110 protein-coding genes, 1 pseudogene, 3 riboswitches and 1 other annotated feature (2 of these 115 only partly in view) are annotated in these 115343 nt (G+C 35.1%); of the genes and pseudogenes, 101 read left to right on the top strand and 10 right to left on the bottom strand.

Annotation, left to right across the window (positions count from 1 at the left end):
- Both CHB72_RS05090 and CHB72_RS05085 read left to right on the top strand, forming a co-directional pair.
- A protein-coding gene (locus tag CHB72_RS05090) for a 2-hydroxyacyl-CoA dehydratase (protein ID WP_089281772.1) crosses the window boundary here: on the top strand, window positions 1-855 show its 3' portion. The gene continues 237 nt to the left of window position 1, outside the view; 855 of the gene's 1092 nt are visible here — the last part of the coding sequence; the start codon falls outside the window, past its left edge; its stop codon occupies window positions 853-855.
- A gap of 13 nt (window positions 856-868) precedes the next feature.
- Complete coding sequence (locus CHB72_RS05085) at window positions 869-1831, top strand: acyl-CoA dehydratase activase (protein WP_089281771.1); 963 nt, start codon at window positions 869-871, stop codon at window positions 1829-1831.
- A 235-nt stretch (window positions 1832-2066) separates the two neighbouring features.
- On the opposite strand, the gene CHB72_RS05080 is transcribed toward CHB72_RS05085, so the two are convergent.
- Window positions 2067-2627: a hemerythrin domain-containing protein gene (locus CHB72_RS05080; RefSeq protein ID WP_089281770.1), complete on the bottom strand. Its 561-nt coding sequence runs from the start codon at window positions 2625-2627 to the stop codon at window positions 2067-2069.
- Window positions 2628-2943: 316 nt separating this feature from the next.
- On the opposite strand from CHB72_RS05080, the gene CHB72_RS05075 reads away from it, so the two are divergent.
- The 3 genes from CHB72_RS05075 (at window position 2944) to CHB72_RS27220 (ending at window position 5070) form a co-directional block, all read left to right on the top strand.
- Window positions 2944-3687, top strand: coding sequence for a DUF1385 domain-containing protein (locus CHB72_RS05075; protein WP_089281769.1), 744 nt, complete (start codon window positions 2944-2946; stop codon window positions 3685-3687).
- An 83-nt stretch (window positions 3688-3770) separates the two neighbouring features.
- A complete protein-coding gene (locus CHB72_RS05070) occupies window positions 3771-4472 on the top strand; it encodes a cytochrome c biogenesis CcdA family protein (RefSeq protein WP_242975036.1) in 702 nt (233 codons plus the stop codon).
- 13 nt (window positions 4473-4485) lie between these two features.
- The gene (locus CHB72_RS27220) at window positions 4486-5070 is read left to right on the top strand and encodes a TlpA family protein disulfide reductase (RefSeq protein ID WP_330396981.1); all 585 of its coding nucleotides are present in this window, start codon (window positions 4486-4488) and stop codon (window positions 5068-5070) included.
- A 50-nt stretch (window positions 5071-5120) separates the two neighbouring features.
- Here the strand turns inward: CHB72_RS27220 and CHB72_RS05055 are convergent, their stop codons facing one another.
- On the bottom strand, window positions 5121-5375 hold the full coding sequence (locus CHB72_RS05055) for a DUF1657 domain-containing protein (RefSeq protein ID WP_089281765.1): 255 nt from the start codon (window positions 5373-5375) through the stop codon (window positions 5121-5123).
- 229 nt (window positions 5376-5604) lie between these two features.
- Here CHB72_RS05055 and CHB72_RS05050 point away from each other — a divergent pair, with 229 nt between their 5' ends.
- The 14 genes from CHB72_RS05050 (at window position 5605) to CHB72_RS04985 (ending at window position 19111) form a co-directional block, all read left to right on the top strand.
- Window positions 5605-5838: a hypothetical protein gene (locus tag CHB72_RS05050; RefSeq protein WP_089281764.1), complete on the top strand. Its 234-nt coding sequence runs from the start codon at window positions 5605-5607 to the stop codon at window positions 5836-5838.
- A gap of 206 nt (window positions 5839-6044) precedes the next feature.
- Window positions 6045-6266 (top strand): alpha/beta-type small acid-soluble spore protein, encoded by a 222-nt coding sequence (locus CHB72_RS05045; protein ID WP_089281763.1) that lies wholly within the window; start codon window positions 6045-6047, stop codon window positions 6264-6266.
- Between the two features lie 253 nt (window positions 6267-6519).
- Window positions 6520-7626: a rod shape-determining protein RodA gene (rodA, locus tag CHB72_RS05040; RefSeq protein WP_176431206.1), complete on the top strand. Its 1107-nt coding sequence runs from the start codon at window positions 6520-6522 to the stop codon at window positions 7624-7626.
- A 165-nt stretch (window positions 7627-7791) separates the two neighbouring features.
- Complete coding sequence (mgtE, locus tag CHB72_RS05035) at window positions 7792-9126, top strand: magnesium transporter (RefSeq protein WP_089281762.1); 1335 nt, start codon at window positions 7792-7794, stop codon at window positions 9124-9126.
- A gap of 166 nt (window positions 9127-9292) precedes the next feature.
- Complete coding sequence (gene sleB / locus CHB72_RS05030; protein ID WP_089281761.1) at window positions 9293-9976, top strand: spore cortex-lytic enzyme; 684 nt, start codon at window positions 9293-9295, stop codon at window positions 9974-9976.
- Window positions 9977-9991: 15 nt separating this feature from the next.
- Window positions 9992-11338 (top strand): germination protein YpeB, encoded by a 1347-nt coding sequence (gene ypeB / locus CHB72_RS05025; RefSeq protein ID WP_089281760.1) that lies wholly within the window; start codon window positions 9992-9994, stop codon window positions 11336-11338.
- Window positions 11339-11496: 158 nt separating this feature from the next.
- A complete protein-coding gene (locus CHB72_RS05020) occupies window positions 11497-12393 on the top strand; it encodes a fumarylacetoacetate hydrolase family protein (RefSeq protein ID WP_089281759.1) in 897 nt (298 codons plus the stop codon).
- Window positions 12394-12563: 170 nt separating this feature from the next.
- A complete protein-coding gene (locus tag CHB72_RS05015) occupies window positions 12564-12935 on the top strand; it encodes a zinc ribbon domain-containing protein (protein ID WP_089281758.1) in 372 nt (123 codons plus the stop codon).
- Between the two features lie 115 nt (window positions 12936-13050).
- Window positions 13051-13884, top strand: coding sequence for an ATP-binding protein (locus CHB72_RS05010; protein WP_089281757.1), 834 nt, complete (start codon window positions 13051-13053; stop codon window positions 13882-13884).
- Window positions 13885-13992: 108 nt separating this feature from the next.
- On the top strand, window positions 13993-15342 hold the full coding sequence (locus CHB72_RS05005; RefSeq protein WP_176431205.1) for a glucose-6-phosphate isomerase: 1350 nt from the start codon (window positions 13993-13995) through the stop codon (window positions 15340-15342).
- Window positions 15343-15384: 42 nt separating this feature from the next.
- Window positions 15385-16206 (top strand): glutamate racemase, encoded by an 822-nt coding sequence (murI, locus tag CHB72_RS05000; protein ID WP_089281755.1) that lies wholly within the window; start codon window positions 15385-15387, stop codon window positions 16204-16206.
- Between the two features lie 65 nt (window positions 16207-16271).
- Entirely contained in the window at window positions 16272-18002 is a 1731-nt protein-coding gene (locus tag CHB72_RS04995; protein WP_242975035.1) for a sensor histidine kinase, read from the top strand.
- Window positions 17999-18772, top strand: coding sequence for a LytR/AlgR family response regulator transcription factor (locus CHB72_RS04990; protein WP_089281754.1), 774 nt, complete (start codon window positions 17999-18001; stop codon window positions 18770-18772). Before CHB72_RS04995 ends, CHB72_RS04990 begins: the two co-directional genes overlap by 4 nt.
- A 99-nt stretch (window positions 18773-18871) precedes the next feature.
- The gene (locus CHB72_RS04985; RefSeq protein WP_089281753.1) at window positions 18872-19111 is read left to right on the top strand and encodes a YkoF family thiamine/hydroxymethylpyrimidine-binding protein; all 240 of its coding nucleotides are present in this window, start codon (window positions 18872-18874) and stop codon (window positions 19109-19111) included.
- Window positions 19112-19213: 102 nt separating this feature from the next.
- On the opposite strand, the gene CHB72_RS04980 is transcribed toward CHB72_RS04985, so the two are convergent.
- A complete protein-coding gene (locus tag CHB72_RS04980) occupies window positions 19214-20551 on the bottom strand; it encodes a Sapep family Mn(2+)-dependent dipeptidase (RefSeq protein ID WP_176431204.1) in 1338 nt (445 codons plus the stop codon).
- Window positions 20552-20731: 180 nt separating this feature from the next.
- Here CHB72_RS04980 and CHB72_RS04975 point away from each other — a divergent pair, with 180 nt between their 5' ends.
- The 14 genes from CHB72_RS04975 (at window position 20732) to cobO (ending at window position 35206) form a co-directional block, all read left to right on the top strand.
- Window positions 20732-22282, top strand: coding sequence for a putative polysaccharide biosynthesis protein (locus CHB72_RS04975; RefSeq protein WP_089281751.1), 1551 nt, complete (start codon window positions 20732-20734; stop codon window positions 22280-22282).
- Window positions 22283-22433: 151 nt separating this feature from the next.
- Window positions 22434-22928 carry an FMN-binding protein gene (locus CHB72_RS04970; protein WP_089281750.1) on the top strand — a complete coding sequence of 165 codons (495 nt, stop codon included), beginning with the start codon at window positions 22434-22436 and terminating at the stop codon, window positions 22926-22928.
- 131 nt (window positions 22929-23059) lie between these two features.
- On the top strand, window positions 23060-23245 hold the full coding sequence (locus CHB72_RS04965; RefSeq protein ID WP_089281749.1) for a hypothetical protein: 186 nt from the start codon (window positions 23060-23062) through the stop codon (window positions 23243-23245).
- A gap of 231 nt (window positions 23246-23476) precedes the next feature.
- Window positions 23477-25615 carry a ribonucleoside triphosphate reductase gene (locus CHB72_RS04960; protein WP_089281748.1) on the top strand — a complete coding sequence of 713 codons (2139 nt, stop codon included), beginning with the start codon at window positions 23477-23479 and terminating at the stop codon, window positions 25613-25615.
- Window positions 25616-26029: 414 nt separating this feature from the next.
- On the top strand, window positions 26030-27679 hold the full coding sequence (locus tag CHB72_RS04955) for a PucR family transcriptional regulator (RefSeq protein ID WP_089281747.1): 1650 nt from the start codon (window positions 26030-26032) through the stop codon (window positions 27677-27679).
- 170 nt (window positions 27680-27849) lie between these two features.
- Window positions 27850-29427 carry an OPT/YSL family transporter gene (locus CHB72_RS04950; protein ID WP_089281746.1) on the top strand — a complete coding sequence of 526 codons (1578 nt, stop codon included), beginning with the start codon at window positions 27850-27852 and terminating at the stop codon, window positions 29425-29427.
- A 57-nt stretch (window positions 29428-29484) separates the two neighbouring features.
- A complete protein-coding gene (locus tag CHB72_RS26310) occupies window positions 29485-29634 on the top strand; it encodes a hypothetical protein (RefSeq protein WP_176431203.1) in 150 nt (49 codons plus the stop codon).
- 25 nt (window positions 29635-29659) lie between these two features.
- The gene (locus CHB72_RS04945) at window positions 29660-30733 is read left to right on the top strand and encodes a DUF917 domain-containing protein (protein WP_089281745.1); all 1074 of its coding nucleotides are present in this window, start codon (window positions 29660-29662) and stop codon (window positions 30731-30733) included.
- A gap of 14 nt (window positions 30734-30747) precedes the next feature.
- A complete protein-coding gene (locus CHB72_RS04940) occupies window positions 30748-31680 on the top strand; it encodes a DUF1177 domain-containing protein (protein ID WP_089281744.1) in 933 nt (310 codons plus the stop codon).
- Window positions 31681-31698: 18 nt separating this feature from the next.
- Window positions 31699-32376 carry an AroM family protein gene (locus CHB72_RS04935; protein ID WP_089281743.1) on the top strand — a complete coding sequence of 226 codons (678 nt, stop codon included), beginning with the start codon at window positions 31699-31701 and terminating at the stop codon, window positions 32374-32376.
- 13 nt (window positions 32377-32389) lie between these two features.
- Window positions 32390-33331, top strand: a complete 942-nt coding sequence (locus CHB72_RS04930) for an aminopeptidase (RefSeq protein ID WP_089281742.1) — start codon at window positions 32390-32392, stop codon at window positions 33329-33331.
- Window positions 33332-33353: 22 nt separating this feature from the next.
- Window positions 33354-34187 (top strand): hypothetical protein, encoded by an 834-nt coding sequence (locus CHB72_RS04925; RefSeq protein WP_089281741.1) that lies wholly within the window; start codon window positions 33354-33356, stop codon window positions 34185-34187.
- Window positions 34188-34381: 194 nt separating this feature from the next.
- Window positions 34382-34519 (top strand): PadR family transcriptional regulator, encoded by a 138-nt coding sequence (locus CHB72_RS04920; protein ID WP_089281802.1) that lies wholly within the window; start codon window positions 34382-34384, stop codon window positions 34517-34519.
- Between the two features lie 168 nt (window positions 34520-34687).
- Window positions 34688-35206 carry a cob(I)yrinic acid a,c-diamide adenosyltransferase gene (gene cobO / locus CHB72_RS04915; protein ID WP_330396980.1) on the top strand — a complete coding sequence of 173 codons (519 nt, stop codon included), beginning with the start codon at window positions 34688-34690 and terminating at the stop codon, window positions 35204-35206.
- 956 nt (window positions 35207-36162) lie between these two features.
- On the opposite strand, the pseudogene CHB72_RS28450 reads toward cobO, so the two are convergent.
- Window positions 36163-36417, bottom strand: a pseudogene (locus tag CHB72_RS28450) (hypothetical protein); the annotation flags it as partial.
- 59 nt (window positions 36418-36476) lie between these two features.
- A riboswitch (cobalamin riboswitch) is annotated at window positions 36477-36668 on the top strand.
- A 185-nt stretch (window positions 36669-36853) separates the two neighbouring features.
- Between CHB72_RS28450 and nikA (CHB72_RS04905) the strand changes: the two are divergent.
- From nikA (CHB72_RS04905) to CHB72_RS04835, 15 genes are all read left to right on the top strand, one after another.
- Window positions 36854-38455 (top strand): nickel ABC transporter substrate-binding protein, encoded by a 1602-nt coding sequence (gene nikA / locus CHB72_RS04905; RefSeq protein ID WP_089281739.1) that lies wholly within the window; start codon window positions 36854-36856, stop codon window positions 38453-38455.
- Window positions 38456-38537: 82 nt separating this feature from the next.
- Window positions 38538-39467 (top strand): nickel/cobalt ABC transporter permease, encoded by a 930-nt coding sequence (opp1B, locus tag CHB72_RS04900; RefSeq protein WP_089281738.1) that lies wholly within the window; start codon window positions 38538-38540, stop codon window positions 39465-39467.
- A gap of 1 nt (window position 39468) precedes the next feature.
- Entirely contained in the window at window positions 39469-40347 is an 879-nt protein-coding gene (opp1C, locus tag CHB72_RS04895) for a nickel/cobalt ABC transporter permease (RefSeq protein WP_089281737.1), read from the top strand.
- On the top strand, window positions 40310-41155 hold the full coding sequence (locus CHB72_RS04890) for an ABC transporter ATP-binding protein (protein WP_089281736.1): 846 nt from the start codon (window positions 40310-40312) through the stop codon (window positions 41153-41155). Before opp1C (CHB72_RS04895) ends, CHB72_RS04890 begins: the two co-directional genes overlap by 38 nt.
- The gene (locus CHB72_RS04885) at window positions 41130-41885 is read left to right on the top strand and encodes an ABC transporter ATP-binding protein (protein ID WP_089281735.1); all 756 of its coding nucleotides are present in this window, start codon (window positions 41130-41132) and stop codon (window positions 41883-41885) included. The genes CHB72_RS04890 and CHB72_RS04885 overlap by 26 nt, the downstream gene beginning before the upstream one ends.
- Window positions 41886-42146: 261 nt before the next feature.
- Complete coding sequence (nikA, locus tag CHB72_RS04880; protein WP_089281734.1) at window positions 42147-43784, top strand: nickel ABC transporter substrate-binding protein; 1638 nt, start codon at window positions 42147-42149, stop codon at window positions 43782-43784.
- Between the two features lie 81 nt (window positions 43785-43865).
- The gene (opp1B, locus tag CHB72_RS04875; RefSeq protein WP_089281733.1) at window positions 43866-44801 is read left to right on the top strand and encodes a nickel/cobalt ABC transporter permease; all 936 of its coding nucleotides are present in this window, start codon (window positions 43866-43868) and stop codon (window positions 44799-44801) included.
- Between the two features lie 2 nt (window positions 44802-44803).
- Entirely contained in the window at window positions 44804-45622 is an 819-nt protein-coding gene (opp1C, locus tag CHB72_RS04870; RefSeq protein ID WP_089281732.1) for a nickel/cobalt ABC transporter permease, read from the top strand.
- Window positions 45623-45626: 4 nt separating this feature from the next.
- A complete protein-coding gene (locus tag CHB72_RS04865) occupies window positions 45627-46436 on the top strand; it encodes an ABC transporter ATP-binding protein (protein ID WP_089281731.1) in 810 nt (269 codons plus the stop codon).
- A gap of 10 nt (window positions 46437-46446) precedes the next feature.
- Window positions 46447-47250, top strand: coding sequence for an ABC transporter ATP-binding protein (locus CHB72_RS04860; RefSeq protein ID WP_089281730.1), 804 nt, complete (start codon window positions 46447-46449; stop codon window positions 47248-47250).
- Window positions 47228-48556, top strand: coding sequence for an MATE family efflux transporter (locus CHB72_RS04855; RefSeq protein ID WP_089281729.1), 1329 nt, complete (start codon window positions 47228-47230; stop codon window positions 48554-48556). The genes CHB72_RS04860 and CHB72_RS04855 overlap by 23 nt, the downstream gene beginning before the upstream one ends.
- A gap of 42 nt (window positions 48557-48598) precedes the next feature.
- Window positions 48599-50206, top strand: a complete 1608-nt coding sequence (locus CHB72_RS04850) for a cache domain-containing sensor histidine kinase (RefSeq protein ID WP_089281728.1) — start codon at window positions 48599-48601, stop codon at window positions 50204-50206.
- Entirely contained in the window at window positions 50199-50945 is a 747-nt protein-coding gene (locus CHB72_RS04845; RefSeq protein ID WP_176431200.1) for a response regulator transcription factor, read from the top strand. Before CHB72_RS04850 ends, CHB72_RS04845 begins: the two co-directional genes overlap by 8 nt.
- A gap of 292 nt (window positions 50946-51237) precedes the next feature.
- The gene (locus CHB72_RS04840; RefSeq protein ID WP_242975034.1) at window positions 51238-51678 is read left to right on the top strand and encodes a MarR family winged helix-turn-helix transcriptional regulator; all 441 of its coding nucleotides are present in this window, start codon (window positions 51238-51240) and stop codon (window positions 51676-51678) included.
- Between the two features lie 23 nt (window positions 51679-51701).
- Complete coding sequence (locus tag CHB72_RS04835) at window positions 51702-53660, top strand: heavy metal translocating P-type ATPase (RefSeq protein ID WP_242975038.1); 1959 nt, start codon at window positions 51702-51704, stop codon at window positions 53658-53660.
- Between the two features lie 250 nt (window positions 53661-53910).
- Here CHB72_RS04835 and CHB72_RS04830 read toward each other — a convergent pair whose 3' ends face one another.
- Window positions 53911-54522: a class I SAM-dependent methyltransferase gene (locus CHB72_RS04830; RefSeq protein ID WP_089281725.1), complete on the bottom strand. Its 612-nt coding sequence runs from the start codon at window positions 54520-54522 to the stop codon at window positions 53911-53913.
- Window positions 54523-54681: 159 nt separating this feature from the next.
- On the opposite strand from CHB72_RS04830, the gene CHB72_RS04825 reads away from it, so the two are divergent.
- From CHB72_RS04825 to CHB72_RS04745, 19 genes are all read left to right on the top strand, one after another.
- The gene (locus tag CHB72_RS04825) at window positions 54682-54945 is read left to right on the top strand and encodes a hypothetical protein (RefSeq protein ID WP_089281724.1); all 264 of its coding nucleotides are present in this window, start codon (window positions 54682-54684) and stop codon (window positions 54943-54945) included.
- Between the two features lie 16 nt (window positions 54946-54961).
- A complete protein-coding gene (locus tag CHB72_RS04820; RefSeq protein WP_089281723.1) occupies window positions 54962-55162 on the top strand; it encodes a helix-turn-helix domain-containing protein in 201 nt (66 codons plus the stop codon).
- A gap of 64 nt (window positions 55163-55226) precedes the next feature.
- Entirely contained in the window at window positions 55227-55472 is a 246-nt protein-coding gene (locus CHB72_RS04815) for a hypothetical protein (protein WP_089281722.1), read from the top strand.
- 302 nt (window positions 55473-55774) lie between these two features.
- Complete coding sequence (gene helD / locus CHB72_RS04810) at window positions 55775-58081, top strand: RNA polymerase recycling motor HelD (RefSeq protein ID WP_089281721.1); 2307 nt, start codon at window positions 55775-55777, stop codon at window positions 58079-58081.
- 397 nt (window positions 58082-58478) lie between these two features.
- Entirely contained in the window at window positions 58479-59780 is a 1302-nt protein-coding gene (locus CHB72_RS04805) for an MFS transporter (protein ID WP_089281720.1), read from the top strand.
- Window positions 59781-60194: 414 nt separating this feature from the next.
- Complete coding sequence (locus CHB72_RS04800) at window positions 60195-61871, top strand: formate--tetrahydrofolate ligase (RefSeq protein ID WP_089281719.1); 1677 nt, start codon at window positions 60195-60197, stop codon at window positions 61869-61871.
- A 131-nt stretch (window positions 61872-62002) separates the two neighbouring features.
- Entirely contained in the window at window positions 62003-62674 is a 672-nt protein-coding gene (locus CHB72_RS04795; protein WP_089281718.1) for a methylenetetrahydrofolate reductase C-terminal domain-containing protein, read from the top strand.
- Between the two features lie 286 nt (window positions 62675-62960).
- Complete coding sequence (locus tag CHB72_RS04790; RefSeq protein ID WP_089281717.1) at window positions 62961-63653, top strand: response regulator transcription factor; 693 nt, start codon at window positions 62961-62963, stop codon at window positions 63651-63653.
- Window positions 63654-63655: 2 nt separating this feature from the next.
- Window positions 63656-65077 carry a sensor histidine kinase gene (locus CHB72_RS04785; protein ID WP_089281716.1) on the top strand — a complete coding sequence of 474 codons (1422 nt, stop codon included), beginning with the start codon at window positions 63656-63658 and terminating at the stop codon, window positions 65075-65077.
- A 169-nt stretch (window positions 65078-65246) separates the two neighbouring features.
- Window positions 65247-66083, top strand: a complete 837-nt coding sequence (locus CHB72_RS04780) for a methyltetrahydrofolate cobalamin methyltransferase (RefSeq protein ID WP_330396979.1) — start codon at window positions 65247-65249, stop codon at window positions 66081-66083.
- Window positions 66084-66488: 405 nt separating this feature from the next.
- On the top strand, window positions 66489-67139 hold the full coding sequence (locus tag CHB72_RS04775) for a cobalamin B12-binding domain-containing protein (RefSeq protein WP_089281715.1): 651 nt from the start codon (window positions 66489-66491) through the stop codon (window positions 67137-67139).
- Window position 67140: 1 nt separating this feature from the next.
- Entirely contained in the window at window positions 67141-68319 is a 1179-nt protein-coding gene (locus CHB72_RS04770; RefSeq protein WP_089281714.1) for a uroporphyrinogen decarboxylase family protein, read from the top strand.
- Between the two features lie 14 nt (window positions 68320-68333).
- Window positions 68334-68477 (top strand): hypothetical protein, encoded by a 144-nt coding sequence (locus CHB72_RS26300; protein ID WP_176431199.1) that lies wholly within the window; start codon window positions 68334-68336, stop codon window positions 68475-68477.
- Window positions 68478-68671: 194 nt separating this feature from the next.
- Window positions 68672-69838, top strand: a complete 1167-nt coding sequence (locus CHB72_RS04765) for an MFS transporter (RefSeq protein WP_089281713.1) — start codon at window positions 68672-68674, stop codon at window positions 69836-69838.
- A 398-nt stretch (window positions 69839-70236) separates the two neighbouring features.
- A complete protein-coding gene (locus CHB72_RS27950) occupies window positions 70237-70446 on the top strand; it encodes a hypothetical protein (RefSeq protein ID WP_089281712.1) in 210 nt (69 codons plus the stop codon).
- Window positions 70447-71625 carry a uroporphyrinogen decarboxylase family protein gene (locus tag CHB72_RS04755; protein ID WP_242975033.1) on the top strand — a complete coding sequence of 393 codons (1179 nt, stop codon included), beginning with the start codon at window positions 70447-70449 and terminating at the stop codon, window positions 71623-71625.
- 14 nt (window positions 71626-71639) lie between these two features.
- The gene (locus CHB72_RS26290) at window positions 71640-71783 is read left to right on the top strand and encodes a hypothetical protein (protein WP_176431198.1); all 144 of its coding nucleotides are present in this window, start codon (window positions 71640-71642) and stop codon (window positions 71781-71783) included.
- Between the two features lie 358 nt (window positions 71784-72141).
- Window positions 72142-72837, top strand: coding sequence for a cobalamin B12-binding domain-containing protein (locus CHB72_RS04750; RefSeq protein ID WP_089281711.1), 696 nt, complete (start codon window positions 72142-72144; stop codon window positions 72835-72837).
- Window positions 72815-73513, top strand: a complete 699-nt coding sequence (locus CHB72_RS04745; RefSeq protein WP_089281710.1) for a GntR family transcriptional regulator — start codon at window positions 72815-72817, stop codon at window positions 73511-73513. Before CHB72_RS04750 ends, CHB72_RS04745 begins: the two co-directional genes overlap by 23 nt.
- 218 nt (window positions 73514-73731) lie before the next feature.
- On the opposite strand, the gene CHB72_RS04740 is transcribed toward CHB72_RS04745, so the two are convergent.
- On the bottom strand, window positions 73732-74415 hold the full coding sequence (locus CHB72_RS04740; RefSeq protein WP_089281709.1) for a DUF1638 domain-containing protein: 684 nt from the start codon (window positions 74413-74415) through the stop codon (window positions 73732-73734).
- A 201-nt stretch (window positions 74416-74616) separates the two neighbouring features.
- Here CHB72_RS04740 and CHB72_RS04735 point away from each other — a divergent pair, with 201 nt between their 5' ends.
- Window positions 74617-76461 (top strand): ASKHA domain-containing protein, encoded by a 1845-nt coding sequence (locus CHB72_RS04735; protein ID WP_089281708.1) that lies wholly within the window; start codon window positions 74617-74619, stop codon window positions 76459-76461.
- An 11-nt stretch (window positions 76462-76472) separates the two neighbouring features.
- On the opposite strand, the gene CHB72_RS04730 is transcribed toward CHB72_RS04735, so the two are convergent.
- The gene (locus CHB72_RS04730; protein WP_089281707.1) at window positions 76473-77462 is read right to left on the bottom strand and encodes a LacI family DNA-binding transcriptional regulator; all 990 of its coding nucleotides are present in this window, start codon (window positions 77460-77462) and stop codon (window positions 76473-76475) included.
- A 476-nt stretch (window positions 77463-77938) separates the two neighbouring features.
- Between CHB72_RS04730 and CHB72_RS04725 the strand changes: the two genes are divergently transcribed.
- The 19 genes from CHB72_RS04725 to CHB72_RS04620 all read left to right on the top strand — a co-directional run bounded on the left by CHB72_RS04725 (window position 77939) and on the right by CHB72_RS04620 (window position 99820).
- On the top strand, window positions 77939-79234 hold the full coding sequence (locus CHB72_RS04725; protein ID WP_089281706.1) for an ABC transporter substrate-binding protein: 1296 nt from the start codon (window positions 77939-77941) through the stop codon (window positions 79232-79234).
- A 96-nt stretch (window positions 79235-79330) separates the two neighbouring features.
- Window positions 79331-80215, top strand: a complete 885-nt coding sequence (locus CHB72_RS04720) for a carbohydrate ABC transporter permease (RefSeq protein WP_089281705.1) — start codon at window positions 79331-79333, stop codon at window positions 80213-80215.
- Window positions 80215-81114 (top strand): carbohydrate ABC transporter permease, encoded by a 900-nt coding sequence (locus CHB72_RS04715; RefSeq protein ID WP_089281704.1) that lies wholly within the window; start codon window positions 80215-80217, stop codon window positions 81112-81114. The genes CHB72_RS04720 and CHB72_RS04715 overlap by 1 nt, the downstream gene beginning before the upstream one ends.
- Window positions 81115-81205: 91 nt before the next feature.
- On the top strand, window positions 81206-83668 hold the full coding sequence (locus CHB72_RS27215) for a PfkB family carbohydrate kinase (protein ID WP_242975032.1): 2463 nt from the start codon (window positions 81206-81208) through the stop codon (window positions 83666-83668).
- Window positions 83655-84692, top strand: a complete 1038-nt coding sequence (galT, locus tag CHB72_RS04700) for a galactose-1-phosphate uridylyltransferase (protein ID WP_089281703.1) — start codon at window positions 83655-83657, stop codon at window positions 84690-84692. The genes CHB72_RS27215 and galT overlap by 14 nt, the downstream gene beginning before the upstream one ends.
- A gap of 57 nt (window positions 84693-84749) precedes the next feature.
- A complete protein-coding gene (locus CHB72_RS04695) occupies window positions 84750-86168 on the top strand; it encodes a glycoside hydrolase family 32 protein (RefSeq protein WP_089281702.1) in 1419 nt (472 codons plus the stop codon).
- Between the two features lie 312 nt (window positions 86169-86480).
- A complete protein-coding gene (locus CHB72_RS04690) occupies window positions 86481-87170 on the top strand; it encodes an anaerobic ribonucleoside-triphosphate reductase activating protein (protein WP_089281701.1) in 690 nt (229 codons plus the stop codon).
- Window positions 87145-87330, top strand: coding sequence for a hypothetical protein (locus CHB72_RS04685; RefSeq protein WP_089281700.1), 186 nt, complete (start codon window positions 87145-87147; stop codon window positions 87328-87330). The genes CHB72_RS04690 and CHB72_RS04685 overlap by 26 nt, the downstream gene beginning before the upstream one ends.
- Window positions 87331-87367: 37 nt before the next feature.
- Window positions 87368-87655, top strand: a complete 288-nt coding sequence (locus CHB72_RS04680) for a hypothetical protein (RefSeq protein ID WP_089281699.1) — start codon at window positions 87368-87370, stop codon at window positions 87653-87655.
- Between the two features lie 102 nt (window positions 87656-87757).
- Entirely contained in the window at window positions 87758-87964 is a 207-nt protein-coding gene (locus CHB72_RS04675; RefSeq protein ID WP_089281698.1) for a hypothetical protein, read from the top strand.
- Between the two features lie 289 nt (window positions 87965-88253).
- Window positions 88254-88676, top strand: a complete 423-nt coding sequence (locus CHB72_RS04670) for a hypothetical protein (RefSeq protein ID WP_089281697.1) — start codon at window positions 88254-88256, stop codon at window positions 88674-88676.
- A gap of 299 nt (window positions 88677-88975) precedes the next feature.
- On the top strand, window positions 88976-90307 hold the full coding sequence (locus tag CHB72_RS04665) for an FMN-binding glutamate synthase family protein (protein WP_089281696.1): 1332 nt from the start codon (window positions 88976-88978) through the stop codon (window positions 90305-90307).
- A gap of 782 nt (window positions 90308-91089) precedes the next feature.
- On the top strand, window positions 91090-91302 hold the full coding sequence (locus tag CHB72_RS04650) for a hypothetical protein (protein ID WP_089281693.1): 213 nt from the start codon (window positions 91090-91092) through the stop codon (window positions 91300-91302).
- Between the two features lie 704 nt (window positions 91303-92006).
- Complete coding sequence (locus CHB72_RS04645; protein ID WP_089281692.1) at window positions 92007-92924, top strand: sugar phosphate isomerase/epimerase family protein; 918 nt, start codon at window positions 92007-92009, stop codon at window positions 92922-92924.
- A gap of 25 nt (window positions 92925-92949) precedes the next feature.
- On the top strand, window positions 92950-93909 hold the full coding sequence (locus tag CHB72_RS04640; RefSeq protein WP_089281691.1) for a D-2-hydroxyacid dehydrogenase: 960 nt from the start codon (window positions 92950-92952) through the stop codon (window positions 93907-93909).
- Window positions 93910-94066: 157 nt separating this feature from the next.
- Window positions 94067-94175, top strand: a riboswitch (SAM riboswitch).
- Between the two features lie 77 nt (window positions 94176-94252).
- On the top strand, window positions 94253-95395 hold the full coding sequence (locus CHB72_RS04635) for a trans-sulfuration enzyme family protein (RefSeq protein ID WP_089281690.1): 1143 nt from the start codon (window positions 94253-94255) through the stop codon (window positions 95393-95395).
- A gap of 4 nt (window positions 95396-95399) precedes the next feature.
- Window positions 95400-96542, top strand: a complete 1143-nt coding sequence (locus CHB72_RS04630) for a trans-sulfuration enzyme family protein (RefSeq protein ID WP_089281689.1) — start codon at window positions 95400-95402, stop codon at window positions 96540-96542.
- The gene (locus tag CHB72_RS04625; protein WP_089281688.1) at window positions 96539-98947 is read left to right on the top strand and encodes a homocysteine S-methyltransferase family protein; all 2409 of its coding nucleotides are present in this window, start codon (window positions 96539-96541) and stop codon (window positions 98945-98947) included. The genes CHB72_RS04630 and CHB72_RS04625 overlap by 4 nt, the downstream gene beginning before the upstream one ends.
- Window positions 98948-98953: 6 nt before the next feature.
- Window positions 98954-99820, top strand: coding sequence for a methylenetetrahydrofolate reductase (locus tag CHB72_RS04620; protein ID WP_089281687.1), 867 nt, complete (start codon window positions 98954-98956; stop codon window positions 99818-99820).
- 240 nt (window positions 99821-100060) lie between these two features.
- Here CHB72_RS04620 and CHB72_RS04615 read toward each other — a convergent pair whose 3' ends face one another.
- Window positions 100061-101071 (bottom strand): ABC transporter substrate-binding protein, encoded by a 1011-nt coding sequence (locus CHB72_RS04615; protein WP_242975031.1) that lies wholly within the window; start codon window positions 101069-101071, stop codon window positions 100061-100063.
- A 241-nt stretch (window positions 101072-101312) separates the two neighbouring features.
- Here CHB72_RS04615 and CHB72_RS04610 point away from each other — a divergent pair, with 241 nt between their 5' ends.
- From CHB72_RS04610 to CHB72_RS04590, 5 genes are all read left to right on the top strand, one after another.
- Window positions 101313-101633, top strand: coding sequence for a hypothetical protein (locus CHB72_RS04610; RefSeq protein ID WP_089281686.1), 321 nt, complete (start codon window positions 101313-101315; stop codon window positions 101631-101633).
- Between the two features lie 145 nt (window positions 101634-101778).
- Entirely contained in the window at window positions 101779-102327 is a 549-nt protein-coding gene (gene pgsA, locus CHB72_RS04605; RefSeq protein WP_089281685.1) for a CDP-diacylglycerol--glycerol-3-phosphate 3-phosphatidyltransferase, read from the top strand.
- A 43-nt stretch (window positions 102328-102370) separates the two neighbouring features.
- Window positions 102371-102590: a binding site (T-box leader), on the top strand.
- Window positions 102591-102635: 45 nt separating this feature from the next.
- Window positions 102636-102845, top strand: coding sequence for a hypothetical protein (locus CHB72_RS04600; RefSeq protein ID WP_141131322.1), 210 nt, complete (start codon window positions 102636-102638; stop codon window positions 102843-102845).
- Between the two features lie 15 nt (window positions 102846-102860).
- A complete protein-coding gene (locus CHB72_RS04595) occupies window positions 102861-105512 on the top strand; it encodes a valine--tRNA ligase (protein WP_089281683.1) in 2652 nt (883 codons plus the stop codon).
- Window positions 105513-105777: 265 nt separating this feature from the next.
- The gene (locus tag CHB72_RS04590) at window positions 105778-107100 is read left to right on the top strand and encodes a bifunctional folylpolyglutamate synthase/dihydrofolate synthase (protein ID WP_089281682.1); all 1323 of its coding nucleotides are present in this window, start codon (window positions 105778-105780) and stop codon (window positions 107098-107100) included.
- A 285-nt stretch (window positions 107101-107385) separates the two neighbouring features.
- On the opposite strand, the gene CHB72_RS04585 is transcribed toward CHB72_RS04590, so the two are convergent.
- Window positions 107386-107907, bottom strand: a complete 522-nt coding sequence (locus CHB72_RS04585) for a DUF4364 family protein (protein WP_089281681.1) — start codon at window positions 107905-107907, stop codon at window positions 107386-107388.
- Between the two features lie 212 nt (window positions 107908-108119).
- On the opposite strand from CHB72_RS04585, the gene CHB72_RS04580 reads away from it, so the two are divergent.
- The 6 genes from CHB72_RS04580 (at window position 108120) to CHB72_RS04555 (ending at window position 111366) form a co-directional block, all read left to right on the top strand.
- The gene (locus CHB72_RS04580; RefSeq protein ID WP_089281680.1) at window positions 108120-108326 is read left to right on the top strand and encodes a DUF1657 domain-containing protein; all 207 of its coding nucleotides are present in this window, start codon (window positions 108120-108122) and stop codon (window positions 108324-108326) included.
- A gap of 13 nt (window positions 108327-108339) precedes the next feature.
- Window positions 108340-109200 carry a DUF421 domain-containing protein gene (locus CHB72_RS04575; protein ID WP_089281679.1) on the top strand — a complete coding sequence of 287 codons (861 nt, stop codon included), beginning with the start codon at window positions 108340-108342 and terminating at the stop codon, window positions 109198-109200.
- 14 nt (window positions 109201-109214) lie between these two features.
- Complete coding sequence (gene spoVAC / locus CHB72_RS04570) at window positions 109215-109694, top strand: stage V sporulation protein AC (RefSeq protein WP_089281678.1); 480 nt, start codon at window positions 109215-109217, stop codon at window positions 109692-109694.
- On the top strand, window positions 109695-110696 hold the full coding sequence (spoVAD, locus tag CHB72_RS04565) for a stage V sporulation protein AD (RefSeq protein ID WP_089281677.1): 1002 nt from the start codon (window positions 109695-109697) through the stop codon (window positions 110694-110696).
- A gap of 16 nt (window positions 110697-110712) precedes the next feature.
- Window positions 110713-111066 carry a stage V sporulation protein AE gene (gene spoVAE, locus CHB72_RS04560; protein WP_089281676.1) on the top strand — a complete coding sequence of 118 codons (354 nt, stop codon included), beginning with the start codon at window positions 110713-110715 and terminating at the stop codon, window positions 111064-111066.
- A 93-nt stretch (window positions 111067-111159) separates the two neighbouring features.
- Window positions 111160-111366 carry a DUF1657 domain-containing protein gene (locus CHB72_RS04555; protein ID WP_089281675.1) on the top strand — a complete coding sequence of 69 codons (207 nt, stop codon included), beginning with the start codon at window positions 111160-111162 and terminating at the stop codon, window positions 111364-111366.
- 194 nt (window positions 111367-111560) lie between these two features.
- On the opposite strand, the gene CHB72_RS04550 is transcribed toward CHB72_RS04555, so the two are convergent.
- A complete protein-coding gene (locus CHB72_RS04550) occupies window positions 111561-111767 on the bottom strand; it encodes an alpha/beta-type small acid-soluble spore protein (RefSeq protein ID WP_089281674.1) in 207 nt (68 codons plus the stop codon).
- Between the two features lie 333 nt (window positions 111768-112100).
- Between CHB72_RS04550 and CHB72_RS04545 the strand changes: the two genes are divergently transcribed.
- From CHB72_RS04545 to CHB72_RS04535, 3 genes are all read left to right on the top strand, one after another.
- Window positions 112101-112625, top strand: a complete 525-nt coding sequence (locus CHB72_RS04545; RefSeq protein WP_089281673.1) for an FmdE family protein — start codon at window positions 112101-112103, stop codon at window positions 112623-112625.
- 190 nt (window positions 112626-112815) lie between these two features.
- Window positions 112816-112995: riboswitch (cobalamin riboswitch) on the top strand.
- A gap of 153 nt (window positions 112996-113148) precedes the next feature.
- On the top strand, window positions 113149-113979 hold the full coding sequence (locus tag CHB72_RS04540; protein WP_176431197.1) for a class I SAM-dependent methyltransferase: 831 nt from the start codon (window positions 113149-113151) through the stop codon (window positions 113977-113979).
- A 14-nt stretch (window positions 113980-113993) separates the two neighbouring features.
- On the top strand, window positions 113994-115343 hold the 5' portion of the coding sequence (locus CHB72_RS04535) for an ABC transporter substrate-binding protein (RefSeq protein WP_089281672.1). Its footprint extends 261 nt past the window's final position; the window shows 1350 of its 1611 coding nt (coding positions 1-1350); it begins with the start codon at window positions 113994-113996; its stop codon lies beyond the right edge, outside the window.

Here is a 115343-nt window from a genome sequence, read left to right as displayed (position 1 = left end):
GCAGGTTTTTATGAGCGAGTTCATAGTCGTATATTAGAGGAAGAAGACTATAATGTAGAATTTATTGTTTTTGATTCTATGTTTAGGGATTATAAAAAATTTCTACAAAATGTTTTAAGGATTAAGGGAGATAGTTCTTGGTATAAGGTTGGAAAATCTCTCATGCTTGTTTATGATATGATTAAGAAATTAGATGTTTTGGAAAAAGAAGTTCAGAAAACTAGAGCCTATGAATTTAAAAAAGGTGAGACTACAAGAGCTTGGGAAAAAATACAAAATCTTTTTGATAGGGCCTATACGAAAAAAGCAATGGAAGAGGCTTTTGAAGATGGTAAAGAATTATTAAGCCAGATTAAACAAGTACCTATAGCAGAAAATAAAAAAGTTAAGATTGGTATTGTTGGGGAAATTTACGTTGTAATGGAGGCCTCCATCAATATGAAGTTAGAAGAGGTATTAGGTTCATTGGGGGTAGAGGTAGAACGCTCTCAGTACTTAACTCAGTGGATTAACTATAATGCATTACCTAAGTTCATGAATCATAGTCATGAAACAGAAATTCTTAGTAAGGGGGAAAGGTATATCCCTATTGAAATTGGTGGTCATGCAAAGCAAACCGTTGGACATATTGTGGATTTTAGTGAAAGAGGTTTTGACGGTGTAGTACACTTAATGCCTTTTGGTTGTTTGCCAGAACTGGTTTCACAAAGTATTGTACCTAAAATAACAGCTGACCTAGGCATTCCAGTTTTGACATTGTCTATTGATGAGCAAACAGGCACTACCAATAACTTAACAAGGATTGAGGCGTTTTTAGATTTAATCAAAGGGAAGCGAGTTAGAAAAATATCATAAGGGGATGAAATCGTTGCAGGATATATATTTAGGCATAGATGTTGGTTCAGTGAGCACAAATATAGTTGCTTTAAATAATGAAGGCGAAGTAGTGCATAGCCAATATATTCGAACAAATGGCCAACCTTTAGAATCTGTCAAAAATGGATTAAGGGAGCTTAAAAAAAATATAGACCAGAACACCAACATCAAAGGAGTAGGTACTACCGGAAGTGGGCGACAGCTGGTGGGAGTGATGGTGGGTGCAGACGTGATTAAAAATGAAATAACCGCCCATGCAACTGCTACCGCACAGGTTGTTCCTGATGTAAAAACGATTTTTGAAATCGGAGGACAAGATTCAAAAATCATTATTATTGAAAATCAAATGGTTGTGGATTTTGCCATGAATACCGTTTGTGCAGCAGGCACAGGTTCCTTTTTAGATCATCAAGCAGAAAGATTAGGGGTTCCTATTGAAAAATTTGGAGATATGGCATTAGCCGCTGAGAGGGATGTGAGGATTGCTGGAAGATGTACTGTTTTTGCAGAGTCTGATATGATTGCAAAGCAGCAATTTGGATTTTCTAAAGGGGAAATTATCAGAGGATTGTGTGAAGCATTAGTAAGAAACTACATTAACAACTTAGGCAGAGGTAAAAAGCTAGAGCCACCCTTTGTCTTTCAAGGAGGTGTAGCAGCTAATAAAGGCATTAAATCAGCCTTTGAAAAGGAAATCGGTCATGAGGTGATTATCCCAAAATATTTTAATATTATGGGGGCTTTAGGTTCAGCTATACTAGCTAAAGAATTGATGGAGGAAACAGGAAGCGATACAAACTTCAGAGGTTTTGAAGCAGCTGATCTAGATTTTATGCCTTCTACCTTTGAATGTGGTGGTTGCTCCAATAACTGTGAAGTAATTAAGGTAGAGTTAGATAAACAAGTGATTGCCATGTGGGGAGACCGCTGTGGAAAATGGACAAATAGCTTATAATACAGAAGAAAGATAATATAAAAGAGAGATGTGATATATATTGATACGTATGTTGCAATATATTCATTCTCTCTTTCTTGCTTTTGGGGTTTTTGAAAAAATGCTTATATCTTAGTATTTAAGATGGGTTATGTATTGTAGGGGCGACCTGTGGTCGCCTAGATGGATTCGGGCGACCACAGGTCGCCCCTACATTAATACATTGCTGTTTCAACGTTGTTGCACAAGTTCTTTTTTAGATATTCTTAACGTATTTTTCTAGTTCTTCCAACATAGCAACGTATTTTTTCTCCGTAGCCTTGCTATCTAACCTTTCCTTAGCTCCTTCAAACAAATGATCTATTTCCTGGTGCATATCTTTATCAAAGCTGCTTTCTGCAAAGGTAAAGATCGCTGTATCTTCTTTATCAATATGACGATATAATAAATCTGTATAGGCAATAGCATTGGCAACGATATCAACCTTAGCTTCTTCAGAGCCCTTCTTAGCAGCATGCAAAGCTTCTTCTAAGGTTTTAACAAACAATCGACCTAAATCATGCTCTGCCAACATGCCATAAATGGGTCCTTGTTTGATGGCGGGACCTAGTTCGGAAGACATTTTATCAAATAAAATATCTTCCTCCTTACCATGATGAAATTTATCAGCATAATTTCTAATAAAATCTATGGCATCATAATAACCCTTATAATAAATCTCTTTGGTATTAAAGGTTTGCAAGCACAGGCTTCTAATAACCTTTAACATTCTTAAAATATTCTGATGCTCATCCATAAGTACTTTTACTGCTTTCATGTATTTTTCCTCCTTGATTTTAATTAATCTTACCTTTAGTATAACCACATCCTTAAAAATGAGCTGTGATTTAAATCAAAATCCAGAAAAATCTTTTGAAAATAATGATTATCGTCTATAATGAAACTATAGATTTAGGTTTATTTTTATTATGGTTCAAAATTGGGTATCTATATATGAGCATACGTCTTAAGGCTTAAATTTTAATATACTAAGGGCTACATTTGCAGTCCTTAGCTGCGTTTTTTTAGCCAAGGGCGAAACCTTAGAAAATTTACAGGCGTATATCTATATATAATACATTTGGAGTGAGAAAATGAAACTAGGTGGATATGCTCACAATAATGGCATCACTTTTTTTTGTGATGTACTAAAGGTAAAAACAACAAAAGTTAAGGAAGATATTCAATATGAAGTAGATTGGATATTGCCTAAAAGATGGTTAAGAAAGCTGGAAGGGAAATTCATTTTAGGGGGTATTTTAGTAGGCTATTATCAATGGAGAATTATGAACATAAAATATAAAATACTGATGACCCTATTGATCGCCCTTATTCTATTGGAAGAAATATTTCATTTGCCGTTATTTGAGGGGGTATCAACTCTGCCTATTAATCAGAAGTGGTTTTATGGAATGATGGTGCTCACTATTTTGGTAAATATAAGAAAGATTATTCGACTTTTTCAACACCATGGAGCAGAACATAAAGTAATAAATTGTTATACCAAGCATGGATATGTAAACCGATACTTAGTGAAAAAAGCATCTAGATTTAATAAAAGATGTGGTTCTAATCTAGGCCTCATTATTATTATTCTTTATTCTATCCTATGGTTTTTTAATATTGACTCCATTTTATGGTTCTTCTTAATATTTTTGGTTGCTGTTCAAATAGCTAAAAAATTTGCTTTAACAAATACAAAATGGGATAAATATATAAATATCCTACAGTGGATTACAGTGCTAGAACCAAAAGAAGAAGACATTGATTTAGCCATCAATGCTTTCAATTATTTACTGCATACCTATGAAATATATAGAAAAGAAAGTACCATGTAATAATTTTATAAATCTGTAAATATGTTTAAGAAAATGAAAAAACTTTCCTCATGGAGGAGATGACTTGAGGGGGATGAAGAATTATGCAAGTATCATTATTGGTGGCAGTATTAGCAGGGATGCTGTCATTTTTATCACCCTGTGTATTGCCATTAGTGCCAGCATATATAGGCTTTATAAGTGGGGGATTTATAGATAATAATGAACCTAAAAAAAGAGTGGTTTTAGCAAGAGCCTTTACCTTTGTTTTGGGATTTTCTCTGATCTTTATAGTTATGGGTGCTTCAGCCAGCTTTATTGGTGGAGTTTTTTTTCGGTATAGAAATGTATTTAATAAAGTAAGTGGTTTATTTATCATATTTTTTGGTTTATATATGCTTGGGGTCGTAAATCCATCTATATTAAACCGTGAATTTCGATTTAAATCTCCAGCAAAGATAACCAACGGGCTAGGCTCATTTTTGATGGGGATGGCTTTTGCAGCAGGATGGAGTCCATGTGTTGGATCAGTTTTAGGGGCTATTCTTTTGTACGCGGGTACCACTGCTACAGTGTATAGAGGTATGATCTTATTATCAATTTATTCTTTAGGCTTAGGAATACCTTTTTTACTAACAGCTCTATTAACAAATCAGTTTAATGGGTTTTTAAGAAGATATGATAAAATATCACCATATGTTTCAAAGGTAGGAGGCGTTTTGTTAATTCTGTTGGGATTGATTATATTTTTCGATAAAATGATGGAATTCAGTGGGTATTTCTATTTTATTGATCTAGGACTATAGCGGGGGGATAAAGATGAAAAAAATATTACTTATCATAGGATTTATATTGATCATAATTACTGGTTTAGGATTGTTGACAATTAAGATGCTTTATAATAACGGAGAAGAACTAACTGGGAACATAGCTGTGGTAAAGGAAGATGGAGAGAAAAAAGCAAGTGAAGAAGCTTCAAATGGAGAAGAAACAGTAGGTATTGCAATTGGTAATATTGCACCTGATTTCACACTAGAAAACATAAATGGACAACAGGAAAGCTTAGAGGATTATAGGGGAAAAAATATTGTTTTAAATTTTTTTAGAACCACATGACCTCCCTGTAGAGCGGAAATGCCGCACCTTGATGAGTTTCATCAAGCCAATGAAAGCAATGATTTTGTTGTAATTGCTGTGAGTGCTATGGAGGATATGAATACAGTAAAACAATATATAGAAAAAGAAGGATATAGCTTTCCTGGTTTAGTAGATAAAGATGCTGCTATAGCTTATCAATATCAGGTAAGGTATACTCCAACAACTTATCTTATTAATAAGGAAGGAACAATTGTTGATGTGCTGATTGGACCTTTAGACTTTAGTGCGCTAAAAGAAAAGTTTTAAAGGCAAAATAAAAGGAAGATTTACTTTGAAAGTTAATCTTCCTTTTATTTTTATTGCAGCTTATTTTGCTGTTGATTATTTTGTGGTTGCATTCCCATAGCTTCTTGTAAATACTGAGGCTCTTCACTATTTACAAAATCTACTCGAGATTGCAACATTTGAACTGTATTTTCTAAGTTTGTAGATAACTGATTAAACATTTGCTGCGCCTGTTGATTTTCAGTATCCATAGAAAAGGTTTTTAAATCTGCCTGTAAGCTTTTTGCACTGTTCAAGGCTTGCTCTAGCTTATTAACGGTTGTCATTTGGTTTATACCTCCATTTTTAGTTAATTAAATAACCAAAGCATATCCTGCTTCTCATATTATATTATTAACAATAGATCAATAATTAATTATTGAAAAATAAGGTAAAGATATATATCACAAATAAAAGAAAAGTAAAAAAACTTTTATTAACTATCACATCTTCTAGGAAAATACATAATATAGAATAAGAACTGGATTAACAAATCTTTATAAAGGAGTGAATATAATGAGCGAAACTAATAAAAACGATGTATTAGGAAATATTTTTGGAGGCACTGGGAGCGATAATGTATTAAGTAACTTTTTTGGTGGTTTTTTTCGCGGGAAAAATACTATCATAATTATTATACTACTCTTTCTATTGATTGGACAAAAAGGCTTGTTTTGTAAATTTGACGAAAACTTAATTTTGGTATTCGTAGTAGTTATTCTTCTATTTGGCGGTTCATTTAAATTCTAAATACTTATCTTAAATAGGAATAGGAGATACTTCTAAAATAGGTACTTGTTATTTAAGTACTTATTTTTTATGCAATGAAAAATATTCCATATCTTTTAAAAATAGGTTTTTATTCTATATATTACAATGAGTAAAAGCATTTATAATACAGATAATATTATTGTAGCTAAACACTACAAATAACATTTAAGGAAGGAGGACAGATCATGGCAACTAATAATAACAATACAGGTAGAAACCAATTAGTAGTTCCAGAAGCACGTCAGGCATTGAATCAAATGAAAACTGAGATCGCCAATGAACTAGGTCTAACTAACTATGAAGCAACAGATAAAGGTAACTTAACAGCTAGACAAAACGGTTATGTTGGTGGATATATGGTTAAAAGATTAATCGAAACAGCTGAAAGAAATATGAGTGGTAGATAATAAACTTTATGTTTACTGTAAAATAAAAACAACAAAAGCGGAGCCTTTGCTCCGCTTTTGTTGTTTTCAAAAAATATAGGTTGAAAAAGGATAATCATTAGAGTAAACTAGTTATGTAATCCTTATATATAAATGAGTATATATATTTTTGTTTTGTTCTTGCATAAAAGATAATATAAACCTTTTATATGGAAATAAAAAAGGTTTATTACCATATATTTTTGGCGAATCTACTATAGAGGATGAATGAATAATGAAAATGGAGAATAAATTAATAAAGAAAATTAATTATGGTTTAATAGCAGTAGTTTTGATGATATGTATTATAGGGGTCGTTATGATTGGCAGTGCTACTTATAGTTTAGGGTATGAAAGATTTATTAGAACTCAAGTAGCTTCTATTGTTATGGGGTTTATTGCAATTATTCTTATATTATTTATCGATTATAATACTTTAGCAAAATTATATATACCTATTTATTTTTTTTCTAACTTATTATTGGTGACAGTTCTATTATTTGGTACAGGAATGGAACGGTGGGGTGCAAACCGATGGATTCGAATAGGAGGACACCAATTCCAACCCTCTGATTTCGCAAAAATTGGTATCATTATTTGCCTAGCCAAGATTATTGATGATCACAAGGATTCATTGTATAAATTATCTACTCTAGGAAAAATATTGGCCTTTGCAGGCGTACCCATAGTTTTGATTTCATTGCAACCTGACTTAGGAACAACTATGGCTTTTACTTTCTTCACCTTTGGCATGATTTTTGTGGCAGGATTAAAGTATAAGCACATTATGATTACAGGCGTTTTGGGGACCATAAGTATCCCTTTGGCATGGATCGGTTTTTTGAAGGGTTATCAAAAGGATCGGATTTTGACATTTCTAAATCCAGATCTTGACCCTATGGGGAAGGGATATCATGCTATACAATCTAGATTGGCCGTTGGGAATGGTATGGTTTTTGGTAAAGGCTTGTTTAGAGGTACTCAAAGTCAATTTGGATTTTTACCAGAAAAACAAACAGACTTTATCTTTTCTGTGCTAGCTGAAGAGTTAGGATTTATAGGAGTTACTGTATTGATTATATTGTATGGAATTATGCTGGTTAAATGTATAAATATAGCAAGAGATGCTAAAGATGATTTTGGTGCGTATATTGTAATAGGTGTTGCTTTTATGTTGGCTTTTCATATCTTTGCCAACATAGGAATGACGATAGGTCTTATGCCTGTTACTGGGAAGCCCTTACCTTTTGTAAGCTACGGAGGAACCTTCATGCTTTCCAATATGATGGCTTTAGGCTTAGTATTGAATGTAAACATGAGGAGAGATAAAATTAATTTTTGATAGCATAGCTATTTTATAGGAATAATTTTAAGGAGGTGGTGGAAATGGATTCAATTCCCGAGGGGAGTCATAAGACTTTGATTAATACAATCATAATCATTATTGGGGGAGAATCTTCCACCACTTTTGGTGGATCTCCTTCTCTAAATTAGGAGAGGTGAGAGAATGTATGAAAGAATTTTAGAACTAATCGAAGAAAAAAAATTTGTACTGCTCAAAGAAGAACTAAAGGAGATGCGGGCAGCCGATGTGGCAGAAGCCTTTGATGAATTAGATAAGAAAAACAGTATTATTCTGTTTCGTTTTTTAGCAAAGGATGCAGCTGCAGATATTTTTTCCCATTTATCGACACAGCAGAGAAAAGATATTGTTAGTGCTATGCATGAAACTCAGTTAAATGAAATCATGGAAGAATTGTATTTTGACGATATGATTGACTTTTTAGAAGAGATGCCTGCTAATTTTATTAAAAGAATTCTAGCTTCTGCCTCAGAAGAAGAAAGGAAACTAATTAACCAATTTTTAAAGTATCCCGAAAACTCTGCCGGTAGCTTGATGACGATTGAATATGTGGACTTAAAAAAAGAAATGACAGTCAAACAGGCTTTGGAGCATATTAAGAAAACAGGTGTCGATAAGGAGACGATTTATACCTGTTATGTATTAAATGATAAAAGAAAACTGGAGGGACTGGTATCTCTAAGAAAGCTGGTATTATTTGATGATGATTTATTTATTTCTGAGGTGATGACGGAGGATTTTATTGCTACTAAGACATTAGATGATCAAGAGGAGATTGCCAGCATCTTCAAAAAGTATGATTTGTTAACGCTACCAGTTGTAGATAAGGAAGATAGATTGGTTGGAATTATTACTATTGATGATATTATAGATGTTATTGATCAGGAAACTACCGAAGACTTTCAAAGGATGGCGGCTATGGAACCAAGTGAAGAGGAGTATCTCCGTTCTGGAATATTTTCCTTAGCCAGAAGAAGAATTCCTTGGCTATTACTATTGATGGTTTCGGCTACTTTTACAGAAGGAATTATTGGCCGCTTTGAAGATGTTTTACAGGCAGTAGCTATTCTAGCTGCCTCTATTCCAATGCTGATGGACACGGCGGGTAATGCTGGTTCCCAATCCTCTACGCTAATCATTAGGGGAATTGCTTTAGGAGAAATAGAATTGGAGGATTATTTGAAGGTCTTCAAGAGAGAGTTAAGGGTAAGTATGGTGGTAGGAGTCGTCTTAGGATCAGTAAACTTTCTTAGAATGCTAATCTTTTCCTCAGCTCCATTAAACATTGCTATTACTGTATCAGTTACATTGGTAATGACAGTGATGATGGCAAAGATTATTGGCGGCACCCTGCCGATTGCTGCTAAAAAGATGAAGCTAGACCCTGCTATTATGGCAGGACCTATGATCACGACAATAGTAGATGCCTTGGCATTGATTGTATACTTTACAATAGCTACTTCAATGCTAGGCTTATAAAATTGTGCTACAATTCAGAGAAAGTTTTTACTCTCACTGAATTATAGCCCAATTTATTTCAAGGATAAAGACGATCTTTTGATCGGCTTTTTTCTTTTTTGGATAATTTATGGTGCTTCAGATAAAAATAATATTACTTCAATGAAAATAACAAAGGAGGTAAATAATGAAGAGAAAAATTTCGATTCTCTTAATCTTAATAGTATCCATTTTATTTATAGGTGCTTTAGTTTATGAAAATATTTATGCACAAAATCTTGCTTGGGGTTCAAGTGGAGCAGAGGTAACAGAACTACAAAACCGTTTAAGTCGTTGGGGATATTATGATGGGCCAATAAGTGGCACCTATGGGCCTCAAACCTATGAAGCAGTAAGACTTTTTCAACAAAGAAATGGATTGACAGTAGACGGAGTAGTAGGTCCCCAAACAAGGGCAGCCCTAGGTATGCCTACAACAGCTGCGGCTCCTACGGCTCCTGTCAGTAGAGGCGTCTCAAGAAGTGATGATGTACAAATGTTGGCAAGAGCTATTCACGCAGAATCTAAGGGTGAGCCCTATGAAGGGCAGGTTGCAGTAGGAGCAGTTATCCTAAACCGTGTGAGAAGTGCTAATTTTCCCAATACTATTGCAGGCGTAGTTTATCAACCCTGTGCCTTTGAGCCAGTGAAAAGAGGCGCTATTAATGAGACACCTGGAGATTCCGCCCATAGAGCTGCAAGAGATGCTCTAAATGGATGGGACCCAACTGGCGGGGCTCTCTACTTTTGGAATCCTGCAACTGCCACCAGTAGATGGATATGGACAAGAACCGTAACATTACGAATAGGAAGGCACGTATTTGGCAATTAAGAAAGGAGTGATAGGATGAAGAGATATATACTACCTATAGTATTAGCAGTAGCTCTTATAGCCACTGGAGTTTGGGGCTACTATCAGTACAATGAGAGAAATGATTATCATACATATTTAGATATACAATTTCAAAGACAGTTCTATGATTTGATAGGCCATGTAGAAAATGCTCAAGTGGATTTAGCAAAGGCTATGGTTTCTGGAGCTAGTAAAGATATGATTAAACATTTAAATGACACAGTTTTCCAAGCTTACATGGCACAGGAAAAGCTTACACAATTGCCCTTTGAGCATGGAACGATTCGCACTACAGAAAGATTTTTAAATCAACTTGGAGATTATAGTACCGCCATGGTAAATAAAAGCTTAGAGGGGATTGTACTAGACGAGGAGGAAATGGGTACACTTAGTGAACTTCATAGTTATGCAAATATGTTATCACAACAGTTAATTGAACTACAGCAGGACATTACAACAGGTGGTGTAAACTTTGGAGATTTAAGAAGAGAAGGAAATAGAGACTTAGGGCAATTAAATGATAGGATGGAAAAATTTAATTTGATTAACTTTCAAGAAAGAGTACAGGATTATCCAGAGCTAATCTATGATGGACCCTTTTCAGAGCATTTAACGGATATTAAACCTAGGTTAGAAGGGGAAGCAATTAATGAGAAGAAAGCCTTAGAAATTATAAGAAATAACTTTAGCGAAGAAAAAATAAGGGACATCGAGGTGGTTGGAGAGATAGAGAACACACCTATACCTGCCTATTATGTACGAGGAACTAGAAATGGAAACGATGGACAAGAGGTTTCCTTTGCCATCAGTAAAACAGGAGGCAGAATTCTTTGGCACCTCAATCCTAGAGAGATTGGTGAAAGTAGATTAGGTTTAGAAGAAGCTATAAAACAGGCGGAAGAGTTTTTAGAAAATAAAGGTTATGAGAATATGACTTCTACTTATACAACCACCTATGAAGGACAAAGTGTTATTAACTTTGCCTATGAGGAAAATGATATCATTGTGTATCCTGACTTAATTAAAGTAAAAGTAGCATTAGACAATGGAGATATTGTTGGTTTGGAAACTGAAGGATTTTTGATCAACCATCATGAAAGAAACATTGAGAAACCTGAAATATCAGAGGAAGAGGCAAGAGAGAGATTGTCTAGTGGAGTTGAAGTAGAGAAAGCAAGATTGGCTATTATACCAACAGCCGGCAAAAAGGAAATATTGTGTTACGAGTTTAAAGTGAAATATGGTAGTGACAATTACCTCGTTTATATTGATGCTAATGACGGTCAACAAAGGCAAGTACTGTTAATGGTAGAACAAGAGGATGGTACTTTAATAATGTAACAAAGTATTCCTTTTGGTTGCAAGAATTTTTAGTAAATTACACTTGAAGTTAAGATTAAGTTCATGTAAAATTAATTTAATTCATAATTAACAATGAAGATGTAGGATGCAAATTATAAGAAGATTTGCATCTTACATCTTTAGATAAGGGGGAAAAAATGTATTTTGCAACTTATTTAGAAGATGGCAAAGAAAAAGTGGGGATTTTGACTAACGATAGCAATAAAATCATAGCACTAACTAGTATTTTGGGAGATAATACTCCGAAAACTCTAGTGGATTTTATTGCTGATTGCAATGAAGAAACTTTAAATAAAGTTAAAGGTTTTATAGAGAACAATGAAGAGTCTATAGAAGAGGCGGTAGGGCTTGATACTGTAAAGATATGTGCACCGATTCCACAACCAAAACGAAATGTAATTTGTCTAGGCTTGAATTATAAAGATCATGTAGAGGAGTCAAAACGCACCTTAGGAAAACAAATACAAATGCCAGAGGCACCTGTTTATTTTGGAAAAATGGCATCTGATATTATTGGTCCTATGGATGATGTAAATAGTCATGCTGGTATAACTACGGAGATAGATTATGAAGTAGAGTTAGCTGTCATCATTGGTAAGGAAGGTATTAACATACCAATCAATGAAGTAGAAGATTATATATTTGGCTATTCAATTTTGAATGATTTGTCAGCTAGGGATTTACAAAAGAAGCATGCCCAGTGGATCAAAGGAAAGAGCCTAGATACCTTTACGGCTATGGGGCCTTACATAGTACACAAAAGTCAATTACCAATGCCTGTTCATTTAAATCTTTCCTGTAAGGTAAATGATGAAATTAGACAAAATTCTAATACAAACAACTTAATTTTTGATATTCCTTATATTATTAGTAACTTATCTAAGGGAATGACCTTAAAAGCAGGAGATATTATTGCCACTGGAACACCTGCTGGAGTAGGGATGGGCTTTAATCCTCCTAAGTATCTAAAATCGGGAGATGTAGTTACCTGCAGTATTGAAAAAATAGGAGAATTAGTCAATAAAATAAAGTAAAATAAAAGCGACGATCTTCGTCGCTTTTGTTTTGTTAATGTGAAGCTTTAACTTTAACAATAAAACATTGGAAAAAAGAGAAGAATTAGTTAAAGTAAATGTTGAACTTTAAGTTGCAAATATAGATATTTTGAATAAAAATATAATAAAGGGTGTAAGGAGGGGGGCCCATGAGTTTTACCAATAAATTATCAAAGGCTATTTCTCAGTCAATGAATGAAATCAGTAAAAAATCATCAGAAATCATTGAAGTAAATAAGATGAACTTGAGTATTAATAAAAGGGAAAAGGAAATTCAAGAACTATATGAAGAATTAGGACGACATGTATATGAGCATTTACAGGGGGGGAATTATATTAATAAATTAGATCTGGAAAGCTATATCAGTAGAATAGAGTTTTTAAAAAGAGACATTGAGACATTGGAAAAGCTTGTACTAAGCATCCAAAAAATTAAGCATTGTCCCAGATGTGAAGTAGAATTTAATGAAGATATTTCCTACTGTCCCTTATGTGGCAAATATATTAAGGATTTACAATGAACTCGTTTCATAAAATAGTGATGGAATTCACAGGATTTTGTGAGAATCGTCACATACTACATTGCTTGCCTGTAGTAAAATCAACTTAAGATAATCATTGAAGGAGAGGATCAAAATGGCATTAAGAAAAATAATCGAAATTAATGAAGAAAAATGCGATGGTTGTGGTTTATGTGTTCCGAACTGTGCTGAAGGTGCAATTCAGATTATTGATGGAAAAGCAAAGTTGGTTAGTGATATCTACTGTGACGGATTAGGGGCATGTTTAGGACATTGTCCGCAGGATGCTCTAAAAATTATTGAGAGAGAAGCGGATGAATTTGATGAGGAAGCAGTGGAGGAACTGCTAAACAGTCAAGGAAAAACCTTTAAGCCTGCTGATACAATTCAGCATAATCATCATGAAGATCATGATTGTGGATGCTCTAGCAAAGAGATAAAAACAGCAACACCTCTCGTGACTAGAGAGCACCATCAGCATGGACATGGAGGCGGTTGTCCTGGCAGTAGAATAATGAAGTTTAATGAAGAGGATACCACTACAGAAGCAGTTGTAAGTAGTGGAGATATCGAAGTGAAAATTAAACCTCAATTAAAGCAATGGCCGGTACAGCTAAAGCTAATACCTGTTCAAGCACCGTATTTTGAAAATGCTGATTTATTGGTAACGGCTGATTGTGTACCATTTGCTTATCCTAATTACCATCTAGATCTTTTAAAAGGAAAAGTAGTGGTGGTTGGTTGTCCTAAGCTTGATGATGTTGAGTTTTATACAAGTAAATTAACTGAAATCATTGAAGCAAATAATTTGAAATCTATTACAGTAGCCTATATGGAAGTACCTTGCTGTCAAGGGATTGTAAGGGCAGTAGACCAAGCTGCAGCTAGAGCTAATAAAGGCCTGAAAATAAACAAAGTAAAAATCGGTATTAGAGGAGAAAGACTATAAAACAGGAAAATCCTACATTAATCTTATATTGATGTAGGATTTTTTCTATTTTTTGTTATAATATAAATATTATAGTAAAGAAATTATAAATATCTAGGAGGGGTTATTGTGGGAAAAATTACTTTTGATTATTCAAAAGCATTGGATTTTGTTGGCAAGCATGAATTGATCTCGCTGAAAAGTATGGTTGAAACAGCCCATAAAATGCTACATGAACAAACTGGGGCAGGTAGTGATTTTTTAGGTTGGTTAGATTTACCTATCCATTATAATAAAGAAGAATTTAGCAGAATCAAAGCTGCAGCTAAAAAAATTCAACAGGATTCTGATGTTCTGATTGTTGTGGGGATTGGTGGTTCTTATTTAGGAACTAGAGCTGCTTTAGAGATGTTAAACCATAGCTTTCATAATATATTATCAAAGGATAAACGAAAAGGACCTGAGATTTATTTCGCTGGACATAATATGAGTGCTAGATATCTACAGGACTTGCTAGAGATTATAGAAGGAAAGGATATTTCACTAAATGTCATTTCAAAGTCTGGAACTACAACTGAACCAGCAGTTGCCTTTAGAGTAATGAAGGAATATATGGAGAAAAAATATGGACCAGAAGGTGCTAAGAATAGAATTTATGCTACAACCGATAAAGAAAAAGGTGCTCTGAAAACAATGGCAACCGATGAAGGCTATGAAACCTTTGTGATTCCTGATGATGTAGGAGGAAGATATTCTGTATTAACTGCTGTAGGCTTATTACCTATTGCAGCAGCAGGAATAGATATAGAGGCTATGATGAAGGGAGCTAAAGAAGCCTATGAAGATTTAAGCAATCCTCATTTAGAAGAAAATGATTGCTATCAATACGCGGCTGTTAGAAATATTCTCTATAACAAAGGGAAAACTATTGAAATACTCGTTAATTATGAACCATCTCTATTCTACGTTGGGGAATGGTGGAAACAGTTATTTGGGGAGAGTGAAGGAAAGGATTTCAAAGGGGTTTTTCCAGCTTCTGTAAGCTTTTCAACTGACCTGCATTCTATGGGACAGTATATTCAGGAGGGTAGAAGGAATATTTTTGAGACAGTTTTACATATAGAAAATATAGAAGAAAAAATTAGGATCCAAAAGCAAGAAAAAGATTTAGATGGATTAAACTATTTAACAGAGAAAACAGTAGATGATATAAACAAAAATGTTTTTGAAGCTACTTTATTAGCTCATAATGATGGTGGGGTACCTAACTTAATCGTTAGTATTCCAAAGATTAGTCCTTATTATTTTGGTTACTTAGTGTACTTTTTTGAAAAGGCTTGTGGTATCAGTGGCTATCTATTGGGTGTAAATCCATTTGATCAACCAGGGGTAGAGGCTTACAAAAAGAACATGTTTGCTTTATTAGGAAAGTCTGGTTATGAAAAAGAGAAAGAAGAAATGTTAAAACGACTGAAGTAAGTTAAAAGCATTTTCATTTTAAAATGGCAGGTGATGTTAAAAATGGAACCAGATCGTAATTTAGCTATAGGAGTTTTTGATTCTGGGATAGGAGGCATTAGTGTTTTGGCGGAGTTAATCGCCTATTTACCCACGGAAAAATATGTATACTATGGAGATTCTAAAAATGCTCCCTATGGAATAAGGTCTACAGAAGAAGTTAAGGAGTTATCCTTTAATGTGGTAAATATTTTATTAGAAGAAGGAATCAAGGGACTAGTAGTAGCATGCAATACTGCCACCAGTGGAGTCGGAGAGGATATAAGAAATACTTTAGATATTCCTATTGTTGGTATGGAACCAGCTTTAAAGCCAGCAGTTGGATTAAATAAAAAGGGTAAAATTATTGTTATGGCGACGCCTGTTACATTAAGGGAAAAGAAATTTAATAAGCTAGTTGAATGCTTTGACGGTCAGGCAGAGATTATTAAGCTGCCTTGTCCAGGATTGGTTGAAATTATCGAGAAAACTGGAGGAAAAAGCCAAGAAGTTCAGCGATATCTTATAGAATTATTTTCTCCTTTCGACATGAAGGAGGTAGCGGTTATCGTGTTGGGATGTACCCATTATATTTTTATCAAGGAGGATATTATAAAACTAGCAGGGAATACAGTGGATTTAATTGATGGAAATAGAGGGACAGCGAAGCAATTGAAAAGATTGTTGCAGCAACATCATTTGTTGAATAAAGAAGTTAATCAGCAGCCTACTGAAGTCCTCCTAATGAATTCGGATGATTCGAAGGAAACCTTAATTTTATGCAAGAATCTGCTGGAAGAGCAACTGGATTTTTTAGGCTGGAAGGGAAGTTTAAAGTACATTTAATAGAGCTCTATAAGGCTTACTGATAAAAAATATGCTATAATAAACCTATGAAAGTAGGTGGTAAAATGATTTTGATTATAGCTGAAATGATGCTGTCGTTATTAAATAAATTGGGGATTATCATCATATTAGCTGTTATTATCTCCAAGGTGGGTATTTTTAGAAAGCTTATTATTAAGAAAAACATCACCCTCCTAGATAAAATAATATTATCTGTAATTTTTGGTTTGATTGGTATTATGGGAACCTATTCCAGTGTACCTATTAATGGGGCTCTTGCCAATACTAGAGCCGTTGGAGTAATGGTGGGAGCTTTATTAGGTGGACCAATGGTAGGGCTTTTGGCAGGTCTGATTGCAGGAGGACACCGCTATCTAATTGATATTGGAGGGTTCACCGCCTTTGCCTGTGGGGTTTCTACTATTGTTGAAGGCTTGATTGGAGGCTATGCCCATTACTATATCAAAAATAGAAAAAATAAATGGGAAGCCGCCTTTATCATTGGTATCGTAGCAGAAATTGTACAAATGATAATCATTTTAATGATTGCTAGGCCATTTGGCAATGCTTTAGAGCTAGTAAAGATTATTTTATTTCCTATGGTAGTAGTGAATTCATTTGGTATAGCCATATTTATAGGTATTATAGAAAATATCTATGCAGAATATGATAGAATAGCAGCTAGTCAAGCGGAAAAGACCCTTAAAATTGCAAATTTGACATTGCCTTTTTTTAGACAAGGGCTAAATCACGAGGTAGCACAAAAGGTAGTTGATATAATTTACGACTTTGTAGATGTGGCAGCTGTAACGATTACTAACTGTAATGAAATCTTAGCCCATAAGGGTCTTGGAGAAGATCATCATATTCAAGGACGTGGTTTGCAAACGGAGGCTACAAGAGAAGTAATAGAAACAGAAAAGTATAAACTTATTCATAAAAAAGAAGATATAGGATGTAATCGCCTTGATTGCCAATTGAGATCTGCTGTCATAGTTCCTTTAAAGGAAAGGGATAGGATTGTAGGTACATTAAAGCTCTATAAAAAAGAAGAAAACAGTATTACTCCAATAGACATTCAATTGGCTTTAGGATTAGCGCAGCTTTTCTCTACCCAGATTGAGCTAAGTAGAGTGGATGAACAGAAAAAGCTAATTACAGAGGCAGAATTAAAATCATTACAGGCCCAGATTAACCCGCACTTTTTATTTAATGCTATTAATACAGTCGTTTCCTTTATTCAAGTGGATACAACGAAGGCAAAACAACTGCTAATATCTTTAGCAGACCTCTTTAGAAAGAGTTTAAGCAATAATCAAGATATGGTGGACATGGATGTAGAGCTGAAGCATATAGCCTCTTATTTAGAAATAGAAAAGGCAAGGTTTGGCGATAAGCTTCAAGTTAAATATGACTTAGAGGATCATCTTACCTGTAAGCTTCCTCCATTAATTTTGCAGCCAATTGTTGAAAATGCAGTAGTACATGGAATTTTACCTCGAAAAAATGGTGGTTTGGTTACAATACGCTGTAAAAAAGAAGAAAATAATATATTATTAGAAGTAATTGATGATGGAGTAGGTATTGAAGCTGGTCAATTGAACAGTCTCATGCACCAAACAACCAGTGGTAATTCTGTAGGTTTAAATAATGTAAATAAAAGATTAATCAATCTATATGGAGAGGAATATAGACTTCAAATCCATAGTATTTATAGCGAGGGGACCAGTGTATTAATAAAAATTCCATGTGTTGAGGGTCGCTATTCCTGTGAAGTGAAGGAGGGAGTGGCATGACTTATACTGTAATTATTGTTGATGATGAGATGCCGGCTAGACTAAATTTGATTGAATTACTAAGTCGCCATTCTAGCTTTGATGTCATAGGGCAGGCCTCAGATGGGGAAGATGCAATACAATTATGTACTGAAAAGTTAGCCGATGTAGTTTTTTTGGATATTAAACTACGTGACATGACGGGGTTTGATATAGCATCCAAATTAATAAATTTACCTAAGGTGCCTAAAATTGTCTTTGTGACCGCCTATAATAAATATGCTATCGATGCTTTTGAATATTCTGCTGTTGATTATTTGTTGAAACCAGTTGACGAGAGTCGTTTTAATAAAACAATGCAAAAACTAAAAAATGATTTAAAATCTTCTCCACAGGAAACATTAAATCAAGTACAGAATTTATTGGAAAGACATTTATCAATAGAACACAAAACCCAAAAAATCACTTTAGAAAAGGACGATAAGCTATATGTACTGTGCTTAAAAGATATTATTTTTATTGAAACAGAGGACAGAAATACAAAAGTAGTTAGTAAAAGAGGAAAATTTATGACGACTATTTCTATTGGAGAATGGGAGGAACGTTTAACGAGATTTGGCTTTTTTAGGCCCCATAGAAGCTTTCTTATTAATCTAGATGAAATCGATGAGGTGTTTCTTTGGTTCAATAATAGCCTTCAAATAAAAATGCGAGGGTGTGAGAGTAAAAGCATCCCCATTAGTAGGAATAAAGTAAAAGAATTTAAAGAGTTAGTGGGATTAGAGTCTTAATAGGATAAAATAGTATAAAAATTTTGCATAGAAGAATGGATAAAGCATGACCCAGATTTCCATACTAATAATGAATATGATAAAAGGGAGTGTGTGTCCATGATTCATGCAGAAGTTTCTTTATATCCATTAAAAAGTAGAAATGCTGGGGACGTAATTAACAGTTCTATTGACGCTCTTAAAAGAGAAGGGGTAGAATATAATGTAGGCCCTATGGCGACCCATCTTCATGGTAATGAGGAGCAGGTATGGAGTAGTTTAAAAAAACTATTTAACGAAGCACAGGGTTCTGGAGAAGTAAGTATGGTAGTTACCATCACCAACGCAGCAGACCATTAAATAAGAAGGAATGTAGAGGCGAAAAAACTCTACATTCCTTCTTATTACTTTGTATAAGGGACTGACACAAAATCATCTACTTTTGGTCATCTGCTTATCTACCTACTGCCCTAAGCTAGCAATTGCCTTAGCATAAATAAGAAAGCATTTCATCAAACTATCTATATTCATATACTCATTTTGCTTATGGGCCATTTTTTCTTCACCAGGGAAAAGAGGACCAAAAGCAACAAAATTTTTAAAGCCTCTTGCATAGGTGGCACCGCCAGTTGACAATGGTGTACTATTTTGCTGGACTACTTCTTCATAAACCATTCTCAAGGTTTGTACTAGTGGATGATCTTCAGGAACATATAAAGGAGGTAATGAGTCCAAAACCTCTAGCTCTAATTCATATTTAGATGTACTCCTTTTTAATAGAGATAGTACTTCTTCTTTTTCCTTTAAAACTGGAATTCTTATATCTAAGTAAACCTCATGTAAATCTTTATCGATGTTGACTTTGGCTACATTAAAGGTTAATTTACCGGAAACTGTATCATAATAGTTATCAAATATTTTTCTAGCATAAACATCCTCTCCCACTTCTTGTGCAATAAAATCTATAATAGGAGAGGATATATTATTATTAAATAGTAGAATAGCAGTTCTAACAATAGCATTAATCCCTTCCCATGTTTTGGCAGAATGAGCTGTTTTGCCTAAAAGAGTAAAGGTATTTCCTTCGGAATTATAGTTGTAGCTTGAAGCATGAGCGGCCGCTATAATACCTTCTGTTTTTTCTCCTGTATAACTGCAACTGTCAGGAACACTATTTAAAGCAGTGCCTCCTATCATGGCAAAATTCACCTTTTCCTTAGAGGTGAGTCTAATCTGTAAAAGGCTTTTTTCTGCATTGATTAGAGGAAAATCAGAGTCAGGGATAAATCCATAAGCTGGGATTTCTTCTTCCTTAAGATATTTATTTATACATTTCCAGCCAGTTTCTTCATTCGTACCTAGAATTAGACGAATCCTTTTTTTTAGGGGTAGCTTTGCTTCACGAACCGCTTTCATAGCATAAAGTGCAGCCAGCAAGGGTCCCTTGTCATCAATAGAACCCCGCCCATAAATTTTGTTGTTTGCTATTTTTCCACTAAAGGGTGGGAAAATCCAGGTTCCTGCTTTTTCAACTGGAACTACATCTAAATGAGCTGCTAAACCAATTAATTCTTCTCCTTCACCCATTTCAATGTATCCATAATACCCATCTTTATATACCGCTTTAAATCCAAACTCTTTTCCTAGATTAAGAACAAATTTTAGTGCATCATCTACTCCTTTTCCAAAGGGCATACCTTCTTTAGGTTCTCCCTCCACGCTATTAAATTGAATTAACTGTTGAAGAGATGAGATTAATTGATCCTTTTGTTCATTAATGATATTTTCTAATTGATCCATAGAAAACTCCTTTTCATTTATTAAACAAGCCATTATCTTTACTTAGTATGGCTTGTTACATTAGTTATATTTATTCTTGGCATGTTTTTTTATGATTCAAAGAAAATCAAGAAAAAACATAATGTTACTCCCCATAAGAATATATTAATATAGAATATTTCATTGTGAGGGAGTACATTTATGTCTAATAAAAAATTTATTAAAGGGGCATTCATATTAGGTATAGCAGGCCTAACTGCCAAGTTTCTAGGCGTTTTTTTCAAGATCCCGTTACAAAGACTAATTCATGATGAGGGTATGGGTCTTTTTGGTTTGCCTTACCCGATTTATACGATTATGCTTTCTATTTCTATTATTGGTTTGCCTGCTGCTGTTTCCAAGATGATTTCCGAAAAAATAGCTGTTGGAGATTATGGAGGTGTTAGAAGGGTTTTTCGTATTTCATTTTTTATTATTATTGGTCTTGGAATTTTTTCTTCATGCTTTCTATTTTTTGGTGCTAAAGCAATCATCACATTACTGGATTGGCCACAGGAGACCTACTATTCCATAATAGGTTTATCCTTTGCACCGTTTTTTGTATCTATTATGTCTGCTTTTAGGGGATATTTTCAAGGAATGCAAATCATGATACCCACTGCATTATCTCAAATCATGGAGCAGATAGGCAGGGTGATTATAGGCGTGGGCTTAGCTTATATGTATATAGAAAGAGGGATAGGTTATGCAGCAGGGGCGGCCTCTTTTGGAGCTACAGCAGGGGCTTTTTTTGGTGCTTTATTGTTGTTATTTTACTACTTAAAGAGAAGAAAAGCATTAGTGGATTACTCCCTCTATACATATAAAAAGGATAGAGATGGTACTTTAATTATAGTTAGAAGACTAATTTGGTTAGCGATTCCTATTACTATTGGAGCAATTTTAAGCTCGGTTATGGGACTGATAGACTCCATTATTGTGCCAGGAAGACTGCTGCAGGGGGGCTATACTTTGGAAGGAGCAACAATACTTTATGGAAGATTAACAGGGAAAGCAGTTACCCTTATGAATGTTCCTTTAACCTTCAGTATGGCAATGGCAGCAAGTCTAGTGCCTGCAATATCTGAAGCTAACAGCAGAAAAAACATGAGAGAGTTAATTGAAAAAGCACAAACTGGCATAAAAATCACCATGATGATCGCTTTGCCAGCCACTATTGGACTTTCTCTTCTAGCTTCTCCCATCGTTCATCTGTTATGGGGGCAAACAGAAGCAGGTGGAAATATTTTAAAAATCTTAGCCTTTAATGTGCTATTTATTGCATTAGCTCAAACCTTAACCAGCATTTTACAGGGAATGAATAAGGTATTTATTCCCGTAAGAAATTTATTTATTGGGGTTATTGTGAAGGTAATTATTAGTTATTTCTTGCTAGTAACTCATTTCAATATTATTGGAGCTGTGATCGGCTCCATCTGTGGATATTTTTCTGTGGCAGTCTTGAATTATATTGAAATCAGAAAAAGTATTTCTTTAAAAATTCCTATTAAGGAAGTAATCATAAAACCAGTATTTGCAACAACGATTATGGCAATTATAGTAGTTTTTATATTTAACTATAGCTATTTACATCTTCAACGTGAAGCTTTAGCAACGATACTTTCTATATTATGCGGGATGATTTCCTATGGTGGAGTTATACTATTGACAAATATGCTTCATCCTCATCAAAAAAAAATGTTTTTTAAGTAAAATAAACTATTGATACAAAAATTTTATGAATAGCCTTCTATTTATGATGCAAAATCACGAATAGAGGGCTTACTTTTGTGCAAACTATGATAAAGGGCATTTCATTATAAAAGTATTTCTGTTCAATAAAATTATTTGAGAGGTGACTTTTATGAAAAAATCATTTGTACTATTACTTATAGCTGTAATGGTTATCTTTGCAGCAGTAGGCTGTAGGCCAGTGGAGGTTCCACCGCCTGCTCCAGAAGAAACACCTGAGGAAACTCCAGAAGAAACACCTGAAGAAACTCCTGAGGCTAGAGAAATGGATTATGAGGATGGAACTTATCAGGCTGAACTCGAGCCTGATGAAAGAGGCTGGCAAGCTAGAATTGAATTGATTGTAGCAGATGGCGAGATTACTGAAGTAAATTATGATGAATATGATGAGGAGGATAATCCTAAATCAGAAGATGAAGAGTATAATGAAAGATGGGAATCTGCCTCAGGTATCAGTGCACCAGAAGCATACCCACAATTAGAACAAGACCTTATTGAAAAACAAGATGTTGAAGTGGTAGATACAATATCAGGGGCCACTCAAACTGTAGAAAAATTTAAAGATGTAGTTGCTCAAGCATTAGAAGAAGGACCACAAGAAGAATAATCGTTGAATTAGGTTTAAAAAAGTCCAATACCTGGAGTAAATAAAAGGTAATTGGACTTTTTTTATTCTGCGTCTATATCACAGGATTTGAGGAATACTATAATTGATTATATAATAAAGGAGGATCATAAATGAGGGATAAGTATATAATATTTAGTGAAAATGGTGTTTTAGAGAACGTTGTGTCAAGGGATGAAGCGATTGAGAAGGTAAAGCAATACCATGAACATGGTGTAGATGCATATATTGTATCAGAAACAGAAGGCCAACGTATCCAAGAAAATCAGGAAGAGTTTCAACGACCTAAGTGGAAATAAAAGGGTGTATTGCACACCCTTTCTTGTTTGGAATGAAAATTCTACAAATAACTAGTTAAAAAAACAAAAAAGTTCAATGAATAAATTTTGAAGGATGTCGATGTATTCTGTAGAAATTATGGGAAAAAAGTATTTTTTGTGCCTATAGTTCTATTGTTTAATTAGGTATAATAATGTAATATATACAATATATAGTAGTCGAGATGAAATTTAATACAATAGGAGGTCACTATGGGGGTTATAAAAGTTCAAAAAAGAAATGGTGAAATTGTTGATTTTGACAGTGCTAAAATAAGAAGTGCTATTTTTGCCGCTGCACAATCAGTTGGAGGCAAAGATGAAATGAAGGCTTCTAAGTTGACAAAAATGATAGTAGATATTTTAAATGAAACCTACAGAGCCAGTATTCCTTCAGTTGAAGATATTCAGGATATTGTAGAGAAAATATTAATTGAAGAGGGTCATGCTAAAACAGCGAAGGCCTACATAATATATAGGAAAAAACATGAAGAAATTAGAGAAGTTAGAAATCTTTTTATGGATGCAGAAGAAATGATAGAAGAATATGTTACCTTAGAGGATTGGCGTGTTAACGAAAATGCCAACATGGGTTTTTCTTTACAAGGATTAAATAATCATATTGTCGAAAGTATTACGACAAAATATTGGTTAAATAAAATTTACCGAAAAGAGCTGAGAGATGCCCATATAAGAGGAGATTTACATATACATGATTTGGGGTTATTGGCACCCTATTGCTGTGGATGGGATCTAGAAGCATTCTTGAGACGTGGATTCAAAGGAGCTAAAGGAAAAATAGAATCTAAACCTCCAAAGCACTTTGAATCAGCATTAGGGCAGCTAGTAAACTTGCTTTATACCCTTCAAGGGGAAGCAGCTGGTGCTCAGGCAGTTTCAAGTCTCGATACATATTTAGCACCCTTTATTCATTATGATCAATTAGATTATGAACAAGTAAAAAAGGCCTTACAAAGATTTGTCTTTAACCTCAATGTACCAACAAGAGTGGGCTTTCAAACACCATTTACTAATGTTACTTTAGATATCGCTCCCCATCAGTTATTAAGAAAACAGCCTGCCATTGTTGGCGGTGAAAATATGGATAAAACCTATGGAGAATTCCAAAGGGAAATGGATATGTTTAATAAAGCCTTCTGTGAAGTAATGATGGAAGGAGATGGGGCAGGACGAGCCTTTAGCTTTCCTATTCCAACAGTAAATATTACTGATGATTTTCCTTGGGATGCAGAAGTAGTAGATTCTCTTATGGAAATGACAAGAAAGTTTGGTACTCCATATTTTGCGAATTTCGTAAATTCTGATTTATCTCCCGAGGATATTCGTTCTATGTGTTGCCGTCTGCGATTAGATAATAGAGAATTAAGAAAACGTGGAGGCGGACTGTTCGGCGCCAATCCTTTGACTGGTTCTATTAACGTTGTAACTTTAAATATGGCTAGAATAGGTTATGCAGCTACAACAATGGAAGAGTTCAAGAAAAGAGTTAGAGAATTAATGGAACTATCTAAAGAAATATGTGAATCTAAGAGAAAAGTGCTGGAACAATATATGGATGCTGGGTTATATCCTTATTCTAGATACTATTTAGAGGGAGTAAAGGATGGTATGGGAGAGTATTTTAAAAACCATTTCTCTACAATAGGATTAAATGGTATGAATGAGGCTTGTGTAAATCTACTGGGGGTAGACATAACAACAGAAGAAGGAAATGAATTTGCAGTAGAAATTATGGAATTTATGAACCGTGTGATTCAAATATTCCAAGAGGAAACCGGTAGTTTATGGAATCTAGAAGCTTCGCCTGCTGAAGGTGCTTCCTATAGATTTGCAAGATTAGATAAAAAAATGTATCCTAAAATCTATACACAAGGAGAGGCAGAACCCTATTATACAAATTCAACGCAGCTTCCTGTAGGCTATACAAAGGATATTTTTGAGGCTCTTGAGCTGCAAGAACGGCTACAAACTCTATACACAGGGGGAACAGTACTACATGGATTTATAGGAGAAGCGATAGACAGTGTAGAAACCTGTAAAACTTTAATTAAGAAAGTAATGGAAAATAGTAGTATACCATACATAACGATTACACCTACCTTTTCTATATGCCCAGATCACGGTTATCTAACAGGTGAACAACCAGAATGTCCACAATGTAGCAGAGAGACAGAAATCTGGACACGGGTAGTTGGATTCCATAGACCAGTACAGGCCTGGAATAAAGGAAAGCAAGAGGAGTACAAGGATCGACAGGAATTTGATTGTGCAGTTTCGTTAAAGTTGGATACCGAAAAAGAAGTTGAATACTGTGAGACAGCGATTTCGTAAAGACTTAAATGGTGGGATGATGAATAAGAGAGCATCAATAGTTTATAGATATTAATAAAATTTAATAGCTGTAATATGGTGGAGCTAGCCAAACAACTTTTATTTAGCTAGCTTCATGGTATCTAGAAACCCGTACTGTATAAAAATTACTGTACGGGTTTTCAACATATTTTGTGTCTTGAAGGTATTACAGATGTGTGATTATGAGTTGAAATATACGGTTTCGCTCAAAACTGTGGACTGCAAAACAACTGAAGGAGGTTTTGTGTGAACAGGTTGGATTGTTGACAAGTTCAACCGCCTCTTGGTTTGCCTCTAGTAAGGACTTGTATATTTTGATAAAATAACAGTAAGGTCATTGGAACAATTAACAGGACATGGTCGGCAGTTTTTTCTTGGAAGAGGTGAACAAAGATGGAAAATCATATTCCGAACATTATAAATGAAATGATGAGCACCACAGCGGTTTATGACGAGCATAGTTTAACTGTAGAAGAAGTATTAAACCTTCCAGACTTTGCCGGATTTAAGCTTTTAGGCGGCAGCTCTGGACTGCAAAATCGCTGCAAGCATATAACAATACTTGAAACTCCTGAGGGAATTAGCTGGCTAACTGGTGGTGAGTTTTTGCTGACAGCTGGGTATGCTTTAAAGGATAGAGAGGATAAAAAGAGCAGTATGATTTTAGATGCTCATCAAAGAAAAGTATCTGCTGTCGCTGTTAAGGAGAATAGATATTTTGGTGAAATTAGTAAGCAGCTAATAGACGATGCTAATACGTATGGTGTTCCTCTTATAGAGATCTCCCGTAATGTTATTTATACTGAAGCAATATCTAGTTTTTATAATATGTTGTTTTATAGAAAAAATGAATATATTCTTAATTTGAACAACATCTATGCCAAATTATTGGATCTATCTTTTGAAAATAAGGATGTTAATGGAATAATCTATTCTCTATCAAATTTATCTAATTCTAATGTGTTTTTATGCGATAGATACCTTAATCCTATTACTTATAATATCATTGATTCTTCAAGCTATGACAAATTAGCCAACAAGATTCCCTTTAGTAAGAAGGGAGCACCTGCCGTAAAGGAAATTAAGGATTATTGTATAAATAAGGAAATTATGGGTGTCTATATAAGTATCTATCCCTTAGTACGAGATAATAAACCCTTAGGATACGTATACATTGTAAATAGCTCTAAGCTTGATAAGCTAGCGCAAAGCTCTATCGAGTATGGAATATCAATTATATCCATGAAACTTGATATAGATCAGGCTAGGAGTTTTAGTCAAGCTAGGCTTAATAAGACGCTTATAGAAATCATGTTAAATAATAAAGAGCTTCCTGACGAATTTTATGAAAATGTAGAGAAGGACCTTGGTTGGGATAGGGAAGGACATATTGTTGGTATATGTATTAAGATTCACATAAAAAAAGATACTCATATAGATGAGTGCAAAAACAGTGTTTATAGTGTGCTAAACAATATATTAGAAAAGGGAAACTATTTATCTAAGGACAAGAAAAATGAAGTTTTTGTATTTACAAATATAGAAGCAAGGGCTCATTTAGAGGAGGTAGTTTCTAAAATAGTAGCGTCTTTGCAAGATTATGACGATGCTTATTTGGTGGCAGTGGGGATATCAAATGTTTATAAGCGTATTAAAAACATAGAGAAAATGTATAATGAAGCATATCTAGCAGCATTATTTAGTAATCATGACAGTATTTATTTTAACTCACTAGATACAATAAAGCTGTTATATCCTTTAAAAGACGATAATGAAGTACATGAATATTATAATAGGACCATCAGAAAATTAGAAAAGTATGATGAAGATCAAGGTACTAATTTGCTAGAGACGGTAGAGTGTTATTTAAGATATAATTTCAATAGAAAAATAGCGGCCTCCAAGTTGTTTATTCATGTGGAGACGCTAAGGTATAGATTAAATCGTATAGAGGAAATAACAGGATACTCGTTAAATGATACTGAGGGAATATTTGCTTTGCAAATGGGATTGAAATTAAAAAAGCTAATAAAAATAAAATGAGCCTTTATTCAATAGGAGTCTTAACTATATATGAAGGATAAGATAGTATAAAGCTTATGTTTATGAGAAGTCATAAAAGCATGAGCTTTATTTTTATGAATTTATAGAATTGTTCTATAGATTTATAATTGCTATAATATTTAGAAAATAGATAAAAGGAGGAGTATAGTATGTCAAACAAAGAAAACTATGCAAACAGACCTAAGGAAAAAGTTAGCGCATTTGAGGTTCCTACATTTGCATTAGGAATAGTATTATCAATCTTATCAGCGATAATTTGCATGCAGATTATCGGAAAAGTAGGAGTAACCCCCAATACCTCACTCATTGGCGCCATAGTTGCAATGGTAATTGCAAGAATACCATTGCAGTCCTTTCTTAAGTTTAGATCATTAGAAAGGCAAAACTTGCTTCAAACAGCAGTGTCCGGTGCAGGTTTTGCTGCTGCCAACTGTGGGTTTCTTACTATGGCCATCTTTTTTGTTTTGGGAGAGACAGGATTTATTCTGCCCATGGCTGTAGGTTCACTCGTAGGGTTGGTAATTTCAATTACTGTGGTGGGAAAAATATTTGATAGTAGTATTTTCCCAGCTGAAGCTGCATGGCCTCCAGGAGTAGCTACAGCTCAAGCTATTAAAGCAGGAGATGAAGGAGGAGAAAAAGGCAAAAGATTGTTACAAGGTCTAATTATAGGAGGCATTGGGAGTTATTTTAACTTGCCAGCAGCTGGCATTGGTATAGTTTTTATTGCTAACATTTTTTCAATGGCTGCATTAGGCACAGGTTTACTCATTAGGGGATACTCAACAGCAATTTTTAATGGATTAAATTTAGGCGATACCTATATACCCCATGGCATTATGATTGGTGCTGGAATGATGGCGTTAATTCAGTCTATAAAGATTATTCTTAAAGGTGGTAAAAAAGAAAAATCAGAAGTAGTAACACACACTAGATCAGATGATGAAACTAAAAGGAATTTAGCTCAAGGAATCTTACTATTCTTAGGCGGTGCCGTTGTTTTAGCTCTTGTTTCAGGTGTTTTCTCTCAATTAGGTATTGGTAAATTAGTACTTTGGTTATTATGGGCAACATTTTCTGCTGCTGCAGCTATGTTGCTGGTAGGTATGGCGGCTATGCACTCAGGATGGTTTCCTGCCTTTGCAATTACAACAATATTTATGACTATAGGTATCTTTTTCGGATTTCCAATCGTTCCTCTTGCATTGTTGACTGGTTATGTTAGTTCTGCAGGACCATGCTTTGCTGATATGGGTTATGACCTCAAAGCTGGTTGGATACTAAGAGGCGAAGGGGAAGATAAAGAGTATGAGTTATATGGAAGAAAGCAGCAAATTATTTTAGAAGTAATAGGTGGATTTATTGGCATCGTCGTTGTTTTGTTAACCATGAATATGTACTTTGCAACAGATTTGCTTCCACCTATCAGTAGAGTATTTGCTTCTACTGTTGCTGCCTCTGCGGATCCTTCGTTATTAAGAACTCTTTTGATCTGGGCAGTGCCTGGAGTCATATTACAGATAGTAGGCGGAACGTCTAGAATGGTAGGGGTACTATTTGCAACTGGCTTGCTAATTAATAATCCAATCTATGGGGTAGGTGTTATTTTAGCAGTTATTGTTCGTTTGATATTTGGTACTAAGTTTATGGAAATTAGGGATGCTGGACTGATTGCCGGTGATGGACTTTATGGATTCTTTAGTGCATTAATAAAGGCACTAATATAAAAAAGAGACTTAATTCAGGGGAGCTTTTGCTCCCGCTGAATTGGAGTCTAAATTACTTTGTACAGTACTTCATCAGTCTGCACTGGAATGTCTACCATTGGAATAGCAAAAGAACTTGAAAAGGCTTGCAAAATTCCTGTTGTTGATCCTGTTATTGCTGAAGGCTTGATTACTTATTATGAATGCATGAGAAGAAATACTAAATAACGAAATCTTAAGTTGGGGTGGTATTATGAAGGGCAGGATAAAGCTAAATAAAGAGATGTTAAAGTATGCATTAATTGGAGGAGCCATACTTGGCGGAGGTGGAGGAGGTTCTATGGAATTAGGAGAAGCATCCGGGAATATAGCTTTAAACTATGGTGAATTACAACTAGTAGATATAGATGAAATTCCAAATGATGCATTAATTGTTACGGCATCAGCAGTTGGTGCTCCGGCTGCGGTTGATAAATATGTGAAACCCAGGGATTATGTAAGGACTGTTGAGATACTACAGGAAAATACTGGTTTAAAGCTTGGTGGAATAATTACCAATGAAAATGGCGGAGCGGCAACGATGAATGGGTGGATTCAAGCAGCTATTTTAGGCATTCCTTTGATAGATGCTCCATGCAATGGAAGAGCCCATCCCACTGGAACCATGGGCAGTATGGGATTGAATAATGTACCAAACTTTGTATCCTATCAAGCCTTTGCTGGTGGCAATGCTGAGCTGGGAAATAGAATAGAGGGTTTCTTTAAAGGAGATATTTCTAAGACAGCAGCTTTGATAAGACAATCTGCCGTTCAGGCCGGTGGGTTAGTGGCAGTTGCTAGAAATATTGTGGAAGCCAGATATGTCAAAGAAAATGGAGCAGTTCATGGAATAAGTCATGCCATAGAAACAGGCAGGAAATTTTATGAAGGGCTTAAAATATCTCCATATGATGCTATAAAAACAGTAGCTAGTTTTCTAAAGGGTGAAATCGTTGTTGAGGGAACCGTATCTGAATTTGAGTTGGTTACTGAAGGAGGATTTGATGTAGGCAGAGTTGTTGTAAAAGGAATTGAAATGACTTTTTGGAATGAATACATGACCCTTGAAGTTAATAAGGATCGGCTGTATACTTTCCCGGATCTAATTATGTCCTTTGATAAGTCGACAGGTTTACCCCTGACCACTGCTGAGATTAAGAAGGATCAAGAAATCGTAATAATAGCTACCAAGAAGGAAAATCTTAAGCTGGGCAGCGGTATGTTTGATCATAAATTGTTACAAGAGATCAAGCCTATAGTGAATAAAGATATCTTAAAATATATTTAGTAGGAGGGGATTTTATGTTATTAAAACAAATTCTAGAGGTATATGAGTATATTGATAGAGCCACTGCAAGTGGACAAGAAATAAAGGAATTTTTAGAATCCTATGGAGCAAAGGACGTAGAGGTTAAGACCATAACAGGACACAGAGGAAAAACAGACTTTATTAGAATTAGAATCCCGGGAAAAAAGGGTAAATCTAAGGGGATGGAGGCACCTACTATAGGAGTATTGGGTAGGCTTGGTGGTATAGGTGCCAGACCGGAGATGATTGGTATGGTTTCTGATGCCGATGGAGCAGTGGTTGCATTGGCAGTGGCTGCAAAGCTTTTGGATATGCAAAACAAAGGAGACTTTTTAGACGGAGATGTAGTTGTATCAACACATATTTGTCCTGATGCACCGACGCAGCCCCACAAACCAGTACCTTTTATGGGGTCCCCCGTTGATATGGCTACAGTAAATAAGGAAGAGGTAGACGGAGAACTGGATGCTATTTTATCCATTGATACCACCAAAGGAAACAGGGTTATTAATACTAGAGGCTTTGCAATATCTCCCACCGTCAAAGAAGGATATATTTTAAAAATCAGCGATGATTTGCTGGATATTATGCAGATTACTACTGGTAAACTGCCTGAAGTATTTCCTGTAACGATGCAGGATATTACTCCCTATGGCAATGATTTATATCATATCAATAGTATATTGCAGCCGGCTACTGCTACTGCAGCTCCTGTGGTGGGCGTGGCTATAACTACTGAAGTTGCTGTTCCGGGATGTGCCACTGGAGCTAGTCATCCCTATGATATGGAGTTAGCTGCTAGGTTTACTCTGGAGGTTGCTAAGGCCTATGGTAGAGGAGATTGTAAGTTCTATGATGAGGCTGAGTTTGAAATGATAATTAAAAAGTATGGAAATATGCATCATATACAAACACTTGGTAAATAGGAGGTTATAGAGGCTATTATGAAAAAAAAGCTAGGAGCTATCACGATTGGGCAGTCACCAAGGGTTGACGTTATACCAGAAATGGTAGAGTTTTTGGGAGACAATGTGGAAGTCATAGAAGCTGGAGCGCTAGATGGGCTTACTTATGAAGACATTTTGGCGTTTCAACCAGAAGACGATGATTATGTTTTGGTTTCTAAGCTCAAGGATGGGAAAAGTGTAAAGTTTGCTGAAAGATATATATTACCAAGACTACAGGAATGTATTGATAAACTAGAGAGGGAGGGTGCAGATGTCATTCTATTTATCTGTACTGGAGTATTCCCAGATATTTTCAAATCCAAGAAACCAATTTTATATCCTCAAAAAATCTTGCATGGCGTTACACCGCAACTGGTTGACAAAGGTAAGCTAGCTGTTATTACTCCCGATAAGGATCAGGTAGTGCAAAGCCAGAAAAAATGGTGTGAAACTGGTGTTGAAGTAATCGCAGTCCCTGCATCACCCTATACAAAAGAGGATGAATTATCTGGTGCTATAACAATGTTAAAGAAAAAAGACATTGATGTAATTGTCATGGACTGCATTGGATATAACCAGGCTATGAAGAAAAAGGTATCTGAGGGGACTGGAAAACCGGTAGTTTTGGCTAGAACAATGGTAGCAAGAGTTCTTGGAGAGATACTAAATTCATAAAGAGGTGGAGATAGTGAGTAAAAAATCAGGCTATAGAGTCGTTATAGAAGATTGTTTAGCTGTAAAAAAAAATGAGACTGTTTTAATACTAACAGATGATAAAAAGATATCCATAGGTAAATCCCTATATGAGGAAGGAAAAAAGCTGGCAAAAGAAGCAGTTCTCATGATTATGGAGCCTAGAAAGGTAAGTGGGGAAGAGCCGCCGGAGGTAATTGCTGAAGCGATGAAGAATTTTGATGTAATCATCTGTCCTACGTCTACTTCTATCACCCATACGAATGCTAAAATTAATGCAGTGAAGGCTGGAGCAAGATTAGCCAGTATGCCAAATATTACTGAGGATATGTTTCATGAGGGAGCAATCACTGCTGATTACACAGAGGTGGAGAAGCTTACATTGAAACTTACGGAGATATTATCTAAGACTAAAACTGCAAAGCTTATCAAGGACGACTATATCCTTGAAATGTCACTGGATGGTAGAGATGGCGTGGCTAGTACTGGGGTATATAAAAACTCAGGGGAGGCAGGTAATCTGCCTTCCGGCGAAGCTTATATTGCTCCAGTTGAAGGAAGTGCTAATGGAGAAATGTTGGTGGATGGTAGCATGGTAGGGGTTGGTATATTACAAACGCCTTTACATATGAAAATCGTGGATGGCAGGTTAACTGAAGCAAAAGGAGAGGATCGTCAAAAGATCGAGGTGCTTTTTAGTAATGAAAGAAATGGCACTTTAGGTGAGCTAGGAATTGGAACCAATCATGCGGCAAGGTTGACAGGTGTAATCCTTGAAGATGAAAAAATCTATGGTACTGTCCATATTGCTTTTGGCACCAATACTTCTTTTGGAGGAAGAAATAAAGCAGATTGCCACCTAGATGGTGTGGTAATAAACCCTACTCTGTACCTTGACGATTTATTGGTACTGAAAGAGGGTAAATTTATGATTTAGGTTTTCTAATAGGAGTGATTTTTTGGATAAGATTCAAGTGACCTTAACTGTGGAAGAAGGCAAGGAAATCATTGCTCTAGGGATATTAAAGCACCCGTTGTTAACACGTGGTTTAGAAAAAGGAAAGGTTTTATTTAAAGGTGGAACTACGGTTTCAAGGATTACTGAGAAGCTAGTGGGTCTGCCTCTAAGGATTAGTGGCAGAATAACTCCTAGAGGGACTGTAGCTGGTTTAAATAATATAGATGAACCACACTCTATAATCATTAATAAAGGTAGTTGGATGAATGTAGATGAAAAAAATGTAATAGAAGCTCAAAAATTTACTAGCCAAGATGTAATCGTCTGTGGTGCTAATGCTTTTGATGCAAAGGGAAGAGCAGCTTTAATGGCTGGAAGTCCAGGTGGTGGAAATGTAGGACTGTCTATGAGCACTTGGTGCTCAGAGGGGACAACGGTTATTATTCCCGTAGGCATTGAAAAAATGATACCTGGAGATTTAGATGAAATAATTAAGAAGAGTTCAAGAACAGGAAAAAAACTTGCTTGGGGTATGTCGGTTGGGCTTCTACCCATTTATGGAGAAATATTTACAGAGGTTGAGGCTATTAAGAAATTAGCTGACGTGGATTGTTTTCCAATAGGTGCTGGAGGATTGAGTGAAGCCCAGGGCAGTGTAACCCTAGAAATATGGGGAGATAAAGAAGAATTAAAAAAAGTGATAGATATATTAAAAATAGTTAAAAGTAAGAACATAATCACTTCAGGCTTAAAAGATTCGTTAGTTGAATGTGAAGCCATATGTCACAATTGTTCTAGACATCTAGGGTGTGGATATAAAGCTAAGGCTTTGTAAAAAGGAACGGAAAAATCCGCTGATATCATCTATAATTGTCCCTCTGACGCGGCTCTTTAAAGAGCCGCGTTTTATATCAATAATATAAGTAAAGGATTTTAACAATCATACTAGAAACTAGATGCTTTAAAGCTATAAAAGGAAAACCACCTGCTACGGGTGGTTCTGATTGTTTGTTGACAGGTAGCACAACAATGCTGATATTAAAGTTACTTAAAGATAAAGATATGTACGGATATCAGATGATTGAGGAGATTGTAAAACGATCAGATAATACATTTTCATTAAAAGCGGGGGCACTTTATCCCTTGCTGCATACGCTTGAAGAATAGGGAATGGTAAGCTCTTATGACAAAAATGCAGACTAGACAAAGGGACGGCAGGTAGTTTTTACGCAACCTGACGTTCCTTTGGGTTCCCTGGAATCATTGAATAAAAGCATCAATGGAGGTATAATCAAACTAAATAACAGCTTTGATAAATAGAGGAGGTAAAAAATCATGGATTCTAAAGGATATGTACAAGTCTATACTGGTAATGGCAAAGGAAAAACCACTGCTGCTCTTGGTCTTTCTCTTCGTGCTGTATGTGCAGGAAAAAAAGTTTTTATTGGTCAATTTATTAAAGGGATGGCTTATAGTGAATTAAAAGCAATGGATCATTTACCAGGGTTAACCATTAAACAATATGGCTTGGATTGTTTTATTGTTAATGATCCTACAGAAGAGGATATTAAAATTGCCCAAAGAGGTTTAAGGGAAATGCAAGCAATTATAAAAGAGGGGAAATATGATGTTGTAGTAATGGATGAGCTGAATATTGCTCTTTATTATCACTTATTTCTAATAGAGGATGTACTAGAAATTATAAAAAACAAGCATCACAAGCTTGAATTGATCATAACGGGTAGATATGCTAAAAAAGAAATTTTAGAGGTTGCAGATTTGGTTACAGAAATGAAAGAAATAAAGCATTATTATCAAAAAGGGGTAGAAGCAAGAGTAGGTATAGAAAAGTAAATTGTGCTAAAGTGAAAAAAAGAAGCCTATTTTATTAAACCATATATGCATAAATTTAAAATACTAAATACTTTGAATAATAATATATATAACGGAGGGAAGCTTTCTAAAGGAGAATACATCAACAATGGAACAAAGCTTATTATTGTAATAACAGCTCTAATATAAAATAAGATTATTATTTTTTCCATAAAAAATTGCCCTTCATTCATCTCCGAATTTATTCATTCAATGGAATCGTAGCATGGCTAGAAATAATATACAATCCAAGTGTAATGAAATGGGGATAGAATGTAACAAAAAAATTTGTTTGAGTGTCAAGGGACCGGGGTTGTTGACATAGACGAAAGCTTTCGAAAAGATCAGAGTTAAACTAAGAATAAAGAAGGTGCCAGGGGAGGCTCCGAAAAACTCTTTAATATTAAAATTTAATACCGTATATAGTAATGATATAATCTACACCATACTATATGGAGTGTAGTCGTAATGAAGAAAGGTACTTTTTCGGAGCTTTCCCAGGCGCTCAACTTATCTGGCATTTAATTTATTCACTTTTAACTTATTGTAAATATTTTCACCTTTTGACGAAGAAAAGTCAGAAGGTGTTTTTATGTAGCAGGATTGTTTAAAAGTAAGAGTTATCTTTATATTCAAAGCAGAGTGCCTAAAAAAGCCGTTAACTCTAGAATCTCATCTTTGACACTTGCAGAAGAGAAAAAGCTTGTAACCTATTAAAAATACTAGGTTTCAAGCTTTTTTTGTGTTCTCAAAAAGTGAGTAATGTTTTTTATTTTTTAGTGTTTTTAAAAATTTTTTTCATATCCCTTAACCCTTGTACGATTTCCGCGCATGTGAACTTGTTATCTAAGCGCTTTTCAAGATATCTGTAGAGTAGCACTCTTCAATCTCCTATCGTCTGTGATTGACCTTTTTCTTTAATCCAATGCTCTTTGTAGAAGGAATAGATAGCCGCCATTAAAAGAGCGTTGCTTTTCTTTTTCAATAAGTTTTGTAGGCGAGTATAGAACCATGATTTTACTGGTGTCTTCTTTTTCTTTTTTGTTAAGTTCTTCGATGTATTTTTTCGCCTACTCATCAATAGGATCTTCGCCGTTTAATTTTTTAAGGAGCTCGTCGTATGTACCAAGTTTTTCAACGATTTTTGAAGTGGATTTTATTTTTGCGACTGTCAAAGACCCGAGGAAATTCATTAAAGTATTTGATGTTGACAGGAAACAATAGACAATATATAATTAGATTGTTAAAAATCTAATATTCTAAGATAATAGGTTTGAAGGATCAAGGAAGTTGGCCTTCGATTAAAAGGGAAACAGGTGTAAATCCTGTACGGTCCCGCCGCTGTAAAAGAGTAGTAGTGCAAAATATGCCACTGTTGATATGGGAAGGCTTTGCACTGTGATGATACTTGAGTCAGAAGACCTGCCTATTACTATAAATCATAACTCTACGGAGGATAGGGGGTATGTTTTGATAAAATACAGGTTATTTTACCAATAATCTCCTTATGTAGTTAAGGAGATTTTTTTGTTGCAGAAATTTGAGAATAATAGCAATTTTACTGGTGAAATCTTTAGTTGATAGGGATTATAATATTAGATTTATTAAAAATTAGGAGGAGAAAAAGCAATGAAATACAACAAAATAATAGTCATGATATTGGTTTTAGCATTAAGTTTCTCTATAGTAGGCTGTAGCACATCAACAACAGAAACAAGTGGAGAGATGAATGGAGAAAAAACACAATTGGTATACGCCAGTACAAAGGATATAAGAGACATTAACCCCCATGCCTACTCTGGAGAAATGGCAGCACAAAATATGGTTTTTGAATCCTTAGTTATTAATACAGAAGATGGGGTAAAACCTTGGTTAGCTGAAAATTGGGAGATATCAGAGGATGGGAAGACCTATACCTTCAAATTGAGGAAAGATGTCAAATTTACTGATGGAGAGGTGTTTACTGCAGCAGCAGCTAAGATGAATATCGATGCCGTCATGAATAATTTTGAAAGACATGCCTGGCTAGAGCTAGTAAACCAAATAGACCATGTAGATATTGTTGATGAGTTTACTATTGATTTGGTACTAAAAAACCCTTATTATCCTACCCTCAGTGAATTGGCATTAACGAGACCCTTTAGATTTATATCTCCTAACTCTTTTATTGATGGCAACACCAAAGACGGTGTAAATGGTTACATTGGCACAGGTCCTTGGGTGCTTAGCGAGCATAAAGAAAATCAGTATGCAATATTTACTGCCAATGAATCCTACTGGGGTGAAAAAGCAAAGCTTAGTGCCGTTAAATGGCAAGTTATGCCGGATCATCAGACCATACTTCTTGCCCTTGAAAAGGGAGAAATCGACCTATTATTTGGAGCTGATGGGGACATGATTGATTTAGATTCTTTTAAGGCTTTAGAAGATAGGGGGGAATATGTCACTGTAATGAGTGAGCCGATAGCTTCTAGGGCCATCCTATTAAATTCTAACAAACAGATTACAGGAGATATCAAGGTAAGAGAAGCCTTGCAATACGCCATAGATAAAGAAGCCATCGCTGAGGGTATACTTAATGGTTCGGAATCTGTAGCAGATACCTTACTGTCTCCTACTGTTCCCTATTGTAATGTAGACTTGGAAAAAAGATCCTATGATATAGATAAGGCATCAAAACTTTTGGATGCAGCCGGTTGGACTTTAGGTAATGATGGTTATCGGTACAAGGATGGTGCTAAAATGGAAATCACTATTTATTACAATTCCGATAATAGTCAAGAACGTACGATTAGTGAATATATGCAAGATAATTTTAAAAATGCAGGTGTAAGCTTGAACATAGTTGGTGAAGAAAAACAAGCCTTCTTAGATCGACAAAAAACAGGAGAGTTTGACCTTCAATACTCTTTATCTTGGGGTACTCCCTACGATCCTCAATCCTACGTATCCTCATGGAGAATCCCAGCCCATGGTGACTATCAGGCTCAAGTAGGACTAGAAAAAAAGACATGGCTAGATGAAATGATTGGAAATGTTATGATCGAAACCGACGAAAATAGACGACAAGAAATGTACAATGAGATATTAACCTATATTCACGATGCTAGTGCATACATACCACTAACTTATTCTAGAACAAAAGCGGTATATGGACCCTCTTTAAGAGGTGTTGGCTTTAATGTATCGCAATATGAGATACCTTTTGAAAACATGTATTTTCAGCAATAATGCTAATGTAGGATTCCTTACTAAGTAGGGAATCCTATATAAAAGATGATGTTTAGATCTGAATTAGTAAGGGGGGGAATCAATGAGAAATTATATAATTCGTCGAATATTATTTATTATACCGATATTAATAGGAATAACCTTCATTTCGTTTTTGCTAATTAATTTAAACACCAGTGATCCGGCAGAAGTTGCCCTAAGGGTCAATGAAATTACCCCTACCGATGAAGCGGTAGCCGCTATGCGAGAAGAATTAGGGTTAGACAAACCTTTTTTTGAGAGGTATATTATTTGGTTAGGAAATAGTCTACGCTTTGACTTTGGAAATAGTTATATAAATAACAAGTCAGTTTCAGATGAAATGCTAAGCGCATTACCAGCTACACTATATTTGGCAGCAATAGCACTTATGATGATTTTGGGAATTAGTATTGTGGCAGGGATTTTATGCGCTATATTTGAAGACTCTATAGGAGATAAAACAATACGAGGAATCATATTTGTTGGGACGGCAATGCCTAACTTCTGGGTGGGGCTACTGCTGATGTGGCTGTTTGCTGTAAAATTGGACATGTTCCCTACCAGTGGAATGAGTGGTTTTAGCTCAGTGATTTTGCCGGCAGCTACATTATCCTTAAGCTACATTTCCATCTATACGCGATTGATTCGAAATAACATGGTACAAAATAAAAATGAGAATTATGTACTGTATACCCGTGTAAGGGGTTTGAAGAATTGGACTGTCACGAAACATATATTTAGAAATTCAATCCAATCCTCTATTACGGCACTAGGAATGTCCATTCCTAAACTTATAGCTGGAACTGTAATTGTAGAAAATATTTTTGCGTGGCCAGGAATTGGAAGATTGTGTGTCAGTGCTATATTTAATCGAGATTATCCCATTATTCAAGCCTATATTGTTATGATGGCGCTATTATTTGTGGTATGTAATCTAATCGTGGATATCATCAGTGCATCCCTAGACCCTAGGATAAGGAGGACAACATAGTATGCATATTTTGAAAAAAATCAAATCTGATAAGCTTGCGGGGGCATGTTTGTTTTTCCTTGTGACGATTATTCTGTTGGGGGTTATAGCACCAGTGGTTGCCCCCAATGATCCTGTGGAAACAAATATTAGGGAAAAGCTTTCTGGTATCAGTCTACAATATCCCTTTGGTACAGATCAGCTTGGGAGATGCATTTTCTCTCGGCTACTCTATGGGATACGTACTACAGTGTTGATGTCTATTTGGACGATGCTGATGACTATTTCTATTGGAACAATACTGGGGTTTGTGGCAGGGTACTTTCGAGGGTGGATAGATGAGATCATCATGCGTTTATGTGATGTGATGCTATCTTTTCCTAGTGAAGTGATGATACTGGCCATCGTAGGAATGCTAGGGCCTGGACTTGGTAATATCATTATAGCCAATATTATTGCCAAGTGGGCTTGGTATACTCGGATGATAAGATCTATTGTGGTACAGTATATGGATAAAAACTATATTTGTTTTGCTAAGGTAGTGGGTAGTAGTCCCTTTCATATTATGAAAAACCATTTGTTACCGGGGGCTCTAGGTGAAATCGTGGTATTAGCCTCTTTAGATACAGGAGCAGTTATATTGAGTGTTTCTGCACTATCTTTCTTAGGGCTAGGGGTGCAGGCACCAACTCCAGAATGGGGCATGATGTTGAACGAGGCCAAAAACATTATGATTACGCATCCCACAAAAATGCTTCCTCCTGGTATCGCTATATTAGCAGTGGTGGCTGCTTTTAATTTTATTGGAGATAAAGTGAGGGATATTATGGATCCTAAACATATGGATAGGAGGGTGAAAAACAATGAGTTTGCTGAAAGTGGAGAATCTATCTGTAGTTGATTTGCGTAATGGGGAAAGAATCCTTCACAATCTGAACTTTTCTCTTGAACCCAATAGCTGTCTTGCCATTGTAGGGGAAAGCGGTAGTGGTAAGTCTATGACCTGCAAGGCCATATTAAATTTGACCAATCCTTGGCTGGAAGTAACGGGAACTGTTTTCCTTCATGGAAAAGAAATCAAAAAAAATGATTTTGGTGTCATGCGAAAGATCAGAGGTAAAAACATTTCAATGATTCTACAGGATGCAATGACAGCTTTTGATCCTCTTTATACGATAGGCTATCAAATAGAAGAGACTCTTTGTGAAAATTTGAAGGTGTCAAAGAAGGATGCAAAGGCAATGGGAATAGAAGCCATGAATAAGATGAGTATTTATGATGCAAAAGATGTACTAAAAAAATATCCTCATCAGCTATCAGGTGGCATGCTCCAAAGGTGTATGATTGCTATTGCTATGGCTATGAAGCCAGATATTATTATAGCTGATGAGCCTACCACTGCTCTAGACTCCATTAACCAGCGTGATGTGGTAGAACAGTTTGAACGATTACAACGTATAACCAGTACTGCTATTTTATTTATATCCCATGATTTAGGTGTTGTGCAGCGGTTAGCACAAAAGGTATTGGTGATGAAGGGTGGTGCTTGTGTAGAGTATGGAAATGCAAATCAGATTTTTAGAGAGCCTAAAAATGATTATACCCGTTATTTAGTAGAAACCCGTATTGCACTTTCACAACCTTTTCACAAAATTATGAATAGGGAGGAGGTTGAAGTTATCGATGTTAAAAGTGCAGGATGTATATAAGAGTTATTCAAAGTCAGGAAGCCTATTTAGAAGAGATCAAATACACGTTCTTTCTGGAATTAGTTTTGGAATTGAAGAAGGTGAGTGCGTTGGTTTGATTGGAGAAAGCGGCAGTGGCAAAAGTACGTTGTCTAGACTGATTATGGATTTAGAGAAACCAGATAAAGGGCTGATTACTTTAGAGGATGAAAGTATACAAGTATGGAAAAAGAAAAACCAAGGCCAAATAAGTGTAGTGTTTCAAGACTATACTTCATCTGTAAATCCACGATTTACTGTAGAACAAGTTATTACAGAGCCTATAATGCTAAAAGGCAAGCAAGCGCATATAAAAACCAAAGCAATGCAGCTGTTAGATAGAGTAAGTTTGTCATCACAGCTTTTGACTAGATACCCCCATGAACTAAGTGGAGGACAATTACAGAGGGTGTGTATTGCTAGAGCAATTTCTACCAAGCCAAGATTTGTTATTTTGGATGAAGCTATAAGCTCTCTAGATGTTTCCATACAAGCCCAAATATTAGAGTTATTAAAAGAGCTTAAAACTGATTTAAATCTTACCTATTTGTTTATAGCACATGATCTTCAGGCTGTGGCCAGTTTATGTGATAAGGTATTGTTTTTATATAAAGGTAAGATAGAAGAAAGACTGCCTGTTACAGAACTAGCAAGAACTGAAAATGAATATGCTAAGAAACTATTATCCTCTGTGATAGCTTTTGAAGCATAGATAAAGATAATTTTATATGGAAGTGTAGCCAAGCCAAGCATCCTCAATTCCTCTCATCTAGTATCAAATGCTAAGAGGAAGCGAGTATTTTGCTTTTTTTATAAAAAATCACCTAAATGTACAAAAAATATCTCAATTGTGTATAGACAGCAATTAGAATTTTTCATATAATGAATATGATTATTATTATCATTTAGACCTCGAAGTATTATGATGGTTTAAGTGGATAGGCTACATTACATAAGAGGGGGAGTATTTTGAATGTTATTTAAAAATAAAATTAGTAAATTACTTGTTATGGGTATATTGCTCATAAGTCTGCTTGTTGGTTGTTCTTCAGGTGGCAAAGGAGAAACTTCTTCTAGTGATATCAACGGCAATGGAAACAACGGTCCAAAGGAGATTAATACAGATGAATTAATCTATGTTAATTTTAGAGATATACGGGACCTCAACCCTCATATTTACGGTGGAGAGCTTTTTGCACAAAATTTATTGTTTGAAGGGCTTGTAATGATTACAGATGAAGGCATTCAGCCTTGGCTTGCTAAGGATTGGGATATATCTGATGATGGACGGACTTATACCTTTCATATAAGACAGGGGGTAACTTTTTCAGATGGACACAAATTTGATGCACATGCAGTAGAAGCTAATATGCAGGCTGTTTATGATAACTATGATAGACATGGATGGCTTGAAAGCATTCGATTATTAGATAGTTTTAGTGCTATTGATGAGTATACCTTCGAAATGAAATTAAAAGAACCTTATTATCCGCTACTAACAGAATTGGCAGTAACTAGACCCTTTAGATTTATATCTCCTAATTGTTTTATTAATGGAACCACTAAGGATGGCGTAGATGGACTTATAGGCACAGGAAAATATGTACTTACAGAAAATCATATTGATCAATATGCCATATTTGATGTGAACCCAACCTATTGGGGTGAAAAACCAGAAATTAGTAGAATTATTGCTAAGGTAATCCCAGACAACCAAATAAGAGCACTTGCTCTAGAAAAGGGCGAGATTGATATCATATTTGGTACAAACATGATTGACGCAGAAACCTATCTTGAGTTTTCTCAAAAGGAGGGCTTTGCAGCAAGCTTATCAAATCCTTTAGCTACGAGAATGCTTATTATGAATTCAACCGATGAAATTTTATCGGATGTAAATGTAAGACAGGCGATTAATGCAGCAATAAATAAAGAGGAAATATCCGAAGGAATCTTTAATGGACTAGAAACACCTGCCAATAGGCTGCTTGCAAGGACTGTTCCCTATTGTGATGTGGATTTGGAGGACTATATTTATTCTTTAGATAAAGCAAATAGCCTTTTGGAGGAAGCTGGCTGGAAAATGAATGAAACTACAGGTATACGTGAAAAAGATGGCATGCCTTTAGATGTTCAAATGCATTATAATGCTGATAGTGTAACAGAGAAAACAATATCTGAATATTTACAAGGTGAAATGATGGAGATCGGTCTTAAGCTTACGATTACTGGTGAAGAGGAGCAATCCTACCGAGATAGAATGAAGGCTGGAGATTTTAGTATTACCTTCAACATATCATGGGGAACCCCTTATGATCCTCATTCCTTTCTTGGAGGTATGAGAATGCCTGCTGTTTATGGTGATTATGCAGCTCAGCAGGGTCTTAAGGAAGTCAAGAAACTCCATGATACAATCTTAAAGGCCTTTATAAGTACAGATGAAATTCAAAGACAAGCGTACTATGATTATATTCTTACCTATTTACATGAAGAAGCTATCTATGTTCCATTGACTTTTGAAAGAAATAGAGCAATATATAATGAAAAAGTAAAAAATGTAACCTTCAATCCTTCGCAATATGAAGTACCTCTTGATAAAATGTACATCAAATAAAAAATGAATCCTACAGAATTGGTCATAGAGAAAATTATCTATGACCAGTTTCTACGCTTAAAAATTATTAAGGAGGTAGTCATGGGGAAATATATTATAAAAAGAATTCTGATAGTCCTACCTATGATGTTGGCAGTATCTTTTATTGCTTTTGTTCTCATTAACCTTATCCCGGCTGAACCCGCTGAAGTGGCTTTAAGGGTAAATGATATTATACCTACAGAGGAAGCGATAGAGGGTATGAGGGAAGAATTAGGATTGAACAAACCCTATTTTCAGAGATATTTTGATTGGTTGAGGAATGTTCTCCGTCTTGACTTTGGGAATTCTTATGTGAATAAAAATAGAACAGTGATAGGTGAAATTTCCAGGAGTTTACCTGCTACTTTAGAGCTTGCTACTGTTTCTTTATTCATTGTAATCTTTGTCAGCATTCCTATCGGGGTGCTTTGTGCTGTATTTAAAGACAGTATTTTTGATAGAATTGTACGATTGTTAATTTTTATTGGCACAGCTATGCCCAATTATTGGATAGGAATACTGCTGATATGGTTATTTGCAGTAAAATTAGAGGTATTACCAACAGGGGGGAATAAAGAGGAAGGAGCCATTATTCTACCGGCTATTGCATTAAGTCTTACCTATATTTCTACCTATGTTAGATTGATAAGAAACAACATGTTAGAAAACATGACAGAGAATTATGTTTTTTATGCAAAGGTCAGAGGGCTTAAGGAGAGAAAAATCATATTAAAACATGTCCTTAGGAATTCCCTTCAATCCTCTATAACTGCATTAGGAATGAGTGTCGTTCAGCTGGTTTCTGGAACAGTTGTAATAGAGAATATCTTTTCCTGGCCAGGGGTAGGCAGACTATGTATTTCTTCAATTTTTAACAGGGATTATCCAGTGATTCAAGCCTATATCCTTATGATGGGTATACTTTTCATTTTCTGCAATCTTATTGTGGATATTATACATCATAAGTTAGATCCAAGACTACACGAGGTGATGTAATTGTGATAAAGAAATTAATGAGGGATAAAATTGCACTGATAACTTTAATAATTATCTTATCTACCATGCTGATAGGAATTTTTGCAGAGGAGATAGCACCTAACGATCCAAATAAAACCAGTATTACCCAAAAATATGCCCAAAGAAGCCAGGAGTTTCCTTTGGGAACTGATCATCTTGGTCGTTGTATATTATCAAGGTTAATCTATGGTATACGACCTACTATATTTTTATCCATGTTTACAATGCTATGTACAATTATTCTTGGAACAATTGTTGGAGTTACAGCAGGATATACTAGAGGGATAGTTGATGAAGCTATTATGCGGATTGTGGATGTGATGCTATCCTTTCCAAGTCAGGTAATGATCCTTGCAGTGGTGGGTATGATGGGGGTTGGGATACGTAATGTCATCATAGCAAGTATCGCCATCAAGTGGGCCTGGTACGCTAGAATGATTAGATCCAGTGTAATTAAATACAACGATAGAAATTATATTCTATATTCTAAAGCCATAGGTGCAAGCAAGGGATTTATTATTACTAGACATATGCTTCCCAATATCTTATCGGAGGTTATTGTATTGGCTACTTTGGATATGGGTTGGGTTATTCTAAGTATTTCTACCCTTTCCTTCCTTGGACTTGGGGTTCAAGCACCAACTGCAGAATGGGGAGCTATGCTAAGTGAAGCGAAAAATGTTATTACTTCTCACCCAAAACAAATGCTTGCCCCAGGATTTGCTATATTAATACTTGTATCTTCTTTTAATATGCTGGGAGATAGTTTAAGAGACGTATTAGATCCAAAGGAGGTATAAGGTGATGAAAGAAATATTAAAGGTCAATCATTTAGAAGTCCATCATATGGATCACAAAGTGTCAACAAATATCATTTCAGATATTTCTTTTAGCTTAGAGAAAAATCGGTGCCTTGGTATTGTTGGAGAAAGTGGAAGTGGCAAGAGTATCACATGTAAAGCCATACTAGGGCTGCTGGATAAGGACTTTCATATAAAAGGAGAAGTCATCTTTAATGACATACACCTATTGAAGGCGGATAAAAGGAAGATTAGACAGATAAGAGGCAAAGAAATTTCCATGATATTACAAAATCCTATGACTTCTTTTGATCCTCTTTATCCTATACAAGAACAAATGACTGAGACTTTTATTGAAAATCTTGACATAAGTAAAAAAGAAGCGCTAGGACTTTCCCTAAAAACCCTGGAAAATATGAATATACTTCATCCTAAGGACGTACTTAAAAAATATCCCCATCAATTGAGTGGAGGTATGCTCCAAAGAGTGATGATTGGGACTGCGCTTACGCTGAAACCAAGTATTATTATTGCCGATGAGCCAACTACTGCAGTAGATGCCATCAATGTAGCGAAGGTAATGAAGGAATTTTCTGGAATTAAAGAAAAGCATAATACATCTATGATTTTCATATCTCACGATTTAGGAGCAGTAGCAAAAATATCCGATGATATCCTAGTGATGAAGGATGGTAAAATTGTAGAAAAAGGTGAAACACAGTATGTTTTAAGGAATCCTAGAAGTGAGCATACAAGATATTTAATCAACACAAGAAAGGCATTGATGGATAAGTTTCATCAGATTGTAGGATAGGGGGAGCCTCATGTTGTTGGAAGTGAAGAATGTTTATAAAAGTTATAAAAAACCTTTTGGTATCATAAAAAAAGAAAGCGTTGAAATTTTGAAAGGTGTATCTCTAAGTCTTAAGGAAGGGGAATGCCTTGGTATCATTGGAGAAAGTGGTAGCGGTAAAAGCACCTTAGGTCGTTTAATAATCGGTGTTGAGAAGGGGGATTGCGGTAGTATACTGATTGATGGTATAGATATCAGTAAAAAAAACAGGAAAGTTGAAAAAGAGAAGGTAAGTGTAGTTTTTCAAGACTATGGATCATCTGCTAACCCTAGGCTAAAAATCATAGATATCATTTCAGAGCCAATCAAAGTATTTGAAAAGTTAAGCAAAAAAGAGACCATCAATAGGATTATAGATTTGTTGGAAAAGGTAGGTTTATCAAAAGAATACCTGTATCGTTATCCCCATCAGCTTAGTGGTGGGCAATTGCAAAGGGTATGCATTGCTAGAGCCATTGCTACAAACCCTAAATTCATTATTCTTGATGAAGCCATAAGTTCTTTAGATGTATCTATTCAGGTTCAGGTACTTGATTTACTGATTCAACTAAAAAAAGAGCTAGATATATCCTATGTCTTTATTACCCATGATTTAACAGCAGTTACTTATATATGCGATCGGGTTGTATTTTTTAAAGAGGGGAATATTGTTGAGGAAGTTAATTGTATGAATAAACTAAAAAATGTCAAAAGTCAATATGCTAAAGCATTGTTACATGCTGCTATGACTATGGATTCTAGGGAGGAAATATATGAAGTACAAAGAATATCTTAAACTCGCTATACCTTTTACAATATCAACAATTACACAGCCTTTATTGGGGGCGGTAGATACAGCGGTTATAGGCAGACTTGAAGATCCTGCCTATATAGGAGGTGTTGCGGTGGGTACAGTGATTTTTAGTACCCTCTATTGGTTATTTGGTTTTTTGAGAGTAAGTACATCAGGCTATTCTGCTCAGGCGCTGGGAACAAAGGCTGAAAAGGATAGTTTGTTTGCCTTATTGAGACCTAGTGTTATTGCTATCATAGTAAGTCTATTTTTTGTGATATTTCAAGGATCAATCATCAATATTGCTATGAAGCTAATTAACCCCGATGTGGAGGTGCAACGTCAGGCCTTTACTTATTTTCATATTTTAATTTGGGGGGCACCTTTCGTTTTACTCAATTACGTCAACCTTGGATGGCTTATGGGAAGAAAACTCGTAAAGGCATCTATGTTTTTGCAAATTTTTACAAATATACTCAATATAGTTTTAGACATAGTATTTGTAATGCATTTTAAAATGGGTGTTGCTGGTGTTGCTTATGCTACTTTGATAGCACAAATTACAGCCTTTATCATTGGGTTTTATCTCATTAGTGTAAACCTCAATCTATTTGCAATTAAAAGTTATCTATCGGAGCTATTTGACAAAGCAGTCTTCAAAAAAATTATGGGTGTGAATACTGACCTTATGATTAGAACTGTATGCTTACTTATAGTAACCAATATGTTTGTTGCAAAAGGGGCTTCTCTTGGAACCGAAATGCTGGCGGCTAACGCAGTTTTATTTCAGATACAGTATATTATCGCATATTTTTTTGATGGATTTGCCAATGCCTCCAGTGTTTTTGTAGGTACAGCTGTTGGGGAAAAAAATACAAAGCTATATCATGAAGTTTTAACTATTTCTACCAAGACCACCTTTATATTAGCATCCGTCATGGCACTTCTAATATACTTTTTAAGAGGTGGAATAATCAGTATTTTTACATCTATTGAAAATATAATCTATTTAAGTTCAATTTATTCCATGTGGTTGGTTGTTTATCCATTTGTTGTGGGGATTGGATTGGTCTATTATGGGATATTTACTGGTGCCACTTATACTGCTCCTGTCAGAAATTCAATGCTTTTATCTCTTATGACATTCCTGATGGCTTATTTTGCAATAGTGCCTCTTTGGGGTAACCATGGTTTATGGCTTTCTTATATTCTTTTTAGCTTAGGACGAAGTGTTTTTCTTGCATTTTATGTTACAAACTTTAAGAAAAAAGTTTTTCTTTTGGAGACTAGTCATGTCATTTCCATCTAGATTCTAAAGAATATTTGTAAGATTTATATAGAAGGTGATCTTGTGCGAATATCTATTAAAATGAAAATCATAGTATCTATATTAATAGCTTTTTCTGTATTATTTTCTATATACCTTTATATTATGGACAGTAAGGTAAAGGAAAGAGTTACCCTGCTTAATATGGATCTTACAAATCAAATCATTGATGCTAGGGGAAACCAAATATCCTACTGGCTTCAGCAGAGAAAAATAGAACTACAGATGATGGCAGATTGTATTATCATCTCTGATATGAATGAAGTAGAGGCTAGAGAATATATCCAGTCTGTGTATAAACAAAAAAGTGATATTTACCTTGATATGGGGATTGTAAAATATGGTGGCTATAAACTAGGCTATGATGGTATAAGACAATCCATCAGTGAGGAAAAGTATTATAAAAATACATTGAAGGAAAATGCCTCCTTTAAAGTAAGCGAGCCAAAAGAAAAAAATGATCAAAAGATTGTCGTCATGCTTTATAAAGTAGGAGGGGTAAATAGAGAGATTGAGTTTCTCTATGCAGAGATTCCTCTTGAGAATTTGATAAGAATAGCATCAAGAATCAATGTATATGATGGTATTGGAGAAATACTGATAAATAACAATAGTATTCATACAGATGAAAAAAATTTATACCATGACTTTATAGGGGAAAACCATGTAGTTTTTGAGACAGATATAGGAGCTGCTAGAGGTTGGTCCCTTAACTACTATATTTGTGAAAAAAATATAGATGAGATTAATCATGATATGCGTAAATCCATACTGATTTTTGGAATCATACTGCTGATTATTGTAGTGATTTTACTGACCACTAGCTTCGCTTCTATTATTAAGCCTATTGATAAGTTAAAGAAACTTATGAAAAAAGTAGAAGATGGTGATTTATCTGTAAAGCTGGAAAGTAATAGGAAAGATGAAATAGGTAGTCTTATCTGCAGTTTTAACAATATGACGGAAAAACTTGAAAAACTCAGCTATCAAAAGAAAGAAATGAGACTTAGGATCATGCAAGAGCAGATCAAACCACATTTTCTTTATAATACCCTTGATACCATCAAGTGGGCAGCTATGGAGGATAATACAGAGGAAGTTTTGAGCCTTATAGAGTCTTTAAGTACCTATTTCAGAATTGGGCTTAGTAATGGCAAAACCTTTATCACCCTTGATGAAGAACTTGAACATATTGATAGTTATCTTAGGATTCAAAAATCCAGGTATGAGGATCAGTTGACTTATAGTATTCATTATGACGATTGTCTTATGGAGTATATGATTATGAGGGTTCTTTTACAGCCTATTGTAGAAAATGCCGTGGTGCATGGAGTGAATGGAAGGGAAAACAGAGGAGAAATTTCTATTTGTATTACTCAGAAAAATGAAGATGTTGTTATAAAAATTATGAATAATTCAGAAATATCATTAGATGCCTTAGAGGAAATAAATCATGCTTTAAGGTTAGATAGAAAGACAGAAGCCATTAAGGGCTATGGATTATATAATGTAAATCATAGAATAAAGCTAGAGCATGGTGAAAAATATGGATTAGAATTTCAATCTCAAAGTGGATGGACGACCGTTACCATAACTATACCCAGAATAAGAAGGGAGAATGGATATGTTTAAAGTTCTTATTGCGGATGATGAGCCCAAAATTAGAAAAGGACTTAAACAGTGGATCGATGAAAGTCCCTATCGATTTGAGGTGGTTGCAGAGGTAAAGAATGGTAGAGAAGCTTTAGAATACATCACAAAGACATCTCCAGAATTGTTTTTAGTGGATATTAATATGCCAATGCTGAATGGACTTCATTTTATTAGCCAGTTGAATAAGATTTCTTCAAATAGTATAGTAGTGATTATTACTGGATATGACAATTTTGAGTATGCCCATAAAGCCATAAAACTTCACGTGTTTGATTATTTGTTAAAGCCTGTTTCTAAAAATGAGTTTGATAATCTCCTGAAAAAAATTGCAGAAGCCTTTGGAACTGATAAAAAGGAAATTATAACAGAAAAAAGCACCCAGTATTCATGTATTGTTAGATCTGTCAAAAAATATATAGATAAGCATTATACTGACAGCGAATTGGATTTATCCCATATATCACAGTTGTTTAATGTGAATAAATCCTATATCAGCAAATTGATGAAACAAGAGATTGGGAAGTCCTTTATAGAGTATTTAACGGATATAAGATTAGAGAAGGCAAAACAAATCTTAGAAGACCATCATCCTAGAGTTACCATGTATGACGTCTCCACAAGAGTAGGATATACATCACAGCATTATTTTAGTAGAGTCTTTAAGAAGGCCTATGGAATATCACCTTTGGAATATAGAAATAAATATACATTTATATAATTTTCATGAATTTGAACTACTTCCTGTCAAGTATAGATAACCAATTTTAAACTTTAATTTTAATATACATTACTTAAGCGGCTAGAGCCCTAAACTCCATTGGGCTAAGGCCGTTTAATCTTTTTTGTAATTTCTTGGTATTGTAAAACTGACATATACATTATGAAATTTTTATTGTGAAGAAAGAATATTTATGATATCATATATCTTGAAGTTCAAACTATATTATATTCAAATAATATTTTTATTAAATTATATGAATTTCAAATAATGTTTTTTTGAAAAGGAGATGATGTTTACCATGGAATCCTCTAACGAAGTTACTAAAAATTTAACGGATGAATTACTCTATTTCTTTAATGGCTTTTCCTCTTGGGAAAGCTCTGTAATCAAAAGCAGCGAATTGACAGTTTCTGAGGCCCATGCTATTGAAATACTGGGAAGGTATGGAAGGATGAATATGAAGGATTTAGCTGGAAAGCTAGGTGTAACAACTGGAACAACTACTGTAACAGTAGATAGGCTGGAAAAGAAGAATTATGCCCAAAGGGAATTCACGAAGGAAGATAGACGGATGATTTTGATTAGTCTTACAGAAAAGGGAATGGAAGCTGCTAAAGAACATCATAAATATCATGTTGATTTAACAGAACAAATGATATCTTCTCTTTTAGAGGATGAAGTTGAACAACTACTTAATATACTTAAAAAAATAAATGCCAATACCTTTTAAGGAAAGGAGGAGGAAAACTATTGGTGGACAATACTGTAAAAGAGATAAATAAGGATGATACAGAAGTAGAGTTTATACATAGAAACAAGGTAAAAAGCAATGAAAAAACATCAATAATTAGAAAGTATTTTCTGGAAGGGGAAGGTCGTACTATTGCCTTAACCTCTTTGTCTGGAGTATTCCTTGTGATAAGTTGGTTTGGGTGGCTTAATAATACATTACCCTTTGATGTTGCTTGGTTTAGTATTCTTATTAGTGGTACGCCGATCTTACATGCAGCAGTAAAAGGATTCCTTAGAAGCTTTGATATCAAGGCAGGCGTATTGGTTAGCATTGCCCTTATAGCATCCATCATCATAGGTGAATACTTTGCAGCAGGTGAAATAGCCTTTATTATGATGCTGGGTGAAATATTGGAGGATAGGACTGTTGCGAAAGCTAAAAAGGGCATAAAAAAATTAATTCAGCTATCTCCTGAGATGGGAAGGATTAGAACACCTTTAGGAGAAAAGAGTATTGCAGTAGAGGAAATAAAGGTGGGAGATCTTCTTCTCATCAAGCCAGGAGAAGCAATTCCAGTAGATGGAGTAATTATCAATGGGAAGTCAACCATTAATCAATCCATCATTACTGGGGAATCTATGCCGATTGATAAAGCCATTGGAGATGAGGTCTTTGTTGGTACATTAAATCAATTAGGGGTTATTGAAGTAAAGGCAACAAAGGTGGGAGAAGATACTTCTTTATCAAAATTGATAAGACTTGTAAAGGAAGCAGAAGAGAAAAAAGCCCCAGTAGTAAGATTGGCAGATAAAATGGCAACGGTTATTGTGCCATTAGCTTTGATATTTTCTATCATTACCTATATGGTTACAAGGGATATTACAAGAGCAGTTACAATCCTTGTTGTATTTTGTCCATGTGCATTGGTATTGGCAACTCCCACCGCTATTATGGCAGGTATAGGAAATGCAGCAAGAAAGGGTATTCTCATAAAGAGTGGAGAAGCCATGGAAAATTTGGGCAAAGTAGATACGATCACATTTGATAAAACAGGAACTATTACTTATGGGAGGCCTGAGGTCATTGATATTATAAGTCTTCATGAGGATTGTACGGAGGATGGGATATTGGAAATTGCAGCAATAGCTGAAAAATTTTCTGAGCATCCACTAGGTAAAGCCATTTATAAAAAAGCAAAAGAAAAGTCTTTAGATATTCCGGATCCTTTAGCCTTTGATGTCCAGTTAGGTGAAGGTATTATATCTAGAATTAACGATGAGAAGGTAATCGTAGGTAATGTAAAACTACTTAAAGAAAATAAGGTTAAAATTTCAAAAGAGGAAATGAAAATAGTAGAACATCATCAACATTTAGGTAAAACTGTTATGGGTGTAGCTGTTGAGGAGAGGATTATTGGTCTAATTAATGTAGCAGACCAAGTCAAGAATAATGTAGAAAAAGCTATTTCTGATATAAAGAATATAGGTATAAATAATATTCTCATTTTAACGGGGGACAACAAAAATGCTGCATCCTGGGTAGCGGCCAAAGTAGGGATTGAAAAAGTTTATGCTGAACAGCTACCAGAAGGAAAAGTAAAAGTTATAGCTTCTCAGATAAAAGATAACAAAAAAGTATGTATGGTTGGGGATGGAATCAATGATGCTCCTGCATTTGCTAGAGCAGATGTAGGTATAGCTATGGCAGCATTAGGTGCAGATGTTGCTGTAGAAACCGCTGATATTGCTCTGATGTCGGATGATATAAGCAAAATTCCTGAATTGTTTGTATTGACCAAAAAGGTACTTCGCACCATAAAAGTAAATATTGGTCTATCTTTAACGATTAATTTTGTTGCTATCCTTCTTGCGGCATTGGGTATAATCAACCCAGTAATGGGTGCGTTAATACATAATTTAGGTTCCATACTTGTGGTTATGAGTTCTGCAACATTAATTAAGTATAAGGCTATCATATAAATGATACGAAACTAAGTGGCCATGTCCATAGGGAATTTATTTAAGAGAGTACTAGTTATCCTTCATAGACATACGCTTTTAAAACTAAATTTTAATATACACGGGCTACGGTTTCGCCCAAAACCGTGGGCTGCAAATGTAGCCCTTAGTATATTAAAATTTAGAGACGTAAGCCTATAGGTGTTTGTATACTAAGAAGCCAAGAAGAAATAATCTCTTCTTGGCTTTTTAGCACTCACTTGTTCTAAAGCTATGATTTTCTGCATACAGCGACCATTAAATAATATTTTTGATTTTCTTTTGGAATTTCAATCTTTGTATCAATTTGATGATACATGGTTAACTGTTTAAACGGTTTTAATACCTCTATAAATTCCTCTTCTGTATATTGATAAACGTGAAATGGAGAACTGCAAGGATGATTTTTACCGCGGCCAAAGGGTGTTGAGATAATCAGTGTTCCGTTAGGTTTTAACAATTTATAGAGATTTTCAACAAATTGTTCATCTCCTTCAAAATGTTCTATCGTTTCGAAGCTAATAATCGTATCAAAGGTTCCATAGATTTTATGGAGATTTTTGTTTAAAGCATCATCTATGTAATAAGAGGTCTTGTCACAATGATAATGTTTTTTAGCGTAGGCTATCGCTTCATGATCTATATCAATACCAACCAATTCACTAATTTTCTTAGGGTTGTCTGCCAACAAAACTTCACTGCCATAGCCGCTGCCACAGGCTATATCTAATACACGGCCTGTGCAAAAGGATTTAGCAAATTCATAACGTGCTATATGTTCAATAAGCATTCCATTTCTTGGATTCATTAACTTAGGAATCACTCTTTCACCAGTATATTCCATAATATCTCCTTCCAGTTATTGCATTTGATTATAATCATTTATAATTTAATGATATTATAGCAAATAAATATAAATAAATCAAATTGATTCATATTTTACCTTGTTTAAGTATAATATTTTATATTATACTAGTAGAAGAAGACACTAAGGAGGATGCTGATGAATAATTTATCAAATAATAAAAAAGAAAAGGATTTAGTTGGAAAAAATTTTTATGATACAATGCAAAAAGATATGGAGGGTATGATAGAGTTCTATCAACAGCACGTTGAATTATTAGAAGAATTGAAACCTACAACAAATTCAGACAAAAAAATAAAAAGAGAAACGGAAATGGAAATGTTAAGAGCGCTTACTTATCGTACAGAATATTTTGTGTACCAATTAAAATCAAAGGTTGAGAAGATGAGTAGACCTATTTGATGAAAGGAAGATTAATATGACACAGGATGTCCATAGGGAAGATGAGATTATGACCGTTAGCGAAGTAGCACGATATCTAAAAATAAGTGAAGTTACGACTTATAAATTTGTGCAAGAAGGGAAAATACCGGGATTCAAAGTTGGCCGTCATTGGCGGGTGAAGCGAAGTGATCTTGCAGAATTCATTGAAAAACAGAAAATAGGAGAAAGAATTTAGCCGATACCTTCCTTCACAGTAATATTAGGAAGTATTACCAAATAGATGAAGGAGGAAGAAATAAATGGATACTAATGATCAACTTTCAATAGAGGGACTTTTACAGGCATGGGTGAATGTATCTTATAAAATGTTTTATCATCAAGAAAAAAGTGAAAATAATATTGAAAACCGCAGACAGATAGTAGCTAGATTAAGAACAAAGGCGGTTACTGAAATTGCTATTTATGGTATGGATGATGATTCCTATACATTAGAGTATAAACTGCATAATAATAAAATAATAAAAAAGATATTTATAGAAAAATAATTTTTCATAAGGGATAGGTCTTATAAAGCACCTATCCCCAATTTATGATAAAACAAATTGGTATCATTTCAAAAACTTAACTGCTATAAACCGAGTTCAATAATTAAATCATATATAGATATTTGTCTTTAGACTTAAATTTTAATATACACGGTCTACGGTTTCGCCCTCGGGTTAAAACCATAGCCGAGGACTGCAAATGTAGTCCTTAGTATATGAAAATTTATAGGTGTACACCTATATTAAACAGCAGGTTATAAAGCAAGGCAAAACAATTGAAAGGCCAGGAAAGGAGAAAGAGCATGTCATTGAAGAATCATTCAGACTATAAAAAAGAAGCTGAACGTTTAGAATATACGAAGGAATATATTAAAAAGACATTAGATGCTACTGAGGAATATCGGAAGCTATATAAGGAAAATATTAAGGATGCTATGGTGAATCTAGACTACTTAGATAGCAGTCAGAGCTATATTAGTATTCTTATTAATACAAAATTTATGGAAACGGCGGATAAAAATTTTGATAATCTAACAAGGATTAAAGATAAACCATATTTTGCTCGAATTGATTTTAAATCTAGTGAAAAGAAAGAAGCAGATAAGGTTTATATAGGGAAAACTTCATTGATACAGGCAGAAGATGAGGTTCCTCTAATTGTGGACTGGCGTGCTCCTATTGCCAATGTGTATTATGAGGGGCGTTTAGGAGAAACCAGCTACGAAACAGAGGGTGGCAAACAAGAAGGAAAACTTCTTTTAAAAAGACAATTTACTATCGAAGATGGTGAACTTAAAAACATTATGGACATTGATATCACGACTACGGATGCCTTCCTACAGGCTTCATTGGAGGCTAATGCAGAAGAAAGACTAAAGGATATTGCTTCTACTATTCAAGCTGAACAAAATCGCGTGATTCGAGCTGACATGCATTTGCCGTTAATTGTCCAAGGCGTGGCAGGGAGTGGAAAGACAACAATCGCCCTCCATAGAATTGCTTATTTTATTTATACGTATGAGAAAACCTTTGAACCAGAAAACTTCATGATCATTGCGCCAAATAAGCTCTTTATAAACTATATCTCTGAGGTATTACCTGAATTAGGTGCAGAAAATGTAAGGCAAACTACTTTTATAGATTTCATGCTAGAACTAGTAGGAAAAAAATATAAAATAGTAGATGCTAATCACAAGTTAATGGTTTTAATAAGTAGTCAAAACAAGGAAAATAAAGAGCTAGTAAAATGGATGAAATGGACAGCAGCTTTTAAAGGATCTATGGAATTTAAAAGCATGCTAGATGATTATATAGCAGACATAGAAAAAGACTATATGCCAAGAGAAGATTTTATATTCCAAGGACATGTTATCGTGGATAAAGAAAAGATAGAAAATATGCTGTTGAGGGAATTCAATTACCTTCCTCTTTATAAAAGGACCGATGAATTGAAAAAAACCTTAAAAAATCAATTAAAACGCTATAAAGAGAAGTTTTTAAAGGAAACAGAAGAATATTATGATCATCAGATTGAAAATATTCGTTATAAAGAAGAACCCTCAGAGGAGAGAAGACACAGAATTCTTGCCATTATAGAGAAAAGAGATTTGAAGCTGGAGAACATTCAAAAGGATTCCAAAACCATTATAAATAAATATATTAATAGTTTTTCAAAAATAGATTTATTTGATCATTATAAGAACTTATTAACAGAAGAGGTATTAATAGAAAGATATGGAGAAAAGCTGTTACCGATCGAAGGTATTCAACATTTATGTCAACAATCAAGGGACTTGCTAGGTAAAAAGAAAATTGAATTAGAAGATTATGCTCCTTTAGCCTATTTAAAATACAGAATCTTTGGTTTGAAAGAAAAGCTAAGAATTGATAGCGTCGTTATAGATGAAGCACAGGATTTTAGTTTATTACAGTTTTATGTACTAAAAGAAATTTTAAATACTAATATGTTCACGTTATTAGGAGATATCTCTCAAGGTATTCACTCTTATCGTTCTATACAGAGCTGGAAGGAAGTATTAAATACTGTTTTTGATAAAGGAAAAAGTAATTATATGAAGCTGGTGCAAAGCTATCGAACCACAATAGAAGTAATGAACTTAGCAAACGAAATCATTGATAAGCTCAGCTCCCCAGAAATTGTATTGGCTAAGCCAGTGATTCGACATGGAGATAAACCAGAGATTGCAGAATTTGATACTACTGAGAAATTATTTAAGGATTTACAAAAAAAACTACAGGTATTTAAAAAGGAAAAATTTCAATCTATAGCTGTTATCTGCAAAACAAATGAGGAATGCCAAAAAATTAAGACCTTTCTAGATAAAGAAAAGAAAGTCCATTCTAAAATATTGGACGAAAAGGAAGAAAGCTATGAAGCCGGAGTGGTACTAGTACCTGTTCACTTGGCAAAGGGACTGGAATTTGATGTAGTATTGATAGTGACTATTGATGAAATATATGAAGAAAAGGAACTGGATATTAAGCTTCTATATGTTGCTATGACAAGAGCACTTCATAAGCTAGATATATTATATATTAAAGATAGAATGCCTATCTTGGAGGATATTTCTGATGGATTATCTATATAGATAACCAATTTTAAACTTTAATTGCACTCTGTGAAAGTGACTGACAGCAAATCAAAGATTTGGGTCATCTACTTTTGATATACACGGTCTACGGTTTCGTCCAAAACCATGGGCTGCAAATGTAGCCCTTAGTATATCAAAATTTCACCTTGTATAAGCGACTGACATGAAATCATAGATTTCAGTCATCTGCTTAAGTTCTGTAGTTGGTTACCTATAAAAGCATAGAGTGAATAAAGAAAGACTTATTGATTTTAGTAGGTAAAACAATGGAACTTGTATTAATTAAAATAATTATATATACTAAGAATTATTCTATAGGAAAAGCGATATAGTTTGAGGATCAAGTGTTGAATCCACATAAATTTGTTTCATAAGCATATTAGGAGGAATTGATTTGCAGCAAAAAGTATTTAAAAAATCATTTACAACAAACATATCATTCTATTATGGATGGATTATCATAGGACTAGGGGCATTAGGCCTCTTTTTTTCGGGGCCAGGGCAAACCTATAGTATATCTATTTTTATCAATACCTACATTGAAGAATTTGGATGGAGTCGTTCTCTTGTTTCAAGCTTGTATTCCTCAGGGACACTTATAGCTGGCTTGATGTTGCCCTTCGTTGGTAAAATTATTGATAAAAAAGGTCATCATAAAATGTTCGTTTATATTGCTTCTCTTTTAGGTGTTGCCTGCCTTTGGATGAGCTTTATAAGACATCCTATTATGTTAATAGTAGGTTTTATATTTTTACGACTTTTTGGGCAAGGGTCCATGGCTTTGCTTTCCTCTACCTTAATACCTCAATGGTTTATTAGAAAAAGAGGCGTTGCCTTGAGCCTAATGTCGCTTGGAGGTGTATTGGGATCAGCTGCCATACCCCTTCTAAATAACTGGCTCATTTTACATTTTGGAGCTTCCTTTACATGGAGGATATGGGCATTGCTGTTGATTGGTTTTATGGTACCAATTAGCTGGATATTTATCCGTAATCAACCAGAGGAAGTGGGATTATTGCCAGATGGAGAGGTTATACCAAACTACAGGGAGATGGATGGTAATGAAAAGATATTAAGAAATACAGAATTCTCTTGGAACACAAAAGAAGCTATGGGGACTAAAGCTTTTTGGTTAATGCTTTTTTGTATGGTGGTTCCATCTATGATTAACACTGGTATTACCTTTCATATGGTGTCTATTATGGAGGGGAAAGGATTTAACTCTACTTTTGCAGCCTCGATATTAGGTATTACTGCTATGACCCAACTGCCTTTCACTTTTTTAGCAGGGTATTTTGTGGATCGCATTCAGGTTCATTATGTAAAAACCATTAACTTTTCTTTATTATTAGGAGCAATGTTGCTGGTACTCTATAGTCAATCAAAAGAAGTTCTAATACTTTATGCAGCTTTACACGGCGTTTTTATAGCCTTTGATTCTGTAAGTACCGGTGTTTTATGGCCGAATTATTTTGGCAGAAAATATCTTGGAAGCATCCGAGGGATTGCCATGACATCTATGGTCATTGGTTCAGCCTTAGGACCTCTACCCTTTGGCTTCGCTTATGATATTTTTGGAAGTTATAAAGAAATAATATTATTGATGACGATATTCCCTTTATTAGCTAGCTTGGCAGCGGTATTTTCACCTCCACCTAAATATAAAGGTAGTAAAAGTGAAGAATGTGCCGGGTGATGGTCCTTAAAAAGATTAATCGTAAATTCTACACATTTAAAAGATCTGAACGCTAGTTAATATCTAGTGTTTTGGTCTTAGTATTATGATTAAAGAAGTGAATAAAGTTTTGATTTTCTTAGAAAAAATTTCTCAAAAGAAAAAAGATGGCATATCATTTCTTTAGTAATAATTGATACATTAAGAACTATTTTAAAAATTCAAAATAATTAAATTGTAATATTGACACTTAAAAAAGAACTGTTATAATTAACTTAAAAGTGTATACATATAGATACTTGTATATACATAGGTTCGGCTATTAAAAATAGAGGAAAAACTAATTATTCTATTGTGGACTTTTATGAAATTTTGTTTAATAAACACCATATTTCTTGAAAAATGGTGAAGATATTATATAAGGGGGTTATGAAAATGGGTTTTAAAAGTGATATTGAAATTGCACAAGAGGCACAGCTAAAGGACATAAGAGAAATAGCAGGAAAACTTGATTTGACGGAAGAAAATATCGATCTTTATGGTCGATATAAAGCAAAGGTAGACTACAATCTATTAAAAGAGGAGAAGACTGGGAGAAAAGCAAAGCTGATTTTAGTATCGGCGATTAACCCAACACCAGCAGGAGAAGGGAAAACCACCACCACGATAGGGGTTTCCGATGCCTTATCTAGATTAGGAAAAAAGACAATTGTAGCCTTAAGAGAACCTTCTTTAGGTCCAGTGTTTGGTGTAAAGGGAGGTGCAGCTGGAGGAGGTTATGCTCAGGTAGTGCCTATGGAGGATATCAATCTACACTTTACAGGAGATTTCCATGCTATCGGTGCTGCCAACAATCTATTGGCTGCCATGCTGGATAACCATATTAACCATGGTAACCAATTAGGAATAGACAATAGAAAAATCACATGGCGTAGGGTAGTAGATATGAATGATCGACAACTTAGAAATATCGTCAATGGTATGGGTGGCAAAGGTAACGGCGTAGCACGAGAAGATGGCTTTGATATCACAGTAGCCTCAGAAGTTATGGCAGCCTTCTGCTTAGCCAACAACATCGTAGATTTAAAAGAAAGAATAGGGAATATCATCGTGGCTTATACAAGAGATGACAGACCTATTACCGCTAAAGATCTAAATGCCCACGGGGCTATGGCAGCTCTTTTAAAAGATGCCCTAAAGCCTAACTTAGTCCAAACATTAGAAGGAACACCTGCCTTTGTCCATGGTGGGCCTTTTGCCAACATAGCTCATGGGTGTAACTCAGTAATTGCAACGAAAATGGCAATGCATTTTGCTGATTATGTAGTGACAGAAGCAGGTTTTGGAGCAGATCTAGGAGCAGAAAAGTTCATAGATATTAAATGTAGAAAAGCTGACTTAAAACCCGATGCAGTCATCATCGTAGCCACCGTAAGAGCCTTAAAATATAACGGAGGGGTTGTGAAGGATAAATTAAACGAAGAAAATCTAGAAGCCTTAGAAAAAGGGTTACCCAACCTATTAAAACACGTAGAGAACATCACGAAGGTATTTAAGCTGCCAGCTGTAGTAGCCATCAATAGATTTCCATTAGATACAGAAGCAGAATTAGCACTAGTAAAGAGGAAATGCAAAGAGCTAGGGGTTAATGTAGCCCTATCAGAAGTTTGGGCAAAAGGTGGAGAAGGTGGGCAAGAACTGGCAAAGGAAGTATTAAGATTAGTAGAAGAAGAAAGTAAGTTAGAGTACAGCTATGCTCTCAATATGCCAATTGCAGAAAAAATAGAAGCAATTGCAACTAAAATATATGGTGCAAATGGTGTAGATTTCACACCAGCAACCTTAAAGGAAATAGATAAATTAGAAAAATTAGGGTTTGGTGATCTGCCAATATGTATGGCAAAGACCCAATACTCATTGAGTGATAATCCAAATCTATTAGGAAGACCAGAAGGGTTTAACATTACTGTAAGACAGATTAAAGTGTCAGCAGGAGCAGGTTTTATCGTAGCCCTTACAGGAGAAGTAATGACAATGCCAGGATTACCCAAAGTACCTTCTGCTGAAAGAATTGATGTGGACGAAAAAGGAAGGATTAGTGGACTATTCTAGAAGGACATGTCACTACAAATAACTCAATATTTTTGATAGATAGATTCATCCTTCTGTACAATCTATAAAGATGATTAAATTCTGTAAGCTGTTTAACTTTAAAAACACTGTTCATTTAAGGGGGAATAAAAATGATTATTTCACAAAAAAAGTCTGCTGAGGAGATCTTGAAGTTTTTAGAAAATCATAAAAAAGTGATTATAACAGGCTGTTCCGAATGTGCCACTGTCTGTCAAGCGGGTGGAGAAAAAGAATTACAGGAAATGAAGGAATTTTTAGAAGCAGAAGGTAAAGAAGTATTAGGCCAAATCGTATTGGATGCTGCCTGTAATTTTTTAAATACTAGAAAAAGTCTTAAACAATTGAAGGAAGAGCTTAATGAAACAGATGCCATTATTTCCTTAGCATGTGGTGATGGTACACAAACCATAGCTAAGGCTGCAAAGCCTCAAGTTTACCCTGGAACAGATACAATGTTCATTGGAGAAATAGAAAGAGTTGGACAATACGAAGAAGCCTGTAAAGCCTGTGGAGAATGTGAACTAGGCTGGACTGCTGCTATTTGCCCCATAACAAGATGTGCAAAAGGTCTCATCAACGGCCCCTGTGGTGGAGCAAGAGATAAAAAATGTGAAGTTGGCAATGGAAATGATTGTGCATGGATTATGATCTATGAAAAACTAAAGGATCTAGGGCAGCTAGAAAATATGATGGAAATAAGAGAACCAAAAGATTTTCAAAAATCAAATAATCCTAGAAGAATTAATCTAAGAGAGCAGAAAAAACAAGTTGCCAAAGCTTAAGAGATAAGGGGGTATTCATAACTCAAGCGGTATTTGATTTAGAAATTATGAGGGAATCTAAAGAAAAAACAAAACATTCGGATGACAAGATATTAGCTGGAATCATACCACTAAAATCTGCTGGAATGGCAAAATTTCTTCAAAATCTTATTCTACAATGAATAGATAGAATAGTTTTTACAAATGGAAATAGGGTAAAATAGAAATAATATGTAGCGTTGAAAAACGTTAGCTATTGTAGTATGGTAAGAAATAATAAAGTGTCAAAAGAAACTGGGGTGATTCGATGAGTAATATAGAAAAAAATATTCTTGTGGTAGATGACGAAGAGAGTATTGTAAGTGTAGTAAAGGCTTATTTAGAAAAAGAAGGATATGGAGTCTTTACTGCTTATAATGGCAACGAAGCCTTAGATAGATTTAATCAGGAGATCGTGCATCTTGTCATTTTAGATTTGATGCTGCCAGATTTGTCGGGGGAGGAAGTTTGCAGAAGAATACGTCTCAAATCTCAAGTACCTATTATCATGCTAACTGCAAAGATACAAGAAACAGATAGGATTTATGGACTTGATATTGGAGCAGATGATTACTTAACGAAACCTTTTAGCCCTAAGGAACTAGTAGCCAGAGTAAGGGCAATACTGAGAAGGATAGGAACAGATGAAATCAAGGCAAATATATTAACGTTTTGTGATGGAGATCTAACGATAGAATTAAATCGAATGAAAATTAAAAAACAAGGGAAATTAGTGGACTTAACAGCTACAGAATATAAATTGCTAAGTCTATTGGCTCAAAATATAGGTAAGGTATTTACTCGGGAAGACTTGATTATTAAGGTGTTGGGTTATGATTATGAAGGCTATGATCGAACAATAGATACCCATATTAAAAATTTGAGACATAAAATTGAAGACAAGCACAATAAATACATTTTAACTGTCTATGGTGTAGGATATCAGTTTGTGGGGGATTAAAAATGATAAATAAGCTGAGAACCAGGTTGATCTTACTTATTCTAGGAGGAGCTATTTTTTCAATTATCTTAGTAAGTGTTATTACAAACATAACTTTGTTTGGAAAGTTCGATTTGTATATGAGGGATGAGCAGGAAAATAAGCTGGGAGAAGTAATTCAGTTAATAGAACAATCCTATGTTCTAAATAATGGTTGGACAGATAGAGCTTTGGATAATATAAGGATATCCCCTATCATCTATAGCTTTGATATTGAAATAAGGGATCAGGATAATCATCTTATTTTTTCAGAGTATATGGAAAATGCAATGATTCGAATGCATAGTGAAATGTCAGCAAGAATGGGTCATGGTATGATGCGGAGAAATCATAGTAACATGGTGCAGAATAATCTTCGGGATGAAAATTATACTATAGAGGAATATGCTCTAACAGTTAATAATGAAAGAGTAGGTACCGTTTCAATTGGTCATATAGGACCTTTCCTTGTATCTGAAAGAGAAATAGAATTTGCACGAGGCATGAATACTTCTATATTTTATGGGGCGATTATATCAATCTTAGCTGCAATTTTATTGGGAATGTATTCTACTAAAATTTTTTCAAAGCCGATTTTACAGATTACTGAAGCTGCAAATTCCATAAGAGAAGGGAAATTAAATGACAAAGTAGAGCTAAACAGTAGCATCGTGGAACTACAAGAGCTTTCTCAATCTATTAATCACCTTGCTACATCTTTAAGTGAGCAGGAATTACTAAGAAAGAGATTGACTTCAGATATATCCCACGAGTTAAGAACTCCCTTAACTATATTACAAACACATATTGAAGCAATGAGGGATGGAGTATGGGAGCCTACCCAAGATAAGCTGGAAATTTGCAATAATGAAGTCCTAAGACTAATTAGATTAGTAGAGGAATTAAAGCATTTAACGGATATAGAAAATCATAAACTAACTTTAGAAATTCAACAGTATGCTCTATCTAAAGATTTAACTCAAATAATAGAAAGCTTTCGCTATTCTTTTCAAGAAAAAAGAATTCAATTAAATGCTGATATACAAGAAAAGGTCCAGGTTTATGGAGACAGAGATAAAATTAGACAAGTATTGATCAACATCATATCAAATGCGCTTAAATTTACGAATCCAGAAGGAAAAGTGAGTGTTGTATTGACAGCGGATAATAATCAGATAGTAATAACGATAGAAGATACAGGAATAGGTCTTGATGAGAAGGATCTTCCTTATATATTTGAAAGATTTTATAGAAGTGATTTATCTAGAAACAGAAAAACAGGAGGAGCAGGTATTGGATTAGCTATCGCAAAAAACTTAATAGAGGCGCATGGAGGAAAAATCACAGCAGAAAGTAAAAAAAATGAAGGCACAAAATTTACTGTGTTACTTCCGCAAAAAAGCTAAAAGGAAGTTAGGTAGCGTTTTTGTGTAATCTTCAAAAAATTTTGTTAATTACGCATAAAGCTATTGACGTGTTATGAATATTTGATATAATTAAATCAAACGTATACGTATATACTACTTGTATATACATGTAATTACAAAACGTAATAGTTACTAAAGGGGGGGATTTATGATGATTATTATTGGAGAAAAGGTGAATGGAACCATTCCAAGCGTGAAAAAAGCTATTGAAGGTAAGGATGAAGAATTCATTCGAAATTTGACGATCAAGCAGGTAGAAGCGGGGGCAGACTATATTGATGTGTGTGCCAGTACTGCACCTGAATTGGAAGTTGAAACACTAAAATGGCTGATGGAGATCGTTCAGGATGCAGTTGATAAACCATTGAGTATTGATAGTCCAAATGCAAGAACAATTGAAGCTGTGATGAAGTATGCTAAGAAACCAGGCATCATTAATTCTGTATCTGAAGAGGGACAAAAGTGTGAAGTTATTTATCCCTTAATTCAAGGAACAGAATGGCAGGTAATTGGATTGACCTGTGATAATAATGGTATTCCCTGTGATGTTCAAACAAGGGTAGATATAACTAAGATACTGGTAGAAAAGGCTGAAAAATATGGCATTACACCTGATAGAATACATATTGATCCTTTGGTAATGGCGCTTTCAACAGATAATACATCTTTACTAAGTTTTGTAGAGACAACAAAAACTATCAAAGCAATGTATCCTACTATTAAAGTAACATCTGGTTTAAGCAATATTTCCTTTGGCATGCCATTAAGAAAAGTTGTAAATCAAAACTTTTTAACAATAGCTGCCTTCGTGGGAATGGATTCTGCAATCATGGATTCATGTAATAGAGATATGATGGCTGCACTGTTGGCAACGGAAGCATTGCTAGGAAGAGATAAACATTGTAGAAAATACGCTACTGCCTACAGAAAAAACAAAATTGGACCACTTAAAGAAGCAGAGGCTCCAAAGGCACTAAGTGTTTAGAGTATGTATCATTAAAGTACTAGAGCGTTGAGATTTAGCTAAAGGGAAAAGGTTTTCCTGTGTTAATAAAGTTTAAAATTGGTTATCTATAGACAACCAACCTAAGAACTTAAAATATACATTTTTTTATTTATTGTTATATTGATAGCTAGTGGTAAAGCATAATTTTGATACACACAGGCCTACGGTTTCGCCTCTAGCCGAAAACCACAGCTAGGAACTGCATTTAGTGTATCAAAATTCAAATATGAAACGATAGATTTATCCAGAAATTTCATAGCATAATTGTATATTTTAACTTGGATATCCATATAAGTCGAAGTATGACTTTTAGAATGTTGAAATTGAATCTTAATCACGCTTGTGATCTAGAATAATAAATATTTTAATAAAGGGGGAACTAAAATGAGCGAATTGGCAATGGATTTGAATATGTTAACAGAGGCAGTAGGAGAGCTAGATGAAGACAAGGTATTAGAAATGCTAAAAGAATTTGTAGAATCAAACCCAACAGAAGAAGAAGCAGAAAAAGTAGTAAATGCATGTCAACAGGGGATGGCAATCGTGGGGGATCTGTTTGATAAGGGAGAATACTTTGTTGGAGATTTGATCTTTGCTGGAGAATTGCTTACAAGTGCTATCGATACCCTAAAGCCTGTTATTGGATCAGGAACTACAGAAAAGGTAGGCAGCATCGTTCTTGCTACAGTAGAGGGAGATCTTCATGATATTGGCAAAAACATATTCAAAAGTATGGCAGAAGCTGCAGGTTTTGAGGTGTATGATTTAGGAATAGACCAACCAGCAGCAGCCTTTGTTGAAAAGATAAAGGAAGTGAAACCACAAATTGTAGGTATGAGTGGCGTTCTTACCCTTGCTATCGATTCAATGAAGAACATCATAGATGAATTGAAAAAAGAAGGATTGAAGGATGACGTAAAAATAATCATTGGCGGAAATCCTGTAACCCAGGAAGCTTGTGAACATGTTGGTGCAGATGCCTTTACAACCAACGCTGCAGAAGGGATAAAAATCTGCCAAGGGTGGATGATGTAATATGGCAAGTGCTACAGCAGTGCAAGATGTAAAAGCTTTGCAAGAGGAAAGAACTCAATTGTTTAAAGATGTATTTGATGGCAAGATTCCTAAAAGAGTGCCTGTTAGTCCATCTTTAACCATTGAATTTGCTATACAGTATGCAGGAAAAGATTTAGCAGAAGTGCAATGGGATTATCAGCTGCTTGAAGAAGTATATGAAAAGGTTTGCCAGGATTTTGTTTCTGATACCAATCCAGCAGCAATGAATTTAAGAAATCCTATATTTTATAAACTATTAGGTGCTAGAAACTTTGTTATGAGCTCCGGTGGCTTTATGCAGCATCCCGAGATTCATGGGCTAGAAGCTGAAGAATATGATGATTTTATTGCATCACCCTATGATTGTATTATGGAAAAAATTCTACCTAGAATCTATACAGAGCTAAATGAAAGTCCTGGTAAAAGATCCATAGCATTTGGCAAAGCATTTAAAGCCTATTATGACGAGCTATTTGCTGCTTTAGGGGTAATAGGAAAGCTAACAGATAAATATGGTTATTCTCCTTTAGGAGGAATCGAACTGTTAACAGAAGCCCCCTTTGACTTTGTTGCAGATCAATTAAGAGGATTTAAAGGCATTACAGGAGATCTTAGAAGATGTCCTGACAAGGTAGAAGCTGCTTGTGAAGCAGCGTTGCCATTAATGCTAAAACAGGGCACACCTAATCATCCACCTAGCAAATATGGTGCTGCCTTTATTCCACTGCATATGGCACCATATATACGACCAAAGGATTTTGAAAAATTCTATTGGCCAACCTTTAAAAAGTTAGTAGATGGATTAGCAGACAAAGGACAACCTTCTATGTTGTTTGTTGAACATGATTGGATGCGGTATATTGACTACCTATATGAGCTTCCTGAAAATACTAGAATGTGGTTTGAATACGGTGATCCTAAGCTTGTGAAAGAAAAACTAGGCAAAAAACATATCATTACTGGATTCTATCCGATTGGTTTACTAAAGACAGGTACGAAACAGCAGTGTATTGATAAAGCGAAAGAACTTATTGATATTCTCGCACCTGGTGGAAAGTATTATTTTGGATTTGATAAGGGCGTCATAACCGCGGACAGTGTTAACGTTGATAATCTGAAGGCAGTTCTAGAATATGTAGCGGAAAACGCTAATTATTAGAAGGAGGATGCTACATGGATACAAAATATTATAAAACATGGGAAGCGTATATAGCAGAACATCCAGAGATTGATGAAAAACTTATACCTGTGATGGCTCCTAAAATACAGAGCTATGAGGAAATGATGTTTGGCTTCGTTATGATGTTGTTAATGTAATAAAATAATAAACTTGGGGAGACAGTTGCAATTCTGAGAAATTTGAGGATTGCAACTGTTATTTTGATGAGCATAATAAGATGAAAATTTCATGGAAACTTTCAAATATCTGTTTATGTCTTTATAAAAAGAATTAGCTTTTAAAAAATAAATTGGAAGTAAAGCCTACTAGAAGAAAAGGAAGGACGGAAAATATGAAAAAAAAACTATTAAAGATCACAATATTATCTATATCTTTGTTACTACTGACAGTAACGGCGGCATCAGCTGCATTGGGGGACATAAGCAAGGCATTTCCAAATGCAAATTCTAATACAATTAAACTCATTGTTTCTTTACCCGCATTATTGATTATACCCTTTACGTTGCTATGTGGTAAACTTTCAAATGTTATGGGTAAGAGAAAGCTATTATTTACCGGACTTATACTGTTTTTAGTTGGTGGGGTAGGACCTAGTTTTTCTAATAACTTAACTTTTATATTGTTATTGAGAGCTATATTAGGTATCGGCATGGGCTTTATTATGCCGTTAGCTACGGGGTTAATTGCAGACTTTTATGAGGGAGAAGAAAGGGCTGCTATGATGGGACTGCAAAGTGCTGTGGTAAATATAGGCGCAATTGTCACCAGCTTAATTGCTGGATTTTTAAGTGCAATTAACTGGCATTATGTTTTTCTAGTATATCTTTTGGGTGTGGCAGTACTTTGCTTGACATTTTTCAAGCTGCCGGAACCAGAAAAGCTTCAGTATGCAATTACCGAAAAACAATCATTGAGTTGGTCTATCTATGGTATTGCACTTCTTGCTTTACTATATTCTCTATTGATTTTCTCTTTCTTTACAAATATTGCCATGGTTATAACTGAAGAGCATTTAGGAAATGCTGCTTCTGCAGGAATTGTGATTACCATTATGACGGTTGGTGGGCTCTTGGCAGGGATACTATTTGGGAAAGTGTCACAAACATTAAAACGATTTACGATTCCTCTTAGTGCTGTATTAACAGGGCTTGGTTTTCTTATGTTAAGCTATTCCTATAGCTTTCATTTGATTTTAATAGCATCTCTTCTGATTGGTATAGGATTCGGAACGACAATGCCGGCAGTAATGATGAAAATAGCAGAGAACGCGCCGAAATTTGCAATTACATTAGCGATGGCTGTCGTAACAAGTGCTATGAGTTTAGGACAGTTTGTATCACCATTTGCTTTAACCTTCGTTGAAACGCTACTAGATAGTGGTACAGGAAGGTTCACATTTATTCTTTCGGGAGTAGGGATTCTAATAGGAGGGACAGTGCTACTTTTATTGAATTTACGAGCTAAAACAATGCATGAAAATGTAGGTGAGATTCGTTAAATTTTTTAGAAGAGTTCTATATTTTAGCATCAAATAAGCAATTTAATTATCTAAATATTTAGTCAAATACAGAGAAGTATATTGACCTGTTAAATATATTTGATATAATTAAATTAATGATAGATACAAGTATAAACTTGTATATACATAATCAAGAATAAAGAATATTTTATTAGCAGTGCTATGGGAAATATAGGATAAGAGAGATATAGAGAGAAGTATTATAAGAAAAGAAATTCTAATGCATTGTTCTCATCGATAAGAAAACGTTACCATGACGATTGCTTTATTAACTCAATAGAACTAGATACTGGTTGTTGTCCTTACTGAATTTCAAGTGTATTCTTAATCACGTCAGTGATTTAGAGCAGTACATATTTTAAAGGGGGTAATTTAAAATGGTGGATGCAGTTATGGACTTGAACATTTTGACACAAGCAGTAGGGGAGCTAGATGAGGATAAGGTATTAGAAATGCTAAATGACTTTGTAGGATCGAATCCAACAGAGGAAGAAGCTCAAAAGGAAGCTTGTGAACATGTGGGTGCCGATGCTTTTACAACTAACGCTGCTGAAGGAGTGAAAATATGTCAAGGGTGGGTGATGTAGATGAAGGATATGGCAGCAACTTTAGATAGAACGGCGTTAGCTGAGGAAAGAACTCAATTGTTTAAGGATGTATTTGATGGCAAAATTCCAAAAAGAGTGCCCATTAGTCCATCTTTAACCATTGAATTTGCAATACAATATGCAGGAAAAAATTTGGCAGACGTGCAATGGAATCATTTATTGCTTGAAGAAGTATACGAAAAGGTTTGTCAGGATTTTATTTCCGATACAAATCCTGCAGCAATGAATTTAAGAAATCCTGTGCATTATAAACTATTAGGAGCGAGAAATTTTGTCATGAGCTCTAGTGGTTTTATGCAGCATCCAGAGGTTCATGGACTAGAGGCTGAAGAATACGATGAATTTATTGCATCACCCTATGATTGTATCATGGAAAGAATTTTACCTAGAATCTATACAGAACTAGATACAAATCCTGCACAAAGAGCCATAGTATTTGCAAAAGCCTTCAAAGCCTATTACGATGAATTATTTACCGCTTTAGGGGTAATAGGGAAATTGACTGAAAAATATGGGTATGCTTCTATAGGAGGAATTGAATTATTAACAGAAGCTCCCTTTGACTTTGTTGCAGATCAGTTAAGAGGATTTAAAGGTATAACAGGAGATATTAGAAGATACCCTGATAAAGTTGAGGCAGCTTGTGAAGCAGCGCTGCCATTAATGATTAAACAGGGAATGCCCCCCTATCCTCCAACGAAATATGGTGCTGCCTTTATTCCACTACACATGGCACCCTACATACGTCCAAAGGACTTTGAGAGATTCTATTGGCCAACCTTTAAGAAATTAGTGGATGAACTGGCTGCTAAGGGGCAACCATCCATGCTATTTGTTGAACATGATTGGATGCGCTATATTGACTATTTATATGAGCTGCCTGAAAATACAAGGATGTGGTTTGAATATGGAGACCCTAAGCTTGTAAAAGAAAAGCTAGGTAAAAAACATATAATTAGCGGTTTTTATCCCATTACATTGCTAAAGACAGGAACAAAGCAGCAGTGTATTGATAAAGCAAAAGAGCTTATTGACATTCTTGCACCTGGAGGAAGATATTACTTTGGCTTTGATAAAGGCATCATAACTGCAGATAGTGTTGATCTTGGAAATTTACAAGCGGTTTTAGAATATGTAGCGGAGAATGCTCATTATTAGAAGGGGGATGCTGTATGAATACAAAATATTACAGGACATGGGAAGAGTACAAGGCAGAACATCCAGAAATTGATGAAAGGCTAGAGGGGGTAATGGTCCCCAAAATGCAAAGCTATGAAGAAATGATGTTTGGTTTCGTAATGATGCTGTTAATGTAAATATAATGAAAAAAATAGAACGATGCAGTTGCAATGCTATGATATATATAGATATACGCCTTTAGACTTAAATTTTAATATACACGGTCTACGGTTTCGCCCTCGGCTGAAAACCATAGCCAAGGACTGCAAATGTAGTCCTTAGTATATTAAAATTTAGGGACATATGCCTATAGAGAAGTGCAACTGTTGTTGTTCTAATAATTTTAAGGAAGAATTCTAAGTACAGTAAGAAAATATCGTTATAACTCTTGATTTCTATAGAAGCGAGTATCTATAGAAGTAGGAATCATCTATAACTACATATATAGGTTTTAGCAACAAACACTGAATAAATCAAGAGGTCACGGAGGGTAAAATGGATAATCTAAATGAACTGAAGGAATTAATTATTAAACATGTAGAGGAATTGGATGAGGAAAAGGTAATGGAATTATCTATACAGGCATTAAACGCAGGGATGGAGCCATTATCTCTGATGGAAATAATTAATGAAGGAATGAATAGGGTAGGAAAACTATATGAGAAAAAAGATTATTATATAGCAGATTTGATTATGGCAGGCATTATATTTAGAGAGGTTTTAGAATTAGATAAAATGACAGCCCATTTTCAAGGCAGCCCTAGGGAAAAGATTGGAAAAGTAATTTTAGGCACTGTAGAGGGAGATATTCATGATATTGGAAAGGATATTTTCAAAAGTATGTTAGAAGCAAAGGGGTTTGAAGTAATGGACCTCGGGGTAGATGTCCCGAAAGAAAGCTTTATAAAAGCTGCTTTGGAGAATAAGTCTCATATTATAGGGTTGAGTGGTGCGTTGACCTATACAATAGAAGCCATGAAGGATGTAGTAGATGCTATTGCCAAAGCAGGTATAAGAACCCAAGTGAAGATTATTATAGGTGCGAATCACATCACCATGGATATATGTAAATATATTGGCGCAGATGGTTTTGCAAATGATGCCTCTGTTGGAACGAAGATATGTTTAGAATGGATGAAGGATATAAATAAACAGGGAGTAGTAGAAGATGAAAAGTCCAGTATACATTAAAATCGTTGAAGATATTCGAAATAAGGTTAACAATGGAGAGTTGAAGCCAGGGGATGATTTGCCATCTGAAGCTTCTTTATGTAAAGAATATGCTACAAGTCGTATGACTGTAAGAAAAGGTCTTGCCATTTTATCCAATAATGGATATATATATTCTATTCCAGGAAAAGGCTATTTTGTCGATAAGCCAGAGTACAATAAATATACTCTCTATTATGATGAGATGAATAATCTAATTAATAATGTGGATAATGCAAAGCTGCTGGCAGTAGACATTATTAAACCTGACGAAGGTCTGATTAATAGTTTGCAAATCAGTAAAAATAAAAAGCTAATCATGATTCGTAGGTTGTTTTATACCGATGGAGAACCGATGGCCTATGATATGAAGTACTTACTATATGAAAAAGGAATGCCCATTGTAGAAAAGGAAATTGAACATGCTACTTTTCCTGAAATGATATCAAAGAGGACTTCTCTTTATGGATCAAAGAAAGAACTGGTGATTTATGCTAAAGCTCCAGAAGAGAGGACGAAAAAGCTGCTTAATATATCCGATGACCTTGCTTTATTGATAGTAGAACAAAAGCTATATGATAATAAGGATAGACCAATAGGATTAGGAACTACCTATTTTAGAGGAGATTATATTAAATTGCAGGGGTTCAGTGAATAATTTGCAAAATCTTGTATCAAGGGTTACTTATCTAGGGTAGCCTATTTTTCTTATGAAATTATAGTAATTATATTGAAAATAACAGACTTTAATAGATATACATAGATTTAATCATATTAATAAAATGGTACTAAAAAATTAGTACCATTTTATTAAAAGAAGATCAAAGCATATTTGTGGAAGTTAATATACAAAAAATATTAGGGAGCATAGAAGATTTAAAGAGATTTAACGGGCTTCAATACTTCGCTATGAATATGGGAAAGTGCAACCGTCTCACCAGGTTGGATTACTACAAATTCTTCATCCCATGGACCGATTAAGAGCTTTTTCATATAGCGGAGTTCTCCAGGAACCACTTGATGTGTTAGCTTTAGATCATTTGCAATTAGTTTGGTTTTTTCTATGAAAGCATCTAAGTTATAAGCACCGGTTTCTACAACAGCTAATCGTTCATAATGCTGAAGCATCGCTTTAAATATTCTATCGGCTTTTGTTTTTCCATACTTTTTTACAGTAGCTTGGTATTCCACCCATATATTTGTTTCATAATCCAGCCAACCTTTTGTAAGAAAATAGGTACCCATTTCATCAGAAATTTCTTTGCGTTTTTGACAAGAACCTAATAACAAAGTTATGCAATCATCTACACGAGGAAAAATCAGTTTATAGTTAGGAGCGGTAATTCCAAGAAGAGAGTTACCACAAAAACCAAAAACCAAAATAACTTGGTCTACATTAGATATGTGATTCAGTTCCTCCTGTAGTCGTTTTCTCAATAATTCAGGAAAATTGTGTAATCCTGAGTCAATCCATAATATAGGATAATTGCAATCGATTTTCTTTACTATCATATTCAGTTCATCTGCGATTGTTCGACAAGCGATAATTAGAGTATTCAAAATAATCTCCCCCTTTTGATAATTATACTAAATTTTTCACTAGTGTGTAAATTACAATAAAAAATTATTCATAGGTAGGGAATCACGACCTTGTCATCCCGCAAAATGTTTCAAGCAGTTAGAAGATACGTTTATATCTATTTATAGAATATTGAATGATTAAATTATCTTAAGCTTTACAGAAAAAGGAGAGTGAAGACTTTGAAGCAATATAGAGTATTGATTCAACCAGAAGGACGTCAAATTGATGTTCAAGAGGGAAGTACCTTGATGAAGACACTAAAGGAGGCAGAAATAGACTTAGATTTTCCCTGTGGAGGAGGGGGAAAATGTGGAAAGTGTCGGGTTAGGATATTGGAAGGAAACGTTGAATCCAGTGATATGGAAAAAAGATTTCTGCAAGAAAAAGAAATACAGGAGGGAATCCACCTTGCCTGTTTTACAAAAATTTATAGTGATATTTCTGTAGAGGTTTCTAAATATAACCCTTCTCAACACAATATTCTGTTAGCGAATCAAGAGATGCAGGTTAAGATTGAACCTCATATTTGCAAAAAATATGTTGAAATAGAAAAACCATCCCTAGGAGATCATCGTTCAGATTGGAATCGGCTTTGCGATAAGCTGATTAAACAGAGCCTTGAAGATATTAGAAAACTGGAAGCTGATATTCAACTACTAAGAAAGCTGCCAGAAACCATCAGGGAAGCTAAATACAATCTTACTGCGGTTACATATGGATGTGAAGTTCTGGAAATAGAAGGTTCAGATACAACCCAAAGGATGCTGGGGATGGCTTTTGATATTGGGACTACTACTGTTGTTGGATATCTCATGGAGCTCAATGAAGGAAAGGAACTAAGCGTTGTTTCTACTTTGAACCCACAGACCAAATACGGTGCAGATGTTATTACTCGCACTAACTTTGCAAGTCGAGGGGACAGTGGACTTAAAACCCTGCAATCTGCTATGATCAAATCAATAAACAATTTGATTACTGAGGCTGTTGAAAAAGCTGGCGTAGATAGAGGGGATATCTATGCTATAACCATTGCTGGGAATACCTGCATGCATCATCTCTTTCTGGGACTTAGTCCCCGGTACATTGGACAGTCCCCCTATATACCTGTCATTAGTGAACCAGTAGTGCTAGGTGCTGCTGATTTACATATTGACATGAATGAAGTAGGAAAGGTTCTCGTATTGCCCAACATAGCGGGCTTTGTTGGGGCAGATACAGTAGCTGTTCTTTTGGCTACGGAGATGGATGCAAGTGAAGATATTAAACTAATGATTGATATTGGTACCAATGGAGAAATTGCACTTGGAGGAAAAGATAAGTTATTTGCTTGTTCTGCAGCAGCAGGACCTGCTTTCGAAGGGGCTCAAATCAGCAGTGGAATGAGAGGAGCTGTAGGGGCTATTGACCACATCAGCTTTGACAAAACACTTTCCTATTCAGTAATAGGAGGGGTAAAACCACAGGGGATTTGTGGATCAGGCCTATTGGATGCAGTTGCAGGCCTTTTAGATTTAGGTATGATTGACAAAAGAGGAAATTTTATTAGCCAGGAAAAAGAGAAAAAACCTGAAGCAGAAGCCTTTATAGGGCATATAGTCCAGCATGAAGGGATGAAAGCTTTTTTATTGGTAGACGAAGCTTCAACCTCTCATGGGAGACCTATCTTGATTACACAGCAGGATATCCGTCAGCTTCAGCTGGCAAAGGGGGCAATGGCAGCAGGCATAAAAATTCTTCTTGAAAAACAAGGGATTTCTGTGGAGGATGTAAAGGAGGTTTTACTTGCAGGAGCCTTTGGAAATTATCTAAATCCCCATAGCGCTTGTGGTATTGGACTTATTCCTAAAGAATTAGAGGGTAAGATTAAAATGATAGGAAATGCTGCTGGTACTGGTGCAAAATTGGCGCTTCTTTCTGCTAACCAGTATAAACGGGCAGCTAGCATTGCTGCCTCTGTAGAATATGTAGAGTTAGCTAGTTACCCAGGCTTTACAAATATTTTTGCTAAATCTATGTATTTATAGCAGTTTAAAATCTATGTTGTTTCTCCTTCTACCAACTCAATATCCACTACAGTGTTATTGATATCATCATTATTTCCATTTTCAATCAAGTTGATAATGGTTGAGCATAACATCTTACCAATTCGATCAATAGGTTGTTTGATGGTGGTCAGCTTGGGGGTTTGCAGCATACGTGTAAAGCTATGATAATCATATCCTATAATCTTAAGCTCATCAGGAACTTTAATGCCGTTTTTCATAGCGTAAATGTAAAGAGCATAGGCAACAATGTCATTACTACAGAATATGCCATCAATGGTAGGGAGATATTTAGAAACGTGATCTACAATAAAGTCCATAAAGTAATCAAAAGTAAGCTTATTGTGGTCACCCTCAATAAGCCTGAAGTCAATATTATGCTTCATGCAGGTAAGCCTAAAAGCATCCCCTCGACGATTTGGCAGAGAATCGAACTTTAAAGGGCCAGAAATATGAAGTAAACGCTTACACCCTTTACTGATAAGATATTCGGTAGCGATTTCACCACCCCGGTAATTATCGGAGGCAACGTAGGGGATATTATTGGATATAACACGATCAAAAGAAACAACTGGAAAATTTAGCTTTTTATATTCCTCTATATCCAATGTATGACTACACATAATAATGCCATCTACTCTATTTTGACGAAGCATACTAATGTATTTTGCTTCTTTATCTCCGTCACCCAAAGAATTGCAAATAAGAATTTTATAGTTTAGGTTATTGGCATAGAGCTCCACATATTTGATTAATTCAGAGAAAAAGGGATGAGCAGAATCCGGGACAATTACACCAATAAGAAATGATTGGTTTTTTAATAGAGCTCTGGCAATTTGATTAGGCTGATAATCGATTGCCACCATCGCATCCTCTACTTTTTTACGAGTGGCCTTACCGATATAGCCCTTATTATTTAAAACCCGAGAGACTGTTGTTACGGAAACACCAGCCTTTTTTGCCACATCTTTTATATTAGTCATGATATCCTCCTCTTCTATTTCCTACTATATCTACCCAAATTATACTACACATTATTATAAATTGCACTAGTAGTTATGGAATATATGTGGAAACATTACCACAAAAACAAGCAAATCAGCATGATAAAAATAGACGGAAGTATGTAATTAGATTTTCTTTAAAGTGCATCAGTTATTTTGAAATGAAATTATAATGTATTTAGATAGATAAATTAGAATATTGATTTTAAAGGAATGTATGCCTGATAATGAAGAGAAAAATAAGGTGATTTACATGTAGTGTGATGAAAATCTGAAGGCAACTATTGCAAGTAGCGGCGAAATAAGTTTATAGATTTTTCAAAAAACTTTTATGAAAACGTTTGACATATTATTATTCATATTATAAAATGCAGGTATAGGATTTTAGAAAAATTAGGCAGCATTAACGAATCTATGAAAAAGTGATTTTAAAGAAATTAATAAGGGGGATGTTCATGAAAAAATTATTAGCGTTATTTCTTGTCTTAGTATTAACAACGACAACATTGATGGCCTGCAGGGAAGATTCATCTCAAGAAGCATCTTCAGGCGATAGGGTAGATATCTCTATTTTATTATCGAAGCCAGAGATTGCTAGACAATTCGAAGAAACAATTGAGGCATTTACTAAGGAGAATCCAAACATAAGAATCTCACTTGTGCCGCTGGCAGGACAAAATGCCTATGAAAAAATGACTGCTTTATATTCTTCGGGAAATGCAGCAACGATTATGATGATGGGACAGGAGTTTGATCCTTTTAAGGATAGATTATTGGATGTGTCTGATCAACCGTGGGTTAAAAATGCTTTGTCAGGCACTACTGATTTTGTAACAATCGATGGTAAAATTTACGGTATGCCTGTAACCGTTGAGGCTTTTGCATACATATACAATAAGAAAGCAATAGAAGAAGCTATTGGAGGTTCCTTTGATTACAAGAGTATCCGAACTGGTGATGATTTGAAAAAACTATTTGACAAATTAGCGTCAGCGGATAAAATGGAGGCTATCCATGTTTCACCTATGGATTGGTCCTTAGGGGCTCACTTGAGCAATGTCTTCTTTACAGCTCAATCAAGTAATCGTAACGATAGACACCAATTTATGCAGGACTTAAAAGATGGAAAGGTAAGCTTAGCTGATAATGATGTATTTAATGGATGGTTAGATACCTTTGACTTAATGAAAGAATATAATAATGCTAAAGGAGGACCTTTAGGACCTCAGTACGATGATGGACCCATTGCTTTAGCTAGAGGAGAAGTTGGATTATGGTTTATGGGTAACTGGGCATATCCGCAAATTCACGAGATAGATCCGGAGGGAGAATATGGTTTTATACCTGTACCAATAAGCAACGATGCTAATGACTATGGAAACAGCCATTTATCAGTTGGAGTTCCTTCCTATTGGACGATTGATGAATCTCAATCCACTAAAGAACAACAGGAAGCAGCTAACAAGTTTTTAAACTGGTTAGTGTCTAGTGAAACAGGACAGAAATACTATGTAGAGAAGCTAAATTTAATTCCAGTATTCGATAATTTTGAAATAAAACCAGAAGATTCATTATCTCTCTCCATTCTTGAATATATGGAAGCTGATAAATCTATGGAATGGATGAATACCTACTATCCTGCTGATGGCTGGCCTACAATGGGAGCTTCATTACAAAAATACTTAGGTGGACAAATTAACCGCGATGAATTAACTAGTGAAATTGAAAATTATTGGAAGAACGCTGAATAAAAATTAAAAATTTGATAGGAATTACAAATGAGTGGGGTAAGCAGGGGATGGCTTATCCCACTCATGTTAGTAAAATATGTTTTGGGGGGCGGTAAAATGTATGCTGAAAAAAGATTATCCCAAAGACTAAAGATATTTTGTATGTTTGGACTAATACCATTATTTGCTTTTTCAGCTGTTGTTATTATTCCTTTTGCAATGGGGGCATTTATGACCTTAACCAATTGGAGTGGACTGTCGGGAGGATTTGAATTTACAGGTCTTAGGAACTATACAACTGCATTATCAGATCCTACCTTTTGGAATTCATTGCTCTTGACATTAAAATATGTAGTATTCACAATGATTCTAACAAATGTACTTGCTTTTGGTATTGCTTTATTAGTGACCGGTGGGCTAAAGAGTCAAAACTTCTTTAGAGCCGGCTTTTTCACCCCTAATTTGATTGGCGGGGTAATTTTAGGTTTTATCTGGCAATTTATATTTTTACGAGTAATCGTATATATGGGAGTTGCATTAGATTTAGAAATATTCTCCTATTCCTGGTTAGGGGACCCTAAAAAAGCTTTTTGGGCACTTGTGATCGTTGGTGTATGGCAAAGCTCAGGATATATGATGCTGATTTATATTGCAGGATTAATGGGAATAGATAAATCCATATTAGAGGCTGCAGATCTTGATGGAGCTTCAAAATGGCAGCAATTATTAAAAATTAAAATTCCTTTAATGGCTCCGGCCTTTACTATTAGCTTGTTTTTAACCCTACAACGAAGCTTTGTGGTTTATGATACCAATCTATCATTGACAAGAGGAGGACCCTTTAGGTCTACAGAGTTGGCAGCAATGCATGTATATAATGAAGCCTTTTTATATCAGAACTATGGTCCAGGACAGGCAAAGGCAATTATATTATTTCTAATTGTAGCCATCATCGCAATCAGCCAGGTTAGTGTGATGAAGAAGATGGAGGTGGAATCATAATGGATACAGAGAAAAATATCAATTTATCTCAGCGTCAGCTAAAAACCAAATCGCAACCAGTTTCCCCTAAGTTGAATCATATAAAAAATATTAAATCATGGGGAATATTTATGGCAGCCTGTGTACTATTTGTTTTATACATATTTCCCTTTGCTCTGATTCTAATTAACTCATTTAAAAGCCGACTTGAAATTGTGGATAGTCCCTTAGCTTTACCAAGTGGGTTAAATTTTGATAACTATAGAGAAGCCTATAAAACAATGAATTTTACAACAGCTATTCTAAATTCATTCATAATTACTGTGGTCTCTGTAACACTGATTATTGTATTTTCATCAATGTTAGCCTACTTTTTAGTGAGATGGCGTTGGAAAATCAATAATATTATACTATTAGGATTAATAGCTTCCATGATTATTCCATTTCAGGCCCTGATGATTCCTTTTGTTTCTATTTACGGAAGATTGGGATTATTAAATAGCAAATGGACCTTGTCCTTCTTTTATCTAGGATTTGGCGTTAGCTTAGCCACCTTTATGTATCATGGGTTTATAAAGAGTATTCCAGTGGAGCTAGAGGAGGCAGCACTTATTGATGGGGCTTCTAGGCTGCAGGTCTTCTGGAAAATTGTATTTCCTATACTAAAGCCCATCACAACAACCATTGCTATTCTAGACGTATTATGGATCTGGAATGATTTCTTACTACCATCCCTTGTACTGGTATCGGATGAACAGCGAACATTACCATTATCTACATTCTACTTTTTTGGCAAGTATACATCCGATTTTGGCCTAGCGATGGCAGGCTTGGTACTATCTATTATTCCTGTCATTATCTTTTACATAATTATGCAGAAACAAATTATTAAAGGTGTAATTGATGGGGCAATTAAATAACAAAGAAATTTCAGAAACCCTCTTGGATGGCATTAGCTATTTGAGAATAAGCAGAAGAATATATTTAAGGCATATTAAAGGAAGTGACTAAATGGATCATATTATATTTAGAAATTGGGAAGAAAAAACCTATGATGTTGTTGTTATAGGAGAAATATTGATTGACATGATTTCTGAGGAATACACCGAGGATTTTAATTGTGATATCTACAAAAAATATTTTGGAGGATCTCCAGCAAATATTGCTATGAACACTAAAAATCTAGGACTTAACTCCAGCATTATTAGCTGTGTTGGCAACGACGGACTGGGAGTTTTCTTGTTAGAGCAAATGAAGCAACGGGGAATTGACATCTCAAATGTGCAGATATCGGAAAATCCAACCTCTATGGTGCTGTTAACCAAAAGTCAGGGAAGTCCTATTCCTATTTTCTACCGAGGAGCAGACTATCAAATACATTTAAATGAAACAATTGAAGAAATCATAAAAAAGACAAAGATTATTCATTTTTCTACTTGGCCAATTTCAAAGGAGCCTTCAAGAAGTGCCATTGAAAAGATTATTGAGATAGCAAAAGCAAACAATACGCTGGTGGCTTTCGATCCTAACTATCATCCCGCATTATGGGAAAAGGAATATGACAGCATTCAGTATGTAAAGGAAATCATTAAGAAAGTAGATATTATTAAGCCAAGTGAAGATGATGCTCGGCGTTTATTTGGAGAAGGAACTATTGAAGAATATTTAAATAAGTATATAAATTTAGGACCTAAGCTTGTGGTGATGACATTGGGGAAAGAGGGTCTGATTGCTTCCGATGGAAAAGAGTACATTAGGCTTAGCACAATGGCAGATAGGGTAGCTGATGCAACGGGGGCAGGAGATGCCTTTTATTCAGGCTTTTATGCAGGGATTATTAAAGGATTTCAAATCAAAAAGGCAATAGAATTGGGGAATGCTACCAGTGCCTATAAGTTAAAATATACCGGGGCAGTAGTGGATTTACCTAAAATTGAAGAAATACAAAGGTTGTATAATTTATGGGGGGACAAAACAATGCATGTTATCTTTTTAAATCCACAGGGTAATTTTGATAAAAAGGATTCCTACTGGACGGAGCATCCTGATTTTGGAGGACAGTTAGTCTATGTAAAAGAAATAGCATGTGCTATGGCAAAGCAAGGACATAGGGTAGATATCCTCACCCGACAAATTATTGATGAGGATTGGCCAGAATTTGCTGATGAATTTGACCAGTATGATGGTGTAGAAAACCTAAGAATTATTAGAATTCCTGCTGGACAAAAAGAATTTCTACAGAAGGAGCTATTATGGGAATATCTAAGTGAATGGGTGGATAACATTATCAACTTTTATCAAGAGGAGGGTGATATGCCGGATTTTGTTACAACCCATTATGGAGATGGTGGTATTGCCGGGGCAATCATGTATCAAAGAACAGGAATTCCCTTTTCCTTTACGGCACATTCCCTAGGAGCTCAAAAGATGGATAAACTAGGAGTAGATATAACAAATATGGAAGAAATGGAGAAAAAGTATCACTTTACAAAGCGAATTATGGCAGAAAGAATTGCTATGGCTAATTCTGCAATTAACTTTGTTTCTACTTCCCAGGAGCGAGATGAACAGTACACCCATTTGACATATAAGGGAGCAGGAGATATGGATAATCCTCAAAAATTCAGAGTAGTGGCACCAGGGGCTAATACAGAGGTCTTTAGTGCTACAAAAGGAAATAAAGAGGATAAAGTGGTAGCTCAATTTATTAAGGAAATGTTTCAGCGGGATTTAGATAAAGACCGACAGGAATTGCCTGCAATTATTGCAGCTAGTCGTCTAGATCCTAAGAAAAATCATGTTGGATTGGTAAAAGCCTTTGCTAAAAATAAAGAACTACAACAAAAGGCGAATTTAGTAATTACTCTAAGGGGTATTGAAAATGCCTTTGAAGACTATTCTTTTGTGAAGTCTCATGAAAAGGAAATTCTGGATGGGATTATGGAAATTATTGATGAATACCAATTATATGGTAAGGTTTCGATGTTTAGTATCAATTCCCAGGGACAATTAGCTGCCTGCTATCGACAACTGGCATCTTATAATTCCATTTTTTGTTTAACTGCTGTTCATGAGCCCTTCGGTTTAGCACCTATTGAGGCAATGAGCTGTGGACTGCCGGCGGTGGTAACAAAATATGGAGGTCCCAGCGAGGTGTTGTATGAGGATGGAGAGGAATATGGGGTACTGATAGATCCTTTTAATAGCCAAGATATTGCAAAGGGAATCTTGAAAGTATTAGAAAATTATAGCTTTTATAAAAAACAAGGAATTCAGCGGGTTAAATCAAAATACACATGGGATGCAACGGCTGCTAATTATGTGAAAGCAATAGAGGAAATATTAGAGAATAAAAAGGATGATAGAAATATGGAAATCCATCCATACTTTTTGGACCTATCTAATGAAAATACAATTGGATTAGATTGGTTAGAGAAAGTTTATTTAGGTGGTGAAGTGAATGTCGGAGTTTAGAAAAGATCCCTTTACCAATCGTCAGGTTATTATCGCTCAGGAAAGAGGGAGACGTCCTAATGCCACACAATCTGGTGAGGACTCTGAACTAGAAAAGAATCAGTATGAGGAAAAATGTTTTTTTTGCTTAGGAAACGAAAATTTAACACCTCAGGAAACCTTTGAAATAAAAAACAATGAACACTGGTTAGTGAGAGTATTTCCAAATAAATTCCCTATTTTACTATCAAATAACGAGGCTAATGATCATGATAAGGAAGAATTATTTGAAGCTGTAAGAGGAAAGGGAATACATGAAGTTATTGTAGACCATTATGCCCATAATAAGCATTTTTTCAATATGACAAGGGATGAGTTCGGAAACATGCTGTTAGCTTATAAAAATCGTTATAATGCTTGTTATGGTGTGGAAGATACAGCCTATGTCAGTCTTTTCAAAAACTTTTTGAAAAAAGCAGGGGCCTCTCTTTCTCATCCTCATTCTCAAATTATCTCAATGCCAATTATTCCACAAGAGATTTTGATTGAGGTTGAAAACTGTGATAGATTTTATGAGAAAAACAAAAAGAGTCTGCATGAGGCAGTTATCATCAAGGAAAGAAACAAAAATGAGCGTTTGATTTATGAAAATAAAAACTTTGTTGTGATGGCACCATTTGCCAGTATGTATAACTATGAGGTTGAAATTATACATAAGCATATTGGTTTATTTAAAGACATGGATGAGGAGTTAATGAATGAGTTATCAGAGGTATTTTATCTTTTGTTTCAAAAATATAATGAGGTTTTAGGGCCAATTCCATTTAACTTATTTTTGCATACGCCTCCTAAAAACCATGAAAAAGCAAAGTTTCACTGGCATTTTCACATTACACCTCGATTATCAAACCAAGCGGGATTTGAGTTATCAACGGGGGTCTATGTAAATGCTGTGTCTCCAGAGGATGCTGCTAATGATTTAAGGATAACCTCAAGGGGAAAAAATGATATTTCTTATGATGGAATGAATCTTAATATAATATAAGTGATGTATCAAATCTATCATAAATTGTTTGTATTTCTTAAGGAGGGGATTGGCTAGATGATACTTAAAAGCAAAAGACCATTGTTTCACCTGACCCCCAAGGAAAATTGGATGAATGACCCTAATGGTTTTTCTTATTTCAAAGGTGAATACCATTTATTTTATCAATATTATCCCTACAATCCATATTGGGGAGATATGCATTGGGGACATGCCAAGAGTAAAGATCTGATGTCCTGGGAGCATTTGCCTATTGCCTTAAGACCAGATATGGAATTTGATCAAGACGGATGTTTTTCAGGGAGTGCTGTAGAAGATGATGGGAAATTGCATATCTTCTATACGGCAATAAGATATTCTAAAAGCAGTATAAGTCAGAGTGGTAATAAAATACCTGCCGATGAAAAATCTCTGATTTCAACTCAAGCCTATGCCTTTACAGAGGATGGTATTCATTTCAAAAAAAAGAAGGAGCCAATTATAGCCTGTCCTAAAGAGGTAGGGGACGAAGCCTATTTTAGAGACCCTAAGGTATGGAAAAAAGACCAGTATTGGTATATGGTGGTGGGATCTAAATCCTTAGATAAAGAGCAGGGAAACATATTGGTGTATAAAAGCAGCAATTTAGTGGATTGGCAGTATCTTTCATCTATTACCAAGGGCGATATAGGAAGAATGTGGGAATGTCCAGATTTATTTGAGTTGGAAGGAAAAGATATTTTTTTATTTTCTCCAATTGATGGTGGAGAGGATGAACAAAAAAATATAGCTTGCTATTATACTGGAAGCTTTAATTATGAAAAGGGAGACTTTAAATTTGAAGATTTTGATATGCTTGATTATGGCTTTGAATATTATGCTCCTCAATCAATGCTGGATTCTAAGAACAGAAGAATTCTGGTGGGGTGGCTGGTAATGGAGGAGCCACTTGATGCAAATGAGAACTGGACAGGTATGATGACACTGCCACGAGTGCTGTCATTGAGAAATGGCAGACTTCAATTTGATGTGGTTGATGAAATCAAATCCTACCGCAGGGAGTCTTTACAAAAAAAAGATGTAGTAGTGAACAAGCAGTATGAATTAAATTTTCAGCATGAAAATACCTTTGAAATGAATTTAGAGGTAGAGATTAAAGACAATTTTGAACTGCAGCTATTTTCCGATGAAAAAAAAGGGTTGAAGCTAAGCTATAATTCTAAGAATCGGCAAGTTGTGATAAACAGAGAAGATGTGATGAATGATAGTAAGGCAATGGTTTTCGGCAAGGAAAGAAAATCACCACAATTATTAGTCAATAATAATTTAAAATTAAGGATATTTGCTGATAAATCCGTGGTGGAAGTATTTATCAATGACGGACAGTATGTTATGAGTGCTATTGTAAACCCCAGGGAGGAGCAAAAGAAAATCATAGTAAAGGGAAATAGCCCTCTTAAAAATATTGAAATTTGGAGACTTGAAAAAATTTTTTAAAGTAAAAAAATTTAAAATTATACTTTGTAAGCAGCTTCAAATAGATTTGTTGAATAGCTATTTTTCTCAGCTAGACTACAAAGTTTTACAGTGTAGAGGCGATTTGGATACGCCTTGTTGTTTACAACAGAATCCTACGATTTTAATCGTGAGAGGTTCAAAGCAGTTAGTATAATATAGATATAACCTCATAAAGCTGCCAGAGCTTGTTTCATAGATGGCTAGCACTTTTTGGGAAGCTTGTTTTTCGAGTCATAATTATATATACTAAGGCATATTGGGAACTAAGTAAGAGTGAAATGGGGTGAACACATGAAAATTATAGGTATGGAAAAATCTTCTTTTATTGATTTTCCTGGGAAAATATCTACTGTATACTTTACAGCTGGCTGTAATTTCCGATGTGGATATTGCCATAATGCCCCTATAGTAAAAGGACAAGGGAAAGATATCAGTGAAGAGGAAGTGTTTTCCTTCTTAGAAAAAAGGAAAAAATATATCGATGCCATATGCATTTCTGGTGGAGAACCTACCTTATATGATGAATTATATGATTTTATCAAAAAGGTGAAGGAGAAAGGATTTTACATAAAACTAGATACAAATGGGACTAGACCAGAAATGCTTAAAAAACTTATAGATGAGAAACTTATCGATTATGCCGCTATGGATATAAAAGCTCCCTTTTATAAATATGAGTTTGTTACAAAAACAAAAGTTGATATTGAAAGGATAGAATCTAGTATCAATATTATTAGAAACTCACCTATTGATTATGAATTTAGAACAACGGTATGTAAAGAATTACTGACAAAAGAGGATATTTTAGAGATAGCAAAGCATTTAAAAGGAAGTAAGAGATATTACATACAAAACTTTAAAGATGTTGAAACGGTTCTAGCAGGGCAAAATCAATTCCATTCATATGATGTTGAAACATTAGAAGAAATAAGAAAAAGCATAGAAGGTTATTTCAATGTATTTGGAATTAGAAATCATTAACTGTATTAATACCACTTCTACTTTATCAAGTGAGAGATTAAGTATTGAAGGATTTCAAGGAATGTTGAATTTGAAAATTATTTGGTCCTTATTTGCAAGTATAGGAATAGCTCTTTCTATTTATGAAAATGCTATATATCATAACCTAATTCAAACTTAAAGAATAAGATGGTAGTAAAAAAGGTGGTGACAAGATAATGAGGTGTGTTATTCCTTTAATTTATAACGATCCCTTTATGCAAAAACCTGAGCCAGGCTGGTATGATAATCAAGTGGTCTATTATTTGGATTTAGGTCCAGTAATTCTTGACCTAGCTAAAAATAAGGTGGCAGATATTTATCAATTCATTTATGGCTTTGATAAAAAGGAAACTCCTATCAGGGTGATGGGACAGTGGAATGTGATAGATGTAGTTCCAACTATTAGAACTTGTGGTTTTGAAGTAATGCCATCAGAAACCATAGTCAATTGTCCAGTATTATAGGTTAAGTGAATTTATAAAATATTAAAATCGCCCTTTTATTGTTAGTTGCATATTTTGTATTAAGACTAGGAATAGTCAAATATGAAAAGGAAGGTGAAATATATGAGTGATATCTCTGCAAAAGGTACAGGGGCTTTAGGCGGCTTGTTTGGAGGAAGTAGTTTACTGTTCTTCTTCTTGCTACTAGTAATTATCTTCTGTAACTGTGGTATATTTAGAGCTGCGGGAGATAGCTTACTATTCTTCTTCTTATTGCTAGTTGTACTATTTGGTGGTCGATTCTTATTTGGTGGATTTGGACATATCTAAATAGTATAAAGGATGAAGTACTGATCTTCCCACCAAGAAATCAGTAGTTTCAATTTAATAACTTTCACCTAGTAAAAAGTCCTAGAGAATTATTACTCTAGGACTTTTTTTATTTTTCAAGGGTTACACCAAGTCCATCCCAGATAAACAAAGTAAGTGACCATCACAAAATCAAAGATTTTGGATGTCTACTTATGGGCATCTACTTATGAATTAAGTCTCATTTTATATAACTGTCACCTTTTTTTTCAATGGACATAATATATTATCGAAAAAGGAGGTGAAAACAATGGCTGAAGTTGTAAATACCAAAGGAGAATATACTCTAGACTTTATTATGGTACCAAGCCAGCATATAGGACAGTTCAATGATTTTATGACACAGTATGGAGATAAATCAGATTATGAAATATTTAGCGAAATAGCAGAAGTAAAAGATCAACTTTCTCAAGATTTATTAAACCAGCATATTGCAAACCTCGATGCACTATCTCAAATGAATGGATTTGTTACTGATGGAACAAAACAAAGAATTGCAGCAGTAAAAGAGATATTAACTGCAGACGCTGGTTCATCCAACACAGGGTCTAATGTTGATAGTCAGTTTTTCTTTGGTGGAACCAGTCTATTGCTATGGTTCCTTCTCCTAGCCGGCATATTTCGCAGACCGTTTGGTGGATTCCGTGGAGGCTTTGGCGGACCATTTTACTAGATAGGAACAAAATAGTATTCCTTTTTGAAGAAAGGTAAATAGTAGATTGAATTTTCATCAGGATATTGAATAAAACAACTCACTTTAGATTGTAATTATGAAAAATTCATCTATTTTAAAATAGATGAATTTTTCAGTGTTTCGTAACAAGCTACTTATCTTCTTGGAATTTTATAAAATTGATTTAGTAATTGTAGCGTATTTACATCAGCATACTTGAAACGGAATATTTTTTCTACTAAGATAAATACTAATAAGACTTAAAATGACTACATGTTTAATTTATAGGAGGTAGAAAAATGCTTAGTTGGTTAGCAATGAAAATGATGGATCCAATGATGGACGATGTTTTGATTAAGATGCTTACAGAAGATTATCCAGACAATCCCTTTGTAATGACCACTATAGGACAAAAGCTAACACCTATGGCAATTGTGGAGGCAGGAATACGAGCTGAGCTAGGAACAGAACTTATGCGCCCTATTGGAAGTCCTGTTGTATTGTCGCCATGGGAGAAAATATTATTAAGTGGAAAACAGTTATTTCAGTTCCCCACTCAAGACCTTAATCAAATTGACACAAAAACTATGATTGGACCTAATGCAACAAAACCACTGCAGTTAGATATTCCTATCATGATTACAGGAATGTCCTATGGAGGTTCCCTAAGCCTACAGATGAAAATGGCTTTAGCTAAAGGCGCTTCTATGGCAGGAACTTCTAGCAACACCGGAGAATCTGCTGTTACCAATGAAGAAAGGGACAATGCTAAATATTTAATCGGTCAATATCATCGTGGAGGATGGTTGAATACTCAAGAACAGTTAGAACGTTTGGATGCAATAGAAGTTCAATTTGGACAAGGAGCTTTTGGAGGGGCAGTAGAGTCTACTGCCAAGGCAAATACCATAGGAGAACATTTACGAATGACCTGGCATCTTAAGGAGGGGGAAGATGGGATTATTTCCTCTAGGTTTCCAAATGTTAGCACACCTCAGGACGTGGTTAACTTAATTGCTAATCTAAAGGATCAGTATGAAGTGCCAATAGGCATCAAAATAGCAGGCTCAGATTATATTGAACAGGAAATGGAAGTCATTGCACAAACCAATGCTGATTATATAGTGATTGATGGAGCTGAAGGAGGAACAGCTGTAGCACCACCAACCCTAGAAGACCATATGGGATTACCTACTTTACATACATTAAGTAGAACCGTAGACTGGTTAGTAGAAAACAATGCCCGTAATCGATTTAGCTTGATTGCTGGTGGAGGATTAAAAACCCCAGGACATTTTTTAAAAGCAATAGCACTAGGGGCAGATGCTGTATATATTGGTTCCATTGCTCTTATGGCAGCATTACAAAGTCAAATGACAATAGCTCTACCCCAAGCTCCAGCACCTCAGCTAGCTCTATATATAGGAAAACTAAACGATAAATTAGATATTGACAAAGCAGCCCTACATTTAGCAAACTTTTTAAAATCGTCTGTTGCCGAAATGAAATTAGCAGTTCAGGCTACAGGCAAGAATGCAATCAAAGAACTAGACCGAAATGATTTGGTTACAGTAGATAGAGATTTGGCAGAATTCTTAAAAATAAGATATGCTGCTTCGCCACGGAAGTAAGCGTTTTATGGGACTGGTAGGATTTTGGATAATAACAGTTATAGCTGTCCTGACAGCCACTGTGACAGTCAGGTTTTGTTCCTCAATCCATTCGATCAGTCCAGGCTATTAGAGCTTGTGGATTTGAAATAATACTCACAGAAACTATTGTTAATTGTCCTGTTTTATAAAAGTTAATTGTATTTTCACAACTTTAAAATCACATTTTTCTCCTTAATTACATATTTTGTATTAAGGCTAGGGATAGTCAAATATAAAAAGGCAGGTGACCAGTATGAGCGATGTAGCTAAAAAAGACTTTTTTGGAGGCTTTTTTGGAACAGGTAGTAGCGTACTATTTTTCTTCTTGCTACTAGTAATTATCTTCTGTTGCTGTCCGTTATTCCGTACTTCGGGAGATAGTTTACTATTCTTCTTCCTGTTGCTAATTGTACTATTTGGAGGAAGAACATTCTTTAGATGTTTCTAAATAAGATGTCTGTCATGATTTTGAAAGAGAAGTTAAAGTTCTGGAGTGATCTCAAGGACTTTAACTTCTTAAATTTCAGCCTCTATGATATAACTAGTCTACTAATGAAATATATAGTTATTTTTTTAAAAAAAGCAGAACACTCTGTAACAATTTTCATAATATATATTGAGGCTAGAGATAGTCTCACACCTACCTAATACAATTTTTTAGCATCACTCAAAGACACCAAAACTCTCTTTGAAAAATCAAGTCTCGACAGCTAGTCAGACAAATGATAATGACTATAACCTTGAAAAGGCAGGTGAAATATATGAGTGATATCGCTGCGAAAGGCACAGGCGCTTTAGGCGGTTTATTTGGAGGGTTCGGAGGAAGCAGTATACTATTCTTCTTCTTGCTACTAGTAATTATCTTCTGTAACTGCGGTTTATTTAGAACGGGAGATAGCTTACTATTCTTCTTCCTATTGTTAGTAGTACTATTTGGTGGTAGATTCCTATTTGGAGGCTTTGGAACTTGCTAAATAGTATAAAGGATGAAGTACTGATTTTCCCACCAAGAAATCAGTAGTTTCAATTGAATAGCTTTCACCTCCTAAAAAGTCCTAGAGGGTCGATACTCTAGGACTTTTTAGGAGGATATTTTACTTTTCTAGAGTTACCCCCAGATGCAAGTAAGAAAAAAGTACTAAAATATTTTTAAAGTGGTGATGGTATACCTTTTGATTATGAATTTAAAACAACGGTATGTAAAGAATTACTGACAAAAGAGGATATTTTAGAGATAGCAAAGCATTTAAAAGGAAGTAAGAGATACTACATACAAAACTTTAAAGATGTTGAAACGGTTCTAGCAGGGCAAAATCAATTTCATTCATATGATGTTGAAGCATTAGAAGAAATCACAAAAACGATAGAGGGCTACTTTAATATATTTGAAAATTAGAAAGTAACAATTTGATGAATTCTAACGAAAAGAGCATAGAAACCTCAGAATGTTGGTAAAATCGTTGATGATAATGTATAATTATTTATATAAGGATAGGATAAATATGAAATTTTTCAATGTTATTATTTGGAGGATATGTATTTATGGGTAAAATCCTATTATTTGCAACGGGAGATTCAATGCTCGAGTATGGTAAGCAATTGAAAAGTGAAATGGATAATCCAGATAGTTTAGCTGAATAATTGAATTTTTTTAAAAACTAGAAAAGAGGGATTGCTAATGAAAGAATCTATTCACAAATATTTTCAAGTTGGATTAATAGCCTTTATGGCCTATCCATCTGCCTTAAAAGGTGATGATCCAAACATAGTAGAGTCCTTAAAGAAAATAGCATACGATGACTATTTCGATGCTATAGAAATAAGTTGGATAAAGGATAAGGATAAGAGAGCAGAAGCTAAAAAGCTTTTGGAAACAGCCCATTTAAAAGTTTGTTATGGGGCACAGCCACGATTACTTACAACAGGTTTAAATGCTAATGATATTAATGAAGAAGGAAGAAAAAAAGCGGAGGCTACATTAATAGAGGCTATAGATGAAGCAGCCTACATGGGGGCAAAAGGCATTACATTTTTAGCAGGTAAGTACGCAGAAAAAACAAAGGAATTAGCTTATAGTCAGCTTTTAAAAACAACAAGAAATCTATGTGATTATGCTAAGACAAAAGATATGCAAATAGTCCTAGAAGTTTTTGACTACGACATTGCGAAAGCTTCTTTAATTGGACCGGCCACCTATGCAGCCAAATTTGCTGCTGAAATGAGAAGCACGCATAACAACTTTGGTCTAATGATTGACCTTTCACATATTCCCATGACATACGAGACGTCAAAGTTTGTTGTTCAAACATTAAAACCTTATTTAGTACACTTTCATATAGGAAACACAGTTGTTGATGATCCAAGTGCAGAAGGATACGGTGATGAACACCAACGCTTTGGTTTTCCTAATAGTAGAAACGATGTACCACAAGTGATTGAATTTTTAAGGGTGCTTAAAAATGAAGGTTTTTTCAATTCCGAAGAGCCCTATGTATTATCCTTTGAGGTGAAACCATGGAAAGATGAGGATGCAGATGCAGTGATTGCAAATGCCAAAAGAGTATTGAATAGAGCATGGGCTCTATTGGAAGATTAATATAACACCATAGGAGGAGAAGAAAATGAAAATTGTTGTTTTAGATGGATATACACTAAATCCAGGAGATCTTTCTTGGGATCAACTAGAAAAAAATGGTGAATTGGTAGTATACGATAGAACACCTGTTGAAAAAATTATTGAAAGAATTGGTGATGCAGATGTTGTATATACCAACAAAACCCCTTTAATAAAAGAAGTTTTTGATGCTTGTTCAAACATTAAATTTATAGGTGTATTAGCCACAGGGTACAATGTTGTTGATGTAGACTATGCTAAGACAAAGGGTATTGTTGTAACCAATATACCTACTTATGGTACAGATGCAGTTGCTCAATTTACCATTGCTCTTTTATTAGAGATTTGCCATCATATTGGAGAACATTCTAATGCAGTTAAAAAAGGAGATTGGATCAATAATGCAGATTGGTGTTTCTGGAATTATCCATTAATAGAGCTTGCTGGAAAAACTATGGGAGTGATAGGCTTCGGTAGAATCGGTCAAAGTACTGCAAAAATTGCGCAGGCCTTAGGGATGAAGGTATTAGCATATGATGCACATAGAAATGAAGCATGGGAGAGCGATACATGTAAATATGTTACATTAGATGAGTTACTAGCCGAATCGGATGTTATTACGTTACATTGTCCTCTATTCCCATCAACAGAAGGTATTATTAATGCAGGAAATATTGCTAAGATGAAGGACGGTGTAATTATTCTTAATACCTCGCGTGGTCCACTTATTATTGAAGAAGATTTAAGAGATGCTCTAAACACTGGTAAGGTTGCCTTTGCGGCATGTGATGTTGTTTCTACAGAACCAATAAAAGCAGATAATCCATTACTTAGTGCTAAAAACATGATTATAACACCACATATTGCCTGGGCTCCTAAGGAATCAAGACAAAGACTGATGGATATTGCAGTGGATAATTTAGAAGCATTTGTTGCTGGAGAGCCGAAAAATGTTGTGAATAAGTAATAAAAAGAGTGGTTTTTCTTAAAGTAAAATTTAATGAAGGAGTTACCTTTTATATTTATTATTTTTAAAATATATTTTTAAAATATAATGTTGACATTAGCATGTAATTACTATATAATTTTAAACTATCAGAAAATATAAAATTTAATTATTTATACTCTTATTCAGAGAGGTGGAGGGAATAGGCCCTATGAAACCCAGCAACCAGTGCATAGATAGATATGTGCCCGGTGCTAATTCCTACAGCGTAAGCTGAAAGATAAGAAAGGAAACCAAAACCTCTTTATCTTTAAAGAGGTTTTTCTAATACCAAAATCTATTATATGAAAGGGCGGGAGGTAATTTGAATTATCATATTGATACCAAGCTAGTCCATGGTGATCATAGCTATGATCAACGTACTGGAGCTATTAGTTTCCCTATATACCAAAGTGCAACCTTTAGACATCCTGGTTTGTATGAATCTACTGGATTTGACTATTCTAGAGAGACAAATCCAACCCGAGAGAAGGTAGAAAAAACCATAGCAATTCTTGAGGGTGGAAGTGAAGGCTTTGCATTTTCTACTGGTATGGCAGCAATAGCTAATCTGTTTCAAATATTTTTACCAGGTGATCATATTATTGTGTCCAATGACTTATATGGTGGAACTTATCGATTGTTTGAAGAATTATATAAAAAATATGGAATAGAGTTTACTTATACAGATACCAGTAAAATAAGCAATATAGTTAATGATACTAGAGAAAGCACAAAGGCTATTTTCATTGAAACACCTTCTAATCCTATGATGAAGATTTCAAACATTAGAGAAATATCTGAATTTGCTCGTTCAAGAGATTGGTTAACAATTGTTGATAATACCTTTCTTACCCCCTATTATCAGAGACCTATTGAATTGGGGGCGGATATTGTTCTTCATAGTGGAACTAAGTTTTTAGGAGGACATAACGATCTTTTGGCAGGGTTGCTTGTGATTAAAGACAAAGGAGAGCTGGCTGAAAAGTTAAGAGTAATTCAAAAAACAATAGGAGCTGTCCTTGCTCCCTTTGATAGTTGGCTATTATTAAGGGGAATGAAGACTCTTGGCCTCAGAATGGATAAACAACAGGAGAATGCCTTTAAAATAGCACATTGGTTAAAGGAGAATAGAAATATAGAGGAGATTTATTATCCAGGACTGATAGAACACGAAGGACATGAAATATGTAGAAAGCAGGCAAGTGGTTTTGGATCTATGGTTTCTTTTTCAGTAAAAGATGTAAATCAAATTAAGAAAATTTTAAAAGGAGTACAGTTAATTGCCTTTGCTGAAAGCTTAGGGGGCGTAGAAACTTTGTTAACCTACCCTATGGTACAAACCCATGCTTCTATACCTAAGGAAATTCTTGATGAACTAGGAGTAAATGATAGGTTGTTGCGGTTGTCTGTAGGAATTGAATCAGCTGATGATATTATTAGAGATTTAGAACATGCGATGAGGTGATATGATGAAATTTGCAACAAAATTGATTCACAACAGTAGTAGTAAAGATCCCCATACGGGGGCTGTAAGTGTACCTATATATCAAGTTTCTACCTTTCATCAAGAAAATATAGAGGCTATGGGAGAATATGATTATTCACGATCAGGAAATCCCACAAGGAAAAGCTTGGAGGGGACCATTGCAGAGCTAGAGGGAGGAAGTGCAGGCTTCGCTTTTGCTTCTGGAATGGCAGCTATCACATCAGTTCTTTTAACTTTTTCTAAGGGAGACCATATTTTGGTTGGCAAAGATATATATGGAGGAACCTATCGAGCCTGTACAAGTATCTTAAAAGACCATGGTGTTGAAGTAACCTTTGTAGATGCGCAGGATTTACAGGATATTGAAAAAAATATTCAAAACAATACGAAAGGATTATATTTGGAAACTCCATCAAATCCTTTGTTAAAAGTAACTGATTTAAAGGGAGCGATCGCTCTTGCAAAGAAACATAATCTTATAGTGATGGTAGATAACACTTTTTTGTCTCCTTATCTTCAAAGACCACTGGAGTTAGGTGTTGATATCGTTATGCATAGTGCCACCAAGTTTATTGGAGGACATAGTGATGTTGTAGGGGGATTAGTGGTGGTAAAGGATTCTTCTCTTGCTAACAAAATATATAAACTACAAAATACTATAGGAGCCATCTTAGGACCACAGGATAGCTGGCTCCTCTTAAGAGGGCTGAAAACATTAAAAGTTCGAATGGATTATCAACAAAAAAGTGCAATGAAGCTTGCTGAATGGCTTCTTAATCATGAATCAGTGGCTGAGGTTTTTTATCTTGGACTTCAACATCATGAAGGCAGGGATATCCATTTTTCTCAAGCCTCAGGCCCTGGAGCAGTTCTATCCTTTAAAATGAAATCAGTAGAATTGACAAAAGCCTTTTTAAAAGCCATTCGTCTTCCAGCGGTTGCCGTGAGTTTAGGGGGGATAGAAACAATAGTCTCTTATCCAGTATTGATGTCCCATGCCTCCATTCCAAAGGAAGAGCGAGAAAAATTAGGGATTACAGAGGAGTTGATTAGGGTATCATTAGGTTTAGAAGATGTAGAAGATTTAATTGCGGACTTTAATCAAGCTATGGAGGTGAGGATATGAGCAGTGCTCATATTTTAGAAAAGGTATTAGTATTCGATGGTGGTATGGGAACCATGTTATTAGAAAAAGGACTTAAACCTGGTGATTGTCCTGAGTTATTAAACATAGAAAAACCTGAACAACTGGAAGAAATTCATTTAGCTTATTTGAAGGCGGGAGCAGATGTAATCAGTACAAATTCCTTCGGAGGTAACAGATTAAAGTTAACTGAGTATGGATTGCAGAATAAGGTGAAGGAAATTAATGCGGCAGCAGTGAAGGTAGCAAAAAAGGCGGCTAATCGGTTAAATAGATATGTTGCTGCCTCTGTTGGACCAACTGGACAATTTATAGAACCCTTAGGGACATTGACCTTTGAAGAAATATATGAAATCTTTAAAGAACAAATAGGTGCTTTAGCAGAAGCCGAGCCAGATTTTATTTTACTGGAAACCTTTCATGATCTTGGAGAGATTCGAGCGGCTCTACTGGCGGCACGAGATGTATGCAGTATTCCTGTAATATGTACTTTAACCTTTGAGGGGAGACGTACACTAACCGGTGTAAGCCCTGCCAGTGCAGCAGTTGTACTGGAAAGTCTTGGGGCAGCAGCTATTGGAGCAAATTGTTCCGGTGGACCTGATGCATTATTCAGTGTTGTGGAAGAAATAGTCCACAGTACAAATCTTCCAGTGATTGTTCAGCCTAATGCCGGTTTACCTCAACTAATAGAAGGAAAGGCAAGCTATTCCTTAGAACCTGAAGCATTTATACAGGCTTTGGAATCCTATTTTCATATAGGTGTCAATATATTTGGCTCCTGCTGTGGCAGCACACCCTCATATACAGCCGCTATTAGAAAAAGAGTAGAAGGATTTACACCCCACAAAAGAGCTGTTCAGGAAGAAAGTGTTTTAGCAAGCAAGGAAAAAGTAGTTTATATGGGAAATAATCAAATGCCTTTAATTGTAGGGGAACGAATTAACCCCACAGCCCGTAAAAGATTGGCAGAAGGTTTAAGGAAAAAGGAATTTAGTATTATACAAAATGAAGCGGATATCCAAGTAGAGGCAGGTGCCCATATGCTGGATATAAATATAGGAACCCATGGTATTGACGAAGTTGAGACGATGTATAATCTTATTAACTTGCTACAGCAAAGAATAAACGTTCCACTGATGATAGATTCTACCAGCAAAGATGTAATAAATAAAGCACTACAAATTTACAACGGTAAAGCCTTAGTAAATTCTGTGAATGGTGAAGAAAAAAATCTTCAAGAGATTTTACCAATTATCAAATACTATGGGGCTAGTATCGTAGGATTAACCTTGGATGAAAAAGGAATACCCTCAACAGCTGAGGAGCGTTATAAAGTTGCAGAAAAGATTGTAAATGCATGTGAGGAATATGGTATACCTCGAAGGGATATCTATATTGATTGTCTAGCATTAACGATTGGCACTGATGACAAAGCCTCAATAGAAACATTAAAAACGATGAAGATGGTTAAGGAAAAACTTGGTGTTAATACAATTCTAGGAGTTAGTAATGTTTCCCATGGTTTACCAAACAGAAGTAAGATTAATGCAGCTTTTCTAGCAATGACGATTGTAAATGGTTTGGATCTAGCTATCATAAATCCACTGGATAGACAGATGGTAGATATATGGGAAGCCGCATCCCTTTTAGCGGGAAGGGATCAAAAAGCAAAGAATTATATAAAAAATAACAGTGTGCAAAAAGATGAAGCAGTGAAGAATCCTGCAAAATCTTTGGAGAAGCCTATAGGAAAACCATCCTTTGAAGCAATTCAAAAGCAAATTATTGCAGGATCTGAAAATGTGGTAGAGGCAGTAGAAACTTTAATAGAACAGGGGATAAAGCCATTAGGAATCATTAATGAAGGGTTGGTACCTGGTCTAGAAATTGTTGGTGAGAAATTTAATAGTGGAGAGTTCTTTTTACCACAATTGATACTAAGTGCTGAAGTTGCTGAAAAAGCATTTCAGTGTTTAGAAAAGTATGTAAGCTCTAATGATGAGATGAGGAAAAAAGGTACAATTATCATTGGAACCGTAAAGGGAGATATACATGATATAGGAAAAAATATAGTTGCTGTCATACTAAAAAATCATGGCTATCATGTGGTGGATTTAGGTAAAGATGTTGAAGCAGAGGATTTTTTAGAAGCTGCAAAAATAGAAAAGGCAGAATTTGTTGGATTAAGCGCATTAATGACAACAACAATGGTGGAGATTCCCCGAACCATAAAATATATTCGAAATGTTTTACCAGATATAAAGATAATTGTCGGAGGAGCAGTAGTTACAGAAGAATATGCTAAAGAATCAGGAGCAGATGGATATAGTCAAGATGCTGTAACTGCTGTTAAAATTCTAGAAAAATTAAAAGTGAGGAGCTAATAAAACATGAAGACATTAAAGAGAAGACTTGAAGAAAATGAATTTGTAATTACGATGGAGATAGAACCACCTAAATCAGGTGATGTAAAGGAAACCTACGAAAAAATAAAGCCTCTGTTGAAGCTGGTGGATGCAGTAAACATTACTGACAACCCTATGGCTAGCATGAGGATGAGCTCCATCATTTTAGGCTATTTAGTACAACGGGATTTAAATACAGAGGCTATCTTTCATTTCACTTGTAGAGATAGAAATAAATTAGCTTTGCAATCGGAGCTGCTTGGTGCAAATGCACTAGGAGTAAAAAATATCTTAACCTTAACTGGAGATTCACCTGAACAAGGAGATCATCCAGATGCAACTGGGGTATTTGATATGGATTCTATAGGCTTAGCTAAAGTTGCTCATAATCTAAATAATGGAAAGGATAGTATGGGAAATCCTATAGAAGGGCAAACTGACTTCTTTATAGGAGCTGTAGTTAATCCAACAGCTGAGGATATAGAAAAGGAATTAGATAAGTTACATCAAAAAATAGAAGCTGGTGTAGGCTTTTTTCAAACTCAACCAATATTTGATATTAAAAAATTAGAGAAATTTTTAAAGAAAGTAGATAATATCCAAGTGCCTATTATTTATGGACTAATGCCCCTAAAAAGTGTTAAGCTAGCTAAGTTTCTAAATAGAAAGGTTCCTGGGATTCATGTGCCGGATGAATTGATAGATAGATTAGAAATCAAGGGCCGGGAAGCAGGAAAAGAGATAGCAGAAGAATTGCTTCAAGAGATGAAAAAAATAGTACCAGGAGTACACATTTTTCCTATGAATGATAATGAACTAATTGAAGAACTGCTAAAGAATAACTTAAAATAAAGACTATTTTAAAAGGTATAGGGGAATACTATCGGTAAATCATCATTATTATATTTTACTGAGGTGAGGTTGATTGACAAATTTCATTATCATGTCCTATACCATCATTGCAATTGTCTTAGGCTTTGCTGCTTTTGGTTTCATTTTATGGCACATTCTAAAGTATAGGAAGCAACGAATAAAATAGAAATCCACCTATCTTTAAATAGTAGGTGGATTTTATTTTACTAGAGATTAGGATTATTGTATGTTTTTCATTGCATTTTCGGCAAAGCCTGTAACAACTATTTCATCATAAGGAACCCTTTGGCTTAATTCTCCAGCTTCTGCCATAACATCCTGTAGTCTGTCTAATCCTTCCTTTGTTAACACTAGGTTTGGAGCCCAAGCGCCAATAGAACGATATCTTTCTACAACAGTGATCAATATATCTAAATCAGAATCAGGGAAGTGTGGTTGTAGAGAATTTGCAACTTCTTCAGCGCTGTGGCTTTCTATCCAGAGCATGCCTTTATATACAGCGTTAGTGAATTTCTGGATAATCTCAGGATTTTTTTCTATATAACTCTGTTTAGCAGAGTAGGCGGTGTAAGGAATATATCCGCTTTCTTCACCTACTGAAGCCACTACATAACCAACGCCTTCCTTTTCTACCATGGAAGCGGTAGGTTCAAATAAAGTAGTATAGTCTGCCTCACCAGCAGCAAAGGCACCAGCCATTACACCAAATTGAACATCTGTTCTAACATTTAAGTCTGCTCCTGGTATAAGTCCATTGTTTTTTAGCACATATTCAAGTGTCATATTAGGCATACCGCCTTTACGACCTCCCAATATTTCTTTTCCCTGTAGTTCTTCAAAAGTAAAGTTTGGACTAGGTTCCCTTGACACAATAAAGGAACCATCTCTTTGGGTCAATTGGGCAAAATTAACGGCATAATCGTCTTTACCTTGAAGGTAGACATAAACCGATGCTTCAGGTCCCATAAAACCAACTTGTACTTGATCGCTGAGGAGAGCAGCCATTACCTTATCGGCACCTTGGCCATCAATGAGCTCTACCTCTAACCCCTCTTCTTCAAAAAAACCTTCTGTAATAGCCACATATTGTGGAGCATAGAATACAGAATGGGTTACCTCCATTAAAGTAATTTTCGTTAGTTCTGAATCTTTACTGCTGCATCCTGATAAAAATAATGCAGTAATCATAATTATGACAATAAAAATACTAGTCAATTTAAGATGCTTCACCGTAATCCCTCCAATTTATTATAAAAAGTTGCCTCTATTTCATTATATTCAGAAGGGAAAAATGTGTGTTATTGTCTAGATAAATAAACTAAGTGACTACCACCAAATCATAGATTTGGTGGTAGTCACTTATAGAAGCTTTCTAATTAATTAGGGAGAAAACGGATCATTCATTACAAAACAAGTATAGGATAAGAAAAATACACATAAAATTTAAATATAGCTTAATGGAGGGGTGAGTATGTCTCTAAATATCAGAGTTTGCAGTAGTAAAAATAGATATGGTTATATTCGAGGAGAAATAGATAATTTTTATTGGTATGCCTTAGTTCATCGAGATGAGGTGGAATTTGGGATTAATCCAAATAGTTTGACAGCTGGAAATGGAAGGGTGTCAAGACTTTGTGTGTATAAAGATATCCCCATGTATAACTATACGAAACGTTTAATTTATGCAAATTATAAAAGGCAGTGGGAAGTATTTAATAGCAGTCATGAGGAGATGATTAGAATTCTAGTAGAATATTTAGATAGGAGATATTCAATAAAAGTAGTAAAATAGAAACTTTATTCTTTCTATAAGCGTATATCTATATAAGGGGATTTTGAAATCATAGAAGATTATGATAAGATATATATTGAACTAGAAATAAAGCCCAGAGATCATTTAGTGGGCATCCTGCACTAAGTAAGAAAAGAGGTGCTTTATGAATCTACCAAATATTTTAACGACATTGCGTTTTTTTCTGATTCCCTTATTTATTATGGTATTTTTCTCTTCCTCTGAAAAATATATCATGGTTTCATCCTATATTTTTATCGTTGCAGGGATTACTGATGTATTGGATGGATATATCGCAAGAAAATATGACCTCACCACTAAGTGGGGGCAGGCTATGGATCCTTTAGCTGATAAACTCATGCAGCTTACAGTACTCATATGTTTTACCATAAAAAGAATATTACCATTATGGGTTATTATTGTGGTAGGAATAAAAGAACTTTGCATGGTGATTGGTGGCATGTTTTTATATTTTAAGAAGGAAAAGGTTGTTATTCCCGCCAACAAGTATGGTAAATTAGCAACCATTGTGTTTTATGGGGCCATTTTGTCAGTAGCCTTTGGGCTCCCTTATGGGAGGTTATTTGTATATCTAGCTATTATGATAACGATCTATGCTTTTATCCAATATTTTTTCATTGGACTAAAGACAGTTAAAGAATATGATAAAAAGACCCTTGACAAATCCTATTAATTGGTTATAATAAACTTAAATTTAGCTTCATGAATTTAATAGAGAAAAAGCAGTGAAAAAGAGGAGTAGATAACTAAACTTTAAGAGAGAAAAACCCGTAGGCTGTAAGGTTTTTTAAGGCAATGGTTATTGAAGGTAGCTTTGGAGCTTCTGTATTGAAGTAATAGTAGATGCAGACGGTTAATATCGTTACATAAATGAGAGCCTGTTTTGCATAAAACAGGAATTAAGGTGGTACCGCGAACAAACCCTTCGTCCTTATTATGAGGATAGAGGGGTTTTTTTATTGCCAGAATGGAGAGATTACTATGTTTGAAGCAGGTATCGTTTTAGTAATAATAGGAGCAGTCATCGTGTACGGTACGGCCCCTATTAGCAAAGCCTTAAAGATTACCACTACCAAAGGGATATTGATTCTAAAGGCCAGTGGGTTGATCATTGCAATTTTAGGAGCAGCACTATTGTTTTTCAATGACAGGCCTGAAAAATTACAGTTTTTAAGGATTATAAGATTTTAAAAGGAGGAAAAGCATATGTTGAATAATTTACCGAAAAACTATGATCCAAAAGAATTTGAAGACCGTATATATCAACATTGGATGGAAAAGGATTATTTTAAGGCAGAGCCAAACTCTGAGAAGGAGCCTTATTGTATCGTCTTACCACCACCAAATATTACCGGTCAATTGCATTTAGGACATGCGTTAGACCATACGTTACAGGATGTTTTAATCCGTTTCAAAAGAATGCAGGGCTTTGAAACTCTATGGCTGCCAGGAACAGATCATGCCAGTATTGCTACAGAAGTAAAGGTTGTAGAAAAAATTAGAAAAGAGGAAGGCTTGCTAAAACATGAAGTAGGCAGAGAAGGTTTTCTAGAGAGGGCATGGCAGTGGCGTGATGAGTATGGTAGAGTGATCGTTGATCAAATGAAAAAACTAGGAAACTCCTGTGACTGGTCAAAGGAAAGATTTACTATGGATGAGGGCTGTAGTAAGGCTGTAACAGAGGTTTTCATCCGACTTTATGAAAAAGGTTTAATTTATCGAGGAAATAGAATCATTAATTGGTGTCCAGATTGTAAAACATCTCTATCGGATGCAGAGGTAGAGCATGAAGAGAAAGTAGGACATTTCTGGCATGTAAAATATCCTATCAAGGATAGTAATGAATTCATTGAAATTGCCACTACTAGACCTGAAACAATGTTAGGAGATACAGCGATAGCTGTACATCCAGAGGATGATAGGTACAAGCATTTGATTGGTAAAATAGCCATTTTACCTTTAATGAACAGAGAAATTCCTATCATAGCAGATGATTATGTCGATCCTGAGTTCGGAACAGGGGCTGTTAAGATTACGCCTGCCCATGATCCCAATGACTTTGAAGTAGGCTTAAGACATAACCTTCCGCAGATTTCTGTTATGAAGGAGGATGCCAGCATCAATGCTAACGGCGGCAGGTATGAGGGCATGGCAAGATATGAAGCTAGAAAACAAATTGTTAAGGACTTGGAAGAGCTAGGCTTATTGATACATGTTAAAGAAAGAAGCCATAGTGTAGGACAATGCTATCGATGTGATACAGTCGTTGAACCTATAACATCAGATCAATGGTTTGTAAAGATGGAACCATTAGCAGGACCTGCAATAGAAGCAGTAAAAAGTAGCAAAATTAAGTTTGTACCGCAGCGTTTTGATAAAATATACTATCATTGGTTAGAAAACATTAAGGACTGGTGTATTTCTAGACAGTTATGGTGGGGTCATCGTATTCCTGCTTATTATTGTCAAGATTGTGGTGAACTTGTAGTTGCAAAAGAAGCTCCAACAAATTGCAGTAAATGTAATAGTAGTGATTTTAAACAGGATGAAGATGTGCTAGACACTTGGTTTAGTTCAGCCCTATGGCCTTTTTCTACATTGGGATGGCCTGAAAAAACTAAGGAACTGGAATACTTCTATCCTACAGACGTATTGGTAACAGGTTATGATATTATTTTCTTCTGGGTTGTTCGGATGGCTTTTTCAGGGATAGAATTTATGGAGGAAATTCCTTTCAAACATGTATTTGTACATGGTTTAGTAAGAGATGCCCAGGGAAGAAAGATGAGTAAATCACTTGGTAATGGTGTAGATCCATTGGAAGTAATTGATCAATATGGAGCAGATGCCCTAAGATATACGCTAATTGCAGGGAATTCCCCGGGAAATGATATTCGTTTCCATATGGAAAGGTTAGAAGCCAGTAGAAATTTTGCTAATAAATTATGGAACGCTACACGATTTGTTTTAATGAATTTAGACGAGGATGAAATATCCTTTGATGAAGTTAAAACCAATCTTAATATAGCAGATCAATGGATTGTTTCACGATTAAACGATGTAATTAAAGAAATCAGTGAAAATATGGAGAAATTTGAGTTGGGATTAGCTCTACAGAAAATCTATGACTTTACTTGGAACGAATACTGTGACTGGTATATAGAATTGACCAAGACAAGGTTATATGGTGAAGATATAGATAAAAAGAAAGCAGCTCAGTACACTCTAACCTATGTATTGGAGAATATCCTAAAGCTATTACATCCATTTATGCCTTTTATTACTGAAGAAATTTGGCAAAGCATACCTAGTTTTAAGGAAAGTGTTATTATAGCGCCTTGGCCTCAATACAATGAAGAAGAAAGAAATCTAAAGGCAGAAGAAAAGATGAATCTCATCATGGAGGCCATTAGAAACATTCGAAATGTAAGAGCGGAAATGAATGTAGTACCTTCTAGAAAAGCTAAATTGATGGTATCAACAACTAAAGAGGAGATAAAGATAACGATAGAAGAAGGTAAACAGTATTTTATCACCTTAGCCGGCATATCTGAGATCGAGTTTGTAAACGCCAAGGAAGAAGTCCCTTCTGACGCTGTGTCAACTGTAATTCAGGGTGGAGAATTATTCCTACCTTTAGAAGACCTTATAGACATTGAAAAGGAGATAGAAAGATTACAAAAAGAAAAGGCAAAGCTGGAAGGAGAAATCAAAAGGGTACAAGGAAAGCTATCTAATGAAGGCTTTACAAAGAAAGCACCAGCCCATTTGATTGAAGAAGAACGACAAAAAGGTGAAAAATATCAGGAAATGTTGGAGACGGTGTTAGAAAGATTGAAAACATTAAAAAATAAATAGGTTATTAAAAAGAGTTGGGATTAAACCCAACTTTTTTTAATAACCAAGATTCCGCCTGTCATTCTGAATAAAGTGAAGGATCTCCTGTGCAGCAGGTGTGCTCTTTATGATTTTTCAAAACTCAGCCTAACCCCACGACCCTAGTCTAACAAAACGATTGCTATAGTTTTGTTAATCAAACTGTTGACACTGGTTTTTTTTCTGCTATGATGAGATTATGCAAATGATAAAGAGAATATATTAATAGAAGGGATGGAGCGGGGAAATGAATTATCAAGAAGCAATTGAATACATCCATAGTACTTATAAATTTGGGAGTAAGCTGGGGCTAGAGAACATCAAATATTTGTTGAATTTATTGGGAAATCCTCATGAAGAACTAAAAATCATACATGTAGCTGGCACGAATGGAAAGGGTTCAACTTCGTCTTTTATTCATGGTGTTTTAAAGACAGAAGGATACAAGGTGGGGCTTTACACTTCGCCATATATCGAAGAGTTTACAGAAAGAATGCAAATCAATGGAGAAAAGATTGATAAACAACAGTTAGCAAGGCTAACAACAGTTGTTAAGGAAAAAATAGAAATCATGCTGTCTGAAGGAAAAAATCATCCTACAGAATTTGAAGTAGGAACTGCGATTGCTTTTGCATTTTTTGCTGAGGAAAAAGTAGATTATGTTGTATTGGAAGTAGGTATGGGAGGACGATTAGATGCAACCAATATGATTGAAAAGCCTATCATCTCTGTGATTACGCCTATAGATTATGATCATATGGAACATCTAGGAGATACGCTTGGGAAAATAGCTTTTGAAAAGGCAGGAATAATAAAAGAAAATAACTATGTAGTTTCTTATCCTCAAGAGACAGAAGCTATGGAGGTTATAAAAAAAGTATCTGAAGAAAGAAATAGTCAACTATTTGTTGCTGATTTTGACAGCTTGAAAGTGGACTATAGTACTATTGAAGAACAAAAATTTTCGGTAGAAGTTTTAGAAAAATCCTATAAAGATATAAAAATTACCTTAGCAGGACCTCATCAGATTTATAACTGCTGCATGGCATTAACGGTAGTTGAAGCCCTAAAGCAATACCAAAATATTAGAATTAGTGATGAAGCTATATACAAGGGTTTATATGATACAAAATGGATTGGCAGATTAGAGATATTAGACAAAAGTCCTTTAACCATGATAGATGGTGCCCATAACCTTCAAGGAGCCCAAGCATTAAAGAAAAGCGTTGAGACACTGCTTAAAGATTATAAGGTGACTTTTGTCGTAGCAATGCTAAAGGACAAAGATGTAAAAGGCGTATTAAAAAACCTCATACCCCTTATGAACAGGGTGATTGTTACAACACCAAATAATCCTAGAGGAATGGCAGCAGACGATTTGGCAAAAGAGCTAGTAAGCTTTGGAAAAAACATTTGTGTATGTACTAGTGTTGAACAAGCTGTTAACAAAGCCTATAAGATTACTGAAAATACCGATGCGATCCTCTTCGCAGGATCTCTATATATGATTGGCGAAGCAAGAAGTATCATAAACAATAAGAAAAAAGCATTTACGAAGGAAAAAAATTGATAATATTTTAACAAAACAATTGACAACGTAAATTTCAGTATGCTATTATAAAAATGAAGATGAGTATGGCAGATCATGAAGAGCTACTATACGATAGAAGGTATTTTATATTATATTTTGATAAAGTGATGAAGGTCATGAAGATCTATTTTGGAAACCATCCAATAGATTGCATGACCTTTTTGTTGTCAGCATATCCCCTTAATTCAATAATAATATTTTTTAAAAAAATCATTACCCCCTAATTAATGATTTAAAAAAAGAATTGAGGGGTTCTTTTTAATTTTACAATAATGCAAATATATTGTTACAAACATTTAAGGCGTCTTTTTCCCATTTCTCACATATTTCTTTTGCCCTTTTTAGGCTATTCACGTTGAACTTAAAATGGACAATGGGAGTATGATCTTCAATGATTGCCAATTTCACTGTATATACTTCTTCTTTTAACTTGATATATTCTGCTCTTATCTCAGTTTCCACTTTTAAGATGTTTTTCTTCTCTGAGATTAGTTTATTAATTTCTTCTTTTTCAGAATTTGGAATGCGGTTAATAAAGTAATTCAAAGTATTTCTACCTTTTTCTGTAATACTAAAAAACTGAGTATGATCTCTTTCTCCTTCTGTGACAAATTCAGCTTCTTTTAGCTCTGACAAAAATTGCTGCAACATAAAATAGTTCATCATATCATTCTCTAAAATAAATTGAGTAACTTGAGCATTGGATAATGGCTGGTTTATTTTATCTAAAATATATAATAAAAGCAGCTTTTTTTCTGCCAATTGTTGTGGGGTGTTAGTAAACATAATGATACCTCCTTTTACTTTACCTAATACTATATTACTTTATTTCATGAGATTTTAAAAGAACAAATAGAACGGTTTAAAAAATTATTTAAAATATGCTTAGATTTCTTCAACAATCCTTTAAAGTAAAATTTTGTAAATTCTTTAATGTATGAATATGGAGGCATTTGAAGAAAATAAATATATAGAAATATTGAAGGAGGCTATTATTCATGACAGTTGGTTCGCAGGTAAAACAAACATTAGCTACTTTAAAGGGAGTACAAGGCACATTAAGAACATATTCATTACAAAGCCAGAAGGAAGAAGAAAAAGCTGCTTATAATGAGGCATTAAAAACAACCAATAATATTATTAAAGATTTAGAAGATAGACTAAAGGTATTAGAATACGAAGAACCTCAATTTAAAGGTTATTAGGCGGGTGAATAATATGAAAGAATGGATAGAAATATTATTAAGATCTTTTGGATTATTTTTTTTGACATTTTTGTTTATAAGGGTTATGGGAAAAAAGCATCTAGCCAAATTGACGGCCTTTCAATTTGTAAATTACACAGTAATAGGCATAATAGCTGCTCTAATTTCTGTAAAGGTAGTTAACAGTGTCCGCTTAGGCGTGGTGGCTTTAGTAGTTTGGATTTTATTACCAGTAGTTTTTGAGTTTCTTGCAATAAAAAGTAAAGTAATCCATGATTTCATTTATGGTAGAGAAACGGTTCTTATAAAAAAAGGAAAAGTCATGGAAGAAAATTTAAAACTAGCTAAGTTGACAGGAGAAGAACTAATAAGAGAACTAAGATCTAAAAATGCCTTTAGTTTAGCCGATGTTGAGTTTGCTGTACTAGAAACAACAGGAGAAATCAATGTTACGCTAAAATCCAATAAACAGCCTGTTACACCTTACGATTTAGAAAGCAAGGTAGCTCCAAAAGCAGAACCACAAACGATTATTTTGGATGGAAATATACTACATGATTCCTTAAACAACCTAGGATTAAATGAAGGCTGGCTTAAGACCCAGCTTAAAGGTATGGGTGTAGACTTAACAAATGTGTACATAGGACAAGTAGATAGTAGTGGAGACTTGTATGTAGACCTATTTGATGACATGATACAGATGCCGCAACCTAGTGTGAAGGAAATGCTTTATGCTAGTTTAGAAAAAAGTCAGTCTGATTTTACTAAATATGCTTTGGAAACACAGGATGAAAAAGCAAAAAAAATGTATGCTAAGCATGCTGAAGAATTAGAGAATTTAATGAAAAAACTACAATCTTACTTACTACATTAGAAGGTGATGAAAAAATGTCTAGACAAAAATATAAGAAATTAACACCTACGCAACAGCAGTATCAAATCTTTGCAAAGGATCGAGAACCCAAACGACCAGTTGTTGCCAATTGTGCTAAAGCCTTTTTCGTTGGAGGAACTATATGTACAATAGGACAAGCGATTCAAATAATGTATATAAAGTATTTTAACTTTACTGAAAAAACAGCTGGAAATCCTATGGTAGCCACCTTAATTATCATTTCTGCTCTATTAACATCACTGGGGGTATATGATCATATTGCCCAATGGGCCGGAGCTGGAACCGCTGTTCCTGTAACGGGTTTTGCTAATACAGTTACTTCTGCTGCTATAGAGCATCGTAGTGAAGGCTTTGTACTGGGCGTAGGTGGCAATATGTTTAAAATAGCCGGACCAGTTATTGTTTATGGCGTGTTTTCTGCATTCGTAGTAGCTCTTATAAAAATTATAATTCTAGAATTAGGTGGGATATAAATGCTTAAAGGACACCAAACATGGGTATTTGAGTCAAAACCTGTTATTATTGCTTCAGCCGCCGTAGGAGGTCCCTTTGAAGCACAAGGGGCACTATCAGAGGATTTTGATACACTACATGCAGATATTTGGTTAGGTCAAGATAGCTTTGAAAAGGCGGAAAAAAAGCTTCTAGAGGAGGCTGCTATGAAGGCCATTGATAAGGCAGGTTTGAAAAAGGATGATGTTCAATTTTTCCTTAGTGGAGATTTAATGAATCAAATTATTTCCAGCAGCTTTGCAGCAAGAACATTAGGAATCCCCTACCTAGGGGTTTTTGGAGCCTGTTCCAGTTCAATGGAGGGCTTAGCATTAGCCAGCCTAATGGTAGATACCAAATTTGCCAAGAATGCTTTAGCTGCTGCGTCTAGTCATAATGCTGCAGCAGAAAAACAGTTTCGATATCCTACAGAATATGGTGCTCAAAAACCACCATATGCCCAATGGACGGTTACTGGAGCAGGAGCGGCGGTAGTAGCACCGGAGGGAGAGGGGCCTAGAGTAACAGCAGCAACGATTGGCAGAGTGGTTGACATGGGGATTTCTGATCCCTTTAATATGGGGGTAGCGATGGCCCCAGCAGCTGTAGATACCATAGAAGCTCATTTCCGAGATTTAAATATTGATCCCTCCCATTATGATCTCATTGCTACAGGAGATTTGGGGGCTGTAGGCCATAGAATAGCAGGAGATTTATTGATTGAACATGGTATGAAGATTCCTAAAAAAATCTTTACTGATTGTGGATTGTTGATTTATAGAGAAGAACAACCGGTTTTAGCTGGTGGCAGCGGTTGTGCTTGCTCTGCTACTGTAACCTATGGACATTTTATGAATCGCATGAGAAAGAGAGAGTTAAAAAGAATATTAATTGTTGCAACTGGGGCCCTATTATCTCCTATGTCCTATCAACAGAAGGAGAGTATACCTTGTATAGCCCATGCTGTAGCAATTGAAATGTAAAGAGGAGGTGCAGAATTTGGAAAAGTTTATATGGGCCTTTATTGTGGGAGGAGGTATATGTGTCGTTGGTCAAATTTCTATGGATGTATTCAAGCTGACACCTGCCCACACTATGAGTGGATTGGTTGTATTAGGAGCTATATTTGGGGGACTTGGATTATATGAACCGCTAGTCAAATTTGCAGGTGCAGGTGCAAGTGTACCTATCAGTAGCTTTGGTAATTCCCTAGTATCAGGAGCAATGATGGAATACGAAAGAAATGGAATAATAGGCGTACTAACAGGGATATTTGAGGTAACCAGTGCTGGTATTTCTTCAGCCATCATTTTTGGATTTATTGCTGCTTTAATCTTTAAACCAAAGGGATAGAAGATTTTCATTGTAATTTTTAATGATCATTTGAAGATAAATTCATAAGTTAAATAAATTAATGATGATGTATTCATGAAAGGAGGTGACAAGATGACAGTAGGAACTCAAGTGCAGCAGGCAATCGCAGGTGTTCAAAGTGCAGCAGCTACCATGAAAACTTTTGCTTTAGAAACTCAAGATCAAAATGCAAAAAAAGATTTTCAACAAATATCAAAAGACCTTGAAAATGCTTTACAAACTCTACAGAAAAGACAAAAATATATTGAAAGTCAAGAGCCTCAATTTAAACAACAATAATAAATAAAATAATGGGGTAATAAATAGGTTGAGGTTAAGTTGCTAATCATGATTTTAAATCTCAACCTCAACCTTTATCAGATAAATATAACAGCTTGAACAAGAAAAATCGCTGGTTGCTTATTAATTGTCCATAAAAAAGTAGATGCTAAATTCCTATTAGCACCTACTTTTTTATTACTTATTATCTATTGTTATTTACCACTCATATTTCTTTCAGCTTGCTCAATTAACCTTTTCACCATATATCCACCAACATATCCGTTTTCACGAGATGTTAAGTTGCCTTTATCTGTTGCTTCATAGTTAGTTAAACCTAATTCATTAGCAATTTCAGTCTTCATTTGATTAAGAGCTTGTCGAGCTTCTGGAACTACGATTCTATTACCTCTTGTAGCCATAGTTTCTCCTCCTCATATGATCTAATATTGTGACCTTACAACATCTTTATTGATGTTGTAGTTATAATTTAACCAATTCTCTTTGGAATTATGTTAGTAGATTATTCAAATACTTAAATATTATGGGAAAAGACTTCTATCTGTAAAGTAGAAAAAACAAATAAAAATTTAAAAAAAGATTGATAAATTATTGACAAATTTTCCAACGTTTAATAAAATGTATTTATAGAATTATATTCAAAATAATTAAAGGGTTAGTCATGAAGACTTTTATTGCCATGAAGGTGATGATCTTAGTATTCATGGCTTTATTTTTTTGAAGGAGATGGAGAGATGGATAAAAAGCTTTGGGAAAAATGTGTGGATTTTCATGGGCATGAATGTCCAGGATTAGCTATTGGCTACAAAGCCAGTGAAGCAGCTAAAGAAAAATTAAAAATTGATTTTTCAAAGGATGAGGATGTTGTTTGTGTTACTGAAAATGATGCTTGCGGTGTAGATGCCATTCAAGTACTTTTAGGTTGTAGCTTTGGAAAGGGAAATCTTATGTATCGAGGAACAGGAAAACATGCTTTTAGTTTTTTTCATCGCCCCACAAATCAAAGTATTCGTATGGTATTAAAACCTTTTCAAGAAGAAATGGAAAGAGGCGAGAGACAAGCTTATTTATTGAATGCCCCTATAGAAGAAATCTTTGAGTTTAAAACCCCTAGCTTTGGGTTACCAGAAAGAGCTAGGTTATTTAAAACCATTGTTTGTGAAAGCTGTGGAGAGGGAGCTCCTGAACATAAGATTCGATTGATGGAGGATAAAAAAGTTTGTTTAGATTGTTTTAAGGATTATTCCAGAGATTTATAATAAAGAAGCATGAATTATTTGACAAATTTATCCAATCAGATTATACTATAGATAACTAATTTTAAACTTTAATTTTGATATACACGGTCTACGGTTTCGCCCAAAACCATGGGCTGCAAATGTAGCCCTTAGTATATTAAAATTAAGTTCCGTAGTTGGTTATCTATAATATATAGTAAAAAAATAAAAATGAATAAAAGCTGTATAGGGTGCCCTAGCAATAGGGTTAAAAGGGAAAGTGGTGCAATACCACTACAGCCCCCGCTACTGTAATTGGTGACGAAATCCAATAATGCCATTAGGAAACTGAGAAGGCTGGAGAGTAGGATGATCCATAAGTCAGGAAACCTGCCTTATGCTTTTAGCAAGAAAAACCTTCGGAGGGGAGGCGAGAAAATGCTTTATAGGGATAATACTATATTTTCTTGATATCAACCATGAAGGTGAAAAAAGAACAAAATGTTCTTTAATCATCCTCATGGTTTTTTGTCTTTTGAAAACTAGATACCAAGGGGGAAAATTCATGACATATCCTAATGATTTAGATTATTGGATCGAGAAGTGGCAAAAAAAAGAACAAAATGTTACTGCATGTACTTCTTTTTGGAACAGCAGAGCAAGAAGTTATAACCAAGATGTAGTACTTCCTCAGACACCATCTAATGATGTTGTTACGATGCTACAAAAGAAGGGGATATTAGAAAAAGGCAGTAAAGTATTGGATATAGGCTGTGGTCCTGGAAGATATGTTCTTGCCATGGCAAAAGAGTGTAAAGAAGTAACAGCTTTAGATATTTCACAAGAGATGCTTCAATATTTAAAAATCCATGTAAGGAAACTAGACCTAAACAATGTAATTACCTGTAAAAATAATTGGGAAGCTATAGATTTAGTAGAATATGGGTGGGAAAAAAAGTTTGATCTTGTCTTTGCCTCTATGACGCCGGGGATATACAACTTTTCTACTTTAAAGAAAATGCTAGAGGCCAGCAGCGGTTACTGTTACTTAAGCGGATTCATTCAACGGGAGACTGGTCTTTGGGATATATTAGAAAAAGAAATCCTAGGAGAAAATAATGCTGGTAAGCAAAAAGAGGATAAGATTTATCATGCCTTCAACATCCTTTGGAATTTAGGCTATCATCCAGAAATTGTTTATGAGGAAAAAAACTGGGAACATCAATGGGCATTAGAGGAAATAGTAGACCTGTATATCCAGAGGTTTGAAATAAAAAATCCTATAACAGAAAAGGATAAAGAAAAAATAAAACAGCATCTTTCTAGCCATGAGAAGGACGGTAAGGTAATAGAAAAAACCGAGGCAAAAACCGCTGCATTAATTTGGAAGGTATAAAGGGAGAGATGATTTTGAAAAATAAAGTTTTTAAAAAAGGCAGTATTGTACTTCTAATATTACTAATGTTGACTTCTATGGTGGTAGGTTGCAGTAAAACTGCTACTAATGAGGACGCAACAGTAGCAGATACTTTGGAGCTTAAAGAAACCACTGATGCAGAGGAACCAGTAATTATTCGGTTAACAGGTGGAGATTATGGCTACCCTACTCCTTTTCAGCATTATCCAAGGGGACCAGGGGGTTATAAAATGCAATTGGTTTTCGATAGTTTACTGGAAAGAGACGAAAATGGGTTAATCCCTTGGATGGCAAAGGAATGGGAAATCTCTGAGGATGGTTTAGAATATACCTTCACGATTCATGAGGATATTCAATGGCAGGATGGCAAACCCTTAACAATGGAGGACATTCAATTTTCCTTTGAATATTTTGAAAAGCATCCTCCCGTTTGGAATCCTGTTACGATGGATGGAAAGGCCTTTGTAGAAAAAATTGAAATCATAGACAAAGATAAAATCAGATTTACTATATCAGAAAAAAATGTCACGATCTTAGAAAAAATAGGAGATGTCAGGATGATTCCCAAACATATATGGGAAGCAATAGAGGATCCTGATGCTTTTCAAGGAGAGGAGGCAGTCATAGGTTGTGGTCCCTATCTACTGACAAATTATAACAAGGAGCATGGTACCTATGAATTTACAGCCTTTGAAAACTATTGGGGATCAAAACCAGTAGTAGAAAAAATCCAGTTTGTTCCTGCTAGTGACGAGGTGTTAGCCTTTGAGAACAATGAAGTGGATTTAGCCAGCATAGGCAGTGATTTGTTAGCAAGATACCAAGGAGACAGCCGATTTAAAATAATACAGAACCCAGGTTTTTGGGGTTACCGGTTACTATTCAATATGGAGAAAAAATCTATCTTTAAGGAAAAAGAAGTTCGGCAGGCAATTGCCTATGGTATAGATCAAGAGGAATTAGTGGAAAAGGTAGAACGAGGAGCCGCTATAGTAGCCAGTGCTGGTTACCTACCAAAAGATCATATCTGGTACAATGATGGGGTGAAGAAATACCCCTTTGATGTGGAGGCAGCAAAGGAGAGAATTGGAGACAGGAAAATAACCTTTCAATTACTTACAGGCAACAGCAATACAGAAGTAAGAATTGCAGAATTAATAAAGATTAGTTTAAAAGAAGTGGGGATCGATGTAGATATTAAAAGTGTAGATACCAAAACCAGAGACCATGCAATTAACACCAAAGATTATGAAGTCGCACTGACGGGCCATGGGGGATGGGGATCAGATGCTGATATTTTAAGGGAAAGATATGCCACCACTGTACAAGCTGGTAGCTCTCCA

It is taken from the genome of Anaerovirgula multivorans (assembly GCF_900188145.1).
Lineage (GTDB): Bacteria > Bacillota > Clostridia > Peptostreptococcales > Natronincolaceae > Anaerovirgula > Anaerovirgula multivorans.
The sequence above is the reverse complement of the archived record's forward strand: the minus strand, read 5'-3'. Positions and strand labels throughout refer to the sequence as shown.

What these genes read in the sequence shown, in the direction of transcription:
- CHB72_RS05045 (WP_089281763.1), top strand. Translation starts at nt 6,045, where the DNA reads ATGGCAACTAATAATAACAATACAGGTAGAAACCAATTAGTAGTTCCA.
- CHB72_RS04945 (WP_089281745.1), top strand. Translation starts at nt 29,660, where the DNA reads ATGAAGGGCAGGATAAAGCTAAATAAAGAGATGTTAAAGTATGCATTA.
- CHB72_RS04935 (WP_089281743.1), top strand. Translation starts at nt 31,699, where the DNA reads ATGAAAAAAAAGCTAGGAGCTATCACGATTGGGCAGTCACCAAGGGTT.
- CHB72_RS04995 (WP_242975035.1), top strand. Translation starts at nt 16,272, where the DNA reads ATGATTTTGATTATAGCTGAAATGATGCTGTCGTTATTAAATAAATTG.
- CHB72_RS05080 (WP_089281770.1), bottom strand. Translation starts at nt 2,627, where the DNA reads ATGAAAGCAGTAAAAGTACTTATGGATGAGCATCAGAATATTTTAAGA.
- opp1B (WP_089281733.1), top strand. Translation starts at nt 43,866, where the DNA reads ATGGGGAAATATATTATAAAAAGAATTCTGATAGTCCTACCTATGATG.
- CHB72_RS04965 (WP_089281749.1), top strand. Translation starts at nt 23,060, where the DNA reads ATGAGGGATAAGTATATAATATTTAGTGAAAATGGTGTTTTAGAGAAC.
- CHB72_RS04630 (WP_089281689.1), top strand. Translation starts at nt 95,400, where the DNA reads ATGAAATTTGCAACAAAATTGATTCACAACAGTAGTAGTAAAGATCCC.
- CHB72_RS05010 (WP_089281757.1), top strand. Translation starts at nt 13,051, where the DNA reads ATGGCATTAAGAAAAATAATCGAAATTAATGAAGAAAAATGCGATGGT.
- CHB72_RS04755 (WP_242975033.1), top strand. Translation starts at nt 70,447, where the DNA reads ATGAAGGATATGGCAGCAACTTTAGATAGAACGGCGTTAGCTGAGGAA.
- CHB72_RS04955 (WP_089281747.1), top strand. Translation starts at nt 26,030, where the DNA reads ATGGAAAATCATATTCCGAACATTATAAATGAAATGATGAGCACCACA.
- CHB72_RS05055 (WP_089281765.1), bottom strand. Translation starts at nt 5,375, where the DNA reads ATGACAACCGTTAATAAGCTAGAGCAAGCCTTGAACAGTGCAAAAAGC.
- CHB72_RS04970 (WP_089281750.1), top strand. Translation starts at nt 22,434, where the DNA reads ATGAAAAAATCATTTGTACTATTACTTATAGCTGTAATGGTTATCTTT.
- CHB72_RS04590 (WP_089281682.1), top strand. Translation starts at nt 105,778, where the DNA reads ATGAATTATCAAGAAGCAATTGAATACATCCATAGTACTTATAAATTT.
- CHB72_RS04685 (WP_089281700.1), top strand. Translation starts at nt 87,145, where the DNA reads ATGTATTTGGAATTAGAAATCATTAACTGTATTAATACCACTTCTACT.
- CHB72_RS04665 (WP_089281696.1), top strand. Translation starts at nt 88,976, where the DNA reads ATGCTTAGTTGGTTAGCAATGAAAATGATGGATCCAATGATGGACGAT.
- CHB72_RS04840 (WP_242975034.1), top strand. Translation starts at nt 51,238, where the DNA reads ATGTTTACCATGGAATCCTCTAACGAAGTTACTAAAAATTTAACGGAT.
- CHB72_RS04580 (WP_089281680.1), top strand. Translation starts at nt 108,120, where the DNA reads ATGACAGTTGGTTCGCAGGTAAAACAAACATTAGCTACTTTAAAGGGA.
- CHB72_RS04610 (WP_089281686.1), top strand. Translation starts at nt 101,313, where the DNA reads ATGTCTCTAAATATCAGAGTTTGCAGTAGTAAAAATAGATATGGTTAT.
- CHB72_RS04690 (WP_089281701.1), top strand. Translation starts at nt 86,481, where the DNA reads ATGAAAATTATAGGTATGGAAAAATCTTCTTTTATTGATTTTCCTGGG.
- CHB72_RS05050 (WP_089281764.1), top strand. Translation starts at nt 5,605, where the DNA reads ATGAGCGAAACTAATAAAAACGATGTATTAGGAAATATTTTTGGAGGC.
- CHB72_RS04865 (WP_089281731.1), top strand. Translation starts at nt 45,627, where the DNA reads ATGAAAGAAATATTAAAGGTCAATCATTTAGAAGTCCATCATATGGAT.
- CHB72_RS26290 (WP_176431198.1), top strand. Translation starts at nt 71,640, where the DNA reads ATGAATACAAAATATTACAGGACATGGGAAGAGTACAAGGCAGAACAT.
- CHB72_RS05075 (WP_089281769.1), top strand. Translation starts at nt 2,944, where the DNA reads ATGAAACTAGGTGGATATGCTCACAATAATGGCATCACTTTTTTTTGT.
- CHB72_RS04625 (WP_089281688.1), top strand. Translation starts at nt 96,539, where the DNA reads ATGAGCAGTGCTCATATTTTAGAAAAGGTATTAGTATTCGATGGTGGT.
- CHB72_RS04680 (WP_089281699.1), top strand. Translation starts at nt 87,368, where the DNA reads ATGAGGTGTGTTATTCCTTTAATTTATAACGATCCCTTTATGCAAAAA.
- CHB72_RS04675 (WP_089281698.1), top strand. Translation starts at nt 87,758, where the DNA reads ATGAGTGATATCTCTGCAAAAGGTACAGGGGCTTTAGGCGGCTTGTTT.
- CHB72_RS04985 (WP_089281753.1), top strand. Translation starts at nt 18,872, where the DNA reads ATGATTCATGCAGAAGTTTCTTTATATCCATTAAAAAGTAGAAATGCT.
- murI (WP_089281755.1), top strand. Translation starts at nt 15,385, where the DNA reads ATGGAACCAGATCGTAATTTAGCTATAGGAGTTTTTGATTCTGGGATA.
- CHB72_RS05070 (WP_242975036.1), top strand. Translation starts at nt 3,771, where the DNA reads ATGCAAGTATCATTATTGGTGGCAGTATTAGCAGGGATGCTGTCATTT.
- cobO (WP_330396980.1), top strand. Translation starts at nt 34,688, where the DNA reads ATGGATTCTAAAGGATATGTACAAGTCTATACTGGTAATGGCAAAGGA.
- CHB72_RS04890 (WP_089281736.1), top strand. Translation starts at nt 40,310, where the DNA reads ATGAGTTTGCTGAAAGTGGAGAATCTATCTGTAGTTGATTTGCGTAAT.
- CHB72_RS04730 (WP_089281707.1), bottom strand. Translation starts at nt 77,462, where the DNA reads ATGACTAATATAAAAGATGTGGCAAAAAAGGCTGGTGTTTCCGTAACA.
- CHB72_RS04885 (WP_089281735.1), top strand. Translation starts at nt 41,130, where the DNA reads ATGTTAAAAGTGCAGGATGTATATAAGAGTTATTCAAAGTCAGGAAGC.
- CHB72_RS04980 (WP_176431204.1), bottom strand. Translation starts at nt 20,551, where the DNA reads ATGGATCAATTAGAAAATATCATTAATGAACAAAAGGATCAATTAATC.
- CHB72_RS04585 (WP_089281681.1), bottom strand. Translation starts at nt 107,907, where the DNA reads ATGTTTACTAACACCCCACAACAATTGGCAGAAAAAAAGCTGCTTTTA.
- helD (WP_089281721.1), top strand. Translation starts at nt 55,775, where the DNA reads ATGTCATTGAAGAATCATTCAGACTATAAAAAAGAAGCTGAACGTTTA.
- CHB72_RS04950 (WP_089281746.1), top strand. Translation starts at nt 27,850, where the DNA reads ATGTCAAACAAAGAAAACTATGCAAACAGACCTAAGGAAAAAGTTAGC.
- CHB72_RS04940 (WP_089281744.1), top strand. Translation starts at nt 30,748, where the DNA reads ATGTTATTAAAACAAATTCTAGAGGTATATGAGTATATTGATAGAGCC.
- CHB72_RS04540 (WP_176431197.1), top strand. Translation starts at nt 113,149, where the DNA reads ATGACATATCCTAATGATTTAGATTATTGGATCGAGAAGTGGCAAAAA.
- nikA (WP_089281739.1), top strand. Translation starts at nt 36,854, where the DNA reads ATGAAATACAACAAAATAATAGTCATGATATTGGTTTTAGCATTAAGT.
- CHB72_RS04920 (WP_089281802.1), top strand. Translation starts at nt 34,382, where the DNA reads ATGCTGATATTAAAGTTACTTAAAGATAAAGATATGTACGGATATCAG.
- CHB72_RS04975 (WP_089281751.1), top strand. Translation starts at nt 20,732, where the DNA reads ATGTCTAATAAAAAATTTATTAAAGGGGCATTCATATTAGGTATAGCA.
- ypeB (WP_089281760.1), top strand. Translation starts at nt 9,992, where the DNA reads ATGAAGAGATATATACTACCTATAGTATTAGCAGTAGCTCTTATAGCC.
- CHB72_RS04770 (WP_089281714.1), top strand. Translation starts at nt 67,141, where the DNA reads ATGGCAAGTGCTACAGCAGTGCAAGATGTAAAAGCTTTGCAAGAGGAA.
- CHB72_RS27950 (WP_089281712.1), top strand. Translation starts at nt 70,237, where the DNA reads ATGGTGGATGCAGTTATGGACTTGAACATTTTGACACAAGCAGTAGGG.
- CHB72_RS04855 (WP_089281729.1), top strand. Translation starts at nt 47,228, where the DNA reads ATGAAGTACAAAGAATATCTTAAACTCGCTATACCTTTTACAATATCA.
- CHB72_RS04720 (WP_089281705.1), top strand. Translation starts at nt 79,331, where the DNA reads ATGTATGCTGAAAAAAGATTATCCCAAAGACTAAAGATATTTTGTATG.
- CHB72_RS04670 (WP_089281697.1), top strand. Translation starts at nt 88,254, where the DNA reads ATGGCTGAAGTTGTAAATACCAAAGGAGAATATACTCTAGACTTTATT.
- CHB72_RS05015 (WP_089281758.1), top strand. Translation starts at nt 12,564, where the DNA reads ATGAGTTTTACCAATAAATTATCAAAGGCTATTTCTCAGTCAATGAAT.
- CHB72_RS04780 (WP_330396979.1), top strand. Translation starts at nt 65,247, where the DNA reads ATGATGATTATTATTGGAGAAAAGGTGAATGGAACCATTCCAAGCGTG.
- pgsA (WP_089281685.1), top strand. Translation starts at nt 101,779, where the DNA reads ATGAATCTACCAAATATTTTAACGACATTGCGTTTTTTTCTGATTCCC.
- spoVAC (WP_089281678.1), top strand. Translation starts at nt 109,215, where the DNA reads ATGTCTAGACAAAAATATAAGAAATTAACACCTACGCAACAGCAGTAT.
- CHB72_RS04645 (WP_089281692.1), top strand. Translation starts at nt 92,007, where the DNA reads ATGAAAGAATCTATTCACAAATATTTTCAAGTTGGATTAATAGCCTTT.
- CHB72_RS04545 (WP_089281673.1), top strand. Translation starts at nt 112,101, where the DNA reads ATGGATAAAAAGCTTTGGGAAAAATGTGTGGATTTTCATGGGCATGAA.
- CHB72_RS04715 (WP_089281704.1), top strand. Translation starts at nt 80,215, where the DNA reads ATGGATACAGAGAAAAATATCAATTTATCTCAGCGTCAGCTAAAAACC.
- CHB72_RS04960 (WP_089281748.1), top strand. Translation starts at nt 23,477, where the DNA reads ATGGGGGTTATAAAAGTTCAAAAAAGAAATGGTGAAATTGTTGATTTT.
- CHB72_RS04825 (WP_089281724.1), top strand. Translation starts at nt 54,682, where the DNA reads ATGAATAATTTATCAAATAATAAAAAAGAAAAGGATTTAGTTGGAAAA.
- CHB72_RS04620 (WP_089281687.1), top strand. Translation starts at nt 98,954, where the DNA reads ATGAAGACATTAAAGAGAAGACTTGAAGAAAATGAATTTGTAATTACG.
- spoVAD (WP_089281677.1), top strand. Translation starts at nt 109,695, where the DNA reads ATGCTTAAAGGACACCAAACATGGGTATTTGAGTCAAAACCTGTTATT.
- CHB72_RS04725 (WP_089281706.1), top strand. Translation starts at nt 77,939, where the DNA reads ATGAAAAAATTATTAGCGTTATTTCTTGTCTTAGTATTAACAACGACA.
- CHB72_RS04860 (WP_089281730.1), top strand. Translation starts at nt 46,447, where the DNA reads ATGTTGTTGGAAGTGAAGAATGTTTATAAAAGTTATAAAAAACCTTTT.
- CHB72_RS04550 (WP_089281674.1), bottom strand. Translation starts at nt 111,767, where the DNA reads ATGGCTACAAGAGGTAATAGAATCGTAGTTCCAGAAGCTCGACAAGCT.
- CHB72_RS04595 (WP_089281683.1), top strand. Translation starts at nt 102,861, where the DNA reads ATGTTGAATAATTTACCGAAAAACTATGATCCAAAAGAATTTGAAGAC.
- CHB72_RS04695 (WP_089281702.1), top strand. Translation starts at nt 84,750, where the DNA reads ATGATACTTAAAAGCAAAAGACCATTGTTTCACCTGACCCCCAAGGAA.
- CHB72_RS04795 (WP_089281718.1), top strand. Translation starts at nt 62,003, where the DNA reads ATGATTATTTCACAAAAAAAGTCTGCTGAGGAGATCTTGAAGTTTTTA.
- CHB72_RS04790 (WP_089281717.1), top strand. Translation starts at nt 62,961, where the DNA reads ATGAGTAATATAGAAAAAAATATTCTTGTGGTAGATGACGAAGAGAGT.
- CHB72_RS04800 (WP_089281719.1), top strand. Translation starts at nt 60,195, where the DNA reads ATGGGTTTTAAAAGTGATATTGAAATTGCACAAGAGGCACAGCTAAAG.
- opp1B (WP_089281738.1), top strand. Translation starts at nt 38,538, where the DNA reads ATGAGAAATTATATAATTCGTCGAATATTATTTATTATACCGATATTA.
- CHB72_RS05020 (WP_089281759.1), top strand. Translation starts at nt 11,497, where the DNA reads ATGTATTTTGCAACTTATTTAGAAGATGGCAAAGAAAAAGTGGGGATT.
- rodA (WP_176431206.1), top strand. Translation starts at nt 6,520, where the DNA reads ATGAAAATGGAGAATAAATTAATAAAGAAAATTAATTATGGTTTAATA.
- opp1C (WP_089281737.1), top strand. Translation starts at nt 39,469, where the DNA reads ATGCATATTTTGAAAAAAATCAAATCTGATAAGCTTGCGGGGGCATGT.
- sleB (WP_089281761.1), top strand. Translation starts at nt 9,293, where the DNA reads ATGAAGAGAAAAATTTCGATTCTCTTAATCTTAATAGTATCCATTTTA.
- nikA (WP_089281734.1), top strand. Translation starts at nt 42,147, where the DNA reads ATGTTATTTAAAAATAAAATTAGTAAATTACTTGTTATGGGTATATTG.
- CHB72_RS04785 (WP_089281716.1), top strand. Translation starts at nt 63,656, where the DNA reads ATGATAAATAAGCTGAGAACCAGGTTGATCTTACTTATTCTAGGAGGA.
- CHB72_RS04745 (WP_089281710.1), top strand. Translation starts at nt 72,815, where the DNA reads ATGAAAAGTCCAGTATACATTAAAATCGTTGAAGATATTCGAAATAAG.
- CHB72_RS04650 (WP_089281693.1), top strand. Translation starts at nt 91,090, where the DNA reads ATGAGTGATATCGCTGCGAAAGGCACAGGCGCTTTAGGCGGTTTATTT.
- galT (WP_089281703.1), top strand. Translation starts at nt 83,655, where the DNA reads ATGTCGGAGTTTAGAAAAGATCCCTTTACCAATCGTCAGGTTATTATC.
- CHB72_RS27215 (WP_242975032.1), top strand. Translation starts at nt 81,206, where the DNA reads ATGGATCATATTATATTTAGAAATTGGGAAGAAAAAACCTATGATGTT.
- mgtE (WP_089281762.1), top strand. Translation starts at nt 7,792, where the DNA reads ATGTATGAAAGAATTTTAGAACTAATCGAAGAAAAAAAATTTGTACTG.
- CHB72_RS04775 (WP_089281715.1), top strand. Translation starts at nt 66,489, where the DNA reads ATGAGCGAATTGGCAATGGATTTGAATATGTTAACAGAGGCAGTAGGA.
- CHB72_RS04990 (WP_089281754.1), top strand. Translation starts at nt 17,999, where the DNA reads ATGACTTATACTGTAATTATTGTTGATGATGAGATGCCGGCTAGACTA.
- CHB72_RS04750 (WP_089281711.1), top strand. Translation starts at nt 72,142, where the DNA reads ATGGATAATCTAAATGAACTGAAGGAATTAATTATTAAACATGTAGAG.
- CHB72_RS04820 (WP_089281723.1), top strand. Translation starts at nt 54,962, where the DNA reads ATGACACAGGATGTCCATAGGGAAGATGAGATTATGACCGTTAGCGAA.
- CHB72_RS04640 (WP_089281691.1), top strand. Translation starts at nt 92,950, where the DNA reads ATGAAAATTGTTGTTTTAGATGGATATACACTAAATCCAGGAGATCTT.
- CHB72_RS04845 (WP_176431200.1), top strand. Translation starts at nt 50,199, where the DNA reads ATGTTTAAAGTTCTTATTGCGGATGATGAGCCCAAAATTAGAAAAGGA.
- CHB72_RS04575 (WP_089281679.1), top strand. Translation starts at nt 108,340, where the DNA reads ATGAAAGAATGGATAGAAATATTATTAAGATCTTTTGGATTATTTTTT.
- CHB72_RS04815 (WP_089281722.1), top strand. Translation starts at nt 55,227, where the DNA reads ATGGATACTAATGATCAACTTTCAATAGAGGGACTTTTACAGGCATGG.
- CHB72_RS26300 (WP_176431199.1), top strand. Translation starts at nt 68,334, where the DNA reads ATGGATACAAAATATTATAAAACATGGGAAGCGTATATAGCAGAACAT.
- CHB72_RS04600 (WP_141131322.1), top strand. Translation starts at nt 102,636, where the DNA reads ATGTTTGAAGCAGGTATCGTTTTAGTAATAATAGGAGCAGTCATCGTG.
- CHB72_RS04765 (WP_089281713.1), top strand. Translation starts at nt 68,672, where the DNA reads ATGAAAAAAAAACTATTAAAGATCACAATATTATCTATATCTTTGTTA.
- CHB72_RS04830 (WP_089281725.1), bottom strand. Translation starts at nt 54,522, where the DNA reads ATGGAATATACTGGTGAAAGAGTGATTCCTAAGTTAATGAATCCAAGA.
- CHB72_RS04555 (WP_089281675.1), top strand. Translation starts at nt 111,160, where the DNA reads ATGACAGTAGGAACTCAAGTGCAGCAGGCAATCGCAGGTGTTCAAAGT.